This is a genomic window from Rhodopseudomonas palustris (assembly GCF_013415845.1).
In the GTDB taxonomy this organism is placed as follows: Bacteria; Pseudomonadota; Alphaproteobacteria; order Rhizobiales; family Xanthobacteraceae; genus Rhodopseudomonas; species Rhodopseudomonas palustris_F.
In genome coordinates, this window is sequence record NZ_CP058907.1 from 5,022,707 (window position 1) to 5,107,500 (window position 84,794).

The window sequence follows — 84,794 nt, forward strand, 5'->3', positions numbered from 1 at the left end:
GAGGTCGAGTGCAAAGGCGGCGACCAGCTCGACGACGGCCAGATCCGCGGCATGAATTTCTACGTCAAAGGCATCGACGACAAGATCCCGGGGAAGTGAGTCAGATACTCACCGCGGATGAGGAGACCACCGCCGATCCCCGATGCTGACGTCATACGCGGGCTTGATCCGGGTATCCATCGGACGCGAAAGCGCGCCTGCTCAATGCGCCACTGTTGCGAAGAGGATGGATTGCCGGGGCAAGCCCTGCAATGACTCTTGATGTCGAAGCGTCAGATCGCGGGCCCGGCGAGCTCAATGCAGCCGCGGTGCCTTGAGGAACTTAGCGCGGTCGGAGGAATGCAGCACCACGTCGAAGGTGGCGCCGCCGCTGAACAGCGTCAGTGGCACCTCTACGCCTGCAGTGCCCAGTGCCCAGACCTTGCGATAGAACTCCGCTTCACTGGTCACCTTGTCGCCCGCGACTGCGAGGATCACGTCGCCGGTCTTCAGCTCGGCGCGCGCCGCCGGGCCCTTCGGCGCAATTCCGACCACCACGACCTTGTCTTCGATCTCGGTCGAATACAGCCCGAGCCACGGCCGCGGTGGCTTGTTCGGCCGGCCGAACTTCCGAAGATCGCTCAGCACAGGTGGCAGCAGATCGATCGGCACGCTCAAATTGTAATGCTCGTTCGAGCCGCTGCGTTCGATCTGCAGCGAGCCGACGCCGATCAGTTCGCCGGTCGCCGACAGCAGCGCGGTGCCGCCCCAGTTCGGATGCGACGGCTCGGTGAAGATCGCATCGTCGAGCAGATACTCCCAGTAGCCGGCGAATTCCTGACGTGTGGCGATGCGGCCGGCCACCGACCGTGTGCGGCCACCGACGCCGCCGATAATGACGCGCTCGCCCGCCTTGGCGAAAGCAGAGCGGCCGAGCGGTAGCGGCGGCAGATCGATTGGGCCGAGCGCTTGAACCAGGCCGAAGCCGCTCTCCTGATCGAATCCGAGCGCATGGCCCTCAACGACGCGGCCGTCACCGAGATGCAGCCACACCGTTTCGGCTTCGGTGATCAGATAACCGATGGTCAATACCAGACCGTCGTCGATCAGCACGCCGTTGCCGGCGCGCTCGGTGCCGAGCGTACCGGCGGTGTAGGCATCGGCCGGAATGATCGCGTGCAGCCCGACCACCGCAGACAACGCGCGATCGAGATCGAAGCCGAAATCGGCCGAGCGAGGCCGAATCGCGGCCGGGACATTCCATTCGGGGAGCGACGGCATCCGGCGTCTCCTGTTGCGCAACACCGCGTGCAACCGGAAATATCGGGGCCTTGGGGCCGATTTGCAAGCCGGCGTCACCGTGCCGCGGGCGGCGGCAAGGAACGCTGGCAGACGGAGGCTCAGCCCTCCTTGTGGACGCCCGAGCCCTCGACGATCTTGCGCCAGCTTTCGGTCTCAGCCGCCAGCATCGCGCCGAACTGCCTGGCATCGCCATGCAGCGCGATGGCGCCGAGATCGGCGATGCGCTGCTTGATCGCCGGCTCGTCCAGTGCCGCATTGATCTCGCGGTTGAGCAGATCAACGATCGGCTGCGGCGTGCCCTGCGGCGCGCCGACGCCGTAGAACGAGCTGGTATCGTAGCCGGTGAGCGAGTCGCCGATCGGCGGCACCTCCGGCAGCACCGCCGAGCGCTCACGGCTGGTGACCCCGAGTGCACGGATCTTGCCGGCCTGCGCCAACGCGAACGACGACGTGACGTTGTCGAACATCGCCTGGATCTGCCCGCTCATCAGATCGGTCAGGCCGGGTGCCGAACCGCGATACGGCACGTGCACCATCTCGATGCCGGCCATCGACTTGAACAACTCTCCCGACAGATGCAGCGAGGTACCGATGCCCGACGAGCCGACGCTGATCTTGCCCGGATGCGCCTTGGCGTAGGCGATGAACTCCGCGACGTTGGTGGCCGGAATGTCGTTGTTGATCACCAGCACCAGAGGAATGCGGGCGATGCCGGCGACCGGCGTGATGCTCTTGGCGAAATCGAACGGCAGCGCGCGGTCGAACGAGGCGTTGATCGCATTCGCGGTGCTGGTCAGCAGCAGCGTGTAGCCGTCGGCTGGCGAATTGATCACCGCCTGGGTGCCGATGGTGCTGCCGGCACCAGGCTTGTTCTCGACCACAAAGCTCTGGCCGAGCTTCTCGGAGAGATACTGACACACAAGGCGGGACAGCACGTCGGTCGCGCCGCCGGCCGCATAAGGCACGATCCACTTCACCGGGCGATTCGGGTACGCCGCCGCGTCCGCCAGCGCCGGCGAGACCAGCCGCGCACCGACGGCGCAGATCGCCGCACCCGCGGCCGTCCCAAGCAATGCTCTCCTGCTGATCGTCATCGCATCCTCCATGTGATCCTGCTGGAGACTCCGATAGCGCAGACGAACCGCCTCGCGCATGCACGGACCGCGATCGTGGTAAAGGCGTATGAACGGCGAGACGCCATTCCTCGGGATTAGCGATAAGTTGTCGTTAATTCCGTCGCTTCATACTCGCGCCGCGGGCTTGAGGTGCCCCACTGTTACGCGCCGGAGCTGCGGCGCACCGCGGCAAGGTTAACGAGACCTTTCAGACCGAGCGATGCAAGGTTGAACCGATGACCGACTTTGCCCTCGCGCCAGCCGTCGCTCGAGCCAGCCCGCCCCGTCTCAAAGCACTGCAGCTCGGCCTGTTGTGGCTGGTCGGCGCCAGCGGCGCGATCGTGTTCATCGAGCCGAGCCCCTACGAAATCGCCATCGTGCTGGCGCTGGGAGTGCTCGCCGTCACCGGCGGGCTCCGGCTTGCGCCGGCGCTCATCGTGCCGATCGGGCTGCTGGTCGGAATCGAACTCGGCTACAGCATCGGCGCGGTCGGCTTGATGGACGACCCCATCATTCTGAACTGGATCCTGACCTCGTGGTACATGGCGGTGACCGCGGTTTTCTTCGCGATGGTGTGTCTGCAGGACACCCGCGAACGCGCCGAGGCGATCGCCCATGGCTATCTGGTCGGCGGCCTCATCGCAGCACTGGCCGGCATCGTCGGCTACTTCAATCTGCTGCCGGGCGGGCAGGACCTGCTGACCTATGTGGGGCGCGCGCGCGGCACGTTCAAAGATCCGAACGTGCTCGGCGCGTTTCTGATCTTTCCAGCGATCTACAGCCTGCAGCGGGCGATCGAAGGTTCGTTCTGGACGATGATGCGCAACGGCATCGCGTTCGGCATCATCTCGCTCGCGGTGTTTCTGGCATTCTCACGCGCCGCCTGGGGCATGCTGGCCGCCGCTTCGTTGCTGACAGTCGCGCTGATGTTCATCACCGCACCCACGCAGCAGCGGCGGCTACGCATCGTCGTGCTTGCCGCACTCGCGCTGATCGTGCTCGCTGCCACCATTGCGGTGCTGCTGTCGTTCGATCAGATCGACGCGCTGTTCAAGGAGCGCGCCAGCCTGTCGCAGCCTTACGACAGTGGCCGGTTCGGCCGGTTCGGTCGGCATCTGCTCGGCGCCAAGATGGCGCTCGACTATCCGACCGGCATCGGCCCACTGCAATTCCGGCGGTTCTTTCCCGAGGATACCCACAACTCGTTCCTCAACGCGTTCATGTCCGGCGGCTGGATCAGCGGCACGCTGTACCCGGCTCTGGTGTTCGTGACAGCGGCCTATGGGCTGCGCAACGTGTTCGTCCGCACGCCATGGCAGCGGATCACCATCGTGGTGGTGACGGCGATGGTGGTAACGCTGCTCGAGAGTTTCATCATCGATACCGACCACTGGCGGCACTATTTCATGCTGGTGGGCTTGACTTGGAGCCTGGCGATCGCCAGCACTCAGTTCCGACGCAGCCGATCGGATCCGGCCGTTTCCGCGGGCTGACCGCCCGCCAAAGAGCCTCAAACGCAGCGCATGACCAAACGCCATATCCTCGTGACCGGCGGTGCCGGCTACATCGGCAGCCACATGACGCTCGCCCTGCTCGGCGCCGGCGAACGGCCGCTGGTGATCGACAATCTCTCCACCGGGTCGCGCGCGATCGTGCCGACTGAGGTGCCGTTCTTCGAGGGCAATGTCGGCGATGCCGACTTCGTCGGCCGGATCATGGACGAACACCCGATCGAGGCGATCATTCATTTCGCCGCCAGCATCGTGGTACCGGAATCGGTCACCCAGCCCCTCGCCTACTACGGCAACAACACCGCCAACGCGCGCACGCTGCTCGAATGCGCGGTCAATCATGGCGTGCCGCATGTGGTGTTCTCATCGACGGCCGCAGTCTATGGCGAGCCGGACCGCACGCCCGTCGAAGAAGATGATCCGACGCGTCCGATCAATCCTTACGGCCGCTCCAAGCTGATGGTCGAATGGATGCTGGCCGATGTCGCGCAGGCGTATCCGTTCAGCTACGCGGCGCTGCGCTACTTCAACGTCGCCGGCGCCGATCCGCAAGGCCGCGCCGGACAATCCACGCCGAACGCGACCCATCTGATCAAGATCGCTGTGCAGGCCGCGCTCGGCAAGCGTTCCGGACTCGACGTTTACGGCACCGACTATTCCACGCCCGACGGATCGTGCATCCGCGACTATGTGCATGTGTCGGATCTGGCGCAGGCGCATCTCGATGCGCTCGATTATCTGCGGGCCGGCAAGCCGAGCATCACCTGTAACATCGGCTACGCCAACGGCTACTCCGTGCTCGACGTGATCAACGTGGTGAAGCGCGTGTCGGGCGTCGATTTCGAGGTGCAGATCAAGGGCCGCCGCGCCGGCGACCCTGCAGCGCTGATCGCCGCCAATCAGCGCGCCCGGACCGCGCTGAACTGGACGCCGCGCTACGACGATCTCGAGCAGATCGTGCGCGACGCGCTCGCCTGGGAGCGCCGTCTCGGCTGAGACCGCACTGCCAGCCAGCTGTCTCACCACGGCACGGCGCGCCAAATCGGCACAGTCCAGAACGTTTGCAGGACAGCTACCGGGACCTTTCTGCGATCGCAGCGATACGGCTTTAACCACTTTACCTTGTTGAATGGAGGCGGTTGGCCAAAGGTTGCTTCCATTAGTCGAATGATCGATTGTTCTGCCGCAAAGACGATCGACCTTCACGGTCGAGAGGAAGTGGAATGTCCAACACGCAAGATGGCGGCGACAAGCCGGATGCGACGACGGGCGCCGAACGGCGCAAGTCGGACCGCAGGAAAGCTGCGTTTTGGATTCCGTTCGACGGCCATCTGCCGCACGGTGAACGCCGAGTCTCCGGCGATCGCCGCCGCAAGCGGTTCGGACAATGGCCGCGCGTTTTGCTCGGGGGCTTGCCGATCGTGGTGAGCGACCAGGCCGAGACTGCGCGCGCTATGGTCGACGAAGCGCTGCAGCGTCGCGGTTTGTGGCGCTATCCGGCCTACATGACGTCCGCGAACGGGGAAGTCACGTACCGCTGCGCGGTCGACGAGACCGAGCGCGGCTTGTTGATGGAGGCCGACGCCATCCATGCCGACGGCATGCCGCTGGTGTTCGTGTCGCGGTTCCGTTGTGGGCAATCGCTCCCCGAACGCGTCGCCACGACAGACCTGTTCCACGAAGTCGCGCGCGAAGCCAGCAAGCGCGGCGCGACCATGTACATGCTCGGCGCCAATGCGGAATCCAACCGACGCGCGGTCGAGCGCATGCAGCGTCGCTATCCCGGGCTGCGTCTGGTTGGCCATCGCCACGGCTATTTCGCCAACGAGGCCGAGGAAATCGCGGTGTGCCGCGAAATCGGCGCCCTGGCGCCGGACATCCTGTGGGTGTCGATGGGCGTGCCGCGCGAACAGGCGTTCGTCGTCCGCAATCGCAATCGCCTGACCACCGTGGGCGTGATCAAGACCTCCGGCGGCCTGTTCGACTTCCTGTCGGGATCGAAGCCGCGCGCGCCGCAATGGATGCAGAAGGTCGGCCTCGAATGGCTGTGGCGGATGGCGCTCGAGCCGCGCCGGCTCGGGGTGCGCTATCTGAAGACCAACCCTTATGCGATGTATCTGCTGCTGACGCGGTCTCGCTGACCTTTCCTTCTCCGCTCAACGCGGATGCATCAGCGCATCAATTACGCCGGCGTCCAACCTGCCGGTGCGCGGATCGGCCAGACCAAATCCCTGATCCAACTCCCAATAGGTCCAGCCCCAGCAATTGGCTTCGGCCGAATCGACAACCGATTCCAGCCAGCGCAGCCGGCTGTCGCGCGGCGCCGCCGATTTGAACACGCCGAACTCATTGATGATCAGCGGTCGTGCGTAGCGCTCCTGCCAGGCGACGGCCGGAATCAACTGCCGGGCCACATAGCTCGGCGAGCCGGCCTGAACGATCGCTTTGTCCAGCTCCTGCAGCGCCTCATTATCGCTGCGCAAGGTCAGCTCGCTGCGCAGCCGCTCGACGGCGGGATCGTTGGCGACCAGCGGGAATGGCAGGTCGCGAACCCGGCTCAGCGGATTGGCCGGATCCCAATGACCCTGATGGGTGAACACGATCGGATCATAGAAATGCAGCGCATAGACGACGTTGCGGTCGGCGAGCGGCCTGAGCTGCGGGAGCGAGTCGGCGCGCTGCCAATAGGTCGGCCCGACGATCAGCGTAGTCTGCGGCAACAGCCCACGCACGAAGACGGCGAGCTGTTCGACCTCGCTCTGCCAACGATCCGGCGCAATATCAGGCTCGTTCAACAGCTCGGCGAACACGCGCTCGGCCGGATGCTTGCGGATCACCGTCGCTAGATTGCTCCACGCATCGGTCAGCGCCGCCATCGAGGCCTTGGGGTCGTCGCGGTGGAGGCGACCGAAACCATCGCCCGGATGCAGGTCAACCGAAACAAAGAAGCCGAGGCCAATCAGCTCGGTGAGCGCGGCATCGACGCCGGCGAGCTGTCGTTCGATGGTGGCCGGCGGACTGAAGGCGCGCATCACCAGATCGCCGGCGACCGGTAGCCGAACATGGGTGAAGCCGGCGCCGCGCACTGCGCGGAGCAATTCTGGACTTGGTCCTTGCAGGCGCGCGTTCTCGGTCCAGTTTGAGACGTTCACGCCGCGGGCCAGCGCCGCGATCGTCTCAGGCGGAACGCCGGATGTCGGGCCGGTGCAGCGGTTCTGCGCGCCAGCTTGCACGCTCCAGCACAGAGCGATCAGTCCGAGGGCGGTGCAAGCGATCGTGCGTCGGGTGAGCACGCGACGGCCAGCCGATCAGCTCGCCAGCCGTGCGGCGGGAACCGCAGCAGGAGCCGGCTGCGCACTGGCCTTGTTGACGACTACGCCAGCGGGCGCATGTCCGCGGCGCGACAGCAGCGCCTGCGCTTCCAACGCGGCGCCAGCCTCGGTGACGGCGCTGTCGATCACCAGCAGATTGAGATCGGTGTGAGCAGCGATCTCGGCAACCTCCGTCTGCGTGGCAAGCGCCGGTGCGTCGATCAGGATGAGATCGAACTCGCTGCGGACATCGTTCTGCGCCGACACATCGGGTGCCGATGCGATCAGACGGACGACGGACGGAATCGTGGTTTTCAACACGCGGACCAGAGCGCCACCATCCGGCTCGGCGCGGTTCGACGGCGCAGCAGGCGCGGTGCGCGACTGACCCGCGACTTCGATGACGACACTCAGCATCCCGCGATCGACCGCGATCGCGTTCAACGCACGCGCCACCGAGCTCTTGCCGGCGCCAGGGTCGACTGACGTCACAAGCACGACCTTGCCGCGCTGCGACGGCTTCACCCCGATCGCATCGAGCAACCCGACGACATAGTGATCGAGCCGCCGCTCGCCACCGAGCATCGCCAGCTTGCCACCGAGGGTGCGCACACCGGACAGATCGGGAATCCGCGCGACGATCGGCAGATTGGAATAGTCGGCGGCGGGCTTCTTCTCCTCAATCGGCTCCGCAGCCGAGGTCGCTGCAGCTTCAACCGGCGCGGGTGCGGTTGCACCTTCCGGCGGACCAGAATTGTCGGCCCGCTCCGGTTGGTTCGACAACGACGCCAGCATGGCGACGACGGCGATCGACACCAGGATCGACGCCACCGCGATGGCGGCGATCAGCACCAGCAGCGGCGGCCGGGTCGGCCGGGTCGGCGGCGTCGCAAACGACGCCACTTTGGTCTGGGTCGCCTGCAGCAGACGCTGCTGGTTGGTGGTGTTGTAACGCTCCAGGAACTGCTCGTAGATCGCGCGATTGGCGTTGGCCTCGCGCTGCAGCTCCTTGAGCTTCACCGCGGCCTGATCGTCGCCGAGCATCTCGGTCTCGAGCGACTTCAGCTGCTGCTCCAGCGTCTTCAACTGGTCGCGCATCGCATCGTAGTCGGATTTGGCGCTGACGATGTTGCGCTTGCGCTCGGCTTCGATCTGGCGATTGAGTTCGGCGAGCTGATTATAGGCGATCACAAGCTCTGGATGCCGATCGCCCAGCACCGCGCGCTTTTGGGCAATCTGATCGTTGAGCTGGGTACGCTGGGTACGCAGAACGCTGACGAGATCGGACTTCGAGCCGGTCGAGCCGTCGACGTCGGACTTCAGGTCGCGCTGCGCCTGCTCGTAGCGGTTCTTGGCCTCCTCGGTACGCAGTCGTGCCGCCGAAACCTGCTGGGTCAGCTCGGTGACCCGAAGCTGCCGGGTGGTGCTCTCACGCCCGGCATCGACGATGCGGTACTGGGTTTTGAACGCCGCCACCGCATCTTCCGACGCCCGCAGCTTTTCGTTCAGCGTCTTCAGGCGGCTGCTCAGCCAGCCGGCGGCCTCGTCGGCCGCCACGGCACGCACCTGGGTCTGACTGGCGACGAACGCCTCTGCGACCGCGTTGGCGTAATACGCCGCGCGCTGCGGGTCCTTCGCCACGAAGGTCATTTCGATCACGTAAGTCAGGCCGCGCCGCGCGATCTCCAGATGCTTGCGGAAACGGTCCAGGACGCGCGCCGGATCGGTCTCACTGCCGGCGATCTCGTGGTCCTCGGCAACCTTCAGCTTCTCGACCAGCGGCCTAAGGAAGCCGTCCGACTTGGCGATTTCGATCAGGCTCTGCAGCGCGGCGGCGTCCTGGCCGATGCCCGGCAGCACTTCCTGATCGGTCGTGACGCGCTGCTCGCGCGGATCGACCATCACCAGTGCGGTGGCCGCATAACGAACCGGCAGCAACCACAGCACGATCATGCCAAGCACGAACAGAGCACTGGCAAGCAGAGCGATCCGCTTCAGATTGTCCCGCAGGAATTTGGTGATAACGGCAGGCGTCAGCTTCGCCTTGATCAGATCGCCGCGGTCCGCCGGAAGCTGATCAGGGTTCTCCCAGATGTCCGCGGTCGGACGCGGGGCAGGGATCGCCTTGTCCCGGCCTGGTTGGCTACCCGACATACGCACACTCCACACGAACCGCCCGCGTCACCACCGCGACAAAGTAAATATCTACGGTTAATCCGTGGTTACTCGAGCGCCGCCGGAGAGGTTCGTTACCAGATGGTTAAGGAACCATGCGGCGAAGCACGAGTGCGACCAAATCGCTTTGTGCATTCTGTACCAATTAACCGCGCCACAACGAAATTGACCAACCGCAGGCACGAGAGTGTACAACTACACGATCAGGACGTGCACTTTTCGTTAACCGTCACATCTGCAGCAGGCTAAACAAGACGGATAGCGCACCGGGAGACAGGGCACGTGAACGAACAGATCACTCGAGCCGAGCATGCGTTCGCCACCGGCGGACACGCTCCTCGCTCGCGTGCGCCGATGGTATCCGCCGTGCCGCCGAGATCAATGCGTCGCCGCGTGCTGGTGATCCAGACCCAGGCCGAGAACGCCGGAGCGCAGGAGATCTCGCGCCTCGTCGGCGCGGGCCTCACAGCGCGCGGTTACGATGTCCATAACCTGTTCTTCTTCCGGCAATCGCGCGGCTTCGATGAGCCACTGAACACCAGCTATTGCGTCCCGCGGCGCCCCGGCAATCCGCTGGCGTTCCTACGTTTCCTGGTGTCTCTCGGGCAACAGATCCGCGCCGCCCGTCCCGACGCGATCCTGACGTTTCAGCACTATGGCAACGCCATCGGCGGCGCGATCGCGCGGCTGGTGAGCCCGGCGCCGGTGATTGCCAATCAAGTGTCGGCGCGACTGACAATGCCCGGCTGGCTGCAGAAGCTCGATCTGATGATGGGGCGGTTCGGCGTCTTCAACACCATCACGGTGAACTCCGAAGATATGCTGCACGACTACTCGCGCTATCCGGATTCTTACCGCAGGCGCCTCACCCATGTTCCGCACGGCTTCGATCAGAAGCACTCGGCGCTGACCAGGGCCGAAGCGCGCCGCCGCTTCGCATTGCCGATGGACGGCGTCATGCTCGGCACTGCGGCGCGGCTACATCCGCTTAAACAGCTCGATGCCACCATCCGGGTATTGCCGGCGAAACCTTCCTGGCGGCTTGCGCTGGCTGGCCACGGGCCGGACGAAGTGCGGTTGCGCGCACTGGCCGAACAGCTTGGCGTCGCCGATCGGGTATTCTTTGTCGGCGAGATCACACCGGAACAAGTCGCCGATTTCCTTGCCAGCCTTGACGTCTTCGTATTCCCCTCGCTGGCAGAGACTTTCGGGCTTGCAGCAGTCGAGGCCGCCCATGCGGGCGTGCCGGTGGTCGCCAACGATCTGCCGGTGCTCCGTGAAGTATTAGCCTATCAGGGAGAACCGGCGGCGTTGCTGGTCGACGCCTCCGACACGTCCGCTCTCGGCGCGGCGATATCGGCGGTGCTCGACGACCCTGCGTTGAGGGTGCGACTTCAGCGCAGTGGCGAGGGCTTGAAGACCAGATACTCTGTCGACGCCATGGTCGATGAATACGTCCATATTCTCGAACAGGCGATGTAATATTGTTTGACGGATTGTCTGATGATTGTTGAGCTTCGTTTCGACCAGCAGCGCCCCAGAACGTGGATGCGCCACCTGCTCGATCTGCTGGCAGGTCCTGGACGCACGCTGCAGGTAAGCTGGATTTCCACATCCGCGGAACGGCCGGCCGGGCTCGACACTCTGCTCGACCTCGAACGGATGCTGCTGCGGCGCGGCCAGCGCTGTGGCGGAGACCCCGAGCCGGCACTGCTCGACACCTCGCGCGCCTCCTATGGCCAGGCCGACCTGGTGATCGACTTCACCACGGCACCGCGCGAAGCTGATTGTCCTGCCCGCCTGTACTTACGCCCTCTGTTCGACGGCCGGGCCGGCGAAGATGCCGCCCTTGCGGCGATTCTCGGAGGCGATCTGCCGGTGATCGAGATCCGCGACGAAGTCAGCGGCGCGGTGATGTGGTCCGGAAAACCGTCAGGCGAAAATGCCAGCGGCCTCGGCGGCGCGCTCGGCGCCACCATGGCGCGCACCGGAACGCTGCTGAGGGGCATCCTCGAAAGCGGTCCGCGAGCACAAGGCATCCGCCGCGACGGCGCCCATCTCGGCCACGCGCACTCCGCCGCAGGCTTCGTCGCCCGCAACCTCGCGATGTCGATCGCCAAGGCGATCTACCGGCTGTGCTGCTATGCGCCGCATTGGCGGATTGGATGGCGCTATACCGACGATGCGGGGATCTGGAGTTCCGGCGATCTGTCGGGACCAGACTGGACGGCGCTGCCGAGCCCGGCGAACCGGTTCTACGCAGATCCGTTCGCGGTGACCTGGAAGGGCCGCACCTTCGTGTTTTTCGAAGATCTCGACCATCGCGTCGGCAAGGGCACGATCTCGGCGGTCGAATTCGGCGACGCCGGCCCGGTCGGGGAAGCGGTGCCGGTGCTCGAAGAGCCGTGGCATTTGTCCTATCCGTTCCTCATCGTGCAGGACGATGAACTCTGGATGATCCCAGAGAGCAGCCTGCAGAAGGACGTGACAATCTATCGCTGTGTCGAATTTCCGGGACGCTGGGAACGCCACGCGACGCTGCTGTCCGGCGTTGAGCTCGCCGACGCCACCATCCTGCAGCACGAGGGGAGGCACTACCTGTTCGGCGCGACCCGCGACGACGATAGCGATGGCGGCTATTCCGACACGCTGTCGATCTACGTCGCGGATGATCTGTTCGGGCCGTGGCGGCCGCACGCGATGCAGCCGGCCCTGGTTGATCGCGCCAGCGCGCGTCCTGCGGGGCATTTCGTCCGGCGCAATGGGCAGCTGTGGCGGCCGGTGCAGGACTGCACGCACGGCTATGGCGGCGCCCTGGCTCTTGCGGAAGTCACGGCTCTTTCGCCAGAGACGTTCGTCCAGACCGTGCACCACATCATCCAGCCTGGGCCGCGCTGGCCCGGCCGCAAGCTCCACACTCTCAACCGCTGCGGACGACTGGAGCTGATCGACGGCAGCGTGATTCAGCCGAAGCTGCAGCCGCTGCGACGCATGGCCCGCGCCAACGACCCGGTCGCCGTCCCGGCACGCTGACTTCTCTACGTTGCGCCTCAATCGCTACGGAACAGACGGCCGGCAATTGATCCTGCCGCAAGGCCAATGGTTCCGCCAGCGAGCTTGACGCTGGCGTCGAACAGCCGCCCGTGCCGTGACGGCTCCAGCACCTGCAATAGTTCGAACAGCACCGCAGCCCCGAGCACGATCATCGCAGCGAACAGGATATAGCGCGGGTAAGCCGCTCCGAATAATGCGCCGACCACCGCGAACGCCACGAAGCGCTCGATCGACGGCGACAATCCGGTGGTGGGCCTCAGGCCAATCGGACTGAGGGTCGCAAACGCGATCCCCGCAAGGCACAGCCAGGCCGCGATCCGAAGCAGCGTTCCAAAGTTGAGGCTGACGACACGACTATTCATAGATCCGATATCCGCGCTGATGAGACGATGGTTAATGCCAAAGCGCCCCCGCTTCGGTCGGGTCTGCGAGCATCTTTACCGTCATCGACAATTATCGCCCGGCATTCGCTCGCCGATCGTTCAAATAGGATAGATTGCTACCGTGCGCCAGGACGGTGGCGGCGGGATTGTCGACGTGGTGAACCGGGTCCCCCGGAGGATCGTTCCCACCGTCGAGTGCTCTCTCGAAATCTGCAAGCCCGTCGCGAGGTTGATGATTTTGAAATTCGGTACCACGCTCGAAAGACTGATCAACCTGAGCAAGAACGCCGGGATTCGCGCCATGACCGGCGCGTTCGGGTTGCGCGTGCTGATCACGATCGTCAATCTCGGACTGGTGACGCTCGCCGCGCGGACTCTCAGCGGACACGATTTCGGCACCTATTCGATGCTGTTCAGCGCCGCCAGCCTGCTCAGCGTGGTCGCCACCTTCGGCCAGCAGATCTTCATCATGCGGTCGTGGAGCGAATACACCACCGCCGGAGACGAGCCGAAGCTGAAGGGCGCGATGATCTTCACGACGCTCGCCTGCTTTGCCGGCAGCGTGCTGGTCGGCCTGCCGTTCTTCTTCTGGGTATCGGCCGAGCATGACACGCTGCTGGCGCTGTCGGCGACGTTGTATCTGGTCTGCTTTGCGGTGATGCTGATTTCGGCGCACGTCACCCGCGGTGCCGTCGGCGTCGGTGTCAGCGACGGCCTGACCTATCTGCTGGTCGCCACCTGTCCGATGGTTTACCTCGCCGGCTGCGTCATCATCGGCGCGCCGATTGAAATCCACACCATCTTCCTCACCATGGCGGGGGCCTCCTGCTTCACCGTGATGGTGCAGATGACATTGTTGCGGCGGCGGGTCCACGCTCAATTCCCGCATATCGGCCGCTCACGCTCAGCCTTCGAGTTGCGCACCTGGAGTGCCCGCTCGGCCAAGCTGTGGGTGTCGGGCTGCCTGGAGGCCGCCAATCAATACGCCGACGTGGTGATCATCGGCTACCTGATGAGCCCGACCGTTGCCGGCGCGTATTTCGTCACCACCCGGATCGCCAACGCGTTCGCAATGGCTACCGGTGCCGTCTACATCTTTTCGACCCGGCACTTCCCACATCTGTATTACAGCCGGCAACATCGCGAACTCGACGGCCTGCTTGATTCGGTGGCGCTCGTCACCCTGGCGATCGTGATCGGCGGCCTGATGGTGGTGCTCGGCGGTGGACACTGGATCCTGTATCTCTTCAATGCCGATTACGTCTCGTACTACAGCGCCCTGGCGATCCTGACCGCTGGGACCGCGGCAGTCGCTGCAGCCGGGCCGTGCGGCTCGATCCTGATGCTGACGGGTCACGAGGGTCGCTATCTGGCGATCATCGGCGGCACAGTGCTGATGCGCGCGGTCGGGTTCTTCGTGCTGATCCCGCTGTTCGGTATCTCCGGCGCTGTGGCGGCGACGGCGATCTCGTTCATCGCACTGGCGCTACTGATGCGCAGCGCATCGATTCATCTCGCCGGCATCGATGGGTCCGTGTTGCGGCTGGTGACGGGATGGCGTCAGCGTCGACTCACCCAGCCAGCGGAATGATCCGTGTTCCGACGCTCGCGTAGGAACGCCACACTTTCATCGTATGCTTGGATGAATTCGTTTGCGGTTCAAGACTCGGCCGCGAGCAGCGACAGCCAGTTGCCGAACAGTGCCACCGCGGAGACTTCCAACGCCGCAGTCAGTCCCGGCCGCAGCGCCAACGGTGGCAGTTCGGCGATGACGTCTGGCCGACGATCAGCCGTTGCACGATCACAGAACGCGGCAAGCCGAGCCTCTGTTTCTGAGCTGAAGTAATTGCACGGCGGCTCCGGACAATCGTCGCGTTCACCAGCCAGATAGCGACCGACATCACGCAGAAATTCGCGCTGCAGCGTCGCGGGGTCGTATTCCGGATGCCCCTGAAAGAACACCATGCGGCTGCGGCCATCGCGCCTGAACACGTCGACGCCCGCTCCGACTGCTCGCGTCAGAACTTCGTAGCCAGCGGCGGAAAGCTCGTCCGCATCGAGATCGTTGAGGCGCGAATGCGAGACTCGCATAGTCGCCGGCAGATCATCCAGCATCGGATCGCGCTGCAGCTTCCCGGCCGTATAGACCCCCGAGCATTTACGCGGCAGTCTTCGGCGCTCGATGCCGTCAAGATGCAGAACGGCGGCATGGGCGGCGAGACAGGACCAGATCGTCGAGCGCGTGTTGGCTTCGGCCCAATCCACCAACCGGCGGAACTCGTCCCAATATGGTTCGTCGCGGAGTGCCGCCTTGCGCGGCTCGGCACCGGTGACGATCAGGCCGTCGAGACGGACGCGGCCGAGATCAGCGATATCGGAATAGAGGCTATCGATGCGGTGGCGAGCAGCCGCCGATCGGGGCACCGAGCGCAGCGCGAAGCAATGCAGCCGAACACGCCGTTCGCCGGCACCGTCGCGCAGCAGCCGCGCGAATTGACGCTCGGTCGCGCGTAGCGCCGCATCGCCCATATTGTTGACAAGGCCGATCTCGATCGGCTTGCGGTGATCCGGCCGTCCCCACCGGCATCGCTCGTCGCCGGCACCATCCGGCGCCAGCACAGGGCTGTCGATCGGATCGGCGCTGTCGAACAGCAAGCTCATGCGCCGGACCGCCTATTCGGCCGCCGCCAGACGCGGCTGCGAACCGCAGGCTTGCGCGAGCGCCTGATCGAGATCCTCGATGATGTCGGCGATGTGTTCAATGCCGATCGAAAGCCGGATCGTCTCCGGCAAAACTCCGGCCTGACGCTGCTGCTCAGCCGACATCTGGCGATGGGTGGTCGACGCCGGGTGGCACGCGAGCGACTTGGCGTCACCGATGTTCACCAGCCGGGTGATCAGCTTGAGCGAATCGTAGAACGCCTTGCCGGCTTCCATGCCACCCTTGATGCCGAAGGTGAACAGCGACGATGCGCGGCCGTCGAGATACTTCTGCACCAGCGGATAATACGGGCTGTCCGGGAAGCCGGTGTAATTGACCCAGGCAACGCGCGGATCGTCGCGCAGGAATTCGGCGACTTTCCGGGCGTTCTCGACGTGGCGCTCCATCCGCAACGCGACTGTCTCGATGCCCTGCAGCAGCAGAAAGGCGTTAAACGGCGACAGCACAGATCCCATGGTGCGCTGATAGATCGACCGCGCACGTTCGACGTAAGCGGTCGGCCCAAACCGCTCCGCATAGACCATGCCGTGATAGGAGTGGTCCGGCTGGTTGAATGCCGGAAACCGCTCCGGGTGCTTGGCCCAGTCGAATCGTCCGCTGTCGACGATGGCACCGCCGAGCGTGGTACCGTGGCCGCCGAGGAACTTGGTGAGCGAGTGCACCACGACATCGGCACCATACGCGATCGGCTTGAACAGGATCGGCGTCGCCACGGTATTGTCGACGATCAGCGGCACGCCGGCGCGATGCGCCACGTCGGCGATCGCTTCGATGTCGCAGACATTGCCGGCCGGATTGCCGATGGTTTCGCAGAACACCGCACGGGTGCCCTCATCGATAAGCTTGGCGATGTCGTCTGGCTTGTCGCTGGCAGCGAAGCGGCCAGTGATGCCCTGTCGCGGCAGGATGTGCGACAGCAGCGTATGCGTGGTACCATAGAGCTGTGGCACCGAGACGATATTGCCGCCATGATCGGCGAGATTGACGAAGGCGAAATGCAGCGCCGCCTGCCCGCTCGCCACCGCCAGGGAACCGACGCCGCCTTCCAGCTCAGCAACGCGCTTTTCCAGCACGCTTGTGGTCGGATTGGCGATCCGAGAATAGCGATAGCCTTCGGTCTCGAGATTGAATAACGCCGCGCCGTGGTCGGCACTGTCGAACGCGTAAGAGGCAGTCTGATAGATCGGCACCGCAACCGCGTGAGTGGTGGGTTCGGGCTCGTAGCCGGCGTGGATGGCAAGCGTCTCGTTGCGCATGAGCTCCTCCCTTCGCCGCGGCTGCACTTCACACACACAGAGCTCCGCGTCTGGCCTTTGCTAGAACGCACCGCATTAGCGGACAACACATTTCAAAGACGACGACAAACTAACCCTAATTTCGCTTGCTGATTTGAATACAGTTTGAATCGATTTGAATTTGTTTACCTTAAGCGTGCTTCGTCCAGGCATTCGCAACAAATCGCCAACCGCGTTCGCCTACAATTGCACTCAAACTCGTCACGAACTTTCGGAATGGGTGTCGATGACCGTGCACGCAACCGCTGCCATCCGTTCTACCGATGCGGCGCCCGCGCGCCCATCGGTCGCCAAGAGCTGGCTGAACGCGATCGAGATCACTGCGCGGATCGAACGCGAGCCGGAACGTTTGCTGTGCGATACGGTCGCCGAATGGGCGATGCGCACGCCGAATGCGCACGCACTATTGTCGGAGCAAGAACGGTTCAGCTACGCCGAATTGGCGCGACGAATTGACGGTTACGCACGCTGGGCACTCGCACACGGAATCGGCAAAGGCGTCACCGTCGCGCTGCTGATGCCGAACCGCCCAGACTATCTGGCGATCTGGCTCGGCATCACCAAGGTCGGCGGCGTGGTGGCGCTGCTCAACACACAGCTCACCGGCGCCTCGCTGGCCCATTGCATCGATGTCGCAGCGCCCAGCCATATCATCGTGGCGAAGGAACTCAGCGACGCCTACGACAGCGCCAAACTGCATCTGGGATCTGCGCCCCGGCTGTGGCTGCACGGCGACGACGATACCGAGGTGGGGCTGTCGGACGCGCTGGCGATCGCAAACGACGATCCACTTACGGCGGACGAACGTCCCGCTGTGACTGTCGATGATACGGCACTGCTGATCTACACCTCCGGCACCACGGGGCTGCCGAAGGCAGCGCGGGTCAGTCACCGCCGGGTGATGAGCTGGGCCGGCTGGTTCGCCGGCCTCACCGGCGCGACATCCGACGATCGCATCTACGATTGTTTGCCGATCTACCACAGCGTCGGCGGCGTGGTCGCGACCGGCAGCCTGCTGATGGCGGGAGGCTCGGTCGTGATCGCCGAGAAGTTCTCCGCGCGGCGGTTCTGGGACGATATCGTCCGCTACGACTGTACGCTGTTTCAATATATCGGCGAGCTGTGCCGCTATCTGGTGCAGGCGCCGATCGCGCCGAACGAAACGCGGCATCGTCTGCGGCTCGCCTGCGGCAACGGACTGCGCGGCGACGTCTGGGAGGCGTTTCAGGCGCGGTTCGCGATCCCGCGCATTCTCGAATTCTACGCCTCCACCGAGGGCAACTTCTCGCTCTACAATGTCGAGGGCGAGCCCGGTGCGATCGGGCGGCTGCCGTCGTTTCTGGCGCATCGCTTTCCAGCCGCACTGGTGAAATTCGATTTCGAAACAGGACTACCCGTGCGCGACGAACAGGGCCGGTGCATCCGCTGCGCCCGCGGCGAGGCCGGCGAAGCGATCGGCCGGATCGGCGAGGCCGAGCGCGGCGGCGGCCGGTTCGAAGGCTACACCAGCGATGGCGAGAGTGAGCTCAAGATCTTGCGCGACGTGTTTGCACCGGGTGACGCCTGGTTCCGCACCGGCGACCTGATGCTGCAGGACGCCAAGGGCTTCTTCCGCTTCGTCGACCGGATCGGCGACACCTTCCGCTGGAAGGGCGAGAACGTCGCAGCGAGCGAAGTGGCCGACATACTCGCCGTCTGCCCCGGCGTGATCGACGCCAGCGTCTATGGCGTCAGCGTTCCGAACCACGATGGCCGCGCCGGCATGGCTGCGCTGGTGACCGAGGAGAGCTTCGATCTCGCGGCCCTCCATCGCCATCTCGCCACGCGGCTGCCGGCCTACGCACGGCCGCTCTTCCTGCGGCTGCGGCCGACGCTCGATCTCACCGGCACGTTCAAGCAGGCAAAGCAGACCCTAATCACTGAGGGTTTCGACCCGTCGGTCGTCGGCGATCCGCTCTATGTCGCCGACATCACTACGGGCGGCTACGTCGCGCTCGACGCCCCCCTCTTCAGCCGCATCGCGCGCGGCGCATTTAGACTGTGATGGATCCGACGACGATGCCCGCTCCTGCACCGATCAACTACTCCCAGACCTGGACCTTCTTCGAGGGCGAGTGGCATGACGGCAACGTGCCGATCATGGGCCCTCGTACGCACGCAGCGTGGCTCGGCTCCATGGTGTTCGACGGCGCGCGCGCATTCGAGGGCGTGACGCCGGATCTCGACCGCCATTTGGCGCGGATCAACTGGTCGGCGACCAACTTCAAGCTCAACGCACTGGTGGACAAGGCGACTTGGCTTGGCTTGGTACGGGACGGCCTGAAGCGGTTCGCCGGCAATGCCGAGCTTTACATCCGGCCGATGTATTGGGCGCAAAACGGCGTTGGCGGCGGCGTGCTGTTCGATCCGGACACCACCAATTGGTGCCTGTGCATCTATGAAGCGCCGATGCCGAAGCCGACCGGCCTGTCGATTACGCTGTCGCCGTTCCGCCGCCCGACCGCCGAATGTGCGCCGGTGGAAGCCAAAGCCGGATGCCTGTACCCGAACAATTCGCGGGCCATGATGGAAGCCAAGTGTCGCGGCTTCGACAACTGCCTGCTGCGCGACATGCTCGGGCATATCGCCGAGCTCGGCAACTCCAATATCTTCATGGCTAAAGACGGCGTGGTCTATACGCCGGCGGCCAACGGCACCTTCCTGAGCGGCATCACCCGGCAGCGGGTGATCGAGCTGCTGCGCGGCGATGGCGTCACCGTGCTCGAAACTTCGCTGAGTTATCGCGACTTTGAGACCGCCGACGAGATCTTCGCCAGCGGCAATTTCGCAAAGGTGCAGCCGATCATCCGGATCGACGACCGCTCGCTGCAGCCGGGCCCGTTCTATGCCAAGGCGCGCAAGCTGTATTGGGAGTTCGCACACGGCTGAGCGGCGATGCCGCTCGGTCTTCACGGGCCGAACAGCACCAGCTCGGTCTCACTGAGATCCGCGAGGCGCGGCGGGTTCGGGCCCTTGTAGTACTTGCGGCCGCGGGACTCGACATAGAAGCCGGTCAGCTCGTCCATCGGCCCGAGCGCGTCGAGGATCACCAACGGCCGACCGCGCCAGATCAGTGCCCGGCCGAGCGCACCGGCGCAACGCACGAATTCGGCGACGTCGCGGCAATACACCAGCTGCATCGCGGGGAACGGGAAGCGGCCGTGCTTTACACGCTTCGGCACGAACAGGAACGGCATCGTGCCACCATCAGGCAGATGAACCGCGAGGGCTAGGCATCCGTAGGACGCATGGCAGCGCAGCAGCTCACACTCGGCTTCGCTCAATCCCGCCACCGCTCGGGTGGCTTCGGTCACCACCTCGACGCGCGCGCCCTTTTCGGCGCGCGACAGCCAAGGCAGCGCGAAGAACATGCCGTTGCAGTAACGCTTGAACCCAAGCGCCTCGACGATCGGCCAAGTATTCACCGCAGGCGAAATGTTGACGTAAGTGACCTGCTTGTTCTTCTGCGCCATTGAGGTCAGCAGCGTCGCGTAGTTGCGAAATTCCGGGTCGACGTACCAACTCGACACGTTGCAGCGCAGGATCTGTTCAGTGCCGGGACGGCGCGCCGCGTACAGCAACAGCAACGCACCGACCGGATGGCCTCCGCTCTCCAGCAAATAACCGTATCGCGGGCAGCCCTCGGGCAATTCGCGCGCCCCATGGCGATGCAATCCACGCAACCAATAGTCGCGGCGGCGGCCTGGAAAGCCGCGCGTCAGCAGATCGGAGACGGCATCAATATCGGCGTCGCCGATCTCACGGCAACGTACCTTGCGGGCTTCCAAAGCCATTTACCAATCGGCCTGAATTGCAAGTGAGGCGCATGGATTTGTTTCGATTTTGCGCCATATGCTCCTTGTCTCATGGATCGATCAGAAAGGCGAAGTGTCGATGTCTGTACGGTTAACAATCGTCTCGGCGATGCAGCAGATCGCTGACGAACAAGGCTTCAAGGTTCCTGCACTGACGGATGACCTGGTGCTGCACGAGTCGGGCTTCGACTCACTCGGCTTTGCCGTGCTGGTTGCGCGTCTCGAAGACGAACTCGGCATCGATCCGTTCAGCACAGCTGATGACGCCATCTTTCCGGAGACACTCGGCGACTTCATTGGAGCCTATGAGAATGTCCCCGCGTGAGATCGTCGCGCTACGCCACTATCTCACCACTGATCTGACCAGCCGTACGCTGTCGGACGCGAGCGATGAGATCGCGTTAGCCGACATCGCGCGTGGGACCTGTTTCGGCGGCAAGCTGCCTGAGCTCGCCGGCTGTTCGGTGCTGTTGTCGCTGTCGACACAGCTCGTCACTGGACTCGCAATGATCGAACTCGACGGCGTGGCGCGGCGGATGCTGCTGTGCCCACCGGACGTCGATATGACCTACGCCGCCGATCTGATCGCGGATGCGGAGATCGACGCCATCGTGACAGATGCGCCGGAGCGGTGGCAGGACCTCGGCGTCAGCGCCATCGTCACCGCAGGCCTGCCATTGCAGCCTGCGCCCCCTATCGCAGCCACGCATGCCACGTCTTGGTTGATGCTGACCTCCGGCACCACCGGCCGTCCGAAGATCGTCGCGCATACTCTGGCGGCGCTGACCGGTGCGATCGTCGGCGACAACGTCGCAAAGGATGCGTCTCCGATCTGGGCGACCTTCTACGACATCCGCCGCTACGGTGGCCTGCAGATTTTCCTCCGCGCCGTGCTCGGCGGCGGCTCGATGGTGCTCTCCGCGCCCGGCGAAGCAATTGGCGATCATCTGGCACGCCTCGCTGCGCGCGGCGTGACCCACATTTCCGGCACGCCGTCGCATTGGCGCAAGGCACTGATGAATCCGGCGATCGGCGGCTTCCGCCCCAGCTATGTCCGCTTGTCTGGCGAGATCGCCGATCAAGCCGTGCTCGACGGTCTGCGCAACGCGTTTCCCGATGCGTCCATCGGCCACGCCTACGCCTCGACCGAGGCCGGCGTCGGCTTTGCGGTGAATGACGGCCGTGAGGGCTTTCCAGCGTCGCTGATCGGCAACGCGCCCGGCATCACCATGAAAGTGGTCGACGGCTCGCTGCGGATCAAATCGACCCGCACCGCACATACTTACGTCGGCCGCAGCGCGCCGCCGCTGACGGATGCGGGCGGCTTCGTCGACACCGGCGACATCGTCGAGCTGCGCGAAGATCGTTATTACTTCGTCGGCCGCCGCGACGGCGTCATCAACGTCGGGGGCCTCAAGGTTCATCCCGAGGAAGTCGAAGCCGTGATCAACCAGCATCCCTCGGTGCGGATGTCGCGGGTGCGGGCGCGTCGCAGCCCGATCACCGGCGCGCTGGTGGTGGCCGAGGCGGTGCTCGCAAGCGTCGCGGACGCCGGGCGCACTGGAGCAATCCGCGAGGCGATCCTCGCCAATTGCCGCGCCGCGCTGCCGCCACACAAGGTCCCGGCGTCGATCCGTTTCGTGCAGCAACTCGACGTCACCGCCTCCGGAAAGCTGGCCCGCCATGCGTAAGGTGGTGGTGACCGGCGGCAGCCGGGGCATTGGGCTTGCGATCGCACGCCGCCTCGCAGCGGCCGGCTACGACGTGATCGCGGTGGCACGACGCGAGAGTGAGGAACTCACCGCGGCGATTGCCGAGGCTTCGCAAGGGCCCGGCACGATCAGCTTCAAGGCTTACGATCTCGGCGACATCGACGGCCTGGCCGGCTTCGCCAAGTCGCTTCGCCAGGAATTCGGCAAGATCTACGGCCTCGTCAACAATGCCGGCATCGGCACCGAGGGCGTGCTCGCGACCATGCACAACAGCCAGATCGAGACGCTGCTGCGCATCAACGTCACCTCGCCGATCGTACTGACCAAGTACATCGTCCGCCACATGATGGCCGATGGTGCGGGCCGCGTGATCAACATGTCGTCGATCATCGGCTCGACGGGCTACAACGGACTGTCGGTGTACGGCGCTACCAAGGCCGCGGCGATCGGTTTCACCCGCTCGCTCGCCCGCGAGGTCGGCCGGCTCGGCATCACCGTCAACGCGATTGCGCCCGGATTCATCGACACAGAATTGACCGCCGGACTCGCTGGCGAAGGCCGCCAGAAGATCGCCGGCCGCAGCGCGCTGCGCCGCCTGGCGGAAGCCGACGACGTCGCCCAGATGGTCGAATTCCTGCTCGGCGATGGTGGCCGCAACATCACCGGTACGGTGCAGACGATCGACGCCGGGAACACGGCGTAGGTCGCCGGAATTACTAACCTCTCGTCATTCCGGGGCGCACGCAGCGCGAACCCGGAATGACAATGCAAGACCGTCAGTCGAGCGACAGCACGTCCCGCACGCTCGCCGGCCACGCGTTGGTATCGATGCCATGGGTCGCGAACAGCGCGACAGCGAGGCGGTCCATGCCGAAGGCGACGCAGCCGGTGTGGGCGGGGTTACCGGCCGCATCCTCGATGCCCCAGGTGACGCCGAAATGCTCGCGGTGATAGTTGAAGCTCATGCAGGCGGTCGGCTGCTCTTCCGAGCGCAGCGGCACCAGCAGTTCGAACTTCAGAGCCTGCTGCTGCTGGCTGATCGCCTTCATCTGGCCGACACGGCCGAAGAACGGATCGGACGCGGTCTCGACACGGAATGTGAGACCGAGATCTCGCGCGATCGCCTGCGCCTTCACCATCCAGCGCTCGCGGAAGTCAGCGACGTCCTGCGGCGCGCCGATGCAGACATATTCCCGCATGCGGAACGACTGCAACCGGTCGAGATGCTTCGACGGTTCGCGGCGGAAGCAATCGGCCGCAACGTCGAAGCGCGCGCCGCCCGCCGGCAGCGGGCCACGGCTCGCCGCGATCGGATACACCGGATAGCAGGCCGCCGGCGACAATACGAGGTCCGCCGGAGACAGCGAGGTCGTCCAATCGCCGCCGGCATCGAACCGGCCGACCGCCGCGTTGATCTCCTGTTCGCTGCCATGCAGGCCGCAGACGCATCCGAGCAGATTGGGGAAGCTTTTCAGATAGCCGGACTTCTCGAGCTGGCTCCGGCTCATCACCGGTGGGAACCGCATCACTTCGGCCCCATCCTCGCGATGCTGCGAGATCAGCGCCGCCAGCTTCTCGACCACGCCCTCGTACAGCGCAGTTCGCGCATAGACGCCGTCGGCACCTAGCGTGTGGAACAGGTGCTCAGCCAGGTGATCGAGCGGATCGACCGGATGCAGCTCGGCCTCGGCCGGTGTGGTGCGGATCGCCATGTTCATGAAGCGGCCTCCTCGTTGACGATTGACGGTCGATTCAGTCGCGCAGGCTCGCCGGCACCAGGCTCATCAGATTGGCGGTGCCAATGTTGGCGAGGATGCGGTCATTGTTGATCATCAGCGGCGCCGACAGCACGTCGCGCAAGTGCCGGCCGAGGGTAAAATCACCGTCATTGCGATAACCCGACAGGCCGCAAGCCCGCATCGCGCTCATCACCGTCTCGACCGCGAGTTCGGAGGCTTCGACCTTCAGCAGGTTGATCGAGGACTGGAAGTCCAGCGAGGTCAGCGCGCGTTCGTCGAATTCGTGCGCAGTGTAGGCGTCGAGATGCGTGGCGATCATCGCCCGCAGCTTGGTCAGCGAGCGCTTGGCGCTGGTGAAGTGCGCAGCACCCGGCGGCATCTGCCCGCTGGCGCCGCGCGCCGCCTTGCGAACGAACGCCTGCGCCCTTTCCACTGCCGCAGCAGCGATGCCTGCCCAGGCCGACGACCAGCTGAGATGTGCCACCGGCGTCATCGTCTGCGCATGAATGCGATCGTAGGCCTCTGCAAACACCTGATCGGCACGACCGTTGGCGCGCAGCTCGAAGCCGGTGCTGCAGGTGCCGCGCATGCCGAGCGTCTCCCAGCCGAGCGTGGGCGTCAGCGTGTAGTCGTCCTTGGTGAACACCACCAGGACCTGATCCGAGGCGCCGGCATCGTCCGCGCGGCGAGCGATCGTCATCACGCCATCGGCTTCGGCACCATAGGAGATCACAGTCGCGTCGCGCAGCAGAGAGATGCCGGTTTCGGTCCGCGCGATCGCCGCAGCGCTGGAGCGGATGTTGCCGCCGTTGTTGCCTTCGGTGGTCGACGACGCCAACAGCATCTGCTCGGCCGCGATCCGCCGCATCAACTGTTCGTGCCAGGCGGAGCCGCGGCCGTGCCGCACCAGGCAGGCCACCTTGGTCTGGTGCATCGCGACGATCATCGCGGTGGAGGCGCAGGCGCGCCCGAGCGCGTAGCACATCTCGGCAATGTCGTGGATCGAGGCGCTCTCGCCGCCGAACTCGATCGGAATTTGCGCGCCGAGCAGACCATATTCGCGCGCCGCATCGATCGCGGCCTTGGGGAACCGCGCCTCGCGATCGACCGATTCCGCATCAGCGGCGGCAATCGCCGCGACGTGAACCACACGCTGCATCAGCGGCATCGCTTCCGAACCGAATTTGTCGTTGGCCGGCTTAAGGGTGAAGTCGCGAACCACGTTGTCGGTGATGATCGCCATGGCGTCGTGAACTCCCTGTTGCGGACGTTTGCGCTATGTATCGTTCGCGATCGGAATCAGCTCGGCTGCGCCGAGGGGACGATCGCTGCTGGTAGCAAGCTATGGATTGATCAGGAACACGTCGAGGCGAATTCAAAGTGAATCAATTTGGATTCGAATTGAGGGTTAATCGGACTTTGCCCCGATCGCGAAAACTTTCGGAATCCCCGTTAGTGTTAAAATTCGAATGAATATGTCGGAAACCGCCACAGCATTGTTTCCGACAGGCAGTTGCGATTACATCATCGCAACGTTGCGAGCTGTGCCCGTGGACCAAGCGTCCGCAAGCGCGCAGAAGACTTCGAACAGGTCATGGAGATCGCGTCATGCAGGCAGGCCCGTCAGCTGCGGTGGAGAACAAAATCATCACTCTGGTGGAGTCGATCCTGGCGCAGAACAGCCTCGCGGGCGGCATCGCGCGCGACACCACATTCGCCGATGCGGGGCTGACGTCGATGGAGATGGTCAACCTGATGCTCGCGGTCGAAGCCGAATTCGATATGACGCTGCCCCAGTCGGACATCACGCCGGAGAATTTCACTTCGGCAGCGACCGTCGCGCAGCTCGTGTTGCGCCGTCAGCACGCCCAGGCCGCTTAGTACGGCGACGCCCTTCGCAATCCCGACACGATCCGCATCACAACCGAACAAAACGATCAGCAGGAGACGCCAGATGCCCAACCACCTGATCCTCACCTCCCGCACCGACGTCGAGCTGAAGCCGGCGCCGATCGAGCCGTCGTGGATCATCGAAGGCAATCCGGTCGCGACCAACTGCACGCTGTCGCGCAGCACCGATGGCATGGCGTCGACGATTATCTGGCAGTGCACCGAGGGCAAATTCAATTGGCACTACGACATCGACGAGACGATCTGCATTCTCGAGGGCTCGGTGGTGATCGAAAGCGCCGGCATGCCGGCGAAGCGCTACGGTCCGGGTGATGTGATCTTCTTCAAGGACGGCGCCAGCGCGCGCTGGCATGTCGAAGGCCACATCCGCAAAATCGCGTTCTGCCGCCGCACCCAGCCGCGGCTGGTCGGGTTGGCGGTGCGGGTGTTCGCCAAGCTTCGCTCGATGTTGCTGCCGTCCGCCAACCGGCCGGCGCAATCGCTGCTCGGTGCAAACTGAGCCAATTCCCCATCGCCGCGGCGCAAGGCCGCACAAATCAGACGGCGGATCGCGCGGCGGTCCGCCGTTTTGGTTCGCCAGCCCTACTGAAGTCGGATTGATTTGACGCAAAGAAGCATGTTGCGGGTTCTGGCATGTCCTAAGGCGAAAGTCGCATTTGGGGCAAAGCAGACGCGATGGACTTTTCTCACGGCAAGTCGGGACGACCGTCGATACTCGCAATCGTGTACACCGATGGCGCAGCCGCCTGCCGGCTGATGTCGGATCTCGGTCGCCGCTTGCGCGACGCCGGCGTGGTGGTCGCGGGTCTGGTGCCGTATCAGGGCGCGGTCGACGACGGCAGCCCGCGCTGCGATATGGAAGTCGAGGAGCTGTCCTCCCACTTCATCCTTCAGCTGGCGGAAGAGCGCGGCAAGCAGCCCAACGGCTGCCGCGTCGATCCGGAAGCCGTGCAGGAAGCCGCCGCTTTAATCGCAGCGTCGTTCCGCAACGCGCCCGAACTGCTGATCGTCAATAAATTCGGTAAGCTCGAAGCCGATGGCGGCGGCCTCAGCGACGTCATCAGCGACGCCGTGGATCAGGGGATTCCGGTCATCGTCGGCGTTCCTGAGCGACATCTGGCAACGTGGCGCTGCTTTACCAGCGGCCTGGCCGAAGAAGCGTTGCTCGACTCGCCCCGTATTCAGCAATGGCTGGCCCGCCGCGGCTTCGGCCTCCGGCGCAACACCGTCGGCCCGCAGCACGTGCTCAACTCGGCGGCGTAAGGCGATTGCTGGTTCAGCGCGGCCCTGGCCGTATCTTCGCCGCCCACCGCATACTGGCAGAATCCGACAACTAATCGTCATGCCCGCGCTTGTCGCGGGCATCCACGTCTTGAAGACTGCGAAAGATCAAAGACGTGGATGGCCCGGTCGAGCCGGCCACGACAAGTGGATAAGGGATAGGCTCTGGGCCTCTCCCGCCACGGCTTCACCACCCTCGTCTTAGAAACGCCAATGCCCGGGACAAGCCCGGGCATTGAGTGTTGCGTCATGAAGCAAGCATGGCCGAAGCAAATAGCTTCGGCGACGCGGGCTCTCTCACCCGCACGCGCCACCGCCCCGGGCGGTGTTCCCTCAGCCGAACTTGAACAGCACGCCGTAGCCGCCGCGCGGGTAGCTCCACTCGATGTCGCCGCCACCTTCGGCGAGCACCCGGCAGGTGCCGCATTCGACGCAGCCGTCCGGCGTCACTTCGACCTGTCCGTTACTGTTCAGCTCGTAGCAGTGCGCCGGGCACACTTTCAACAGCGCCAGCAGTTGCGGCGATGGCTTGGTGTGGGGCTTGACCTTGATGTGGGCGTTGCCGACGTCGACCAGATAGCGGTTCTGATACAGCTTGTCTTCGACGCGAACCGGGGCTTCCGTTGTCATCGTCCGTTCTCCGCTTTCTCGAATCCCGCTGAATTATCGCCACGCCCGCGCGAAGCGGAACGCGTCGCCGAACAATCCGCCCCACGACCGTGCCGACACGAACGACTTGATCGTGGTCTTTTCCTTCTCGATCTTCGGCGTGCCGTCGACCCGCACGAAGTTCTGCAGCGCCTTGTTGACGAGCTGCGGATAGGTCAGGAAGAAGTTCTGCGAGCGGATATGCAGCAGGTCCGGCATATCCTTGTATTTCTTCAGGTCCTTGATGACGAAGGAGTCGTCCAGCATCTTCTTGTAGAGGGCCAGATTCTCCTTGGTCATCGGATCCTTGCGCGACTTCACCTGGAAGATCGCCTCGGCGGCGATCCGGCCCGAGGTCATCGCCAGGTTCGAGCCCTCGCGGTGCATCGCGTTGTTGAGCTGCGCGGCATCGCCGACCACGACCCAGCCGTCGCCATAGAGCTGCGGGATCGCGTTGTAGCCGCCTTCCGGGATCAGATGGCCGGCGTATTCCTTCACCTCGGAGCCTTCGATCAGCGGCGCCACAGACGGATGCTTCTTGAAGCGCTCGAGCAGGCCGTAGGGGGTCTCGCCGGTCTTCTGAAAGTCCGACACCAGACAGCCGATGCCGATCGAGATCGACTCTTTGTTGGTGTAGATGAAGCCCATGCCGGTCATGCCGGCCGAGATCGTGCCGGCGGCTTCGATCACCACGCCCTCGTCGCCCTTCAGGTTGAAGCGGGCTTCGATGGTCTCGCGCGGCAGGAAGTGCATTTCCTTCACGGCCAGCGCGACGTTCTCCGGCGTCGGGCGCTCACGCAGCTCGGCCTTGGTGCCGAGCAGGCCGTTGACGCCTTCGGCCAGTACCACGACGTCGGCATGAACCTGGCCGCCTTCACGATCGGTGATCACGCCGATCACCTTGCCGTAAGCGTCCTGCACCAGTTCCTTGACGGTGGTTTCGCACAGCACGATCGCGCCGGCTTCCTGCGCCTTGCTGGACAGCCATTTGTCGAACTGGGCACGGATGATGGTGTAGCGATTCGGCTTCTCTTCGTTGAAGTCTTCCGAACGGTGATGCAGGCCGGTGTGCGACTTGCCGTCCATCATCCAGAACCGCTGTTCGACGAGGTGCCGCTCCAGCGGCGCGTCCTCGCGGAAGTCGGGCACCAGCTTCTCCAGCATGTCGGCGTAGAGAATCGCCCCTTGCACGTTCTTCGAGCCCGGGTACTCGCCGCGCTCGATTTGCAGCACCTTCAGGCCACGCTTGGCCATGGTCAGCGCAGCGGCGTTGCCGGCCATGCCGGCCCCGACGACGATGGCGTCGAAACGTTCTTCGATCATGGCAGCCTCCTGTTAGCTCGCGATCCGGTCGCGGGTGTGCGCAGACAGCCGTTTGCGGAATGCTTCGGTCAGCGCCGGCAGCAGCCGGATCGCATCGGTGACGAGAGCGAGATGGGCAAAGTCGAAGATCGGCGCGTTCTTGTCGGTGTTGATCGCGACGATCAGGTCGGAGCCGTCGACGCCGACGCGGTGCTGAATCGCGCCCGAGATGCCGGCCGCAATGTACAGCTTCGGCCGGATAGTCTTGCCGGTCTGGCCGATCTGGCGGTCGGCCGACACCCAGCCCTTCTGCACCAGCGGCCGCGAACAGCCGTATTCGGCGCCGAGCACGCCGGCGAGCTGGCGCACCAGCTGGAAGTTCTCCGGCGAAGCAAGCCCGAGGCCGCCGGCCACCACGATATCGGCATAAGCGAGGTTCGAGGTCGCCTTGTCGCGATCCGGCACGAAGGCCAGGATCTTGGTGACGATATCGGCTTCGACCAAACCGAGCGGAAATTCGATGACACGGCCGACCGGCTTTTCGACCCGATCGGGCATCGACATCACGCGCGGCCGTACGGTCGCCATCTGCGGTCGGAAGTTGAGCGTGTAGATCGTGCAGAGCAGCGAGCCGCCGAAGGTCGGACGGGTCGCGGCGAGCGAATTGTCGGAGTCGACCTCAAGCTCGGTGCAGTCTGCGGTCAGGCCGGTGAGCAGCGTGGTCGCCACTGCGCCGGCGAGGTCGCGGCCGAGCGTGGTGGCACCGAGCAGCAGGATCTCCGGCTTGTGGGTGTTGACGAGATCGGTCAGCGCCTTGGTGTAGGACTCGTTGCGATAGTCCGTCAGCACGTCGTCGGCGACGACGTAGGCAAGATCAGCGCCGTAGCAGAACGACTCGGCGACCGCAGCCTTGGTGGCATCGCCGGTCGGGCCGATCACCACCGCGGCGAGCTCGACGCCGAGCTTGTCGGCGAGCCGCCGGCCGGAGCCCATCAGTTCCCAGGAGACGGGGTGAACGTGACCACGCTCCTGCTCGATGAACACCCAGACGTGCTTATAGGCTTTGAAATGCTCGGGCAGCTCCTTCTTGGCGGCGGCGCGTCCGGCGGGCTGCGGGGCAGGCTTGGCGGGCTGGCTCATCGAAGCGGCTCTCTGTTCGGGTTGTCAGAATCCGCGCGCCAGCTCGAACATTTCGTTCTCGAGCTTGGGCCGGAGCTTGAAGATTTCGTCGATCAGCGCTTCCGCCGGCGGCTGGCCGGCGGCCTCGACCACCTTGGCCTTCTCGGCGCGCGGGGTGGGTGCGAACACGCGCTTCACCACCGTCGGCGAACCGCGGAGGCCGCACTTCTGGATGTCCTCGACGCCGGCATCCTGCGCGCTCCACTTCACCACTTCGGCGCGGGCGGCATTCAGCGCGTTGATCATCGAGCCGCGGCGCACCTGATTGGTGCCTTCCAGCATCGTGATCAGGCAGGGCAGATTGCTGCGCAGCACCTGCACGCCGCCTTCGGAGCGGCGCTCGACTTCAATGGTGCGAGCGTCGAGGTCGAGCGATGAGACCTTCGAGACATAGGTCAGCTGCAGGAAGTCGAGCCGCTTGCAGATGCCGGGGCCGACCTGGGCGGTGTCGCCGTCGATGGTCTGCTTGCCGGTGAACACCACGTCGACAGCACCGAAGGTGGAGCCGATCTTGCGGATCGCGGCGGCGAGCGCGTAGCTGGTCGCCAGCGTGTCGGAGCCGGCGAAGAACCGATCGGTCAGCAGCACGGCGCGGTTGGCGCCGATGGTCAGCGCCTTGCGCAAGGAATCTTCCGCGGTCGGCGGGCCCATCGTCAGCACCGTGACTTCGCCGCCGAACTTGTCGCGCAGCCGCAGCGCCTCTTCGAGCGCGAACAGATCGTAGGGATTGATGATCGTCGGCACGCCCTGGCGCATGATCGTGTTGGTGACCGGATGCACACGGATCTGGGCCGAGTCCGGAACCTGCTTGATACAGACGACGATATGCATGGAGTGGCTCCGCGCTTGCTGACAGAAGCTTGACGACGGAGACTTATGAGCAAGCCTCGTACCAACTTTTCCAGCGTGGAGAATATCGCGGCAAACCAATCACTTGCGACGAGAGGCCGGGATTGTTACCGGCGCTTCCGAGGGTTGCAATCCGACAACTCCGACACTTGTCGGGAAGGCGACAGCGGCGTGACCGACCAGACATTTCACGCCGCAGTGAGATCGCCCGCCAAACACGACATGGATGTGAGAAAATGAGTCTGGCAGGCGCGGCAAAACGGCCCGCCGCGAACGCGACGGGCCGTCGATAGCAGGGCGCAAGGGGCGCGCGGTTACTTCAGTGCGTCGAGCGGGACGAAGGCCGGGCGCTTCGGCGTCTTCGGCGCCACCGCGTCCTTCAGCACCTTGAACACCCGTTGATCGAGCGGCGAGGAAGCCACGAAGTCGGCATAGGCCCGCTCCAGCACCGCCTTGCAACGGGCGGAGGCTTCGTCGCCCGGCAGATGCTCGAGATCTTCGCCGGCGAGATACTGGCCCATGCGCCGGAGGATGTGCAGCCGTGCGACGTTGAGCAGCTTCGGATCGTAGGCAACGCCGAGAAGCTCGAAGAACTCCTCGGCGGATCCGGCACTCTGCAGCCGGGCGACGATGTCGACGGGTTCGGTGACGGCGGATGTGCTCATCTCGGTCTCCTTGATCTGTTGTCGCCGCTCAGGCGCAGTTGGTGAGCGTCCGCTCGCGGACCTCGCGCCAAATCGCAATCAATGTCTCGTTGCCGACCGGGCCCTTGTGGGTGACTGCATAGCGGCGGACCTTGGCCAGGATACCCTGCGCCTCGTCCGCGGTCGCCGGCAGATCCAGCTTGGCGAGCGACGAGGTGATCGCCGATAGCCCAGAGTGCTTGCCGATGACAATGCGGTTGGAGCGGCCGAACAAATTCGGATCGAGCGACTGGTAGGTGCGCTGATCCTTGAGCAGGCCATCGACATGTATTCCCGATTCATGGGTGAAGACGTGCTCACCGACGATCGCCTTGTTGAGCGGAATGGTACGGGCGGCTGCGGTGGCAACAAGATCGGCAACGTTGCCGAGCTCCGACAGCACGATGCCAGTGTCGCGGCCATAGAGCTGCTTCAGCGCCACTGCGACCTCTTCGAGCGGCGCATTGCCGGCACGTTCGCCGAGGCCGATCACCGTCACCGAGGCATGGGTGGCACCGGCGCGGAGCGCGGCCAGCGTGTTGGCGGTGGCGAGGCCGAGGTCGTCATGACCGTGGAATTCGAGCTCGAGGTCGGTCGAGGCGCGAAGCGTCGCCAGCAGCGCATGGCTGGAGAATGGGTCGAGCACACTCAGCGTATCGGCGATCCGAAACCGGCGCGCGCCGGATGCCTTTGCGGTGGCGATCACCTCGGCGAGGAATTCGGGATCGGCTCGCGAGGAATCCTCACCGCCGACGGCGACGTCGAGGCCGCGGTCCCGAGCATAGCCGACCACGCGCTTGACGGTCTCGATCGCATTCGACCGCTTGCCACCGAGCTTGGCGGCGATCTGCACGTCCGACACCGGCACCGAGACATTGACCATCGCCACGCCGGCCTTCAGCGCGGCATCGACGTCCTCGGTGCGCATCCGGCACCAGGCAATCGTCGTCAGCGGCAAGCCGGCTTCGACGATGGCGCGGATCGCCGCGATCTCATCGGCGCCCATCGCGGGCGTCCCCGCCTCGATTTCCGGCACGCCGGCGCGCGCCAGCGCTCGGGCGATCGCAACCTTCTCGGCGGTGGAGAAGGCGACACCCGGCGCCTGCTCACCATCGCGCAGTGTGGTGTCGTTGAGCATGATCGGGGCGGGCTGAAAACCGCAAGACTGATCCGGCCGGACGATCTCAGACTTGATCTCAGACATGGGTTGTTCCTTGCGCACTTCCAGACGAATGGCCGACCGCCTGCGGAGCATCATCGACCCCGAACGGCGAGATCGCCCGCAGCTTGGCGACCACGGCGGGAACGACTTCCAGCGCGCGGTCGATGTCGGCGTCGGTGTTGTCGCGTGACAGCGAGAACCGCACGCCGCCGCGGACCGCGTCCTCGGCGACCTTCATGGCCAGCAGCACATGCGACGGCTCGAACGAGCCGGTCGCGCAGGCCGAACCCATCGAGGCGGCAATGCCGGCGCGATCCAGCAGCGTGATGATCGCCTCGCTGTCGATGAACGAGAACGCGATGTTCGATGTATTAGGCAGACGCTCGGCGCGGGCACCGACGGCAACGCAATGGCCGACCCGCGCCAGGATCTCGCGCTCGAGCCGATCGCGCAGACCACGCACCCGAATATCCTCGTCAGCCATCGCCCCAGCGGCAAGTTCGGCCGCAATGCCGAGGCCGACGATGCCCGGCACGTTCTCGGTGCCGGCGCGGCGGCCACGCTCCTGCTGGCCACCTTTGATCTGCGGCTTGAAGCGGATGCCGGCGCGGACATACAGCGCGCCGACGCCCTTCGGGCCGTGCAGCTTATGTCCGGACAGCGACAGCATGTCGATCATGGTCGACTGCAGATCGATCGGACACTTGCCGACCGCCTGCACCGCGTCGGTGTGAAACAGCGCGCCGACCTCCTTGGCAAGCTCGGCGAGATCGGCCACCGGCTGGATCACGCCGGTCTCATTATTGGCCCACATGATCGACGCAATCGCGACACGGTCGGACATCGCTTCGCGATAGGCCAGAATGTCGAGCCGGCCCTGACGATCGACCGGGATCAGGTGAACGCGGATGCCCTTGTTCTTTTCCAGCCAGGCGCACAGCGACAGCACCGCCGGATGTTCCACCGCCGAGATGATCACTTCGCGCCGACGCGGCGCCGCTTCGAGCGCGGACAGGATTGCGGCGTTGTTGCTCTCGGTACCACCCGAGGTGAAGATCAGCTCATGCGGCTGTGCGGCGCCGAGCAGCGCCTGGACGCGCTCGCGCGCTCGCTTGACGGCGAGCGCAGCATGGCCGCCGAGCCCATATTTCGACGATGGGTTGCCGTAGTACAGCGAGAAGTACGGCAGCATCGCTTCGACGACGCGCGGATCGGTCCGCGTCGTTGCATTGGCGTCGAGATAGACGATGTCTGCCGGCTCGCTCATGACACCGGCACCACACGTAGCGGCCGGCCGAACTTCTCGACCAGCTTGGCCTGGACGCCCGACAGCGTCACCGACGAGAGCTGGCATCCGACGCAATTGCCGGACAACCGGACATAGACAATGTTGCCATCGAGGCTGACGAACTCGCAGTCGCCGCCGTCGCGCTGCAGATGCGGACGCAGTTCTTCGACCGCCTCGGCGATCAGCGCCTCCTGCGGCGGCGCATCGACCAGTCCAGCCGGCGGCGTCGCCGGACGCGGCGCAGCTTTGGCAATCGGGCGCAGATGCGCAGGCGTTGCCTTGGCGGCAAAGATGTTGGCGGCCGGAGCCGGCGCGCCATGGGGCTTCAGCTCGGTGGCGCGCGGCGTCGCCGAGCCGATGCGGTAGGCGTCTTCGGCCGGGATCAGGCCGTCCTCGACCATCTCGGCGTTGACCCGCGCCAGCAGGGATTCGATCTGCTTGAAGCAGGTGCTGCAGCAGCCGGCGGCCTTGGTGTAGGCGGTCACGTCGTCCAGACTGGTCAGCCGGTTGAAGCGAATGGTGCGCTCGATCATCATCTGGCCGACGCCGAGGCACTTGCAGGCCGGCGGCGCATCAGCCTCGGCCACTGCGGCCTTGCCGCGAAACGAACCAATCGCCTGCTGCAGGGCCTCGAAAGTCATCACCGCGCAATACATCCGCTCACGCGGCAGGTCGCCCAGGTAGTCAGCAATCGCCGCGGCGCTGATGCCGCTGGCTTCGTCGATGGTCTTGCCGGTGATCATGTCGGTGAGCGCCGCAGAGGCGGCGATCGCCGAGCTACAGCCGAACGCTTGGAAGCGAGCCTGCGCGATCCGCCCGTCGTCGGGCTCGACCTTCAACATCAACTTGACGGCATCGCCCCAGCCGATGCTGCCGAACCGACCGACCGCATTGGCCTGCGGCAGCGGACCAGCGTTAGCGGAGGTAGAGAAGTGATGGTCGAACTTGCCGAGACCGAGCATGGCGCGCTCCTATGGTTGGCGCTGCGCTTAGCCGAACGACTTGCCGCAGCCGCACTTGGTGCCGGCATTGGGATTGTCGAAGGTGAAGCCCGAGCCCTCGAGGCTCTCGACGAAGTCGATGGTCATGCCGGACAGCAGCGGCTGCGAGTCGGGATCGATGAACACCTTGACGCCGCCGGCTTCGACCACCGCGTCATCGACCCGAGGTTCGGCATCGAGACCAATCAGATACTTGTAACCGGCACAGCCCCCCGCTTCGACCATGACGCGTAGCCCGGCGTCGAGCTTGCCGGCGCGCGACATCGCAGCCTTCACAGCGGTCCCGGCTTGTTCGGTGAGAATGATCATGATCGGCCTCCATCGGTTAGGTCCGACATGAACAAGTGCAACCGCTGTGCCAGCGGAGGCACAGCGGCAAGCTACTGATTTCGCGCGAAATTATCAGTACGCGACAATGTCGGAGGTCCGACATCGTCGCGAAGCCGACGGTTTCCGACAATGGATCGCAGGTTAGAGGCGAGCTACCCCGCTACGCAGCGCTAACCTCTCCCCGCGCGCGGGGAGAGGTCGGCCCGGCAAAGCCGGGCCGGGTGAGGGGTCGCTTCCGCGAGCCTGAGCATGCGAGCTGTATTCGCCGGACTACCAACGTCACTATTCGCACTCGGCCGTGTGGTGATGCCCCCTCATCCCACCCTTCTCCCCGCGCGCGGGGAGAAGGAGCTCGCTGTGCATGTGGCGATGCTTCCTGAATCTGACTTAAGCCACACCGGCCGCCCGCAGTTCGACCTCGCGGCGGCGGATCGCCATCCGGCTTTCGCCGCTCTCCTCGCCGAAGCATTCGGCGAAGTCGCCGCACTGCGAGCAGACGGGGGTGCTACACATCACCATACCGTCGTCTTCGCAGAGCTTGCGGTAGAAGAACCGCTTCCAGCGCATGTTGCGGGTGTTGTCGCGGGCCAGCGGCTCGAAATGCCGCATCAGCAGCCGGCTCAGCTCGGTACGGCTGCGCAGGCCGAGATCCTCCCACAGATGTTCCGGCTGCATCGCCCGCCGCGCCACCATCGCGGCGAGCCAACGGCCGACGTCACCGGAGGTCGAGCGATGCTTGAGCAGCAGGTCGCGGACCATCGCAGCTTCCTCGTCCTCGTCGTGCTCGCCGACTGCCAGCACTGACAAGAGGACCGAGACGTGCGGGAACCAGCCGACGATCAGCGCCGCAAAATCGTCGGCCGTCAGACCGCTGGACTCGGTGATCGAGCCGGGTTCGGTGACCGCAACCGACAGGATCGATGCCAGCACGTGACGATCGAACGCACGGTCGTCATCGATCTGGGCTTCGGCCGGGGTGCAGCCGGTCAAGGCCCGGTACACCACCGCCGGAGAGGACGCGAAGCTCGACGCCGTCACGCGCAGCGGCAGCGCCGCTGCCGTCGCACCTGCCGCCTGGATTCCCGCTGCGCCGAGCATGTCCGTCGCTCCCTTGTTTAGAGCCCGAGTTCGCTGGCCTTGACGTGGGTCTGGCACGCCTTCGGGCAGACCCGGACGCAAGCCGAGCAGCCGATGCAATTGCCGGCCGCGTCGAGCACCATCACCTTGCGGACGAATTCCTCGTCGTCATCATCGTCGTCGAGCGAGCAGGCGACCAGTTCGCCGTCCTCGTTGACGCCCATCAGATGCATCACGTCGCGCGAGCACACCTTGTGACAGCGGCCGCAGCCGATGCACTTCTTGTCGTCGATCGCGGTGAGATAAGTCGGTTCCCACGGCTTGCCGTCGCGGGTGGAGAAGATCGCCATGTTGTCGCTCCTCGCGCGGCCAATGGGCCGCGCAGTTCGGGCTGAGGCGTTCGGCCGCGATCAGGCGGCCTTCGCTTCCAGCTCCTTCAAAGCCTTCCGCGCAGCTTCAAGGGCCGCGTAGGCATCCTGGGTTTCCTGCGCCACCGTCATGATGGTCTGCCAATTAATCGGCAGCTCCTCGGACAGGTCGTGCAGGTTCATCTTCATCGTGGTCGCGCGGGCGGACAGTTTCTTGATCTCGGCCTTCAGCGTCTCGATGTCGGACATAACGATCTCGCTCTCGCTTCAGAGGTTGGCGACGTCGGGGTATTTGCGGATCATCTCGCTGCCGGCGGCGACCAGCTTGTCGCCCTCCTCGGCCAGCTTGCCGAGGTTGTCGAAGCCGAAGCGGTGGACGTCGCGCATGTGTTTGTTGATGACGATCAACCGCCCGGCGCTGAGGATCAGCCGGCCGAAGCCCTCGTGGTGCATCTTCATCATCGGCGACACCATGATCCTGGTCTCGCGTTCGATCGACAGGGCCACCGCGTTGTAGAACAGCTCGAGCCGCCACAGCGTCTCCGGATCCGGATCGCCCATGATCGGGATCTCGCGGCGCTTGGCCTTGTCGACGATGAACGGCTCCAGCAGCTTGAGATCGGACTTGCCTTCCCAGACACCGTGAGTGTCCTGGGCGCGGAGCTGCTTGACCAATTCCTTGACGAACAGCGAGTCGAGCGCGGCGTCGGGAGCAGTGGTGGCTTCGGTCATGTCAGGCCTCGTCGGCAAAATCGAACGTACGCTCTTCGCCCTTCATCAGTGCCTTGCGCAGCCACGGCGGCGGCACGCCGCGCAGCACGCCCTGCAGCTTGGTGATGAGGTCGGTGATCAGCTCCGGCTGTGCCAGCTTGAGCGGATGGACCTGGGCGGCGACGACACGCGCCGCGCCGGAGCCGCCGATCGCCGTGCAATACATGATGGCGCAATCGCGGATCGCGTCGATCTTGGCGACCAGCTTGTCCTCGTTTCCGTCTTCCTTCTCCTCGGCGAACTGCACCGCTTCGATGAAGCGATAATCGTCGGCGGTGATTTCGTAGATCGCGATGTTCCGGGCCCAGCCGAAATGCGCATCGACGCGCGCAAGGTCCTGGGTGGCAAAGGCGACTTTCATGCCGGTTCTCCTGAGTTGTGCATCGGTGCTCTGCTCCGCTCGACTACCGTCGTTGCTAATGAGCCTTAGCCGGCGCATCGGTCTGGTCCGGGCAAGCAGAGGCACTACGCCAGCTGTTCACGTCCGGCTCCTTGATGTTGGCGATGAACAAATTGCCGATCGCGAAGATCAGATCGCGGGTGCCGCGATAGCCGACTGCGACCTGATGCGCGGCACCAAGCCGGTCGAACATCGGCAGGCCCATCCGGAACAGCGGCACGCTCAGGCGCTCCGCGGCCTGACGGCCGTGCGAATGCGTCACCAATAGATCGCAATCTTCGGCACGGCGCTCGAGATCTTCGAGATCGCCGATCAGCACCTCGTCGCTTGGCACCTGCGCCAGGCTCGGCGACGTAGTGGTCGTCACCGCGGCGCTGACGGTACAGCCCATATCGGCGAGCCAGCCGCCGATATTCAGCAGCATGTCCGGCTCGGCGCCGATTGCGACGCTCTTGCCACCGAAATAGAAGTGGCCGTCGAGCATGGCGTCGACCAGTTGGCTGCGCTGCCGGCGATATTTCGGCGGCACCGGCCGGCCGCTGATCTTGGCCAACGTCGCCATCAGCTCATCGGCCGCCGCGAGCCCGGTGACCCGCGACAGCAGCGTGAACGGCACACCGGCCTTGGCTTCGAGCGCGGCTGCGGCTTTGCGCATCTGCTCGCCGAACGCCAGCGTGTGGCCCGCGCCGCCCATCGCGACGACTTCGGCCACCGAGACACCGCCATGCGTCGTCGGGGTGAAATCATCCGGCACATGCCCGTCGAGCGAGCCGGAGATATCCGGCAGGAAGGTCGGCACCAGGCCGAACGCCTCGATGATGTCGCGCAGCTCATCAATGTCGCCCGGCGTCAGATGGCTGCCGGCCAACACGTTGATCCTGTCGGCATCCGGCGCGGCGCCTTCAGCCGATGTCTCGACCAGGGTCTCGACGATCCGCGTCACCGTGGCAGCGAAGCCGTCTTCGAACGCGCCTTTGAAGTCGGGCGTCGACACCGGCACCAGCGCGACGTTCGCCAGTTCCGGATGATTGGCCCGCACCATCTTGATGTAGCCGTCGAGATCGTCGCCTTTGATCTCGGTGACGCCGGTGGTGCAGATCCCGATCACGTCGGGCTTGGTACGGCCGACGATGTTGACGATCGCCTGCTCGACGTTCTCAAAGCCGCCGAGCACGGTGGCGACTTCGCTCATCGCGGTGGTCTGCAGCGGGATCGACTCGCGGAAGTGGCGGACGAACAGCACCAGACCGAACGAGGTGCAGCCTTGGGAGCCGTGCAGCAGCGGCATGCAGTTGCGCAGGCCCATGAAGGCCAGCGCGGCGCCGAGCGGCTGACTCATCCGCAGCGGATTGACGGTGCAGGATTTGGTCGAGGTGACGATCTGTGCCATCGCAGCCTCCCTACGCCACTCGGGCCGAGCGCCCGAAGATCGCGCGCTGGCGATCGTCGGCGGCATTCGCGGCATCGGCGCGCTGTTCCCAGGTCACTTCGTCCCACGGCGGCGCGCTGCGCACCTGCGCCCAGATCGGATTGGACAGCGATTTGTCGATCTGCCGAACCATCTCGACGATGCCGACATAGCCGCAATACGCGTAGGTGCGCTCCTGGTTGATATCCATCCAGGGCATCCGCGCCTTCAAGGCGACGAACTGCGAGCGGCCGCCCGACAGCATGATGTCGGCCTGCGCATCTTTGAGCATCTTGTACATTTCGCGTGGGCGCAGATCGTCGATCTGGTGGACGTCCGGGCTCATCTCCTTGAGCCGCAGCTTGTCTTCCTTGGTCGACTTCTTGACGCTGGTGCCGACGATGGACAGCCCCGCTTCCTGCAGCGCCGCCACCACCGACCACGACTTTACGCCGCCGGTGATCAGCAGCACCTTCTTGCCTTCCAGCCGCGGGGTGTAGGCCTTGATCGCCGCCCAGGCCTTGGCCTCTTCGCGTGCGATCAGCGCCTCGGTGCGGGCCATCAGCTCGTCCGGCGCGCCGCGGGCGATCAGCAGCCGGGCAATCTGGCGAAGCGACTCGGAGGTGTCGCTGATGCCGTAGAACGAGCCTTCGAAATACGGGATGCCGTACCGCTCTTCCATCTTGCGCGCGACATTGATCATCGCGGTCGAGCACACCATCATGGCGGCGCGGGCGCGGTGCGATTGCGCCACTTCGTGATAGCGCGCATCGCCCGACAGGCACGACAGAATGCGGATCCCGAGTTCGTCGAGCAGCGGCTTCACCTGCCACAATTCGCCCGCGACGTTGTATTCGCCGATGATGTTGATGTCGTAGGGGGTCGTGAACTCCGGCTCCTGAGTGCCGATCACATAATCGAGAATCGCCTCGCCGGCGAGCTTGTTGCCGAGATTCTTCGGGCCGACGAAGCCGGGAGAGATGATCGGAACGCAGGGCTTGCCGAATTTCTCGGAGGCGACCTTGCAGACGGCGACGATGTCGTCGCCCATCATCGCCGGAACACAGGTCTGATACACGAACACGGCCGGCGGATCGTACTTCTCGATGATCTCGCGGATCGACCGAAACAGCCGCTTCTCGCCGCCGAAGATCACGTCGTTCTCGCCCATGTCGGTGGTGAAGCCGGTGCGATACAGCTTCGAGCCGGACGACTTGGTGCCGCGATTGTCCCAGGACGAGCCTTCGCAGGCGATCGGGCCGTGCACCAGGTGCGCGACGTCGACAATCGGCTGCAGCGCGATTTTGGCGCCGTCGAAGGCGCAGCCACCGGCTGCGCCCCCCGGCTGCAGCGGTTTGCTGCAGCCCTTCTTGCGTTGCTTGTCGGACTTGGCCTGATTGGCCGCACAGCCGGGCTCGTTGAAGACGTCTTGAATCTTGTCTGCGAGGCGGCTCATGCGGCGCTCCTGACGGTCAGGTGGTCCGAACGTTTGGCATCAGCGGATGATATCGAAGCTGACGTCGGTCTTGCCGGCAGTGTTGGTCGCCTTGTCCATTTCGTCGAAGATCTTGTCGAGGATCTTGACCAGGACGTTCATCGACCCCTGATAGCCCCACACCGGCGAGCGGTGGTGGTGGTGGCGGTCGAACACCGGGAAGCCGAGGCGGATCAGCGGGGTGCCCGTGTCGCGCTCGAGATACTTGCCGTAGGTGTTGCCGATCATGAAGTCCACCGGTTCAGTGAACAGCAGCGATCGCAGGTGCCACAGATCCTTGCCGGCGTAGACCTTGCAGCCCGCTCCGAACGGCGACGAGTCGAGCAGAGCCTGAACCTTGGCTTCCCAGGCCTTGTTGCCGTTGGTCGCCAGGATGTGGACCGGCTCGCCGCCGAGTTCGAGGATGAATTCGGCGAGGCCGTAGCAGAGGTCCGGATCGCCGTAGATCGCGAACTTCTTGCCGTGGATGTGGGCCGAGGAGTCACCGATGGCGTCAACCAGACGGCCGCGCTCCTTGGTCAGCGCTTCCGGGATCGCCTTGCCGGTGATCCGCGACACCGCCTGCAGGAAGCGATCAGTGCCGGCGATGCCGACCGGGTGGTTGAACGCGACCACTTCCTGGCCGTGATCGGCGATCGTCGCCAGGGTCTTCTCGGTGCAGAACTCCTGCATCGAGATCGTCGCCTTGGCGTGGACCGCGTTGGCGGCCTGCTCCAGCGTGGTACCGCCGTCGTACATCCGGAACTCACCGTCGGCCGGGGTATCCCAGACGTCGCTGTTGTCGCCGAAGATGGTGTAATCGACGCCCATCAGTTCAAAGATCCGCTTGATCTCGCGGATGTTGCCGACGGTGTAGCCGTCGAACCCACCGAGGAAGTTGATCGACTCGTTCGGCTTGCGCTCGAGCTTTTCCACGGTGCCGGACTTGCCGTCCCAGAAGTGCTCGACGATGCCCTTCATCGTGTTGTCGTAGCCGGTGATGTGGCTGCCGACGAACGCCGGGGTGTGGGCGTAGGTGACGTCGAATTCCTGCGGGACCGAGCCCTTTTCCTTGGCGTTCTTGATGAACGCATTGAGGTCGTCACCGATGACCTCGGCCATGCAGGTGGTCGAGACCGCGATCATCTTCGGCTTGTACAGCGCATAGGCGTTGGCCAGGCCGTCGATCATGTTGTTGAGGCCGCCGAACACCGCGGCGTCTTCGGTCATCGACGAGGAGACGCACGAGGTCGGCTCCTTGAAGTGGCGGGTGAAGTGGCTGCGGTAATAGGCGACGCAGCCCTGCGAGCCGTGCACGAACGGCAGCGTTTTCTCGAAGCCGACCGCGGCAAACACCGCACCGAGCGGCTGGCAGGCCTTGGCCGGGTTGATGACGAGAGCTTCGCGAGCGAAGTTCTTGTCCTGGTATTCCTTGGTCTTGGTCCAGTCCGCGACGCGCGTGACCTCGGCATCGCCAACATAGTTCTCGAAATTCTTCCGCTTGTTCTCCATCAACTCTTCGTACTGGGGCTCACGGAAGAGTTCGAAGTGATCGCGGATCTTCTCTGCGGTCTCGGTCATGGTGGTGTCTTTCCCAAGAATTCGGTGACACGGCGCTTCCGGCGGCTGACGCCGGAAGGCCGGGGTGTGATGGTTCAGCTCCGAGTCTTCAGCTCCAAGGCGCCTTGGTCAGTTTCCAGACCGGGGCATTGATCGCGATGTCCATGTCGCGGGCGAAGATGCCGAACCCGTCGTAGCCATGATACGGGCCCGAATAGTCCCAGGAGTGCATCTGGCGGAACGGAACGCCCATCTTCTGGAAGATGTACTTTTCCTTGACGCCCGAGCCGACCAGATCGGGACGCACCTTCTCGACGAACTTCTCGAATTCGTAGCCGGTGACGTCGTCGTAGATCAGCGTGCCGTCCTTCACGTAATGGGTGGTGCGCTGATAATCGTCGTTATGGCCAAATTCGTAGCCGGTTCCGACCACTTCCATGCCGAGATCTTCGTAGGCACCGATGACGTGGCGCGGACGCAGACCGCCGACATACAGCATCACCTTCTTGCCTTCGAGGCGCGGGCGATATTTGGCGATCACCGCTTCCATCTGCGGCTTGTACTTGGCGATGACGCGCTCGGCGCCTTCCTTGATCTTGTCGTCGAACTTCGACGCGATCTCGCGCAAGCTCGCTTCGATCTTGGTGGGACCGAAGAAGTTGTATTCCACCCACGGAATCCCGAACTTCTCTTCCATGTGCCGCGTGATGTAGTTCATCGAGCGGTAGCAGTGCAGGATGTTCAGCTTCGCCTTCGGGGTATTCTCCAGCTCGGCAATGGTGCCGTCGCCGGACCACTGCGCGATCACGCGGAGGCCCATCTCCTCGAGCAGGATGCGCGAGGCCCAGGCGTCGCCGCCGATATTGTAGTCGCCGATGATCGCGACGTCGTAGGGGGTCGACTGGAAGCCGGCATTCTTCTCGCCAGCCTTGTCGAACACCCAGTCACGGATCACGTCGTTGGCGATGTGGTGGCCGAGCGACTGCGACACGCCGCGGAAGCCTTCGCAGCGCACCGGGATGATCGGCTTGCCGTCATACTGCTTCGACTTGGCCTTCGAGACCGCCTCGATGTCGTCACCGATCAGACCGATCGGGCATTCCGACTGCACCGAGATGCCCTTGGAGAGCGGGAACAGCTCCTGGATCTCGTCGATGATCTTGCCGAGCTTCTTGTCACCTCCGAAAACGATGTCCTTCTCCTGGAAGTCGGAGGTGAACTGCATCGTGCCGAAGGTGTCGACGCCGGTGGTGCCCTTGTAATAGTTACGGCGCGAGCCCCAGGAATACTGGCCGCAGCCGACCGGGCCGTGGCTGATATGGACCATGTCCTTGATCGGGCCCCACACCACGCCCTTCGAGCCGGCGTAGGCGCAACCGCGGATCGTCATCACGCCGGGGATCGACTTGATGTTGGACTTGACCGAGCACTCCGCCTTTTCGGCGTCGTACGTATTGAGGTGCTTGGCGCGACGCTTGGCCGACTTGTCCGGATAGGCCTCCAGGACTTCGCCGATCAGCTTCTTGTTACGTTCCTTGATGTCCGCGGGGGATTCTGCGACTGCGGTGCTCATCGTTGTTCCTCGTATCTGGGGCCGCCGGAATGGCGGCCGGTCGCGCTAGGCGACCGGCCTGGCTGATGCGATCAGGCGGACGCGGCGGCCGCCTTGGCGGCTTCCTTGGCCTGCAGTTCGGCGAGCGCCTGCTCGTCGGTCTTCATGATGCCGAAGTCGAGCAGCATCTGTTCGAGCTCTTCCATGGTGATCGGGGTCGGGATGGTGCCCTTGCCGCCGTTGGCATGGACCTTCTCGGCCAGCGTCCGATACTCCTTGGCCTGCTGGCTGTCGGGCGCGTACTGGATCACGGTCTGGCGGCGCAGCTCGGCGTGTTGCACGATATTGTCGCGCGGCACGAAGTGGATCAGCTGCGAGTTCAACCGCTTGGCCAGCGCTTCGGCGAGATCGAGCTCGCGGTCGGTCTGGCGCTCGTTGCAGACCAGGCCGCCGAGGCGGACGCCGCCCGACGAGGCGTACTTCAGAATGCCCTTGGCGATGTTGTTGGCGGCATACAGCGCCATCATCTCGCCGGACATGACGATGTAGATTTCCTGGGCCTTGTTCTCGCGGATCGGCATCGCGAAGCCGCCGCAGACCACGTCGCCGAGCACGTCGTAGGAGACGTAGTCGACGTCCTCATAGGCGCCGTTCTCTTCGAGGAAGTTGATCGCGGTGATGACGCCGCGGCCGGCGCAACCGACGCCCGGCTCGGGACCACCGGCTTCGGTGCACTTGATGCCCTTGTAGCCGACCTTCATCACGTCTTCGAGTTCGAGGTCTTCCACCGAACCCGCTTCCGCGGCGAGGCTCAGCACCGTGTCCTGCATCTTGGTGTTGAGGATCAGACGGGTGGAGTCCGCCTTGGGGTCGCAGCCGACGATCAGGATCTTCTGACCCATCTCGACCAGCGCCGCGAGCGTGTTCTGCGAGGTGGTCGACTTGCCGATGCCGCCCTTGCCGTAGAATGCGATTTGCCGAAGTGCCATGTTTTCTCTCCGTTGACCTAATGCCGTTTGATCGATTTGCGCCGAGGCGCAGCCTTCTTCCGTTCAAAACCGTCGCACGGCTCAGATGCGGACGTTGCCCTTTGCAGTACCTGCTCGGCCAACCATCCCTCGCCTTGCTGATCCCTGTTTTGCAACGAGCGTGCCAAGCGTCGCCGGAGACGAAAAAGTGTGTGTTTTCGCGGAGATGTAGAATGTCCGGGCAGAATGTACGTAGATGTTTAGAATCCGACATCGCTGCCGAGCGGACGACATCCCAGGGGACGGCTGTTAGAAACGAAACAAACTGATACCGGCCGGGGAGCTAAGCGAGACTCTGTCGCAACTTGAGATCGACTTCGCTGCGTCATTGCGTGCGAAGCGACGCAATCCAAGGCCCGGTGCATGGGGATCCTGGATTGGGCTCCCCGCAATCACGAGGATAGCGAGTGCACGCATCGTCGTGCCCGGCCTTGTGCCGGGCATCCACGACTACGGCAGGGCTCCCGGAGCAAGAACGTGAATGGCCGGGACGAGCCCGGCCATGATGATCATTGAGGTTGGGAGAAACGAAAAAGTGTCTAAGCCGTCAGCGCCTGACTCTGCAGCAGTTCGCCGAGCGTGGCGACGAACTTCGTCAGCGGCCAATCGATGCGGGTGATCGCCTGTTCTTCGAGGAAGCGCTGCTCGTTGCGGGTCGGCGTGTCCGGAAGCACCGCCCAATGCCGGGCAGAGGACCGCTTCATAATCTGACGGGCAAAGACGCGATCGAGCTGGTTGTCGAACCGACAGCCCAGGAACAGGAAATGCCGGTCTTTGCGCTGGTCCTGCACTGTCAGCGGAATCGGTGTCTGAATGTCGATCTCGGTCAGGACTTCGACATAGTCGCTGTCGGACACCAGGAAATTCGCGGCCGGCACCACCGAGCCGATCGGCTGATACAGCATGGTGTTCCAGCCGAGCGCTTCGTCCGGCACCGGCGCATACAGCGGCATCTCGTCTTCGGCAACAATGCCGGGGGCCGGCTCGGCGATTTCGCTGCCGTCGGGCCGATAGTAATTCACCCAATGGCCGTGGTGTTCGCTCTGGCTGACGCCCTGTGCCATGCCCCAGTTCTCACGTCCGGCAAAGGCCTTTTGCGGCAGGTCGTCGTACCAGGCATGAACCAGCAGCGGCAGATCGGGCAGCGATGCCAGCATCCGATGCAGCTCGTTCGGCTGGGGCGAGGACCGGAACGCATCGGCCATCATCGTCGTCAGCGTCTTGCGGTGCTTGAAGTTCTCGATGTATTGCGCGGCGCCGGTGAGATTGTTGCGGACCTTGTGCGGCACCGTGGTCTTCGCAGTGAGCCGTGCCACCAGCTCGGCGGGCGAGGTCGGCACGCTGCTGGTCTCGCCGAGCGCGACGCAGGCGGAGCCGAGATAGGGGATGATCCGCCCGCGCACCAAGCCCGCGGCGATGTCGTCGAGTGCTTGTGCCGGCATCTTCCTGCTCCCCTGTCAGATTGTTCTTGCGGTCTTGTGATGCACCACCACCAGGCCGGTCGCGCGAGCCGCGTCGGTGGTGATGGTCCAGCAGTGATTTGATCCGTCGACCAGATAGACGCTGAATCGCGGATAATCGCGGAACGGCTGCTCCGCATAGATGTCGGATGCGTCGCACTGCGTCAGCGACAGACCGGGAAGTTCCTGTCGCACCGTCTTCAGCGCACCGGCCTCGGCCGCGTCGCCTCCGAGCAGCGCGTCGAGCCGGGCGAAATCGTCGGGCGACAGCGCCATGGTCAGAGCTTGCGCGCTTCGACGGTGATCGGCAGCGGGGTGTCCGCGGCCATCGCCGGCAGTTCGAGCTGCCAGCCATTGGCCAGCGTGACCTTACCGCCCCACAGCGCCGGATTCTCCATCTCGACGATCAGCTCCTCGAGGTCCTTCTTGGCGACATAAGCCGAGTGCCCGGTTGCGGTCTTGCGGATCATCACTTTCATCGAGGGTGGTCCTTTGCTTGGCCGCCGCGGCGACGGGTCAGAGTGCGGTGATTTCGTCTTCAAGGCAGCCGATCACCCGGTGCTCGGCGAATTCGACCAGATAGACCGGCCGATTGGTTTCGGTGTGCAGGCCGATCCGGACGATTTCGCCGGCATCGCCGCTCTTCACCAGCAGCGCGTCGTCCGGCTGATCCGGAAAGCTGCCGTCGTTGAATAGGTCGATCTCGGCGCGGACGCGCTGGCCCCATTGGTATCGCGGCTCGGGCGTCATCACACGGCCTCCTGGGTTTCGGCCTGAAAGGCTTCGACCGCGGCCAGCTCACGGCGCTTCATGCCGACGATGCGGCCCTGCGCCACGAAGTCGACGCCATAGATATAGAATTGCTGCAGGAAAGTGCCGATCGAAACGACGTAGCCTTCGTCGCCCTTCTTCACCAGCACCTCACCGATTTCCTTGCCCGGAAAGGTGCCGTCGTTACGGATGTTGAGCCGCGACCGGACCTTCTGGCCGTATTCAAACTCCGGCGGGCCGTCGAGCTCGACGATGTCGCTGTCACGCGCGATGTTCATGGCGAGGGCTCCGTTGCGGGTTTGAGCTGGGCAGGTTCGGTGAAGCCGCTGCGGCTACGCGCAAGTTCGCGCACCAGCGGATCGGGATCGTCGAGCAGCGGCGCCAGTTCGTAGGCGTCGACACGGCTGGCTACTTCGTAGCGAACCCGCCAATCGGCGTCGCCGAGCATCGCCAGCAACCGGCCCGGCGTCATCCGCCTGGCGGCTTCAAGACGAACTTCGCCGTCTTTATCCATCGCGATCTGCGCCAGCCATTCCGAGCCGATCCGCCGCGCTACTTCGCGGCGCACGCCAGGATCGGGATCGAGCACCAAGAGCGGCAGCAGGCCGGGCGAAGCCCGCCGCGCCACGATCTGGCGAACATAGTAGTCTTCGTCGCTCGCCATCGGTCGCAGCTCGTCGTCGCTGAGCACCGAGGCGACGCGGATCCGCACCTCGCGATGCGGGTCACCGCGCAGGCCGAGCAGATAGCGCTTGGGCAGCCGGCGTGCCGCGCTCCACCGCACCGTCTCGTCGGGATCCTGCAGCAGCTTCGGCAGCAGAAACACTGTGGCGTAGCCGGCCGCGACCGCGCGCGTTTCGAAATACGGATGGTCGAGATAGGAGTCAGCGAGCGCGCGATTCTGCTGGAAGAACCGCTCCAGCCGCCGCGCATAGCGGTCCTGGACACAAGCCTTCTTCAATTCGCACTGCCCGGCAGACAGCAGCTCGTGATGCGGGCACGACGCGCAATCGACCTCGTTGCCCTGCCAATCGCGGGCTTCGTCGATGTCAGTCGTCATCGTCCTGCCCTATCCGCCGCCACACATCGAGCAGCACGGCGGCGCCGACCTTGTCGGTCGGATCGAGCTCGAGCAGCTTTTCGACCGCCGCGTGACCTTCGTCGAGCTGGCCGAGCCGCATCTGCAAATACGCGTAGGCCTTCAGCGCGAACAGATAGAACCGCGGCAGCACCGCCGAGTAGCTGGAGAACTCGGCATCGCCGCGCCGCACCTTGCGCCAGTCGGATGCGAGGCCGTTGTCGCGGGCAGCCTTGCACAGGCAGGCCTGCGCCACTTCTAGCGCCTCGCCGAGGCGGCCCTTGTAGAAATAGAAACGGTACAACCCAATCAGCACTGCGGCGTGGTCGGGTGCCAGCAGATGAGCCTCGCGCAGATGTTGCTCCGCCAGCGCCTCGCTCTGATAGTCGCGCCCCGCCAATTCAAGATGCCGATGCGCATCCGCCGGCAGACCAGCGCCGAGCAGCGCCCCGGCCAATAGCGACTGCTCCGGGCCGGACATCGTCAGCTCGCTGTGCATCAGGTCGGGCATGGCTCACAGCTCCCGCAGCTGATGCAGACCGGCGGCCGGCTTGGGGCCGCTGTCGCTGGCGCACTGACAGTTCGATCCCTTCGGATCGTGGAACATGAAGCCGCTCGAGGTCGGCGTCTCCATGAAATCGATCACCACGCCTTCGAGCAGCTTCAAGCTCGATTCCGGCAGAAACAGCTTGTAGTCGCCGCGATCGACCACCGCGTCGCCGGTGTGCGGCGCGCCGGCGATATCGAACTGGGCCGACAGGCCAGAGCAGCCGCCGGCGCTGACCACCAGGCGGAAGCCACCGGTACCGCCGCTGAACCGCAGCATGCGACGGATGAATTTTTCGGCCGAGGGGGTGAAGCTCATATCCATCGGAATCGCCTCATGCTGCCTGGTAGCGCGGGACGGAATTGTCGATCACGCAGGTGCCGTCGACCGGGCACACCGCGACACATTGCGGCTCATCGTAGTGGCCGATGCACTCCGAGCACTTCGAAGGGTCGATCGCAAAAGTGCCGGCCTTTTCGAAGATCGCCACATTCGGGCACTGCGGCTCGCAGGCCGAGCAGCCGGTGCATTGCGAGGCGACGATCTTGTAGGCCATGGTCGTTCCCCTTCCGCGTCGTCCTAGGCCTCGGTGAACGCGCCCTGGCGGATCGTGGCATCGCCTCGCGCGACGTGGCGGATCTCCGACTTTCCGACGCGTTCCAGGTACTGCTTGAAATACGCGATCACCGACTGCTCGATGTATTCGAATGCGTAGGTCTCGACTGCCTCGATGCCGGCGCCGGCGAGCGAGTCCTTCGGGCACATGCCGATCTTGGCGACCAGAACGGCGGTGCAGTCATTCAGCGCCTTGAGGATCGGCTCGATACCGGTTTCGCTGGCGTAGCCGCCTTCGCAATACAGATCGACACGGCGGTGGCCGACAAACTTCGCACCGGCGGTCGACACCTCGTAGATCTGGAACTCGTGGGCGTGGCCGAAGTGCTCGTTGATAACGCCGCCGCCCTTGGTGGCGATCGCCACCTGGATCTTGATGGTCGCCGTCTCGTCGGCGAGCTTCTCCAGCTCGCGCTGCTTGGCGACTGCGATCGCGTCGCGCTCGGCCTCGACCTTGGCCTGGTAGGCCTGGCGCGCGGCGAGGTCGTATTCGACGTCCATCGCCATCACCTTTTCGGTGGTGAACTCGGCGCTGCGATCCTCGCCGAGCAGGCCGACCGCGTCGGCGCGGCACTGCCGGCAGTGCCGCATCATGTTCATCTCGCCTTCGCAGGCGTCCTGCAGCGCCTTCAGCTCCTGCGCGGTCGGGCCGCGCTGGCCCGACAGGCCGAACGCAGTGCCGTGCTCGGCTTCGGAAATCAGCGGCATGATGTTGTGCAGGAAGGCGCCGCGCGACTTCACCGCCTTGTTGACCTCGATCAGGTGCTCGTCGTTGATGCCCGGGATCATCACCGAGTTGACCTTCACCAGGATGCCGCGTGCGACCAGCATCTCCAGTCCGAGCAACTGCCGCTCGCTGAGGATCTTCGACGCCTCGACGCCGGTGTAACGGCGGTGATTGTAGAAGATCCACGGGTAGATCTTCGCGCCGACCTCCGGATCGACCATATTGATCGTGATGGTGACGTGATCGACCTTCATGGCGGCGATCTGCTCGACATAGTCGGGCAGCATCAGGCCGTTGGTCGACAGGCACAGCTTGATGTCGGGCGCGGTCTCGGTGACCAGCTCGAAGGTCTTGAAGGTCTTGGCCGGATTGGCAAGCGCATCACCCGGACCGGCGATGCCAAGTACGGTCATCTGCGGGATGGTCGAGGCTACTGCGACGACTTTGCGCGCGGCCTGCTCCGGGGTCAGCTTCTCGCTGACCACGCCGGGACGGGATTCATTGGCGCAATCGTATTTGCGATTGCAGTAATTGCACTGGATGTTGCACGCGGGCGCGACCGCGACGTGCATGCGGGCGAAGTGATGATGCGCCTGCTCGCTGTAGCAGGGATGATTCTTCACCTTCTCCCAGACTTCCGGCGGCAGATCGCTGGGGCCAGCGGCCGAGCCGCAGCCGGTCTTGCCGGCGCCGCTCTTGCTGCTGCAGCCCGATTGCGCCGCGCTCTTGCGCATCTCGTCGAACGACGTCGTTCCCAGCGCGCTGAAATCGTGCAGTTGCAGCAGCTTGCTCATATCCGGGCCTCGTTCGATCGCCGCACGACGGGCGGCTTGTCGGTGGGTGATGGTGCTGCAACCGAGCCGGCGAAGATCAGGAGCGATCCGCGGGCGCGGCGATCCATTGAAGACGGCGTCCGACGGTCAAGGCGTCGGCCGTCTTGCAAGATCACGCGTCAGGCCGGCACGCAGGTGTTGTCGACCGGGCAGACCGAGACGCACTGCGGCTTGTCGAACTGACCTTCGCACTCGGTGCACTTGGTCGCGTCGATCACATAGGTGCCGCGCTTCATGCTGATCGCAGCGTTCGGGCATTCGAATTCACACGCACCGCAGACGGTGCACTGGGAGGTAACAATCTTGTAGGCCATGGTCGGCTCCTGGTTCGCAGAGGGCTGCTGACCAGTTGTCTTTCAAGCCGCGTGCCAGATGCCTGATGATTGATTTTAAAGAGTTATTTCTCGCCCTGAGGGGCTGTGCCGGTGTAAGGCCCCCGACACTTGTCGCAAGTCTGACAGGCATCCTGACCCGTCATCGAACTTCGCAAGACACCACAATGATCTGCTTCGAAGCGCCCACAGACAGACAAGGCGCGGCGCCAGGGGGCGTCGCGCCTTGTCTGATGATTTCAAGCGAGAAGGGTCAGAAGTGCTTGAGCTCGATGTTGTGCTTCTTCAGCGCGTAGCCGATCTGGCGCGGCGTGAGGCCGAGAATGCGTGCGGCCTTCGCCTGCACCCACCCGGCTCGCTCCATGGCGTTGATCAGCCGCTCGCGCTCCGACATGTTCGATTCGTCGGATGGCATCTCGGAACGAACCGGCGCCGGCGCAAAATCATCCGCTGATGCGACCGGCTCGCGCGGATGGACGATTTCCACCGGCGCCTTGCGCGGCAGCACCTGCAGGGGGATTTCGGGGCGTGGGCGCTCAGGCGCGGGCTCGGCGTGGCCTTTCCACAGGATCGCCGACAGGCACTCGTCCTGATGACAGGCGAAATCGCTGTCGCGGATTTCCGGCCCCATCGCCAGGGTGGCGGTGCGGCGCACGCAGTTCTCCAGCTCGCGGACGTTGCCGGGGAACGAGCAGGCCTTCAGCAGATCCAGCGCGTGCGACTCGAAGGCCAGCTCGCGGCCGTTCTCCTTGTTGAAGTTCTTCAGGAATTCGCTCGCCAGAAGCGGGATGTCGCTGGGCCGGTCGCGCAGCGGCGGCAGGATCATCGGCACTACATTGATGCGGTAATACAGATCGGCGCGGAATTCCTTGCGCGCCACCGCCTCTTCCAGATTGCGGTTGGTCGCGGCGACGATGCGGACATTGACCTTGATGGTCTGGTTGCCGCCGACCCGTTCGAATTCCTGTTCCTGCAAGACGCGCAGCAGCTTGGCCTGGAACGACGCGGAGATCTCACCGATCTCGTCGAGGAACAGCGTGCCCTTGTCGGCGAGCTCGAACCGGCCCTTGCGCGAGGCGATCGCGCCGGTGAACGCGCCCTTCTCGTGCCCGAACAGCTCGGACTCCAGCACCGATTCCGGCAGCGCCGCGCAGTTGATCTTGATGAACGGGCCGTTGGCGCGCGCCGACAATTCGTGGATCGCTTTTGCGATCAGCTCCTTGCCGGTTCCCGACTCGCCGCGCAGCAACACGGGCGACTGCGACTTGGCGATGATGCTGACCTTGGCCAGCAGTTTGCGGATCGCCGGGCTCTCGCCGACGATGCCGTCGACCTTGACCCGCTTGCGCTCGCGCTCCGGCTTCAGCTCGGACAGTTCCTTCTGCAGCCGGTGGCTTTCCGCCATCAGCCGCTCGCGGTCGCGGGCGACGACGCGGTGCAGCTTCACGGTTTGGCCGATCAGATTGGCCACCATGGTGAGGAAGCGCACGTCGGCGTCCATCCGGAAGTGCGAACGGCCATCGCGGACGCGGTCGATACTCAGCGTCCCCACCACCCGCGAGTCGATCCGGATCGGCACGCCGATGAACGACACCCGGATTTCGTCGGTGGCGCCGAGCGCCATGGCATCGGCGGCGGTGAACATCGGATGGGCGGAGACGTTGTCGGCGACCAGCGGCACCGCGGTCGCGACGATCTGGTCGATCGCCTTCTGCGGCAGCCGGGCGCGATAGCGGTTGTCGCTGCCCTCATTCCAGCCGACCCCGACGGTAATATCGGGCACGCCGTCATCGGCGAGCAGCGACACCACGCCGTTGCGCATCTGCAAAAATGACTGCAGCAGGTTGACGACGTTGGCGAGGGTGATCTCCAACCGCGCCGGTGAGGTGAGGATTTTCGAGATCTCGAAAATGCCGGTGAGCGCGATGTCACTCAGCGGTATCGGAGGATGGGTCATCGAAGGCGACGGGTACTCGTTATCGACAAGGCGAATTTCGCGCTGAGCCATAGCTGGTCTCCATCGCTCCCGAGCCTTCCCCCGTCAGATCCGGAGCATTGGCGGATTGTGGATGAATTCCAACCAGATGTCGTGCTCATCTTGGCTGCATGACTGCGGAAGTTATGGCTAGCTCTGCTTAGTTCATTACCACTGGCAAAAATACTGATAATCAACTGATTACTACCCTAGCACCAGTCCGCCGCCGCTCCTGCATTGACGCAGCGCAAAACTGATCGACCAAAAGAACGGCAGCCAGCAGACGCCGCGTGTGATTGCCAATCAGCCGCAAACTAATTGCGAACTATTCGCTCAGGCTAGCACTCAGACGTGCTGACCGCCATTGATGTGGATTTCTTCGCCGGTGACATAGCTGGCCGCATCCGAGCACAGGAAGAACATCACCTTGGCGACTTCCTCAGGGGTTCCGATCCGGCGCATCGGAATCGTTGGCGCCAGCATTGCCTCGGTCTCGGGCGACAGGATGTCGGTCTTGATCTCACCCGGCGCGATCGCATTTACCCGGATGCCGTAGGGCGCGTAGTCATGCGCCATCTCACGGGTCAGGCAGGTCAGCGCCGCTTTCGAGGTGGCGTAGGCGCTGCCGGCGAACGGATGCACGCGCGAGCCGACGATCGAGGTGACGTTGACGATCGAGCCCTGGCCGGCGCGCAGTTCGTCGAACAGCCCCTGCGCCAGCATCACCGGTGCCAGCAGGTTGACGTGGAACACGCTCATCCAGGTGCCGACCGGCGTGTTCAACGAGGTCAGCCGTTCGCCCTCGGCGCTCTTGGGGGAGATCGCCGCATTGTTGATCAGGGCGTTCAATGGGCCGCCGCCGAGCTTCTCTTTCAGTTCGTCGATCGCCCGGGGCACCGCGCGATGGTCGGCGAGTTCGACCGCGACGTGATTCTCGAGGCCGGTCGCCCACGGACAGCGGTCGTCGGCGAACGGCTGCCGCGAGCAGGTAATGATGCGCCAGCCGGCGTCGGAGAACAGCTTGCCGGTGGCATGGCCGATACCGCGCGACGCGCCGGTCAGGACCAGCGTCTTTTGCTTGCCGACGCGCGCCTCGCGCTGATCATTGTGAAACGGACAGGCGCCGCCTGTGGCCGACGGCATTCCGGCCGGCATACCAGGAGGCATCTCTGCGGGGCGCCCGGCAGGGGGCGAAGCGGGCGCGGGTTCGGGCCGCTCTGCGTGCAGTGGTTCAGGGTGCACGGGACGGTCTCCATCGGTTTCGTTGCAAGTGAACTTGCATGAACCGGGCCAACCGCTACGACGTTCGATTTAGGCCGACAAACCACACCTAGTTGCCAGCCGATGTCATTACAGCGACACCGCTCGCGCCGCACAACCCGACACAACGTTGGCTTTCCGACATCAAAACCCGCCACCCATTACCACTAACAGCGCCTGCTCGGTCTGGTCCGGCTCTTGCTTAAACAGGCTTCGGACACTGAACACAGCGTGGTGGTGATGACGCAGCCTCTCCAACTCAGCGCCGGCGGCTTCGCGGTCGTGCTCGGGACTAATGAGATCGCCTCCGCCGTCGCTGTGCATCTGCACCGCGCCGGCTGCTGTGTGGTGATGTCGCACGATCCGTTTCCGCCGGTGATCCGCCGCAAGATGGCGTTTCACGATGCGCTGTATGGCGACGAAGTCACGGTCGAAGGCGTGCGTGGCGAGCGGGTCGATCACGCCACCCAGATTTTCAAGGCGCTGCGCCGCCACGACAACGTGCTGGTGACCTGGCTGGCGCTGCCGGACCTGCTGCCGATCAGCACGGTCGACGTGCTGATCGATGCGCGGATGCAGAAGCACCGGGTGACGCCGGACCTGCGCGGGCTCGCGCGCGTCAGCGTCGGCCTCGGGCCCGGCTTCTCGACCGCGGTGAACTGCGACGTTGCGATCGAAACCCGTCCCGGCCGCAGCGGCCTGATCGTCGGCTCCGGCTGGACCGATGCGGCCGACGGCGTCGCCAGCCCGCTCGGCGGCGTCGGAGCCGAGCGCTTCCAATATTCGCAGGCCAGCGGCCGATGGCGGACCGCGGTCGAAATCGGCAGCCGTGTCTTCAGCGGCTATCCGATCGGTCACCTCGGCGGCGTTCCGGTGCGGGCGCCGTGCGACGGCATCCTGCGCGGCGTCGTGCGCGACGGCCAGGACGTGCCGCAGGGCGTCAAGCTGCTGGAGGTGGATTCCCGCGGCCGCCATGCGCAGTGGACCGGGATCGACGATCGCGGCCGGGGCATCGCCAAGGCGGTGCTGCGCGCCGTGCAGCCGCAGACCGAAATTCGCCCGAGCTACGCGGCGCAGCCGATCGCGGTGTTCTAGGCGGGCGACGGCCTGCCGCTCGCCATCGCCAGGATGGCTTTCCTACATTGACTGACGCCTCATCCCGATGCCCGGCTTTGCCAGGCTCCTCAGGATGAGGACTTCGGACGCTTGGCAAAGGCCAAATCCGCTTCAATCAATCGATGAAGCGCTCTAGGCCGAGCGACCCAGAGCGCAGCACTGGACTGCGCTCATCGACGCCGGCACTAGCCGGCGCCGAGGGCGACGGCGACGTTGTAGGTGATCAGGCTGGCGATATAGGCGAGCACGAACATGTAGACGAAGGTGACGCCCATCCAGCGCCAGCTTCCGGTCTCGCGCTTGATCACCGCCAGCGTCGAGGCGCATTGCGGCGCGAACACGAACCAGGCCAGCAGCGACAGCGCGGTGGCCAGGCTCCACTTCGAAGCCAGCACCAGGCCGATCTGCTCGGCCGCTTCCTTGCCGCCCTCGATCGCATAGACGGTGCCGAGCGCCGCGACCGCGACCTCGCGCGCCGCCATGCCGGGGATCAGCGCCACCGCGATCTGCCAGTTGAAGCCGAGCGGCGCCAGCACCGGCTCGACCGCGTGGCCGATGATCGAGGCCAGGCTGTAGTCGATCGCCGGCTCGGTCGCGCCGATCGGCGGCCGCGGGAACGAAGCCAGGAACCAGATCAGCACCATCATCGAGAAGATGGTGGTACCGGCGCGCTGCAGGAACATCTTGGCACGGATATAGATGCCGATGGCCACGCTCTGCAGCCGCGGCAGTTTGTAGTCCGGCAGTTCGAGCATGAACGGCGCCGGCTCGTAGTCGCGCCACATGAAGAACTTGACCAGCGCCGACACCGTCAGGGCGCTGACGATGCCCGCGGTGTAGAGGCCGAACATCACCAGCCCCTGCAGATTGATCCAGCCGAACACGTCCTTGGCCGGCACGAAGGCCGAGATGATCAGCGTATAGACCGGGATGCGCGCCGAGCAGGTCATCAGCGGCGCGATCAGGATGGTGGTGAGGCGGTCGCGGCGGTTGTCGATCACGCGCGTCGCCATGATTCCGGGGATCGCGCAGGCAAAGCTCGAAAGCAGCGGAATGAAGGCACGGCCGTGCAGACCGGCGCCGCCCATGATGCGATCCATCAGGAACGCGGCGCGCGCCATGTAGCCGAGGTCTTCCAGCAGCAGGATGAACAGGAAGATGATGATGATCTGCGGCAGGAACACGAGGACGCTGCCGACGCCGGAGATCACGCCGTTCTGCAGGAAACTCTGCAGCAGCCCCTCGGGCAAGTTGGCCTGGACGAAGGCGCCGAGGGCTTCGAAGCCACCGGAGATCAGCTCCATGATCGGCTGCGCCCAGGAGAACACCGCCTGGAACATCACGAACAGGATCAGGATCAGGATCAGCAGGCCGGCGACGGGATGCAGCACCACCCGGTCGATCTGAGCCGTCAGGGTGTGGGGCCGCGCCGGCAGGCTGACGCAATCGGCGATGATGCGGTCGGCCTCGCGTTGCAGGGCGCGCAGCTCGCTGGTGGACAGCGGCCGCCAATTGGTGTCGGTCGCGGGCGCCGGCGCCCGGGCGGCGAATTCATCGGTCCGCTTCAGCAGCTCCGCGGTGCCGCCCTTGCGGACCGCGATAGACGTCACCACCGGAATACCAAGCTGCGCCGACAGCTTCTCGACATCGACCGTGACGCCACGGCGCATTGCGATGTCGTACATGTTCAGCACGAGCATCAGCGGACGGCCGGTCCCCTTCAATTCCAGCATCAGCCGGAAGGTCAGCCGCAGGTTTGTCGAGTCGGCGACACACAGCACCAGATCCGGCACCGGCTCGCCCGACTTGCGGCCGAGCACCACATCGCGGGTGATCTCTTCGTCGGGGCTGCGGCCGCGCAGCGAATAGGTGCCCGGCAGATCGACCAGACTGACGACACGGCCGGCCGGCGTGGTGAACAGGCCGGTCTTGCGCTCGACGGTCACGCCCGGGTAGTTCGCCACCTTCTGGCGGCTACCCGTCAGCGCGTTGAACAGGGAGGTCTTGCCGCTATTGGGTGTTCCAACCAGGGCAAGGTTGAACGGGTGAGAATCGATCGAGCTCATCGCGCAATCGCCAAATCAAGAAGCTGCAATCTGCGCGTCACATCAACACGACGGCCATCGCCTCGCGGCGGCGGACCGCGATGGTGATGTTGTCGACCCGGACCGCGATCGGATCCCGGCCGATGATACCCTCGTGCAACACTTCGACCTTGGCCCCCTCGACGAAGCCGAGCTCGATCAGCCGGCTTTCCAATTCGATCGGCTGCAACGACGACGCCCCGCGGTGCGGATCGATCGCCTGGACGACGCCGCGATAGCCGCGTCGCGCGTTCCCCAGCAGGATCGGCTGGTGATGGCTGTGGCCGTTGTGATGGGGGATTTGGGTCATTACTCGTTCTTCCAATCGGCGCCGCGAAGGTCAAGAGATTCAAGCCGGCGCCATCGGGAGTTTAGAACGATTGTAACAGGCGCTATCAATTCTCAATCTAACAAAAGAGCCCTGCCAAATGGTTTGATTTGGCACAAAACTGCGGACGGCTTCGGCCAGATTCAATCTAAGAGCGAACGTGCAAACCGCATGCCTCGTCTGACCGCACCTCGGATCATCACGCAGCCGCGATCCGTAAACCATGGAGCGTGATCGGCGGCGGGAGACCGTCTCCCGTTAAGGCTTCGGCCAACGCTGCGGCGGATACTGGGCACAGGATCGGGAACATGTCCCGATCACCGCCTCTGACCGGATCGCGCCATGGCCGCCAAGACCTCCAAAGCGAAACGACGCAAGCCGGCCGCTGCGGCGGGCGGCGCGTGGCTCACGATGCTGGCTCAGAACCTGACCAACATGGCGATCGTGACCGCATCGTCGGGTTCGGTGCTGCTCTGCCTGCTGATCGCCAAGCGTTTCGCCTGAGAGCGATTCCGCTCTATTGGAATCAGAGCCGCGCTTTGGCGGACTCACCACAGACAGAACCTCACGATGGGGACGCGCGCAGCGCCGTCTCGAACCCTCCCCCTAAAACGTCGATGCCCGGTACGAGGCCGGGCATGACGCGGAGTTGAAGGGGGAAAAACGGCGCGGCGATCAGGCTGCGCGGACCGTATCGAGGAACCGGGTGACCTCGATCTTCAGCCGGCTGGATTCCTGTGACAGCGACTGCGCCGCCGACAGCACTTGAGCCGAGGCCGAACCGGTCTCGGTCGCGCCGCGCTGCACGTCGGTGATGTTCGCCGACACCTGCTGGGTGCCATGCGCCGCCTGCTGCACGTTGCGGGAGATTTCCTGAGTAGCGGCGCCCTGCTCCTCGACCGCGGCAGCGATCGCCGACGAAATCTCCGACATCCGCCCGATGGTCTGCCCGATCTCGCGGATCGCATTGACCGACTCGTTGGTCGCCGACTGGATTCCCGAAATGTGCTGGCCGATTTCGCCGGTGGCTTTCGCAGTCTGCTCGGCCAGCGCCTTGACCTCGGCGGCCACCACCGCGAAGCCGCGACCGGCCTCACCGGCGCGCGCCGCCTCGATCGTGGCGTTGAGCGCCAACAGGTTGGTCTGGCCCGCAATGGTGTTGATCAGTTCGACGACGTCGCCGATCCGGCTGGCCGCTTCCGACAAATCACCGACGCTGGCGTTGGTCTTGCGGGCCTGATCCACCGCCTCCGAGGCGATCCGCGACGACTCCTGGACCTGACGGCTGATCTCGGTGATCGACGACGACATCTCCTCGGTCGCGGAAGCGACCGACTGGACATTGGTGGAAGCTTCTTCGGACGCCGCCGCGACCGACGTCGCCAGCTCCTGGGAGCGATCGGCTGTCGAGGTCAGCGTGCCGGCCGATGCCTCCAGCTCGGTGGAGGCCGACGACACCGTCTCGACGATCTCGCTGATCGCGGCTTCGAACTGCCTTGTGGCCGCGTCGACCCGGTGGCCGCGCGCGATCTTTTCCTCGGCCTCGCGCGCCGCGGCCTGATCGGCCTCGCGCTTGGCGATCAGCGCTTCCTTGAAGATCTGCAGCGAATCCGCCATCGCGCCGATTTCGGTCGACTCGCCGCGATGCGGCACCTCGGCAGCGAGGTTACCCTGGCCCAGCGCCTGCATCGGCGCGATGATCGACGCGATGCCGCGGCTGATGTCGCGGATCACCAGATAGCTGGCGATGAACCCGAACGCGATCGTCAGCACCAGAATGGTGACGACGATCATCACCGCCGAGCTATAAGTCGCTTCCGCCAAAGCGGTCGACTCATCAGCACCCTTCTTGTTCAGATCGACATCCTTCTGCAGGACGGCATCGACCCGGCTTCCGATCGGCCCCAGCGTCTTTGTCAGGTACTCGCCCAGCTCGGCAGTGGACTGACCGACACTCTTTTGCGACATCTCCACTGCCTTCTTGGCACCGTCGAGATAGACGTTCAGCTCCTTGCTGAACTGTTCGTACAGCGCCTTTTCTTCAGGCGTGGTAATCATCTTTTGGTAGCTGTCGAGCTGCTTGTTGATGACCTCTTCGACGCCGGCGATTCGCTTTGCGGCCGTCGCCTTGCCTTCCGCCGTTGTCTCCATCGCGTGGGCTCGCAGCGTCACCCGATACATCGCCAGGGTCGTGCGGATGTCACCAAGCACGCGCACGCTCGGCAGCCAGTTGGTGGCGATATCGACCGTCGAGTCGTTCAGGGTCCGCATCTTGAGCAGGCCCAGCCCACCGATCCCCGACATGGCCACGAGAAGCAGCGCCACGAGCGCGATGATCTTGGTACGAATCGAAAGTCTGGACAACATCGGCATCTACTCGTCTGATGGAAGACCAAATATCAGGAATTGGTACATTACCGCACAGCCACTCGGCGCAGCCGGGGGTCGGCGATCCAATTCTGGAACCAAGGTGCAGCTTGCAGGTTGAGGTGGCGTTAAACTACGACCTCGTAGAACTACCAGACCGGAAGAACTACTCGCTTCGGAAGTCCGGCTCCGGCGCTCGTTCATCAAACTCGTCAGGACCGGCTGACCCGGCCACTCATGATTTGCTCGCAGTTTCTGTTCCAAAACGTGGATGCCCGGGCCGAGCCCGGGCACGAGATCGTTGCGAGTAGCGGCTTAGCCGCTGCGTACCCCGCTGACGGCAGGGGCCCGAGCGGTTAGGCAGCCCGCACGGTGTCGAGGAATTTGGTGACCTCGACCTTCAGCCGGTTGCTGTCCTGCGACAGCGACTGCGCGGCGGAGAGCACCTGCGACGAGGCGGAGCCGGTCTCGGTGGCGCCGCGCTGTACGTCGGTGATGTTCGACGACACCTGCTGGGTGCCGTGCGCCGCCTGCTGCACGTTGCGGGAGATTTCCTGCGTGGCGGCGCCCTGCTCTTCCACCGCCGAAGCGATCGTCGAGGCGATCTCCGACATCCGGCCGATGGTCTGGCCGATCTCCTTGATGGCTTCGACCGATTGGCCGGTCGCGGTCTGAATGCCGGTGATGTGCTGGCTGATTTCACCGGTGGCTTTGGCGGTCTGTTCCGCCAGCGCCTTCACTTCGGCCGCCACCACCGCAAAGCCCCGCCCCGCCTCGCCGGCACGCGCCGCTTCGATCGTGGCGTTCAGCGCCAGCAGGTTGGTTTGGCCGGCAATGGTGTTGATCAGTTCGACCACGTCGCCGATCCGCGCCGCAGCATGCGACAGATCGCTGACGCTTTCGTTGGTCCGACGGGCCTGATCGACCGCATCGTTGGCGATGCGTGCCGATTCCTGCACCTGCCGGCTGATCTCGGTGATCGACGAGGTCATCTCTTCGGTCGCCGACGCCACCGACTGGACGTTGGTGGAGGCTTCCTCGGAAGCCGCCGCCACCGACGTCGCCAGTTCCTGGGCACGCTCGGCGGTCGAGGTCAGGGTGCTGGCCGAAGCTTCGAGCTCCGTGGAGGCCGACGACACGGTATCGACGATCTCGCCGATGGCGTGTTCGAACTGCCGGGTCGCGCTGTCGACCCGCTGGGCGCGCGCGATCTTCTCCTCGGCCTCCTTGGCAGCCGCGGCGTCGGCATCGCGCTTGGCGATCAGCGCCTCCTTGAAGACCTGCAGCGCATCCGCCATCCGGCCGATTTCGGTCGGCTCGCCGCGATGCGGCACCTCCGCCGCCAGATTACCCTTCCCGAGGTCCTGCATCGGCGAAATGATCGATGCGATCGCGCTGATGATGTCCCGGATCACCAGCACGCTCATGGCGATGCCGAGCGCAAAGGCGATCGCGAGAATCGTGACGACCAGGCCAAAGCCGAAGCTGTAGGTGGTATCAGCAGTCTCGGTCGAGGTCTGCGCCCCCTTGTTGTTGAGGTCGATGTCGCGCTGCAGCGTGTCATCCATCCGGGTCGCGATCGGGACCAGGTTCTTCTTCGCATAGTCCCAGGCCGACGCGGGAAACTGGCCAACGCTGCTGCGCGAGATCTCAAGGGCCTTTACGACGGCGGCTTTGTAGTCGATCCACCCCTTGGCAAAGTCCTCGTACAAAGCCCGCTCCTCTGGAGAGGTCACCAGCTTCTCGTAGTCCTTGAGGGCCTTATCCAGCGACACCTGGGTCGAAGACATCCGTTTGTCGGCGCCATCCTTGCCTTCTGCGGTGAGATCCAGGATGTGATCGCGCAGGGCGCCACGGTAGCTCAGCACGTAGGCGCGCATCTCGCCGAGAACCCGCACGCTCGGCAGCCAGTTGGTCGCGATATCCGTCGACGCGGCATTGAGCGACCGCATCTCGACCACCGCCAGCGCGCCGAGACCCGACAGGGCAATCAGCAGGGCGGCGACCAGCGCAGTAATCTTGGTACGTATGGTGATCTTGGCGAACATCGACATCATCCTGTGAGAAAGACATGGCGCGCGCCGTCATCTGACGATAGCCCGGCATCGAACCGGACTCACCATCACTGACTCAGCCGAGACTGCGCCCCTGCACCGCCGCCACTGTGAGTTTCACTCGCTTGCGAGTTCCTTAATTCAGCACCGCGTACGATTACGTACGTTGCCGACGCCACGAACTAACAAGCCGAGAACTACGTGCGCGGATGATGATGTGCCGGCGGGCCCCCGACCCAGCGCAGCAGGTGCTTGCTGAGCCAGCTCTGGTGAACCTCGTGGGATTCCGAGGTTGGCACCGCCTTGACGGCAGCTTCAGGGTCGTCCGCGATGTGGGAGTGCGGCTCCGGCTCGTCTTCAGGATGGGGATGGGCCGCCGCGGCGGCCGCGCGGGCGAGCTGCTCGCGAACCAATTCGCCAGCCAGATATTCCGCGAGCGCCAGCGGCGGCATCATGCCGAGTTCCTCGGTCCGCTTGCGGCCGGCGGCCGTCACCGTGATCAGCCGGTTGTCGATGATCACGAACACGCTCGGGTAGTACACGCCGTTGACGGCGATCTGAAACTGGTACGGACCAGACCGACTGTGCGTCATCTGAGTTCTCCGACGTCAGGGCCTCCGCCGAATTTGAGCGAACGCCAACGCGAACTGACCTGTGACCACACCCCAGCATTGCACGACGCTCAGGAAACGCAAGCTACCACTCCCCAATCGGCGCGGAGCGTTTCTTTTCCGTTGCGGCTTTTGCTGACGTTGAGATCAACTGATCGGAGAATGCGGCGGGCCGTCAGATGGTCCTCGAACAACTACCAGGTCCAAAGCAAACGGCCCGCGCCGAAGCGCGGGCCGTCAGTCGTGTGCGGTGCGAGAAGCTTACGCCGCCTGCGGCTTCAGCTTGGCGCGCCAGTTCGGATACAGCTTGTCGGCGTCCTGCGGGAAGCTCTCGAACGCGCGGGCGAATTCGCGGTGATCCTTGGCGAACTCGACCGGATCGGCGCCCTGCTTCCAGCACTGTTCGGCCTGACGCAGCGACTTGGCACCGGCCGCGCCGCCGTCGACGTGACCGAACGCACCGCCGCCCGCCGTCATGATCAGGTTGGAGTGGCCGAGGTTGTCGAAGAAGCCCGGCATCCGCAGCGCGTTCATGCCGCCGGAGATGATCGGCGTGGTCGGGTTGAGGCCGAGCCACTCCTGGTGGAAGTACGGACCGTCGGCCGAATCCTCGGTGATCATGTAGGCGATCGCGCGGTCGGCGGCTTCGCCTTCCATCTTGCCGAAGCCCATGGTGCCGGTGTGGATGCCCGAGGCGCCCTGCAGACGCGCCATCTTCGACAGCACGAAGGCGGTGTAGCCGCGCTTGGACTGCGGCGAGGTCACCGCACCGTGGCCGGCGCGATGGTAGTGCAGGTACTGCTTCGGGAACGCACGGCGGGCGGTGGTGACCGCAGCCGGGCCGGCAACGTAGCCGTCGACCAGGAACGCGATGTGGTCGGCGTTGTCGGCGAAGGTCTCGAGGATGAATTCACCGCGCGCCAGCATCTCGTAGTGATCGTCGGCGGTGATGTTGAACGAGAACAGCTTGGCTTCGCCGGTCTTGTCCTGCGCACGGCGCATCGCGTCGGCGACGGCCCGCACCGTGTCCTTGAACGGCGCGAACACCTGGTTGCCCTGCGGCTCGTCGTTCTTGATGAAGTCGCCGCCCAGCCAGAAATCGTAGCAGGCATTGGCGAACGGCTGCGGGCGCAGGCCGAGCTTCGGCTTGATGATGGTGCCGACGATAAAGCCGCCGTTGACCACCGGGCGGCCGAGCACGCGCCACAGATCCCGAATCGTCGTCGACGGGCCGTCGAACAGCTTCAAGTAAGCCGGCGGGACATAGAAGTCGTACATCTTGGCGTATTCGACGTCGCCCATGCCCTGGTTGTTGCCGATCGTCAGGGTCAGGAACGAGGCGATCATGGCACGGCCGTCGATCACGTTGCGATCGAACAGCTCGATCGGGTACGCGATCTTCATCAGGCCCTTGGCCTCGTCGATCTCGTACACCAGCGCGTCGACGCCGCGGGTGAAGTCGTCGGTGGTGGAGACTTCGACGTTGGTGCCGGTCGAGGATTCGGCGGCGAAGTGCGCGGCGGTCTGGATGAAGTTACCGAAGCCGGCCTTCGGCTTCATGATGTAGGCGCACAGCACGTGCCGTCCGCCCGCGATCAGCTCGCTCTCTTTGAGGTTGAGGTTGGCGTAGCGGTTCGACTGGTCCATGGTGATCTCCTGCAATGCGAGGCGCGGCGGCCCGCTGGCCGCCGCGAATTGAAAGCGGTTACTCCGCGGCGCGGGCGACCTGGCCGATCTGCGGATCGAGCGCGCCGGACTTGTAGCGCTTGGCCATCTCCGCCATCGGCACGACCTTGATCTTCGAGGCATTGCCGGCGGTGCCGAATTGCTCGAAGCGCAGCTTGCAGATGTCGCGCATCGCATCCATCGCGGGCTTCAGGAACTTGCGCGGATCGAACTCCGCCTTGTTCTGGGTGGCGACTTTCCGGAACACGCCGGTCATCGCCAGACGGCAGTCGGTGTCGATATTGACCTTGCGGACGCCGTGCTTGATGCCACGCACGATTTCCTCGACCGGCACGCCGAAGGTCTGCGGCATCGCGCCGCCGAACTCGTTGAAGATGTCCTGCAGATCCTGCGGCACCGACGACGAGCCGTGCATCACGAGGTGGGTATTCGGCAGGCGGCGGTGGATCTCTTCGACCACCTTCATAGCCAGCACGTCGCCGTCGGGCTTGCGGCTGAACTTGTAGGCGCCGTGCGAGGTGCCCATCGCGATCGCCAGCGCGTCGACCTTGGTGGCGCGCACGAACTCGACCGCCTGATCCGGATCGGTCAGCAGCTGTTCGCGGCTGACCTTGCCCTCGACGCCGTGGCCGTCTTCCTGCTCGCCGCCGCCGTGCTCCAGCGAGCCGAGCACGCCGAGCTCACCTTCCACCGAGGCGCCGACCCAATGCGCCATGTCGACGACGCGGCGGGTGATGTCGACGTTGTACTGATAATCGGCGGCGGTCTTGGCGTCGGCCTTGAGCGAGCCGTCCATCATCACCGAGGTGAAGCCGTAGCGGATCGCGGTGGCGCAGGTGGCTTCGTCGTTGCCGTGGTCCTGATGCATACACAGCGGGATGTCCGGATACATTTCGGCCAGCGCGTCGATCATCTTCGCCAGCATGATGTCGTTGGCGTAGGAGCGGGCGCCGCGCGACGCCTGGATGATCACCGGCGCGTCGACCAGCGCCGCCGCCTCCATGATCGCGAGGCCCTGCTCCATGTTGTTGATGTTGAACGCGGGCACGCCGTAGCCGTGCTCGGCGGCGTGATCCAGCAATTGCCTCAGAGTGATGCGCGCCATGATGTCTCCTCAGATACTATCCGTATGACGACAACCGTCGTCGTGTTGTTCGAAATCGGGCTCAGTGCTTACCGCGGGCGATCGCGCCCTTGGCGGCGTCCACCACCGCTTCCGCGGTGATGCCGAACTTCTGGTACAGGATCGGCGCCGGCGCCGAGGCACCGAACCCGGTCATGCCGACGAACGCGCCGGTATCGCCGATCCAGCGGTGCCAATCGGTGTCGCGCGCCGCTTCGATGCCGACACGCGGCGCGGTGCCGAGCACGCTGGCGCGGTAGGCGTCGTCCTGTTCGGCGAACAGTTCGAAGCACGGGGCCGACACCACCGCCGCCTTGATGCCTGCGGCTTCCAGCTTGCAGGCCGCATCCAGCGCCAGCGACACTTCCGAGCCGGTGGCGATCAGGGTGACGTCACGCTGGCCCGGATCGACCACGACGTAAGCGCCGCGCGCCACCGGGTTGCCGGAGACGCCGTTCGGCCGCGGCAGCGGCGGCAGGCCCTGACGCGACAACGCCAGCACCGACGGACGCGAGGTCTGCTTCAGCGCGCAGTCCCAGGCCTGCGCGGTTTCGATCGCGTCGGCCGGGCGGAACACCAGGACGTTCGGGATCGCGCGGAGCGAGGCGACGTGCTCGACCGGCTGATGGGTCGGACCGTCTTCGCCGAGGCCGATCGAGTCGTGGGTCATCACGTGGATGACGCGCACGCCCATCAGCGCCGCAAGGCGGATCGCCGGACGGCTGTAGTCGGCGAACACCAGGAAGGTGCCGCCGAACGGCACGAAGCCGCCGTGCAGCGCGATGCCGTTCATCGCCGCCGCCATGCCGAATTCGCGGATGCCGTAGTGCAGGTAGGACCCGCCGAACGCGCCCGGCTTGACCGACGCGGTGCCCTTGGCATGCGTCAGGTTGGAGTGCGTCAGGTCGGCCGAGCCGCCGAGGATGTTCGGCGACGCCGGCACGATGGCGTCGATGGTGAGCTGCGACGCCTGACGGGTGGCGATGGTCGGCTTGTCGGCGTCGAACTTGGCGATCAGGCCCTGCAGCGCGCCTTCGTAGTCCGCCGACAGCTTTCCGGCGAGCGCATCGGTGAAGCCGGTGCGGGTCGCAGCATCGGCCGCCGCCAGCCGCTGATTCCAGGCCTCGTGCGCCGCCTTGCCGCGGCCGCCGGATTCCCGCCAGCGAGCCAGGATCCCTTCCGGAATCTCGAACGGCGGATACGGCCAGTTCAGCGCAGCGCGGGTCTTCTCGACCTCCTCGGCGCCGAGCGGTGCACCATGCGCCTTCTCGGTGCCGGCGACCTTCGGCGAGCCGAAGCCGATCGTGGTACGGCAGGCGATCAGCGACGGACGGTCGCTGTTCTTGGCCTGCTCGATCGCCGCCGCGACCGCTTCCGGATCATGACCGTCGACGCGGGTGGTGGCCCAGCCGGACGCGGCGAAGCGCGCGAGCTGATCGTCCGAGCACGACAGCGAGGTGTCGCCGTCGATCGAGATGTGGTTGTCGTCCCACAGCACGATCAGCTTGTTGAGCTTGAGGTGGCCGGCCAGCGAGATCGCCTCGTGGCTGACGCCTTCCATCAGACAGCCGTCGCCGGCGATGACGTAGGTGTGGTGATCGACCAGTGCGTCGCCGTAGCGCGCATTCATCATGCGTTCGGCAAGCGCCATGCCGACCGAGGTCGCAAGCCCCTGACCGAGCGGGCCGGTGGTGGTCTCGACGCCCTGGGTGTGGCCGTATTCCGGATGGCCCGGGGTCTTCGAACCCCACTGCCGGAACGACTTCAGCTGATCGATCGTCACTTCCGGATAGCCGGTCAGATGCAGCAGCGCGTACAGCAGCATCGAGCCGTGGCCGGCCGACAGCACGAACCGGTCGCGGTCGGCCCAGGCCGGATCGGCCGGATCGAACTTCAGGAAGCGGGTGAACAGCACGGTGGCTACGTCGGCCATGCCCATCGGCATGCCCGGGTGGCCGGACTTCGCCTTCTCGACACCGTCGATAGCGAGAAAGCGGATCGCATTCGCCATGTCGCGATGCGTGACCTTGTCGTGGATGTCGCGTGCGGGAACGTTCAAACCGGCCTCCCCAGATTCTTCCAAATGTTGGGCATTACTTCATGCTTCGTTTGCGGTCGATCAGCTGCATGATCAACGGCGTCAGGATGAGCTGCATCGCCAGGTCGAGCTTGGCGCCGTGGATCACGATCGAGTTGGCGCGCGACATGAAGCTGCCTTGGATCATCGACAGCAGATACGCAAAGTCGATGCCGCGCGGGTTCTTGAAGCGGATCACCACCATCGATTCATCGGCGGTGGGAATCCAGCGCGCGATGAACGGGTTCGAGGTGTCGACGGTCGGCACCCGCTGGAAGTTGATGTCGGTCTCGGCGAACTGCGGCACGATGTAGTGCACGTAGTCCGGCATCCGGCGCAGGATGGTGTCGGTCACCGCCTCGGTCGAATAGCCGCGCGCCGCACGGTCGCGATGCAGCTTCTGAATCCATTCGAGGTTGATCACCGGCACGACGCCGATCTTGAGGTCGGCGTGCTGCGCGACGTTGACCTTCTCGGTGATCACCGCGCCGTGCAGACCTTCGTAGAACAGCAGATCCGAATTCGCCGGCAGATCCTGCCACTGGGTGAAGTTGCCGGGCGGTACGCCGTGCAGCGCGGCTTCCTCGTCGTCGTGGACGTAGTGACGGGTGCGACCGATGCCGGTCTCGGCGTAGCTCCGGAAGGTCTGCTCCAGCTCCTCGAACAGGTTGGTCTCAGGGCTGAAATGGCTGAAGTGGCGATTACCGCGCTCGGCTTCCTCCGCCATCTTGTTGCGCATGTCGACGCGATTGTAGCGGTGGAACGCGTCGCCCTCGATGAACGCGGCGTTGACGTTCTCGCGGCGGAAGATCTGCTCGAACGTCTTCTTCACGGAGGTGGTGCCGGCGCCGGAGGAGCCGGTGATGGAGATGATCGGATGCTTACGGGACATGAGGAGTTACTTCCAATTCCAACCGGGAGAGACGACGTCAGACGCGGAACAGGCCGCGGCGGGCGAACAGCGGCGCCGAACGCGAGGCCGCACTCGGATCGGTGTGCAGCAGTTCGATGCGCTTGACCTTGTCGATCGACCCCATGATCAGCGGCGACCGCTGGTGGATCGTCTTGGCGGTGAGATCGAGCACCCGCTCGCGCCCGGTCGAAGCGGCGCCACCGGCCTGCTCCATCACGAACGACATCGGATGGGTTTCGTAGAGCAGCCGCAGCCGGCCGTTGCCGTAGCCCGGGCGGTTGTCGCCGGGGTACAGGAACACGCCGCCACGGGTGAGGATCCGATACACCTCGGCCACCAGCGAGCCGATCCAGCGCATATTGAAATCCTTGGCGCGCGGGCCGTCGGCGCCGGCGATGCACTCGTCGACGAAGTCGCGGATCGGTTGCTCCCAATGGCGATGGTTGGAGGCGTTGACGGCATATTCGGCGGTGTCGGCCGGCACCTTCACGCGCTCGCGGATCAGCCGGTAAACCTTGGCCTTGCGGTCGAGCGTGAAGATGTTGACGCCGTCACCGAGCGTCAGCACCAGCGAGGTCTGCGGCCCATACACCACGAAGCCCGCCGCGATCTGGCAGGAGCCGGCCGCAGTGAACGGCTTCACGCCCGGCTGGTTCGGGATGATCGAGAAGATCGTCCCCACCGTCATGTTGGTGTCGATGTTGGACGAGCCGTCGAGCGGATCGTAGGCGATCGAAATCGGCGCGTTCGGATCGCCGTCGAGCAGGGTGTCGGATTCTTCCGACGCCAGCGCGGCGTAGGGCACATCCTTCAGCGACTTGACGATGATCTGCTCGGCCTTGACGTCGAGATCCTTCTGCACGTCGCCATCGGCATTGCTGCCACCGTGCGCGGCGCCGGTGATGCCGGCGAGAGCCCCCTGCCCGATCAGTTCAGAGATTTCGATCGATCCCGCGGCGATCGCGCCGACCGCGGCGGCGACAGCTTTTTTCTGCGGATCGACCGCATACGAATCCAAAAGAACTGAGAGCGTTTGGCCCTGATCCATGATGACTCCCCCACAACGCAGCGCGACCAAATGGTTCCGCGAGCTCCGTTGCGCGGAGCTTGTGAGCCGATCGGTCACATAAGAGAAATTGCATTTTCCTTGGTACCACCAAAGGAATTTTTATATGAAGCACCGCAGCCCTGTATTTTCTTACCGGAAAACGGCGGCGCGGCGCGCATTCTGCACAATTAGTCGAAGACCGCCGTGATTTAGATCAGAAGACACGGCCCCAGATCGGGGTGATTTGGCCCCGATCGGTCGGAGAGTCGACACTCTTATACTTTAGCAGCGCCGCGTATCCACACCCTGCGGGTCTTTGCCGCTGCAGAGGCCAGCCAAGATGCTGCAGCGCGACGTCCCTTGAGCTTCCGTCGCATTTTTGGGACATAGGAAAACTGAACCAAAACAGATGGTTGAGCGACCGGAGCGATGCTCGCGACGGCGCCGCCGTCGTTCAAAGGGGGAGACGGTATGAGCGAAGCGGTGATGGCCGGCGCGGAGGCGTTCGCGTTCGACGGCGGCAAAACGGGCGTGCTGCTGGTGCATGGATTTACCGGCAGCCCACAGAGCATGCGCTATCTCGGAGAACGGCTCGGCGAGCGCGGCTATTCCATTATCGGCCCGCGGCTGCCCGGACACGGCGTCTCGCCGGCCGCAATGGCCAAGACTACCGCCAACGACTGGGTCGACTGCGCCGAGGACGCGCTGCTGGAGCTGTCGGCCAAATGCGACAAGACCTTCGTGGCCGGACTGTCGATGGGCGGCACGCTGTCGCTGTATCTGGCCGCCTCGCATCCGGACAAGGTCGCAGGCGTGATCCCGATCAACGCTGCTGTTCAGATCGACTCGCCCGATCTCGCCGGGCTGGCTTACGCCCGCGGCCTGCCGGAATTCGTCCCCGGCATCGGCTCTGACATGGTCGACACCACCACCAAGGAGCTGGCCTACGACCAAGTGCCGGTGACCTGCGTCAAGCAGGTGATGGGGCTGGCCGCCACCGCCCGCGCGCTGCTGCCGAGGATCAAATGCCCGACCTTGGTGATCAACTCGCGCGTCGACCACGTGCTGTCGCCGGCCAATGCGACCGTGATCGCCAACCACGTCGGCTCCAGCCGGATCGAAACGCTGTGGCTGGACAATTCCTACCACGTCGCCACGATCGACAACGACAAGGACCTGATCGCTTCTGCGATCGACAGTTTCGTGACGCGGAACCTGTGATCCACAGCGGCAGCGGCGCACCCGCTGCCGCAATCGCACGCGGCGAACTGTGCGGCCCATGTCTGCGCTGAGTGCTCCGAAAACCAGTCGCTCCGCTCGTCCTTGCAAGGAGCGGAGCAACCAAGCCCTTACTTCACACCGCCATGGCCGAGCGCCATACCAATGGTGCGGGCGGCTTCCATGACGTGGACGGAGTATTCCTTGATCTGCTTGCGCTTGACGCGGATGTCCGGGCCGGACATCCCGATTGCGCCGATCAATTCGCCGGAACGGCCGATGATCGCGCAGGCGCAGGCGGCGATGCCTTCGCGCCACTCGCCGTGCAGCACTGACGCATAGCCCTGCGACCGGATGGTGCGGATGTCTTCGCGCAGCTCCTCGAGCGTGGTGCGGGTCGAATCCGTATAGCGCTTCAGGTGCGGGCGAAGGATTTCCAGATAATCGTCGGGCATCTGCGCCAGCATCGCCTTGCCGGTCGCGACCGTGAACGCCGGCGCGCGCATACCGACGCTGGTGTGGGCGCGGATGTGATGGGCGCTTTCGATCTTGTCGACATACAGAACTTCGGTGCCGTCGAGCACCGACAGGTGGACGGTCTCGCCGGTGATCTCGGCCAGCCTGGTCATCGCCGGCCGCGCGACCCGAACCAGATCCATGCGCTGGATGACGTGATGGCCAAGCTCCCACAGCTTGGTGGTCAGCTCATAGGTGCTGTGCGGCGGAATCTGGCGGACGTAGCCCTGTGACTGCAACGTCGCCAGCAGCCGGTGCACGTTGCTCTTGGTGAACTTCAGCTCGTTGGCGAGGTCCGTGACCCCGCGCGGTTGATCGCTGAGCGCAAGGGTCTCGAGCAGTCGAAGTCCCTTGATGAAGGCTTTGTCCATTCAGGCGGCCGGGCAATATCTCTTTGTTGAAATAGCGACCGGCAGTCGTAACTGCCGGTCGAAGTTTGCGACGCGCCGGCTTACTGGGCCAGCATCGCGTTCAGCTTTTCTTGTCCGTATTCTTCATTGGTGGAATTCCCCGCCGGCGACGGAGCACCCCAGAAGTCCGGGCTCCACTCGATCGCCTTGGCGACGTTCTCGGGATTGTTTGCCCAGTACCGCGCGATATTCTTATCCGTCGCCGCGTCGAACACGACCTTCGACGGCAGCGCCACCGGGAAGGTGGATGTCAGTTGCGCGGCGCGCTTCGGATCAAGACGCCAAGACAGCAGCTTCAGGGCATTGTCGTAGTTCGGCGCGCCTTTTGGAATCGAGAAAAAGTCGTAATAGACGAAGCCCTGGTTGAAGGTGAGGTCGATCGGCGCGCCTTCCAGCGCCAGCTTGCTCATCGAACCGGTATAAGCCAGGCACATGTCGGCTTCACCATCGAGAATGAGCTGCGGCGGCTGCGCGGCGGTGGTCCACCACTTCACCACGTGCGGCTTGATCTCCTTGAGCTTCTTGAGCGCCCGATCCATGTCGATCGGATACAGCTTGTCCTTGGTGACGCCGTCGGCCATCAGCGCCGCTTCGAAGGTGAAGCGCGGCCACGCCGGCATGCAACGGCGTCCCGGGAACTTCTTCACGTCCCAGAAATCGGCCCAAGTCTGCGGGGCCTTGTCGCCCTTGAACTTGTCCTTGTTGTAGACGAGGCCGACGCCGATCACTTGCAGCGCGACGCCCTTCTTGCGCTTCAGATTGTCCGGCATCGCCGCCAGGGTCTTGTGCGCGGACTCCGACAGCTTCGAATAGTCGATGTCGGCCAGGCAGCAATCGCCAAGCAGCTTGGTTTCCTGGTCAAAGATGAAGGTCAGGTCCCACTGCGCCTTGCCGGCTTCGGCCTGCGCCTTGATGCGCGGACCGCTGCGGGCTTCCTGCACGGTGACGACCTTGATGCCGGTTTCCTTCTCGAACGGGTCGTACATCACCTTGCGCAGCGCATCGCCGTAGCCGCCGCCCGGATCCTGCATGATCACGACATTGCTCTGGGCTGCGGCGGTCCCCGCCCCCAGTGCGATGAATGCCGCCGAAGCCAAGGCCGGCAGTCTGAAGCGTTTCAGTCCCAACATCGTGCGTCTTCCTCGTGGTTTGATCGTTTGTCGTCAGTTCGCTTTTTGCGAGGTCGCCAGGACCGGCCGGGCAAGAAACAGTCCTCCCACGACCAGCAGAACTTCGAGCGTGGAGACCACCGCCAGCACCGGATTAAGCCGGTAGTTGATGTCGCCCCACAGCATCAGCGGCAGAGTCTTGAGCTGCGCGCTCGACAGGAACAGGGTCAGCACCAGCTCGTCGAACGAATGCAGGAAAGCGAAGAAGGTCGCGGCTGCGAGGCCCGGCGCAATCGCCGGCAGCGTCACCAGCCGGAGCACGGTCAGCGACGATGCACCATGCACAGCCGCGGCCTGTTCGAGCCGCTTGTCGACGCCCTGCAGCGCCGCCGCCAGGATCACCACCACGATCGGCAGGCCGCCGATGGCGTGGGCCGCAGCGAGGCCGAACACCGAGCCGATCAGATCGAATTTCAGGAACAGGGTGTAGAGCGACAGGCCGAGCACTACCGGCGGCACGATGATCGGGCTGACCAGCAGCAGCATGATGGCGGACTTGCCGCGGATGTTGCCGCGGACGATGCCGAGCGCCGCGCAGGTGCCGAGACCGACAGCGATCGCGGCCGACACCAAAGCGATCAGCGCCGAGGTCCAGAACGCCCGCATCCAGTTGGTGTCGGAGAAGAACTGCTCGTACCAACGCAGCGAGAAGCCCGGCGGCGGGAAGGTCAGATAGCTGGCGCTGCTGAACGAGATCACCATCACCACGACGATGGGGAGGATCAGCACGGCGACGACGACACCGCCCATCACCCGCACCGTCCAGGTACCGACGCCGGCCGGCAGCAGTCCGAGCAGGCGCAGCAGCGGCCAGCCGATCGTGTCGGCAAGGCTGCTGCCGATCGAGCGGCGCGTCGGATCATCGGCAGCCGTGCTCGTCGTGCTCGCCGCATTCGACTCGGTCAGCTTGCGACCGCCCCAGATGAATTCGAGGCCGAGGAAACGTCCGGCGATCGCCACCACCGCCAGGGTAATCAGCAGCAGCACCACGCCGAGCGCCTGCAGGAAGCCTTCCGACGTCACCGAATCCGCCTGCTGGGTGATGTGCATGGCGAACATCTGGTCGCCCGGCCCGCCGAGCAGCGTCGGTGTAATGAAGAAGCCGATCGCCGCAACGAACACCAGCAGGAAGCCGGCGCCGATGCCGGGCAGCGTCAGCGGCAACAGCACGCGCCAGAACACGGCGATCGGGCCGGCACCGGAGGCGAGCGCGGCGCGGGTCAGGCCGGGGTCGAGCCGTGACACGCTGGAATAGATCGTCAGCACCATCAGCGGCAGCAGCACCGCGGTCATGCCGAGCAGCACGGTGCCGCGATGAAACAACAATTGCACCGGCTCGCCCAGAATGCCGATCGCCACCAGCAGCTTATTGACCGGCCCGGTGCGGCCGAGGAGCACCATCCAGGCGTAGGTGCGGATCAGGATGGCAATGAAGTATGGCAGCACGATCGCGGTGGCGATCAGCGCCCGGGTGAGACCCTGGGTACGATGGATCAGAAGCGCGGTGGGATAGCCGAACAGCAGGCACAGGAACGCCACCGTGACCGAGATCTGCATGGTCCGGACCAGCGATTCCCAGTACAGCGGCACCGCGAAGACGCGCTGGAAGTAAGTCAGCCAGCTCGGACCGCTGATGCTGATCCGGATCAGATCGATCAGCGGCAGCAGATAAATGAAGCCCAGAAACGCCACCGCCGGCAGCAGCAGCAGCGCCGGGTTCTTCAGCTTCATCGCCAGACTGGAGGCCGGCTGCCGCGGCTCGTCGGTCAGCGAGAGCGTCGTCATGCCAGCACCCAGCAGTCTTCCGGACCCCAGCCGACATGCAGTCGGTCGCCGACATTCGGCAACGGCCGCTTGGCGCTGTCGGGGCAGCGTACAAGCAGCGTCTCGCCGCTTTCCATCTGCGCTTCGATACGCAGTGTCTCACCGAGGAAGATCGCCGAGGTCACGGTCACCGGCGTCGAGTTCGCGGTCGGCTCGTCCGCAATCGCGACCCGCTCGGGCCGTACCAGCACGGTGACGCGACCGACGTCGATGGCGTCGCGGCTCTCGGCGTCGAACACGTAGCCGGACCGGTTCTTGAGCGTCACCGTGGTGCCGCGCTTCTGCATGATCTCCGCTTCGATCAGATTGCTCTCACCGACGAACGAGGCCACGAAGCGATTGGCGGGGTGACGGTAGATGTCGAGCGGACGGCCGATCTGCACGATCTTGCCGGCATCCAGCACAGCAATGCGATCGCTCATGGTCAGCGCTTCGCCCTGGTCATGGGTGACGAACAGGATGGTGCTGCCGATGGTCTGGTGCAGGTCGCGAATTTCGATCTGGATCGACTCGCGCAGGCGGCGGTCGAGCGCGCTAAGCGGCTCATCCATCAGCACGACCTTCGGCCGCATCACGATCGCGCGTGCGATGGCGACGCGCTGCTGCTGGCCGCCCGACATTTCCGACGGCGATTTGTTGGCATGGGCCGACAGCCGCATGATCTCCAGCGTCTCGGCGACGCGGCGCGCCGTGGTGGCGCGGTCGACGCCCGCCATGCGCAGCGGGAACGCGACGTTCTGCGTCACCGTCATGTTGGGAAACAGCGCGTAGCTCTGAAACACCATGCCGAAGCCGCGCTTGTGCGTCGGCACGTTGTGCACCGGCTTGCCGTCGACCAGGATTTCGCCGCCGTCGAGGGTCTGGAAGCCGGCGAGCAGATTGAGCAGCGTAGTCTTGCCGCTGCCCGACGGGCCGAGCAGCGTGATGAATTCGCCGGGCTCGATATCGAGATTGATCCGGTCGACCGCGTGAAACTGACCGTAGCGCTTTTCTGCTTCGCGCACCGCGATGCTGGAGCCGATGACCTGCCGCTCTTGTGCGGCCTGCGATCCTGCTCCTCGCGCGCCGAAACCTCCTGCGCGCAGAGCCACTGGCTCGGCCATCGTCCCCTCCTTGATCATTCCCGACTTCGTCGTTCTATATTATGAAACGCTATTCCAATTATTCTTGGCGGCCGTCCTCGCCTTGTCAAGTCGGGGAACGCGCTGTGCGACGCGGTGGCGCGAGCCGAGCCGGCATGCAGATGCGCCGCAGCGCCGTGCAGCAGTATGATCGGCATTGACAGGGGCTCGGCTGCGCGACTAATTTTATTTGGAAAGACGTTCTACAATATAGAACGCACATTCGGGAGGCTGATCGTGGCGAGCGATCTTCGCGGACTGGCGAAGTATGTGGAGCCGGGAATCCGGCTGGCGGTGCCGGTCGACTATGCCGGCGTCTCGATGGCGATGACGCGCCCGATCATCGAGCGCAAGGCCGGCAATCTCCATCTCATCTGCGTGCCGACCGGCGGTCTTCAGGTCGATCAACTGATCGGCTCGGGCCTGGTCCGCACCGTCGAGACCAGCGCGGTCACGCTCGGCGAGGCCGGCGGCGCGCCGCGGTTCAACGCAGCCGTCAAGGACGGTTCGATCAAGCTGATGGACGCCACCTGCCCGGCGATTCACGCCGGCCTGATGGCGGCGCAGAAGGGCAGCCCGTTCATGCCGATGCGCGGACTGATCGGTAGCGACATCCTACGTCACCGCAAGGATTGGCGCGTGATCGACAATCCGCTGGCGGACGGCGGCGACCCGGTGGTGCTGATCCCGGCGATCAAGCCGGACGTGACGATCTTCCACGCCCCGATGGCTGACCGCTTCGGCAATGTCTGGGTCGGGCGTCGCCGCGAACTCGCCGCGATGGCCTATGCGTCGGCGACGACGCTGGTGACCGTCGAGCGGATCGTCGAGGAAAGCCTGCTCGCCAACGAGATCACCGCGGCCGGCGTGCTGCCGGCGATCTACGTCACTGAAGTCGCGCTCGCGCCGAAGGGCGCCTGGCCCTACGGGCTGTGGGGCGAATACCAGACCGACACGCAGGAACTCGTCCGCTACGCCCGCGCGGCGCGGACTGCCGAAGGCTTTGCCGACTACATGGCGACGACGCAGATGGAGCCCGCCTGATGACCGATATTCATCCGCGCGAGATCCTGATCTGCACCATCGCCAAATTGCTCGACGGCGTCCGCCACGTCGCAGTCGGCGCTTCCTCGCCGATCCCTGCCTCGGGCGCGATGCTGCTGCGGGCGCTGAAGCAGAAGGCCGGCGAGACCGGACCGAGAATCTCGATCCTCGGATCGGTGGAGCACAACTTCTTCACCAACGGCTCGGCTGAGTTGTTCGACTGCGCCGGCCAGGGCCGCATCGATGCGTTCTTCCTCGGCGGCGGTCAGATCGACGGCCAGGGCAATATCAACCTGGTCGGCACCGGCGACTATCCGCAGACGCAGGTGCGCTGGCCGGGCTCGTTCGGATCGGCCTATCTGTACTACGTCGTGCCGCGCGTGATCCTGTTCCGCGAGGAGCACACCCCGCGCGCGATGGTCGAGAAGGTGGATTTCATCAGCGCGCCCGGCCTCAGTGACGAAGGCGTCTATCGCCCCGGCGGCCCGATCGCGCTGCTGACCAGCAAGGCGCTGTTCCGTTTCGACAAGGACCGCCGCGGCTTCGAACTCGAGAGCGTGCATCCCGGCTACGACCTCGCCGCCATCAAGGAGGCGACTGGCTTCAAGTTCGCGCATGACGATGTGCCGGCGCAGACTGCACTCCCCGATCCGCAGGTCCTGAAGCTGCTGCGCGAGCGCGTGTACGACGAAGTGGCCGAGACCTATCCGGACTTCGCCGCCCAGATGCGGCGCGAGATCGCCCAGCCGCTGCCGCGTGCGTCCTAAGCCGACCGGCCACAATCCCACGGAGACGGCGCGTGAGTGAGATCAAGCGAATCCCGCACTGCAGCCATTGGGGCGCCTATACGCTGCTGGTGCAGGACGGGAGCATCGTCGGCGTCGAGCCGTTCGCGCACGATCCCGCCCCGTCACCGATCATTCACTCGGTGCCGGAGTGGGCCAATCCCAAGCGCCGGGTACCGAGCCCGCTGGTACGCGCTGGCTGGCTGGAGAAACGAGAGCACAGCGACCGGCGCAAGCGCGGCGCCGAGAAGTTCGTTCCCGTCAGCTGGGACGAAGCGACCACGCTGGTCGCGGATGAAATCCGCCGCGTCTCGACCACCTACGGCAACGCCTCGATCTTCGCCGGCTCCTATGGCTGGACCAATTCGGGCCGGCTGCATCACGCCTCATCGCTTTTGAAGCGGATGCTGAATCTGGTCGGCGGCTTCACCCGACACGTCGACACCTATTCGATCGCTGCTGGTCCCGTGATCCTGCGCCACACGCTCGGCAGCTCCGATGCCTGCGACGGCCGCGCCAATACGCTCGACACCATCGCCGAACACACCGAGACGCTTGTGGTGTTCGGCGCGCTGTCGCCGCGCACCGCGCAGACAGAAGCCGGCGGCATCGGCGTGCACCGTGTCGAATCCTATCTGCGCAAGATCGCCGATCGCGGCATCCGCATCGTCCACGTCTCGCCACTGAAGGACGACCTGCCCGAATGGGTCGGCGCCGAATGGTGGCCGATCCGCCCGAACACCGACGCGGCGCTGATGCTCGGCCTCGCTGGCGAGATCGTGCTGGCGGGCCGGCACGCCCGCGACTTCCTCGATCGCTGTACCAGCGGTGCCGATCAACTGATCGCTTATCTCGACGGATCGGCCGATGGCATCCGCAAGGATGCAACCTGGGCGGCGGAGATTTGCGGCCTCGATGCCGAGAGCATTCGCCAGCTGGCCCGTCGCCTGGTCGACACCCGCAGCATGCTGACGGTGAGTTGGAGCCTGCAGCGCGCGCATCACGGCGAACAGCCGTTCTGGTCCGCGCTCGGCCTCGCCTCGATCATCGGCCAGATCGGCCTGCCGGGCGGCGGTGTCGGCTACGGCTATGCGTCGCTCGGCGGCGTTGGCTCGCCGTTCAATATCGGCAAGTCGCCGGCGATTTCGCAGCTGACGCGGCCGATCGACAGCTTCATTCCGGTGGCGCGGATCAGCGACATGCTGCTGAACCCGGGCGGGACCTTCACCTATGAAGGCAAGACCCACACCTATCCGGATACGCGGCTGGTGTATTGGGCCGGCGGCAATCCGTATCACCACCATCAGGATCTCAACCGGCTCGCCGACGCGTGGACGCGGCCGGAGACCATCATCGTCCAGGATCCGATGTTCACCGCGACCGCGCAGCGCGCCGATATCGTGCTGCCGGCAACGACCTCGATCGAACGCAACGATCTCGCCGGCAATCGCCGCTCCGACTTCGTCATCGCGATGAAGCAGGCGATCGCGCCGGTCGGAGAGTCGCTACCGGATTTCGAGATCTTCAATCGTATCGCCGCAAAGCTCGGCGTCGCTGACGGCTTCAACGAAGGTCGCGACGAGATGGGCTGGGTGCGGCACCTTTACGAAGAGGTGCGGCAGGACGCGGTCGAGCGGCTCGGCTTCGAGATGCCCGACTTCGACACGTTCTGGGAGCGCGGCTACGCCCGCTGCCCGGTCCGCGCCGAGCACACCTTCCTGGCCGACTTCCGAACCGATCCCGCCGCACACCCGCTCAACACCGAGAGCGGCCGGATCGTGCTCGGCAGCCGCACGTTGGCCGGGCTCGGTTATGACGATTGCCCGCCGCATCCGGCGTGGCTCGAACCGGCCGAATGGCTCGGCAAGGGCGACGCGTCGGATCTGCACCTGATCTCGCATCAGCCGATCGGTCGGCTGCACAGCCAGATCGAAACCGGCGTCGCCAGCGTGGCGGCCAAGCGCAACGGCCGCGAACAGGCCAAGCTCAATCCGCGCGACGCGGCAGCGCGCGGCATCGAGGACGGTCAGACTATCCGCGTCTGGAACGGCCGCGGCGCATGTCTGGCGACGGCGACCGTCACCGACTCGGTGCGCCCCGGCGTCCTGGTGCTGCCGACCGGTGCATGGTTCACGCCGCGCGACGAGAACGGACTCGAAGTCGCCGGCAATCCCAACGTGCTGACGCTCGACATCGGCACTTCGCAATTCGGCCAGGGCTGCTCGGCACACACCTGCCTGGTGCGCGCCGAACCACACATTGCCGATCAACGCGACGCTTTCGACGAATATCAGGACAAGCTGGTCGCCCTCGCGACCACCTAAAGAGAGACAGCGATATATGACCAAGCCCGCCATCAGCCGCTTCCCGGTTCCGGAGATCGCCAGCCTGCCGGACGACATTCGCACCCGTATCCTCGCGGTGCAGGAGAAGTCCGGCTTCGTGCCCAACGTGTTTCTCACGCTGGCGCATCGTCCCGACGAATTCCGCGCCTTTTTCGCCTATCACGACGCGCTGATGGACAAGCCGGGCCCGATCACCAAGGCCGAACGCGAGATGATCGTGGTCGCCACCAGCAACGCCAACCAGTGCCAATATTGCGTGATCGCGCACGGCGCGATCCTGCGCATTCGCGCCAAGAACCCGCTGCTCGCCGACCAGATCGCGGTGAACTATCGCAAGGCCGACATCACCCCACGGCAGCGCGCGATGCTCGACTTCGCCATGAAGGTTTCGGCCCAGGCCTATGAGGTCGGCGACGCCGACATCGAAGCGCTGAAGCGCCACGACTTCAGCGAAGAAGACATTTGGGACATCGCGGCGATCGCCGCCTTCTTCGGTATGTCCAATCGCCTCGCCAACGTCACCAGCATGCGGCCGAACGACGAGTTCTATGCGATGGGGCGCTGAGGCGCCTTCATCGAAAGCTCAAGCGACGATGCGCAGCGGCCGGCAAGAGCCGCAGCGGCCAACCTTTGAGGAAACACACCCATGACGCTTCCCGGCGCTGCAGACGTCGCAACCCGGCAATCCATCATCGACGCCTGCCGCGAGATGACGGCCTTAGGAATCAACCAGGGCACGTCGGGCAACATCAGCGTGCGCACCGATGACGGCATCCTGGTGACGCCGTCCGGCGTGCCGTACGAGTCGATGCAGCCGGAAGACATCGTGGCGATGAAATGGGATGGCTCGTGGACCGCGCCGGAGGGCCGCGTGCCCTCGACCGAGTGGCGCTTCCATCTCGACATTCTGCGGGAGAAGCCGGAAGCCAACGCCGTTGTGCACGCGCATCCAATCTTCTGCACGATCATCGCGATCATGAACCGCGCGATTCCGGCGATCCACTACATGATCGCGGCGGGCGGCGGCAACGACATCCCCTGCGCACCCTACGCGCAATACGGAACAGCCGAACTATCTCAGACCGTACTGGATGCGCTGCGCTATCGCCGCGCCTGCCTGATGGCCCATCACGGTCTGATCGCAATCGGCCCCAATTTGCGCAGAGCGTTGTGGCTGGCCGGCACCGTCGAAGTGCTCGCCAAGCAGTATCACGGCTGCCTGCAGATCGGCACACCGCCGCTGCTGTCCGACGACGAGGTCGACAGCATCCTCAAGCGTTGGGGCCAATACGGCCTGCGCGACAGCGACCGCGCCCCCAAGACCTCCAACTAACACCAACCAACACTGCGCAAGGCTTGCTCCATGGCCCATCCCCACGACGTCAGCGTCTGCGGCACCTATATCCTCGACATTCTCGGCGTGCCGGTGACCGAGATCCCGGCCGGCGGCGGCCGGGCGCTGATCGATGAAATCCGTCTCACCGTCGCCGGCACGGCGGGCGGCACGGTGGTGCCTTGCGCCCGGCTAGGCCTGAAGGCCCTCGCGGTCGGCGCGGTCGGCACCGACGAGAAGGCCGATTGGGTGCTGGACGCGATGGTGCGCGAGGGCATCGACATCTCGGTGATGGAGAAGATCGCCGGCGCGCCGACCTCGGCCACCATCCTGCCGATCCGGCCCGATGGCTCGCGGCCGGTGCTGCACGCGCGCGGCGCTTCGGCGCGCTGGAAGATTTCGCCGGAGGCCCAGAAGGTCGCCTGCGGCAGCAAAGTGCTGCATCTCGGCGGCGTCGGATCGCTGCTAGCAATGGACGGCGAACCGACGGTGTCACTGCTGCGCGACGCCAAGGCTGCGGGCTGCATCACGACGGTCGATCTGATCCAGGCGCGCGGCGAAACGCTACCGCTGCTCGAACCGCTGATGCCCTACACCGACTTCTTCATGCCGAGCATCGACGAAACTCACGCGCTGATCGGCAGCGACGATCCGGCCACCTGCGCCCGCTACTTCATCGGCAAGGGCGTCGGCGCCTGCGCGATCTCGCTCGGCGAGCACGGCTCGTTCGTGATGACGCGCGATGGACGTCAGTTCACCGTGCCGGCATTCGACATCACCGTGCGCGACACTTCGGGCTGCGGCGATTCCTACACCGGCGGCTTCATCGCCGGACTGGTGCGCGACTGGGATCTACAGGACTGCGCCAGACTGGCGACCGCCACGGCCGCCATCGTCGCCACCGGGCTCGGCTCCGGCGCCAACCTCGTGTCGTTCGAGGAAACGGTGAAGGCGATGAACACGCTGCCGGTGCGTGCCGCACGCGCCTGAGCTCATCACGACTTATCTTTCGATCGGAACGTTTCGAGGATCATTCATGACCAGACATGCCATCGTCACCGGAGCCAGCCGCGGCATCGGACGCGCCATCGCGCTCGGCCTTGCCCAGCGCGGCTACGACCTCGCGCTCACCGATATTGCGCCGCAGGAAGGCGTGCTGCGCGAGACCGTCGAGGAGGTGAAGCAGCTCGGCCGCAAGTGCCTTCCGATCCTCGCCGACGTCAGCAAGATCGAGGATTGCCAGCGTTCGGTGACCGAGGCGGTCGCCGGGCTCGGCCACGTCGACGTGCTCGTCAACAATGCCGGCATCCTGCGCCTCGCCATGATCGACGAGACCACGCCCGAGCATTGGGATCAGACCTTCGCGGTCAACGTCCGCGGCGTCTTCCAGATGACCCAGGCGGTGGTGGTGCACATGAAGGAGCGGCGCTACGGCCGCATCGTCAATATCGCATCGCTGGCCGCGCGCACCGGCGGTCCCGGCCAGTCGCACTACGCCGCGTCGAAGTCCGCAGTGGTCGGCTTCACCCGCGTCTCGTCGATGGAGTTCGGCGGCCACGGCATCACCGTGAATGCGGTCTGCCCCGGCATCATCCAGACCGAAATGGGCCGCAACAACCTGCGCGATCCGGAGCGGGTCACGTATTTCGAGAAGATCACTGACCTGCATCGGCTCGGCGAGCCGGAAGACGTCGTCGGCCCGGTCGCGTTCTTCGCATCGGACGATTCGGCGTTCGTCACCGGCCAGGCGCTCAATGTCGATGGCGGCATCTTCTACAGCTAATCTCGTAACGCGCACCAAAAGGGAGTGATGCATTGGCCACGTTTAAGGCTGTCCGGATCGACAAGGCGGACAAAGGGACCAGCGCTGCGCTGACGCAATTCGACGAAGCCGAGCTGATGGACGGCGACGTCACTGTCCGGGTCGAATGGTCGACGCTGAACTACAAGGACGGTCTGGCGCTGACCGGCAAATCGCCGGTGGTGCGGCGTTTCCCGATGATCGCCGGCATCGACTTCGCCGGCACCGTCGAGACCTCGACCAGTCCGAACTGGAAGCCGGGCGACAAGGTGATCGCCAACGGCTGGGGCATGGGGGAGACCCATCTCGGCGCCTATGCGGAGAAGGCGCGCGTCAAGGGCGACTGGCTGGTGCGCCTGCCCGAAGGCATGACCGCGCGGCAGGCGATGGCGATCGGCACTGCCGGCTACACCGCGATGCTGTCGGTGCTGGCGCTGGAGAACCATGGCTTGAAGCCTGCCGACGGACCGCTGATCGTCACGGGCGCCGCGGGCGGCGTCGGCTCGGTCGCGATCGCGCTCTTATCGAAGCTCGGTTATCACGTGATCGCCTCGACCGGCCGGATGTCGGAAGAGAGCTATCTGAAGAGCCTCGGCGCCGCCGAGATCATCGACCGCAACGAGCTCTCCGGACCGGCAAAGCCACTCGCCAAGGAGCGTTGGGTCGGCGGTGTCGACAGCGTCGGCTCCACGACTTTGGCAAACCTGCTGGCGATGACCAAGTATCGCGGCGCGATAGCGGCCTGCGGTCTCGCCGGCGGCATGGATCTGCCGTCGTCGGTCGCGCCGTTCATTCTGCG

Annotated in this window: 82 protein-coding genes (2 of these 82 running past the window's edge); 26 read left to right on the forward strand and 56 right to left on the reverse strand. The window is 64.6% G+C overall.

Annotated elements, in window-relative coordinates; all coding sequences use genetic code 11:
* A protein-coding gene (locus HZF03_RS23015; protein WP_119017792.1) for a BMP family ABC transporter substrate-binding protein crosses the window boundary here: on the forward strand, positions 1–99 show its 3' end. Its footprint begins 999 nt before the window's first position; 99 of the gene's 1,098 nt are visible here — the last part of the coding sequence; its start codon lies off the left edge, out of view; its stop codon occupies positions 97–99.
* A gap of 195 nt (positions 100–294) precedes the next feature.
* Here the strand turns inward: HZF03_RS23015 and HZF03_RS23020 are convergent, their stop codons facing one another.
* Complete coding sequence (locus tag HZF03_RS23020) at positions 295–1,260, reverse strand: S1C family serine protease (RefSeq protein ID WP_012497734.1); 966 nt, start codon at positions 1,258–1,260, stop codon at positions 295–297.
* A gap of 119 nt (positions 1,261–1,379) precedes the next feature.
* Positions 1,380–2,375 (reverse strand): Bug family tripartite tricarboxylate transporter substrate binding protein, encoded by a 996-nt coding sequence (locus HZF03_RS23025; RefSeq protein WP_104513050.1) that lies wholly within the window; start codon positions 2,373–2,375, stop codon positions 1,380–1,382.
* Between the two features lie 257 nt (positions 2,376–2,632).
* Between HZF03_RS23025 and HZF03_RS23030 the strand changes: the two genes are divergently transcribed.
* From HZF03_RS23030 to HZF03_RS23040, 3 genes are all read left to right on the forward strand, one after another.
* A complete protein-coding gene (locus HZF03_RS23030) occupies positions 2,633–3,889 on the forward strand; it encodes an O-antigen ligase family protein (RefSeq protein ID WP_119017793.1) in 1,257 nt (418 codons plus the stop codon).
* A 30-nt stretch (positions 3,890–3,919) separates the two neighbouring features.
* On the forward strand, positions 3,920–4,903 hold the full coding sequence (gene galE / locus HZF03_RS23035) for a UDP-glucose 4-epimerase GalE (RefSeq protein WP_119017794.1): 984 nt from the start codon (positions 3,920–3,922) through the stop codon (positions 4,901–4,903).
* 227 nt (positions 4,904–5,130) lie between these two features.
* A complete protein-coding gene (locus HZF03_RS23040; protein ID WP_119017795.1) occupies positions 5,131–6,048 on the forward strand; it encodes a WecB/TagA/CpsF family glycosyltransferase in 918 nt (305 codons plus the stop codon).
* A gap of 15 nt (positions 6,049–6,063) precedes the next feature.
* Here HZF03_RS23040 and HZF03_RS23045 read toward each other — a convergent pair whose 3' ends face one another.
* Positions 6,064–7,200 (reverse strand): glycoside hydrolase family 5 protein, encoded by a 1,137-nt coding sequence (locus HZF03_RS23045; RefSeq protein ID WP_119017796.1) that lies wholly within the window; start codon positions 7,198–7,200, stop codon positions 6,064–6,066.
* A gap of 15 nt (positions 7,201–7,215) precedes the next feature.
* On the reverse strand, positions 7,216–9,372 hold the full coding sequence (locus tag HZF03_RS23050; protein ID WP_119017797.1) for a GumC family protein: 2,157 nt from the start codon (positions 9,370–9,372) through the stop codon (positions 7,216–7,218).
* Between the two features lie 375 nt (positions 9,373–9,747).
* Here HZF03_RS23050 and HZF03_RS23055 point away from each other — a divergent pair, with 375 nt between their 5' ends.
* On the forward strand, positions 9,748–10,875 hold the full coding sequence (locus HZF03_RS23055; protein WP_119017807.1) for a glycosyltransferase family 4 protein: 1,128 nt from the start codon (positions 9,748–9,750) through the stop codon (positions 10,873–10,875).
* Between the two features lie 21 nt (positions 10,876–10,896).
* Complete coding sequence (locus tag HZF03_RS23060; RefSeq protein WP_119017798.1) at positions 10,897–12,426, forward strand: glucosamine inositolphosphorylceramide transferase family protein; 1,530 nt, start codon at positions 10,897–10,899, stop codon at positions 12,424–12,426.
* A gap of 17 nt (positions 12,427–12,443) precedes the next feature.
* Here the strand turns inward: HZF03_RS23060 and HZF03_RS23065 are convergent, their stop codons facing one another.
* Positions 12,444–12,809: a hypothetical protein gene (locus tag HZF03_RS23065; RefSeq protein ID WP_011160120.1), complete on the reverse strand. Its 366-nt coding sequence runs from the start codon at positions 12,807–12,809 to the stop codon at positions 12,444–12,446.
* A 253-nt stretch (positions 12,810–13,062) separates the two neighbouring features.
* On the opposite strand from HZF03_RS23065, the gene HZF03_RS23070 reads away from it, so the two are divergent.
* Positions 13,063–14,421: a lipopolysaccharide biosynthesis protein gene (locus HZF03_RS23070; RefSeq protein WP_234832189.1), complete on the forward strand. Its 1,359-nt coding sequence runs from the start codon at positions 13,063–13,065 to the stop codon at positions 14,419–14,421.
* Positions 14,422–14,489: 68 nt separating this feature from the next.
* Here the strand turns inward: HZF03_RS23070 and metA are convergent, their stop codons facing one another.
* Together metA and HZF03_RS23080 are read right to left on the reverse strand one after the other, a co-directional pair.
* Positions 14,490–15,491 (reverse strand): homoserine O-succinyltransferase MetA, encoded by a 1,002-nt coding sequence (gene metA / locus HZF03_RS23075; RefSeq protein ID WP_119017800.1) that lies wholly within the window; start codon positions 15,489–15,491, stop codon positions 14,490–14,492.
* Positions 15,492–15,503: 12 nt separating this feature from the next.
* Entirely contained in the window at positions 15,504–16,808 is a 1,305-nt protein-coding gene (locus HZF03_RS23080; protein ID WP_119017801.1) for an O-acetylhomoserine aminocarboxypropyltransferase/cysteine synthase family protein, read from the reverse strand.
* A 265-nt stretch (positions 16,809–17,073) separates the two neighbouring features.
* Here HZF03_RS23080 and HZF03_RS23085 point away from each other — a divergent pair, with 265 nt between their 5' ends.
* Together HZF03_RS23085 and HZF03_RS23090 are read left to right on the forward strand one after the other, a co-directional pair.
* Entirely contained in the window at positions 17,074–18,891 is a 1,818-nt protein-coding gene (locus HZF03_RS23085; RefSeq protein ID WP_119017808.1) for a long-chain-acyl-CoA synthetase, read from the forward strand.
* Positions 18,892–18,905: 14 nt separating this feature from the next.
* On the forward strand, positions 18,906–19,775 hold the full coding sequence (locus tag HZF03_RS23090) for a branched-chain amino acid aminotransferase (RefSeq protein ID WP_165858101.1): 870 nt from the start codon (positions 18,906–18,908) through the stop codon (positions 19,773–19,775).
* 20 nt (positions 19,776–19,795) lie between these two features.
* On the opposite strand, the gene HZF03_RS23095 is transcribed toward HZF03_RS23090, so the two are convergent.
* Positions 19,796–20,680, reverse strand: a complete 885-nt coding sequence (locus tag HZF03_RS23095; protein WP_012497747.1) for a hypothetical protein — start codon at positions 20,678–20,680, stop codon at positions 19,796–19,798.
* A 100-nt stretch (positions 20,681–20,780) separates the two neighbouring features.
* On the opposite strand from HZF03_RS23095, the gene HZF03_RS23100 reads away from it, so the two are divergent.
* From HZF03_RS23100 to HZF03_RS23110, 3 genes are read left to right on the forward strand one after another with little or no spacing between them, the layout of a single operon-like run.
* Positions 20,781–21,026 carry an acyl carrier protein gene (locus HZF03_RS23100; RefSeq protein ID WP_012497748.1) on the forward strand — a complete coding sequence of 82 codons (246 nt, stop codon included), beginning with the start codon at positions 20,781–20,783 and terminating at the stop codon, positions 21,024–21,026.
* The gene (locus HZF03_RS23105; protein ID WP_119018835.1) at positions 21,013–22,392 is read left to right on the forward strand and encodes a class I adenylate-forming enzyme family protein; all 1,380 of its coding nucleotides are present in this window, start codon (positions 21,013–21,015) and stop codon (positions 22,390–22,392) included. Before HZF03_RS23100 ends, HZF03_RS23105 begins: the two co-directional genes overlap by 14 nt.
* A complete protein-coding gene (locus HZF03_RS23110) occupies positions 22,385–23,116 on the forward strand; it encodes an SDR family NAD(P)-dependent oxidoreductase (RefSeq protein WP_119018836.1) in 732 nt (243 codons plus the stop codon). Before HZF03_RS23105 ends, HZF03_RS23110 begins: the two co-directional genes overlap by 8 nt.
* 73 nt (positions 23,117–23,189) lie before the next feature.
* Here HZF03_RS23110 and HZF03_RS23115 read toward each other — a convergent pair whose 3' ends face one another.
* Both HZF03_RS23115 and HZF03_RS23120 read right to left on the reverse strand, forming a co-directional pair.
* Positions 23,190–24,131: an amino acid--[acyl-carrier-protein] ligase gene (locus HZF03_RS23115; protein WP_119018837.1), complete on the reverse strand. Its 942-nt coding sequence runs from the start codon at positions 24,129–24,131 to the stop codon at positions 23,190–23,192.
* Positions 24,132–24,165: 34 nt separating this feature from the next.
* Positions 24,166–25,395 (reverse strand): acyl-CoA dehydrogenase family protein, encoded by a 1,230-nt coding sequence (locus HZF03_RS23120; RefSeq protein WP_119018838.1) that lies wholly within the window; start codon positions 25,393–25,395, stop codon positions 24,166–24,168.
* Between the two features lie 365 nt (positions 25,396–25,760).
* On the opposite strand from HZF03_RS23120, the gene HZF03_RS23125 reads away from it, so the two are divergent.
* The 3 genes from HZF03_RS23125 (at position 25,761) to HZF03_RS23135 (ending at position 27,326) form a co-directional block, all read left to right on the forward strand.
* Entirely contained in the window at positions 25,761–26,033 is a 273-nt protein-coding gene (locus HZF03_RS23125) for a phosphopantetheine-binding protein (protein WP_119018839.1), read from the forward strand.
* A 73-nt stretch (positions 26,034–26,106) separates the two neighbouring features.
* Positions 26,107–26,562: a cupin domain-containing protein gene (locus HZF03_RS23130; RefSeq protein ID WP_119018840.1), complete on the forward strand. Its 456-nt coding sequence runs from the start codon at positions 26,107–26,109 to the stop codon at positions 26,560–26,562.
* 176 nt (positions 26,563–26,738) lie between these two features.
* Positions 26,739–27,326, forward strand: a complete 588-nt coding sequence (locus tag HZF03_RS23135; RefSeq protein WP_119018841.1) for a DUF2478 domain-containing protein — start codon at positions 26,739–26,741, stop codon at positions 27,324–27,326.
* Between the two features lie 351 nt (positions 27,327–27,677).
* On the opposite strand, the gene HZF03_RS23140 is transcribed toward HZF03_RS23135, so the two are convergent.
* The 32 genes from HZF03_RS23140 to HZF03_RS23295 form a co-directional block, all read right to left on the reverse strand.
* Positions 27,678–27,974, reverse strand: a complete 297-nt coding sequence (locus HZF03_RS23140; RefSeq protein ID WP_011160134.1) for a ferredoxin family protein — start codon at positions 27,972–27,974, stop codon at positions 27,678–27,680.
* A gap of 33 nt (positions 27,975–28,007) precedes the next feature.
* On the reverse strand, positions 28,008–29,315 hold the full coding sequence (locus HZF03_RS23145; RefSeq protein ID WP_011160135.1) for an FAD-dependent monooxygenase: 1,308 nt from the start codon (positions 29,313–29,315) through the stop codon (positions 28,008–28,010).
* A 12-nt stretch (positions 29,316–29,327) separates the two neighbouring features.
* On the reverse strand, positions 29,328–30,434 hold the full coding sequence (locus HZF03_RS23150) for an electron transfer flavoprotein subunit alpha/FixB family protein (RefSeq protein ID WP_011160136.1): 1,107 nt from the start codon (positions 30,432–30,434) through the stop codon (positions 29,328–29,330).
* A gap of 24 nt (positions 30,435–30,458) precedes the next feature.
* Entirely contained in the window at positions 30,459–31,304 is an 846-nt protein-coding gene (locus HZF03_RS23155) for an electron transfer flavoprotein subunit beta/FixA family protein (RefSeq protein ID WP_119018842.1), read from the reverse strand.
* 332 nt (positions 31,305–31,636) lie between these two features.
* A complete protein-coding gene (gene nifW / locus HZF03_RS23160) occupies positions 31,637–31,987 on the reverse strand; it encodes a nitrogenase stabilizing/protective protein NifW (protein ID WP_119018843.1) in 351 nt (116 codons plus the stop codon).
* 28 nt (positions 31,988–32,015) lie between these two features.
* The gene (gene nifV / locus HZF03_RS23165) at positions 32,016–33,209 is read right to left on the reverse strand and encodes a homocitrate synthase (RefSeq protein WP_119018844.1); all 1,194 of its coding nucleotides are present in this window, start codon (positions 33,207–33,209) and stop codon (positions 32,016–32,018) included.
* Positions 33,202–34,434 carry a cysteine desulfurase NifS gene (gene nifS / locus HZF03_RS23170; RefSeq protein WP_119018845.1) on the reverse strand — a complete coding sequence of 411 codons (1,233 nt, stop codon included), beginning with the start codon at positions 34,432–34,434 and terminating at the stop codon, positions 33,202–33,204. Before nifS ends, nifV begins: the two co-directional genes overlap by 8 nt.
* The gene (gene nifU / locus HZF03_RS23175) at positions 34,431–35,417 is read right to left on the reverse strand and encodes a Fe-S cluster assembly protein NifU (RefSeq protein ID WP_119018846.1); all 987 of its coding nucleotides are present in this window, start codon (positions 35,415–35,417) and stop codon (positions 34,431–34,433) included. Before nifU ends, nifS begins: the two co-directional genes overlap by 4 nt.
* A 27-nt stretch (positions 35,418–35,444) precedes the next feature.
* Complete coding sequence (locus HZF03_RS23180) at positions 35,445–35,765, reverse strand: HesB/IscA family protein (RefSeq protein WP_011160142.1); 321 nt, start codon at positions 35,763–35,765, stop codon at positions 35,445–35,447.
* A gap of 408 nt (positions 35,766–36,173) precedes the next feature.
* Complete coding sequence (locus tag HZF03_RS23185; RefSeq protein ID WP_119017360.1) at positions 36,174–36,884, reverse strand: nitrogen fixation protein NifQ; 711 nt, start codon at positions 36,882–36,884, stop codon at positions 36,174–36,176.
* 17 nt (positions 36,885–36,901) lie between these two features.
* On the reverse strand, positions 36,902–37,213 hold the full coding sequence (fdxB, locus tag HZF03_RS23190; RefSeq protein ID WP_011160144.1) for a ferredoxin III, nif-specific: 312 nt from the start codon (positions 37,211–37,213) through the stop codon (positions 36,902–36,904).
* A gap of 60 nt (positions 37,214–37,273) precedes the next feature.
* Complete coding sequence (locus tag HZF03_RS23195) at positions 37,274–37,480, reverse strand: CCE_0567 family metalloprotein (protein WP_011160145.1); 207 nt, start codon at positions 37,478–37,480, stop codon at positions 37,274–37,276.
* A gap of 18 nt (positions 37,481–37,498) precedes the next feature.
* Complete coding sequence (locus HZF03_RS23200; protein WP_012497763.1) at positions 37,499–37,963, reverse strand: NifX-associated nitrogen fixation protein; 465 nt, start codon at positions 37,961–37,963, stop codon at positions 37,499–37,501.
* 1 nt (position 37,964) lies between these two features.
* The gene (gene nifX, locus HZF03_RS23205) at positions 37,965–38,363 is read right to left on the reverse strand and encodes a nitrogen fixation protein NifX (protein ID WP_011160147.1); all 399 of its coding nucleotides are present in this window, start codon (positions 38,361–38,363) and stop codon (positions 37,965–37,967) included.
* A gap of 55 nt (positions 38,364–38,418) precedes the next feature.
* On the reverse strand, positions 38,419–39,792 hold the full coding sequence (nifN, locus tag HZF03_RS23210; RefSeq protein ID WP_119017359.1) for a nitrogenase iron-molybdenum cofactor biosynthesis protein NifN: 1,374 nt from the start codon (positions 39,790–39,792) through the stop codon (positions 38,419–38,421).
* Between the two features lie 10 nt (positions 39,793–39,802).
* Positions 39,803–41,266 (reverse strand): nitrogenase iron-molybdenum cofactor biosynthesis protein NifE, encoded by a 1,464-nt coding sequence (gene nifE / locus HZF03_RS23215; RefSeq protein WP_119017358.1) that lies wholly within the window; start codon positions 41,264–41,266, stop codon positions 39,803–39,805.
* A gap of 39 nt (positions 41,267–41,305) precedes the next feature.
* Positions 41,306–42,865 (reverse strand): nitrogenase molybdenum-iron protein subunit beta, encoded by a 1,560-nt coding sequence (nifK, locus tag HZF03_RS23220; RefSeq protein ID WP_011160150.1) that lies wholly within the window; start codon positions 42,863–42,865, stop codon positions 41,306–41,308.
* Positions 42,866–42,953: 88 nt separating this feature from the next.
* Positions 42,954–44,417 (reverse strand): nitrogenase molybdenum-iron protein alpha chain, encoded by a 1,464-nt coding sequence (gene nifD / locus HZF03_RS23225; RefSeq protein ID WP_011160151.1) that lies wholly within the window; start codon positions 44,415–44,417, stop codon positions 42,954–42,956.
* Positions 44,418–44,488: 71 nt separating this feature from the next.
* Entirely contained in the window at positions 44,489–45,385 is an 897-nt protein-coding gene (gene nifH, locus HZF03_RS23230; RefSeq protein WP_011160152.1) for a nitrogenase iron protein, read from the reverse strand.
* Positions 45,386–45,963: 578 nt separating this feature from the next.
* Complete coding sequence (locus HZF03_RS23235) at positions 45,964–46,866, reverse strand: SIR2 family protein (RefSeq protein ID WP_119017357.1); 903 nt, start codon at positions 46,864–46,866, stop codon at positions 45,964–45,966.
* Positions 46,867–46,881: 15 nt separating this feature from the next.
* On the reverse strand, positions 46,882–47,160 hold the full coding sequence (locus tag HZF03_RS23240) for a hypothetical protein (RefSeq protein ID WP_012497768.1): 279 nt from the start codon (positions 47,158–47,160) through the stop codon (positions 46,882–46,884).
* A 2-nt stretch (positions 47,161–47,162) separates the two neighbouring features.
* The gene (gene nifT / locus HZF03_RS23245) at positions 47,163–47,363 is read right to left on the reverse strand and encodes a putative nitrogen fixation protein NifT (RefSeq protein ID WP_011160155.1); all 201 of its coding nucleotides are present in this window, start codon (positions 47,361–47,363) and stop codon (positions 47,163–47,165) included.
* A gap of 37 nt (positions 47,364–47,400) precedes the next feature.
* Positions 47,401–47,634, reverse strand: a complete 234-nt coding sequence (locus HZF03_RS23250; RefSeq protein ID WP_011160156.1) for a nitrogen fixation protein NifZ — start codon at positions 47,632–47,634, stop codon at positions 47,401–47,403.
* Positions 47,634–47,933, reverse strand: a complete 300-nt coding sequence (locus tag HZF03_RS23255) for a nitrogen fixation protein NifZ (protein WP_011160157.1) — start codon at positions 47,931–47,933, stop codon at positions 47,634–47,636. Before HZF03_RS23255 ends, HZF03_RS23250 begins: the two co-directional genes overlap by 1 nt.
* Positions 47,930–48,715: a 4Fe4S-binding leucine-rich repeat protein gene (locus tag HZF03_RS23260; RefSeq protein ID WP_119017356.1), complete on the reverse strand. Its 786-nt coding sequence runs from the start codon at positions 48,713–48,715 to the stop codon at positions 47,930–47,932. Before HZF03_RS23260 ends, HZF03_RS23255 begins: the two co-directional genes overlap by 4 nt.
* Positions 48,705–49,244, reverse strand: coding sequence for a tetratricopeptide repeat protein (locus HZF03_RS23265; RefSeq protein WP_011160159.1), 540 nt, complete (start codon positions 49,242–49,244; stop codon positions 48,705–48,707). Before HZF03_RS23265 ends, HZF03_RS23260 begins: the two co-directional genes overlap by 11 nt.
* A 3-nt stretch (positions 49,245–49,247) precedes the next feature.
* Complete coding sequence (locus HZF03_RS23270) at positions 49,248–49,604, reverse strand: HesB/IscA family protein (RefSeq protein WP_011160160.1); 357 nt, start codon at positions 49,602–49,604, stop codon at positions 49,248–49,250.
* Between the two features lie 10 nt (positions 49,605–49,614).
* Positions 49,615–49,836 (reverse strand): 4Fe-4S binding protein, encoded by a 222-nt coding sequence (locus tag HZF03_RS23275; protein WP_107357105.1) that lies wholly within the window; start codon positions 49,834–49,836, stop codon positions 49,615–49,617.
* Between the two features lie 23 nt (positions 49,837–49,859).
* Positions 49,860–51,416 (reverse strand): nitrogenase cofactor biosynthesis protein NifB, encoded by a 1,557-nt coding sequence (gene nifB, locus HZF03_RS23280; protein WP_119017355.1) that lies wholly within the window; start codon positions 51,414–51,416, stop codon positions 49,860–49,862.
* A gap of 158 nt (positions 51,417–51,574) precedes the next feature.
* Positions 51,575–51,769 carry a 4Fe-4S binding protein gene (locus HZF03_RS23285; protein ID WP_011160163.1) on the reverse strand — a complete coding sequence of 65 codons (195 nt, stop codon included), beginning with the start codon at positions 51,767–51,769 and terminating at the stop codon, positions 51,575–51,577.
* Positions 51,770–52,040: 271 nt separating this feature from the next.
* The gene (gene nifA / locus HZF03_RS23290) at positions 52,041–53,795 is read right to left on the reverse strand and encodes a nif-specific transcriptional activator NifA (RefSeq protein ID WP_011160164.1); all 1,755 of its coding nucleotides are present in this window, start codon (positions 53,793–53,795) and stop codon (positions 52,041–52,043) included.
* A gap of 312 nt (positions 53,796–54,107) precedes the next feature.
* Positions 54,108–54,905 (reverse strand): SDR family NAD(P)-dependent oxidoreductase, encoded by a 798-nt coding sequence (locus HZF03_RS23295; protein WP_264053585.1) that lies wholly within the window; start codon positions 54,903–54,905, stop codon positions 54,108–54,110.
* 357 nt (positions 54,906–55,262) lie between these two features.
* Between HZF03_RS23295 and HZF03_RS23300 the strand changes: the two genes are divergently transcribed.
* Entirely contained in the window at positions 55,263–56,117 is an 855-nt protein-coding gene (locus HZF03_RS23300; protein WP_119017361.1) for a xanthine dehydrogenase, read from the forward strand.
* Between the two features lie 206 nt (positions 56,118–56,323).
* Here the strand turns inward: HZF03_RS23300 and feoB are convergent, their stop codons facing one another.
* Positions 56,324–58,204, reverse strand: a complete 1,881-nt coding sequence (gene feoB, locus HZF03_RS23305) for a ferrous iron transporter B (protein WP_107357110.1) — start codon at positions 58,202–58,204, stop codon at positions 56,324–56,326.
* 37 nt (positions 58,205–58,241) lie between these two features.
* A complete protein-coding gene (locus HZF03_RS23310) occupies positions 58,242–58,532 on the reverse strand; it encodes a FeoA family protein (protein ID WP_107357111.1) in 291 nt (96 codons plus the stop codon).
* A gap of 360 nt (positions 58,533–58,892) precedes the next feature.
* Here HZF03_RS23310 and HZF03_RS23315 point away from each other — a divergent pair, with 360 nt between their 5' ends.
* On the forward strand, positions 58,893–59,054 hold the full coding sequence (locus HZF03_RS23315; protein WP_165858170.1) for a hypothetical protein: 162 nt from the start codon (positions 58,893–58,895) through the stop codon (positions 59,052–59,054).
* Positions 59,055–59,225: 171 nt separating this feature from the next.
* On the opposite strand, the gene HZF03_RS23320 is transcribed toward HZF03_RS23315, so the two are convergent.
* The 8 genes from HZF03_RS23320 to HZF03_RS23355 form a co-directional block, all read right to left on the reverse strand.
* Positions 59,226–60,917: a methyl-accepting chemotaxis protein gene (locus HZF03_RS23320; protein WP_119019689.1), complete on the reverse strand. Its 1,692-nt coding sequence runs from the start codon at positions 60,915–60,917 to the stop codon at positions 59,226–59,228.
* 356 nt (positions 60,918–61,273) lie between these two features.
* Positions 61,274–62,965 (reverse strand): methyl-accepting chemotaxis protein, encoded by a 1,692-nt coding sequence (locus HZF03_RS23325; RefSeq protein ID WP_119019688.1) that lies wholly within the window; start codon positions 62,963–62,965, stop codon positions 61,274–61,276.
* A gap of 203 nt (positions 62,966–63,168) precedes the next feature.
* Positions 63,169–63,564, reverse strand: a complete 396-nt coding sequence (locus HZF03_RS23330; protein ID WP_119019686.1) for an acyl transferase — start codon at positions 63,562–63,564, stop codon at positions 63,169–63,171.
* A gap of 279 nt (positions 63,565–63,843) precedes the next feature.
* On the reverse strand, positions 63,844–65,229 hold the full coding sequence (locus HZF03_RS23335; RefSeq protein ID WP_119019687.1) for a ribulose-bisphosphate carboxylase: 1,386 nt from the start codon (positions 65,227–65,229) through the stop codon (positions 63,844–63,846).
* A 58-nt stretch (positions 65,230–65,287) separates the two neighbouring features.
* Positions 65,288–66,373 carry a class II fructose-bisphosphate aldolase gene (gene fba / locus HZF03_RS23340; protein WP_011160174.1) on the reverse strand — a complete coding sequence of 362 codons (1,086 nt, stop codon included), beginning with the start codon at positions 66,371–66,373 and terminating at the stop codon, positions 65,288–65,290.
* Between the two features lie 61 nt (positions 66,374–66,434).
* Positions 66,435–68,450, reverse strand: a complete 2,016-nt coding sequence (tkt, locus tag HZF03_RS23345) for a transketolase (protein WP_119019685.1) — start codon at positions 68,448–68,450, stop codon at positions 66,435–66,437.
* Positions 68,451–68,484: 34 nt separating this feature from the next.
* Positions 68,485–69,360 carry a phosphoribulokinase gene (locus tag HZF03_RS23350; protein ID WP_011160176.1) on the reverse strand — a complete coding sequence of 292 codons (876 nt, stop codon included), beginning with the start codon at positions 69,358–69,360 and terminating at the stop codon, positions 68,485–68,487.
* A gap of 37 nt (positions 69,361–69,397) precedes the next feature.
* Entirely contained in the window at positions 69,398–70,429 is a 1,032-nt protein-coding gene (locus HZF03_RS23355) for a class 1 fructose-bisphosphatase (protein WP_011160177.1), read from the reverse strand.
* A 471-nt stretch (positions 70,430–70,900) separates the two neighbouring features.
* On the opposite strand from HZF03_RS23355, the gene HZF03_RS23360 reads away from it, so the two are divergent.
* The gene (locus HZF03_RS23360; protein WP_119019684.1) at positions 70,901–71,650 is read left to right on the forward strand and encodes an alpha/beta hydrolase; all 750 of its coding nucleotides are present in this window, start codon (positions 70,901–70,903) and stop codon (positions 71,648–71,650) included.
* 128 nt (positions 71,651–71,778) lie between these two features.
* Here HZF03_RS23360 and HZF03_RS23365 read toward each other — a convergent pair whose 3' ends face one another.
* The 4 genes from HZF03_RS23365 to HZF03_RS23380 form a co-directional block, all read right to left on the reverse strand.
* Entirely contained in the window at positions 71,779–72,534 is a 756-nt protein-coding gene (locus HZF03_RS23365) for an IclR family transcriptional regulator (RefSeq protein WP_011160179.1), read from the reverse strand.
* 80 nt (positions 72,535–72,614) lie between these two features.
* Positions 72,615–73,703: an extracellular solute-binding protein gene (locus HZF03_RS23370; protein WP_011160180.1), complete on the reverse strand. Its 1,089-nt coding sequence runs from the start codon at positions 73,701–73,703 to the stop codon at positions 72,615–72,617.
* Positions 73,704–73,736: 33 nt separating this feature from the next.
* Positions 73,737–75,527 carry an ABC transporter permease subunit gene (locus tag HZF03_RS23375; RefSeq protein ID WP_119019683.1) on the reverse strand — a complete coding sequence of 597 codons (1,791 nt, stop codon included), beginning with the start codon at positions 75,525–75,527 and terminating at the stop codon, positions 73,737–73,739.
* Entirely contained in the window at positions 75,524–76,669 is a 1,146-nt protein-coding gene (locus HZF03_RS23380) for an ABC transporter ATP-binding protein (protein WP_104513043.1), read from the reverse strand. The genes HZF03_RS23375 and HZF03_RS23380 overlap by 4 nt, the downstream gene beginning before the upstream one ends.
* A gap of 255 nt (positions 76,670–76,924) precedes the next feature.
* On the opposite strand from HZF03_RS23380, the gene HZF03_RS23385 reads away from it, so the two are divergent.
* From HZF03_RS23385 to acuI, 8 genes are all read left to right on the forward strand, one after another.
* A complete protein-coding gene (locus HZF03_RS23385) occupies positions 76,925–77,731 on the forward strand; it encodes a CoA transferase subunit A (RefSeq protein ID WP_012497783.1) in 807 nt (268 codons plus the stop codon).
* Positions 77,731–78,498 carry a CoA transferase gene (locus HZF03_RS23390; RefSeq protein ID WP_119019682.1) on the forward strand — a complete coding sequence of 256 codons (768 nt, stop codon included), beginning with the start codon at positions 77,731–77,733 and terminating at the stop codon, positions 78,496–78,498. The genes HZF03_RS23385 and HZF03_RS23390 overlap by 1 nt, the downstream gene beginning before the upstream one ends.
* Before the next feature lie 32 nt (positions 78,499–78,530).
* Positions 78,531–80,840, forward strand: coding sequence for a molybdopterin-dependent oxidoreductase (locus HZF03_RS23395; protein ID WP_119019681.1), 2,310 nt, complete (start codon positions 78,531–78,533; stop codon positions 80,838–80,840).
* 16 nt (positions 80,841–80,856) lie between these two features.
* The gene (locus HZF03_RS23400) at positions 80,857–81,426 is read left to right on the forward strand and encodes a peroxidase-related enzyme (protein WP_104513047.1); all 570 of its coding nucleotides are present in this window, start codon (positions 80,857–80,859) and stop codon (positions 81,424–81,426) included.
* An 81-nt stretch (positions 81,427–81,507) separates the two neighbouring features.
* On the forward strand, positions 81,508–82,194 hold the full coding sequence (locus tag HZF03_RS23405; protein WP_119019680.1) for an L-fuculose-phosphate aldolase: 687 nt from the start codon (positions 81,508–81,510) through the stop codon (positions 82,192–82,194).
* A 30-nt stretch (positions 82,195–82,224) separates the two neighbouring features.
* Positions 82,225–83,184 (forward strand): sugar kinase, encoded by a 960-nt coding sequence (locus HZF03_RS23410; RefSeq protein WP_119019679.1) that lies wholly within the window; start codon positions 82,225–82,227, stop codon positions 83,182–83,184.
* Between the two features lie 46 nt (positions 83,185–83,230).
* On the forward strand, positions 83,231–83,977 hold the full coding sequence (locus HZF03_RS23415) for an SDR family NAD(P)-dependent oxidoreductase (RefSeq protein ID WP_119019678.1): 747 nt from the start codon (positions 83,231–83,233) through the stop codon (positions 83,975–83,977).
* A gap of 32 nt (positions 83,978–84,009) precedes the next feature.
* Positions 84,010–84,794, forward strand: the 5' portion of a protein-coding gene (acuI, locus tag HZF03_RS23420) for an acrylyl-CoA reductase (NADPH) (RefSeq protein ID WP_119019677.1). Its footprint extends 202 nt past the window's final position; 785 of the gene's 987 nt are visible here — the first part of the coding sequence; the start codon lies at positions 84,010–84,012; the stop codon falls past the right edge of the window.

Coding starts and splice junctions, on each gene's coding strand:
- HZF03_RS23330 (WP_119019686.1), bottom strand. CDS start 63,564: ATGACGCACAGTCGGTCTGGTCCGTACCAGTTTCAGATCGCCGTCAAC.
- nifN (WP_119017359.1), bottom strand. CDS start 39,792: ATGGCACAGATCGTCACCTCGACCAAATCCTGCACCGTCAATCCGCTG.
- nifV (WP_119018844.1), bottom strand. CDS start 33,209: ATGTCTGAGATCAAGTCTGAGATCGTCCGGCCGGATCAGTCTTGCGGT.
- HZF03_RS23055 (WP_119017807.1), top strand. CDS start 9,748: ATGGTATCCGCCGTGCCGCCGAGATCAATGCGTCGCCGCGTGCTGGTG.
- HZF03_RS23335 (WP_119019687.1), bottom strand. CDS start 65,229: ATGGACCAGTCGAACCGCTACGCCAACCTCAACCTCAAAGAGAGCGAG.
- HZF03_RS23180 (WP_011160142.1), bottom strand. CDS start 35,765: ATGATCATTCTCACCGAACAAGCCGGGACCGCTGTGAAGGCTGCGATG.
- HZF03_RS23020 (WP_012497734.1), bottom strand. CDS start 1,260: ATGCCGTCGCTCCCCGAATGGAATGTCCCGGCCGCGATTCGGCCTCGC.
- metA (WP_119017800.1), bottom strand. CDS start 15,491: ATGAGCTTGCTGTTCGACAGCGCCGATCCGATCGACAGCCCTGTGCTG.
- fba (WP_011160174.1), bottom strand. CDS start 66,373: ATGGCGCGCATCACTCTGAGGCAATTGCTGGATCACGCCGCCGAGCAC.
- HZF03_RS23270 (WP_011160160.1), bottom strand. CDS start 49,604: ATGGATATGAGCTTCACCCCCTCGGCCGAAAAATTCATCCGTCGCATG.
- HZF03_RS23095 (WP_012497747.1), bottom strand. CDS start 20,680: ATGGCTTTGGAAGCCCGCAAGGTACGTTGCCGTGAGATCGGCGACGCC.
- nifU (WP_119018846.1), bottom strand. CDS start 35,417: ATGCTCGGTCTCGGCAAGTTCGACCATCACTTCTCTACCTCCGCTAAC.
- nifD (WP_011160151.1), bottom strand. CDS start 44,417: ATGAGCACCGCAGTCGCAGAATCCCCCGCGGACATCAAGGAACGTAAC.
- HZF03_RS23390 (WP_119019682.1), top strand. CDS start 77,731: ATGACCGATATTCATCCGCGCGAGATCCTGATCTGCACCATCGCCAAA.
- HZF03_RS23070 (WP_234832189.1), top strand. CDS start 13,063: ATGATTTTGAAATTCGGTACCACGCTCGAAAGACTGATCAACCTGAGC.
- HZF03_RS23410 (WP_119019679.1), top strand. CDS start 82,225: ATGGCCCATCCCCACGACGTCAGCGTCTGCGGCACCTATATCCTCGAC.
- HZF03_RS23065 (WP_011160120.1), bottom strand. CDS start 12,809: ATGAATAGTCGTGTCGTCAGCCTCAACTTTGGAACGCTGCTTCGGATC.
- nifX (WP_011160147.1), bottom strand. CDS start 38,363: ATGAAAGTCGCCTTTGCCACCCAGGACCTTGCGCGCGTCGATGCGCAT.
- feoB (WP_107357110.1), bottom strand. CDS start 58,204: ATGAGCTCGATCGATTCTCACCCGTTCAACCTTGCCCTGGTTGGAACA.
- HZF03_RS23285 (WP_011160163.1), bottom strand. CDS start 51,769: ATGGCCTACAAGATTGTTACCTCCCAGTGCACCGTCTGCGGTGCGTGT.
- HZF03_RS23255 (WP_011160157.1), bottom strand. CDS start 47,933: ATGAACATCGCGCGTGACAGCGACATCGTCGAGCTCGACGGCCCGCCG.
- nifH (WP_011160152.1), bottom strand. CDS start 45,385: ATGGCACTTCGGCAAATCGCATTCTACGGCAAGGGCGGCATCGGCAAG.
- HZF03_RS23060 (WP_119017798.1), top strand. CDS start 10,897: ATGATTGTTGAGCTTCGTTTCGACCAGCAGCGCCCCAGAACGTGGATG.
- HZF03_RS23110 (WP_119018836.1), top strand. CDS start 22,385: ATGCGTAAGGTGGTGGTGACCGGCGGCAGCCGGGGCATTGGGCTTGCG.
- HZF03_RS23260 (WP_119017356.1), bottom strand. CDS start 48,715: ATGACGACTGACATCGACGAAGCCCGCGATTGGCAGGGCAACGAGGTC.
- HZF03_RS23240 (WP_012497768.1), bottom strand. CDS start 47,160: ATGGCGCTGTCGCCCGACGATTTCGCCCGGCTCGACGCGCTGCTCGGA.
- HZF03_RS23130 (WP_119018840.1), top strand. CDS start 26,107: ATGCCCAACCACCTGATCCTCACCTCCCGCACCGACGTCGAGCTGAAG.
- galE (WP_119017794.1), top strand. CDS start 3,920: ATGACCAAACGCCATATCCTCGTGACCGGCGGTGCCGGCTACATCGGC.
- HZF03_RS23145 (WP_011160135.1), bottom strand. CDS start 29,315: ATGATCGAAGAACGTTTCGACGCCATCGTCGTCGGGGCCGGCATGGCC.
- HZF03_RS23300 (WP_119017361.1), top strand. CDS start 55,263: ATGACGCAGCCTCTCCAACTCAGCGCCGGCGGCTTCGCGGTCGTGCTC.
- HZF03_RS23090 (WP_165858101.1), top strand. CDS start 18,906: ATGCCCGCTCCTGCACCGATCAACTACTCCCAGACCTGGACCTTCTTC.
- HZF03_RS23275 (WP_107357105.1), bottom strand. CDS start 49,836: ATGGCCTACAAGATCGTCGCCTCGCAATGCACCGGCTGCTCGGCCTGC.
- HZF03_RS23085 (WP_119017808.1), top strand. CDS start 17,074: ATGACCGTGCACGCAACCGCTGCCATCCGTTCTACCGATGCGGCGCCC.
- fdxB (WP_011160144.1), bottom strand. CDS start 37,213: ATGGCGATCTTCTCCACCCGCGACGGCAAGCCGTGGGAACCGACTTAT.
- nifT (WP_011160155.1), bottom strand. CDS start 47,363: ATGAAAGTGATGATCCGCAAGACCGCAACCGGGCACTCGGCTTATGTC.
- HZF03_RS23115 (WP_119018837.1), bottom strand. CDS start 24,131: ATGAACATGGCGATCCGCACCACACCGGCCGAGGCCGAGCTGCATCCG.
- HZF03_RS23140 (WP_011160134.1), bottom strand. CDS start 27,974: ATGACAACGGAAGCCCCGGTTCGCGTCGAAGACAAGCTGTATCAGAAC.
- HZF03_RS23295 (WP_264053585.1), bottom strand. CDS start 54,905: ATGCCGTCGGCCACAGGCGGCGCCTGTCCGTTTCACAATGATCAGCGC.
- HZF03_RS23040 (WP_119017795.1), top strand. CDS start 5,131: ATGTCCAACACGCAAGATGGCGGCGACAAGCCGGATGCGACGACGGGC.
- HZF03_RS23100 (WP_012497748.1), top strand. CDS start 20,781: ATGTCTGTACGGTTAACAATCGTCTCGGCGATGCAGCAGATCGCTGAC.
- HZF03_RS23310 (WP_107357111.1), bottom strand. CDS start 58,532: ATGACCCAAATCCCCCATCACAACGGCCACAGCCATCACCAGCCGATC.
- HZF03_RS23050 (WP_119017797.1), bottom strand. CDS start 9,372: ATGTCGGGTAGCCAACCAGGCCGGGACAAGGCGATCCCTGCCCCGCGT.
- HZF03_RS23025 (WP_104513050.1), bottom strand. CDS start 2,375: ATGACGATCAGCAGGAGAGCATTGCTTGGGACGGCCGCGGGTGCGGCG.
- nifB (WP_119017355.1), bottom strand. CDS start 51,416: ATGAGCAAGCTGCTGCAACTGCACGATTTCAGCGCGCTGGGAACGACG.
- HZF03_RS23380 (WP_104513043.1), bottom strand. CDS start 76,669: ATGGCCGAGCCAGTGGCTCTGCGCGCAGGAGGTTTCGGCGCGCGAGGA.
- nifK (WP_011160150.1), bottom strand. CDS start 42,865: ATGACCGAGACCGCAGAGAAGATCCGCGATCACTTCGAACTCTTCCGT.
- HZF03_RS23250 (WP_011160156.1), bottom strand. CDS start 47,634: ATGACGCCCGAGCCGCGATACCAATGGGGCCAGCGCGTCCGCGCCGAG.
- HZF03_RS23265 (WP_011160159.1), bottom strand. CDS start 49,244: ATGCCCGACCTGATGCACAGCGAGCTGACGATGTCCGGCCCGGAGCAG.
- HZF03_RS23375 (WP_119019683.1), bottom strand. CDS start 75,527: ATGACGACGCTCTCGCTGACCGACGAGCCGCGGCAGCCGGCCTCCAGT.
- HZF03_RS23350 (WP_011160176.1), bottom strand. CDS start 69,360: ATGTCCCGTAAGCATCCGATCATCTCCATCACCGGCTCCTCCGGCGCC.
- nifW (WP_119018843.1), bottom strand. CDS start 31,987: ATGAGCACATCCGCCGTCACCGAACCCGTCGACATCGTCGCCCGGCTG.
- HZF03_RS23155 (WP_119018842.1), bottom strand. CDS start 31,304: ATGCATATCGTCGTCTGTATCAAGCAGGTTCCGGACTCGGCCCAGATC.
- HZF03_RS23105 (WP_119018835.1), top strand. CDS start 21,013: ATGTCCCCGCGTGAGATCGTCGCGCTACGCCACTATCTCACCACTGAT.
- nifA (WP_011160164.1), bottom strand. CDS start 53,795: ATGGCTCAGCGCGAAATTCGCCTTGTCGATAACGAGTACCCGTCGCCT.
- HZF03_RS23235 (WP_119017357.1), bottom strand. CDS start 46,866: ATGCCGGCACAAGCACTCGACGACATCGCCGCGGGCTTGGTGCGCGGG.
- HZF03_RS23315 (WP_165858170.1), top strand. CDS start 58,893: ATGGCCGCCAAGACCTCCAAAGCGAAACGACGCAAGCCGGCCGCTGCG.
- HZF03_RS23355 (WP_011160177.1), bottom strand. CDS start 70,429: ATGGATCAGGGCCAAACGCTCTCAGTTCTTTTGGATTCGTATGCGGTC.
- HZF03_RS23200 (WP_012497763.1), bottom strand. CDS start 37,963: ATGACCGAAGCCACCACTGCTCCCGACGCCGCGCTCGACTCGCTGTTC.
- nifE (WP_119017358.1), bottom strand. CDS start 41,266: ATGAGCCGCCTCGCAGACAAGATTCAAGACGTCTTCAACGAGCCCGGC.
- HZF03_RS23365 (WP_011160179.1), bottom strand. CDS start 72,534: ATGGACAAAGCCTTCATCAAGGGACTTCGACTGCTCGAGACCCTTGCG.
- HZF03_RS23400 (WP_104513047.1), top strand. CDS start 80,857: ATGACCAAGCCCGCCATCAGCCGCTTCCCGGTTCCGGAGATCGCCAGC.
- HZF03_RS23185 (WP_119017360.1), bottom strand. CDS start 36,884: ATGCTCGGCGCAGCGGGAATCCAGGCGGCAGGTGCGACGGCAGCGGCG.
- HZF03_RS23405 (WP_119019680.1), top strand. CDS start 81,508: ATGACGCTTCCCGGCGCTGCAGACGTCGCAACCCGGCAATCCATCATC.
- HZF03_RS23030 (WP_119017793.1), top strand. CDS start 2,633: ATGACCGACTTTGCCCTCGCGCCAGCCGTCGCTCGAGCCAGCCCGCCC.
- HZF03_RS23415 (WP_119019678.1), top strand. CDS start 83,231: ATGACCAGACATGCCATCGTCACCGGAGCCAGCCGCGGCATCGGACGC.
- HZF03_RS23125 (WP_119018839.1), top strand. CDS start 25,761: ATGCAGGCAGGCCCGTCAGCTGCGGTGGAGAACAAAATCATCACTCTG.
- HZF03_RS23320 (WP_119019689.1), bottom strand. CDS start 60,917: ATGTTGTCCAGACTTTCGATTCGTACCAAGATCATCGCGCTCGTGGCG.
- HZF03_RS23360 (WP_119019684.1), top strand. CDS start 70,901: ATGAGCGAAGCGGTGATGGCCGGCGCGGAGGCGTTCGCGTTCGACGGC.
- HZF03_RS23370 (WP_011160180.1), bottom strand. CDS start 73,703: ATGTTGGGACTGAAACGCTTCAGACTGCCGGCCTTGGCTTCGGCGGCA.
- HZF03_RS23150 (WP_011160136.1), bottom strand. CDS start 30,434: ATGAGCCAGCCCGCCAAGCCTGCCCCGCAGCCCGCCGGACGCGCCGCC.
- HZF03_RS23080 (WP_119017801.1), bottom strand. CDS start 16,808: ATGCGCAACGAGACGCTTGCCATCCACGCCGGCTACGAGCCCGAACCC.
- HZF03_RS23120 (WP_119018838.1), bottom strand. CDS start 25,395: ATGGCGATCATCACCGACAACGTGGTTCGCGACTTCACCCTTAAGCCG.
- HZF03_RS23195 (WP_011160145.1), bottom strand. CDS start 37,480: ATGTCCGACATCGAGACGCTGAAGGCCGAGATCAAGAAACTGTCCGCC.
- HZF03_RS23135 (WP_119018841.1), top strand. CDS start 26,739: ATGGACTTTTCTCACGGCAAGTCGGGACGACCGTCGATACTCGCAATC.
- nifS (WP_119018845.1), bottom strand. CDS start 34,434: ATGAGCGAGCCGGCAGACATCGTCTATCTCGACGCCAATGCAACGACG.
- HZF03_RS23325 (WP_119019688.1), bottom strand. CDS start 62,965: ATGTTCGCCAAGATCACCATACGTACCAAGATTACTGCGCTGGTCGCC.